Below are 112,422 nucleotides of genomic sequence, written 5' to 3'. Positions count from 1 at the left end.
GGTCAAATGTGGGAGCTGGCTTGCCTGCGATGGCGATATCAGCCGTAACGCTTCTGCCCCCAGGCCAACAACCCTTCCAGCAACTGCTTCAACACCACCTGCGTCGGCTCCGCCAGGTCCGGCCGATACCGGAACGGCTCAACCTCTTCCATATACGTGCTCTGGCACAACTCCAACTGCACCGCATGAATATCCTGCGCCGGGTCGCCGTAGTGGCGAGTGATATGCCCACCCTTGAAACGCCCATTGAGCACATGGGTGTACTGCGCGTGCTGGGCGCAGATGCCTTCCAACTGGCTGGCCAGTTCCGGGTCGCACGCGGCGCCGTTGAAGGTGCCGAGGTTGAAGTCCGGCAACTTGCCATCGAACAGGTGCGGGATCACCGAGCGGATCGAGTGCGCATCAAACAGCAAGGCGTAGCCGAACTCGGCCTTGAGCCGGGCAAGTTCTTCCTGCAGCGTGCGGTGGTACGGGCCCCAGATCTTTTGCAGGTAGGTCACGCGCTCTTCTTCGGACGGTACCTGCCCCTCAAGGAACAATGGCACACCATCGAACAGGGTCGCCGGGTAAAGCCCGGTGGTGGCACCGGCATAGAGCGGTTTGTCGTCCGACGGCCGGTTCAGGTCGATCACGAAGCGCGAATACTCCGCCGCCAGGGTGCTGGCGCCCAGTGCTTCGGCGAAGTCGTACAGCACAGGGATGTGCCAGTCGGTGTCAGGCAGGCTTTGGGCCTCGGGGATCAACCCGGCTTCGACCGCAGGCGTGAGGCGCAGACCGGCGTGGGGCATGCTGATCAGCAGCGGCACGCGGCCTTTTTTGAACGTCAGAACCTTATCCACAGCAGCACTCCTTCATACAGTGACGTCGACGCCATGGCGCACGACGCGTTTATCCAGCTCGCCACCCAGCCAGTAGGCCAGGTCAGCGGGGCGATCAATCTGCCAGGCGACAAAATCGGCCACCTTGCCCACTTCCAGGGAACCATGGGTATCGCCCATACCCAGCGCGGTCGCCGCATGAGTGGTGGCGCCGGCCAAGGCTTCTTCCGGGGTCATGCGGAACAGGGTGCAGGCCATGTTCAGCATCAAGCGCACTGACAACGCCGGCGAGGTGCCGGGGTTGAGGTCGCTGGCGATGGCGATTTTCACAGCGTGCTTGCGCAGGGCGTCCATCGGCGGCAATTGGGTTTCGCGCAGGAAGTAGAAAGCGCCCGGCAACAGGACCGCGACGGTGCCGGATGCGGCCATGGCGATGGCATCTTCTTCAGTCATGAACTCCAGATGATCCGCCGACAGCGCGTGGTAACGCGCCGCCAGGCTGGAGCCGTGCAGCGACGACAGTTGCTCGGCGTGCAGCTTCACCGGCAGGCCCAACTGCTGGGCCACCTTGAATACACGCTCCACCTGCTCGGTGGAAAACGCCAGGTATTCGCAGAACGCATCCACCGCATCCACCAGCCCTTCCGCCGCCAGGGCGGGCAGCATCTCGGTGCAGATGTGGTCGATGTAGTCGTCAGCGCGGTCCTTGTACTCCGGTGGCAACGCATGGGCCGCCAGGCACGTGGCACGCACGCTGACCGGCAGCGCTTCACCCAGGCGACGGGCTACGCGCAGCATCTTGCGTTCGTTGACCAGGTCCAGGCCGTAGCCGGACTTGATCTCCACCGTGGTCACGCCGTCACGCAGCAGGCTGCGCAGGCGTTTCTCCGCGCTGGCAAACAGTTCATCCTCGGTCGCGGCGCGGGTTGCGCGTACAGTGCTGGCAATGCCGCCACCCTTGGCTGCGATCTCGGCGTAGCTGACGCCTTCGAGGCGTTGCTCGAACTCGCCACTGCGATTGCCACCGAACACCGTGTGGGTGTGGCAGTCGATCAGCCCGGGGGTGACCCACGCGCCTTGCAGGTCATGCACCTGGACGTAATCCGCCGTGGGCACTTGGCTGCGGGGGCCGATCCACTCGATGAGCGAACCGGCGGTGACCATGGCGGCATCCTCGATAATCGAGTACTTGCCCTGGGCCATGGTTGCGACGTGGCAGTGTTGCCAAAGCGTTTTCATCAACGCCTCCCTAGATTAACGATGAGACAAAGCCGGGTCGTGATGGACCTTGGCCGCTTGCCCGGCCGCAGGCTTGACCCACAGCAGGTAGGCCACGACCAGCAGCACGATCCATACGGCGCCGACCAGCAAGGCAGCCTGGGTGTCCGGGAAGTAACCCAGCACACCAAACACGAACAGCATGAACACGATGGCGGCGGCCGGCGCATAGGGCCAGAACGGCACCGGGAATTTCAGCTCGGCGACCTGCTCCTCTGTCATGGAGCGGCGCATGGCGACCTGGGTGAACAGGATCATCAACCACACCCACACGGTGGCGAAGGTGGCAATCGAGGCGATCAGCAGGAACACGTTTTCCGGGATCAGGTAGTTGAGCACCACGCCGCCCAGCAGCGCTGCGCCCATGACCACTACGGTCATCCACGGCACGCCCTGTTTGGACAGCTGCGCAAACCCCTTGGGTGCCTGCCCTTGTTGGGCCAGGCCATACATCATGCGGCCGGCGCCGAAGATGTCGCTGTTGATGGCCGACACGGCCGCCGAGATCACCACGATATTGAGGATGGTCGCCGCCGAGCCAATCCCCAGGTTGCTGAAGATCTGCACGAACGGGCTGCCCTGGCTGCCGATCTGCGGCCATGGGTAGATGGCCATCAGCACGAACAAGGTCAGCACGTAGAACAACAGGATGCGCAGCGGCACGGCGTTGATCGCCTTGGGGATCACACGTTGCGGGTCTTTGGCCTCGCCGGCGGTGATACCGATGATCTCGATGCCACCAAAGGCAAACATCACCACCGCGAACGAGGCGATCAGGCCGCCGACGCCGTTAGGCATGAAGCCACCGTGGGCCCACAGGTTGCTGAGGCCACTGGCCTGGGTTTCACCCGCCGAGTGGATGCCGAACAGCATGATGCCGAAACCGCCAAGGATCATCGCGACGATGGCGCCGACCTTGAGCAGCGACAGCCAGAACTCCATTTCGCCAAACACTTTGACGTTGCACAGGTTCAGGCCGCCGATCAAAAACACGATGCCGAGCACCCAGACCCAACGCGCGACTTCGGGAAACCAGAAGCCCATGTAGATGCCGAACGCGGTGACGTCAGCCAGGCAGACGATGATCATCTCGAACGCGTAGGTCCAGCCGAGGATGAAGCCGGCCATGGGGCCCAGGTAGGTGCTGGCGTACTGGCCGAAGGAGCCAGCCACCGGGTTGTGCACGGCCATCTCGCCGAGGGCGCGCATCACCATGAACACCGCGGCGCCACCGATCAGGTAGGCGAGCAGCACGGCCGGGCCAGCCATCTGGATGGCGGAGGCGGAGCCGTAGAACAGCCCGGTGCCGATCGCGGAACCGAGTGCCATGAAGCGAATATGTCGGGCACTTAGCCCGCGTTTCAAACCCTTTTCTTGCTGGAGCATTTCTCTTCCCTAGTTATTTTTATCCCGAGAAAATCCAAATCTTGCGCCTAATCCCTGTAGGAGCTGGCTTGCCAGCGATAGCGGCGTATCAGATAGACCGCTATCGCCGGCAAGCCGGCTCCTACAGAGGGAGGTGTCGCTCTTACAAACTTGGCAGCAGCTTGGCCGGCACCAGTTCATTCAGGCAGCGGCTGGCGAGCAGTTCGCTGGCGGCGTTGATGTCCGGGGCGAAGAAACGGTCCTTCTCATAGAACGCCACTTTGTCGCGCAGGATGCCGCGCGCTTTCTCAAGCTTGGCCGAGGTCTTGAGGCCGTCACGCAGGTCCAGGCCCTGGCACGCGGCCAGCCACTCGACAGCCAACACGCCACGGGTGTTTTCAGCCATTTCCCACAGGCGCTTGCCTGCGGCCGGGGCCATCGACACGTGGTCTTCCTGGTTGGCCGACGTCGGCAGGCTGTCCACGCTGTGCGGGTGGGCCAGAGCCTTGTTCTCGCTGGCGAGCGCGGCGGCGGTCACCTGGGCGATCATGAAGCCGGAGTTCACCCCGCCATTGCCCACCAAAAACGGCGGCAGTTGCGACATGTGCTTGTCCATCATCAGCGAGATACGGCGCTCGCTCAGGGAACCGATTTCGGCGATGGCCAGGGCCATGTTGTCCGCGGCCATGGCCACGGGTTCGGCGTGGAAGTTACCACCGGAGATCACGTCGCCTTCGGCGGCAAACACCAGCGGGTTATCCGACACGGCGTTGGCTTCGACCACCAGCACTTCAGCGGCCTGGCGGAACTGGGTCAGGCACGCGCCCATGACTTGTGGCTGGCAACGCAGGGAGTACGGGTCTTGCACCTTGTCGCAGTTCTGGTGCGACTGCGACACCTGGCTGCTGTCGCCGAGCAGGTCGCGATAGGCGGCCGCTGCATCGATCTGCCCACGCTGACCACGCGCAGCATGAATGCGTGCGTCGAACGGCGAGCGCGAACCCAGCACCGCTTCCACGGTGAGCGCGCCGCACGCCAGGGCGCCAGCGAACAGGTCTTCGCCTTCGAACAACCCGCGCAGTGCGTAAGCGGTGGACACCTGGGTGCCATTGAGCAGCGCCAGGCCTTCTTTGGCGGCGAGGGTCAGCGGCGTGAGGCCGGCGACTTTCAGCGCTTCGGTGGCTTCCAGCCATTCGCCTTTGTGGCGCGCCTTGCCTTCGCCCAGCAGCACCAGGGACATGTGCGCCAAGGGCGCCAGGTCGCCGGAGGCACCGACCGAACCTTTCAGAGGTATATGCGGGTACACCTCGGCATTGATCAGCGCGATCAGCGCGTCGATTACCTGGCGGCGAATCCCGGAGAACCCACGGCTGAGGCTGTTGACCTTGAGCACCATGACCAGCCGCACCAGCGCATCGCTGATCGGCTCACCGACGCCGGCGGCGTGGGACAGCACCAGGGAACGCTGGAGGTTTTCCAGGTCTTCGCTGGCGATGCGGGTCGAGGCCAGCAGGCCGAAACCGGTGTTGATGCCGTAGGCGGTGCGGTTCTCGGCGAGAATCTGCTCCACGCAGGCCACACTGGCGTCGATCTGCGCCGTGGCGCTGTCATCCAGACTGAGGGTTACCGGCTGCTGGTAGATGGCCCGCAGTTGGGCGAGGCTCAGTTGGCCTGGAATCAGGTTTAGCGCAGTCACATTCATGCTCCTTTTGAGAGTGTTGTTAACTACCAGTCGCTCCGGATGCTTCCGTTATCCGCCGCGGCCCTCTTTTAGAGCGACTCGCGGCTTGGCACGCTGGTTATTGTTGGAAAAACGTCAGTGCAAATTCGGCAAGGTGCGCTGCAGCAACGCGGCGTCCCTGAGCAAGGCGGCGGCGGTGGCGATGTCCGGCGCAAGCCAACGGTCCTGCTCATACGCTGGCACCCCTTCACGCAGCAAGCGCCAGGCGCTGTCAGTGCCGGCGCCGAAACGCTGGTCCTTCAGGAACTCGAACGCCTGGGCCGCCAGCAGGTACTCGATGGCGAGGATCTGCGTCACGTTGGCCAACACCTGGTGCAGCTTGAGCGCGGCATTGGTGCCCATGCTCAGGTGATCTTCCTGCAGGCCCGAGGTGACAAAGTTATCGAGCACGGCCGGTTGCGCCAGCTGGCGGTTTTGCCCGCACAGGGAGGCGGCGACGTACTGCACGATCATCATCCCGGAGTTGACCCCGGGGTTGCTCACCAGGAACGCCGGCAAGCCGCTGACGTGCGGGTTGATCAGGCGGTCCAGGCGGCGCTCGGCCACGGAGCCGATCTCGGCCATGGCGATGGCGAGCATGTCGGCGGCCAGCGCTACGGACTGCCCGTGAGGGTTGGCCTGGGACACCACGCGGTAGTTGTCCGGCGTGCCGAGCACCAGCGGGTTGTCGGTGGCGCTGTTGAGTTCGGTCTCGACCTGGCGGGTGGCGTGCTCCACTTGATCACGCGCGGCGCCGTGAATCTGCGGGATCGAACGGATGCTCAAGGCGTCCTGGGTGCGGATGCCTTTGCTGCTGGCGATCACTTCGCTGCCGTCGAGCAAGGCGCGCAGGTTGATGCCCACTTGCTGCATGCCAGGGTGTGGCTTGAGCGCAATGATTTCTTCATCGAAGGCGTCGATCTGCCCGCGCTGGGCCTCGAAACTCATGGCGCCGATCACGTCGGCCCATTGCAGCAAATGGTGAGCATCGGCCAGGGCCAGGCAGCTCAGGCCGGTCATGCACGGGGTACCGTTGACCAGGCACAAGCCGTCTTTGGCGCCGAGCACCACCGGTTGCAACCCTTCTGCGCTTAATGCCTCTTGCGCCGGAACAATCTTGCCTCGGTAGCTCACATTGCCGACGCCCAGCAAGGCCACGCCGACATGGGCCATGTGGGTCAGGTAACCCACCGAACCCTGGGATGGCACTTGCGGCGTGATGCCGTGGTTGAGCAGCGCCAGCAGCGAATGCACCACCTGCGGGTGCAGGCCGGATTTACCGTGGCTGTAGTTGATGATGGCGGCGCAGATGATCGCGCGGGTCTGCTCGTCGCTGAGCACCGGGCCGACGCCGCAGGCGTGGCTCAGCAGCGTATTGCGCGACAGTTGGCTGAGCTGCTCGCCCTTGAGCGACACATTGCACAGCGCGCCCAGGCCGGTGTTCACGCCGTAGGCGCGTTCGCCACTGGTGACGATGCGTTGCACGATGGCTTGTGCATTATCGATGCGTGCCCAGGCCTGGCCCGAGAGTTCGAGGACGGCGCCGTGACGGGCGACGGCGACCACGTCCTGCCAGCGCAATGGCGTATCCGCGATGGTGATTTTTGTTGGCTGGGACATCTTTATACCTTCTTGAATTCTTGTGCAGCTTTGCCGGCCCTATCGCCGGCAAGCCGGGCTCCTACAGGGGGATTGCGCGCTCCATGTAGGAGCTGGCTTGCCAGCGATGGCGTCCTTCAGACCACCGCCGCCCGCCGCTGTACGAACCGGTCCACATACTCATCCGCCGGCGAGTGCAGGATCTCCCGAGGTGTGCCGACCTGGATCAGCTTGCCATCCTTGAGGATCGCAATGCGGTTGCCGATGCGTACGGCCTCGTCGAGGTCGTGGGTGATGAACACGATGGTCTTGTGCAGGGTCTTCTGCAGCTCGAGCAACTGGTCCTGCATCTCGGCGCGGATCAGCGGGTCGAGGGCGCTGAAGGCTTCGTCCATCAGGATGATGTCGGTGTCGGCCGCCAAGGCGCGGGCCAGGCCAACGCGCTGGCGCATGCCGCCAGAGAGCTGGTGCGGGTATTTGTTTTCGTAGCCCTTCAGGCCCACGGTTTCGATCCAGTGCAGCGCGCGCTCGGCGCAGACCTGCTTGGTTTCGCCACGCACTTTCAAGCCGTAGGCGACGTTGTCGAGCACGCTCTTGTGGGGCAACAGGCCGAAGCTCTGGAACACCATGCTGATCTTGTGCCGACGGAATTGGCGCAGGGCTTCCATGTCCAGTTGCAGGATGTCTTCGCCGTCCACCAGGATCGCACCGCTGGTGGGGTCGATCAGGCGGTTGAAGTGGCGCACCAAGGTAGATTTGCCGGAACCCGACAGGCCCATGATCACGAAGATCTCACCGGTGCCGATGCTCAGGGACAAATCGTTCACGCCGACCACGCAGCCGGTCTCGGCCAGCACCTGGTCCTTGGTCTTGCCTTGGCCGATCAGCGACAGCGCGTCCTTGGAACGGGCGCCGAAGATCTTGAAGACGTTTTTAACTTCAATTTTGCTGACAGTAGTCATTTGCTCGCCTCATGCCGTGGACGACCATAGGCCTGGGTAATGCGGTCGATGACCACTGCGAGAATCACGATCGCCAGCCCGGCTTCGAGGCCGCGACCGACGTTGAGGGTCTGGATGCCGACCAGCACGTCTTCACCCAAGCCACGGGCGCCGATCATCGAGGCGATCACCACCATCGACAGCGCCATCATGGTGGTCTGGTTGATACCGGCCATGATGCTCGGCAACGCCAGCGGCAGTTGCACGCCGAACAGTTGCTGCCAGCGGTTGGCACCGAAGGCGTTGATGGCTTCCATGACTTCGCCGTCGACCTGGCGAATGCCCAGGTCGGTCAGGCGAATCAGCGGCGGTGCGGCGTAGATCACCGTGGCGAAGATCGCCGGGACTTTGCCCAGGCCGAACAGCATCAACACCGGGATCAGGTACACGAAGCTCGGCATGGTCTGCATGATGTCGAGCAACGGCATCAGCACTGAACGCAGGCGATTGCTGCGCGCCGACAGAATGCCCAGCGGGATACCGATCAGCACCGAGATCACCGTGGCGACCATCATCAAGGCCAGGGTCTGCATCAGCTTGTCCCACAGGCCAACCGCGCCCACCAGGAACAACAAACCGACGATCACCGCCGTGGTCACCACCTTGCGGGTGGCATGCCAGGCAACGCCGGCAACGATGGCCAGCATCAGCCACCACGGCGCTGCGCGCAGCAAGCCTTCCAGGTTGACGATGGCCCACAGCAGGGTGTCGGAGATGTGCCGGAACACATCGCCGTAGTTGGTGACCAGTGAATCCACCCAACCGTTGACCCAGTCGGCAATGGAAAACGTAAAACTCTCAGGAAACATATCGTGCTCTCGATCCAGTGGGTTGTGGCCAAGTGCCCGGCCAGCCCCTCAGGGTAGCCGGGCACACTTGACCTACAAGGCCGCGTCGATTTTCTTGGCTGCGTCGTCGCTCACCCATGCGTGCCAGACTTCAGGATGTTCCTTGAGGAAAATTTTCGCCAGTTTTGGCGATTCAATTCGCTCTTTGGCCATGCGACCGAGGTTCTGGTTCAGCAGGTCGATGGGCAGGTTGACCTTTTCCAGCACGGCCACCAGCTCTGGCGCCTGCTCGTGGAAGGTTTTGGACAGGCCGACCTTGATGCTCACGCTTTTATCCACGCCGGGCTTTTCTTCCAGCTTGACCAGGTCGACCTGGCCCATCAGCGGCGTCGGCGACCAGTAGTAGAACAGGATCGGCTCGCCACGCTTGTAGCTCGACAGCACCGCCGCATCCAGCGCCGGGCCGGTGCCAGGACGGAAGTTGGTGTAGGAATTTTCCAAGCCATAGCTTTTCAGCATTTCGCTGTTGTCCAGCTCGCAGGTCCAGCCGGCCGGGCAGTTGTAGAAACGGCCCTTGGACGGCTCTTCCTGGTCCTTGAACACCGAGGCGTACTTGGCCAGGTCGGCGATGTTTTTCAGGTCCGGCGCCTTGGGTTCCAGCTTGCGCTTGGCATCGCCTTCGATCACATAGCGCGGCACGTACCAGCCTTCGATCGCACCGACCACCGGAGCACCGACGCCCACGACTTTGCCGGCCTTCTCGGCCTTGTTCCAGACTTCACTGCGGCCCACCCATTCTTCGGCGAAGACCTGGATGTCGTTGCTGCTCAGGGCGTTTTCCATGGTGATGGAGTTGCCCGGCAGGCTGTCGGTTTTGCAGTCGTAGCCTTTTTCCAGCACGGTTTGCAGAATGTCGGTGAGCAACATGCCGCTTTCCCAGTTAAGGCCGGCGAACTTCACCGGCTTGCCGGATTCGCACCAGCCGGCCGCCTGGGCGCCAGCACTGGCCAACACGCCCGCAGAGAACACAGTGGCCAACAGGGTTTTATTCATCTTCATTGTTGTGACGCTCCCAATCTTGAAATGGATTACGGCAGTCAGTAGGCATCCTGCCCTGTCCACGTCCCATCAGGCTTGTACCGCCAGCCCGTTTGTCGTCGTTGGTGCAGCGCCCTGCTCTGCTGGCAGGATCAGGTGTTCAGGAATTGCGCTGTGCCACTTTTTGGCGGCCCAGTAATACAGTGCAGCGGGCACCACCAAGCCGATGATCCAGGAGATATCGGTGTCGCCGAGGCTGGCGACGAGGGGGCCGGTGTAGAAGTGCGTCGAGATGAACGGCATCTGGATCAGCACGCCGAACACATAGATGCTGATGCCCATCAGGTTCCAGCGGCCGTAGCGACCGTTGGGGTCTGACAGCGCCGGGATGTCATAGCGCTCTTTGGTGATGCAGTAGAAGTCCACCAGGTTGATCGCACTCCAGGGCGTGAAAAACGCCAGCAGGAACAGGATGAACGCGGAGAAATCCTTGAGGAATGAGTCTTTTCCCAAAAGTGCCAGCGCGGCGGCAATCGAGACCATCAGGAAGATGTACAGCAGGCGTACCGCACTGGAGATGTGCCGGCTGCCACGAAAGCCGCTGATGATCGTCGCGATGGACATGAAGCTGCCGTAGGCGTTGAGGGTGGTCACGGTGACCTTGCCGAAGGCGATGCTGAAATACAGCAGCGCCGCGACAATGCCGGTGCCGCCCAGGCCGACGATAAACGAGACTTCGTGGTGGGCGAATTGCGCGCCGGCCAGGGCTGCCGCGAACACACCAAACACCATCGACGCCTGCGCTCCGATCACCGAACCCAGACCAACGGCCCAGAAGGTTTTCGACGCGCTGGTGCTGCGCGGCAAATAGCGCGAGTAGTCCGCCACATACGGGCCGAACGCGATCTGCCAGGACGCCGACAACGAAATCGCCAACAGGAAACTGCTCAGGGAAAAGTGCTTGTTGCCCAGCAACGCCGCCACGTCGTTACCCGCCAACAGCTTGTAGAACAGGTACACGAACGCGATCACGCCGAGCACGCTGGCCACGCGGCCAATGCCGTGGATGACGCGGTAGCCGAAAATGGTGAATACCATGATCAGCCCGGCAAACAGCACGATGCCGACCCAGTCTTCCACGTGCAGCAACTGCGCCACCGCTTGCCCCGCCAGCAACGAGCCGCTGGCCGAGAAGCCGATGTACATCAGGCACACCAACACCAGCGGGATCACCGCCCCATACACACCAAACTGCACACGGCTGGAAATCATCTGCGGCAAGCCCAGTTGCGGGCCTTGTGCCGCATGCAACGCCATCACGCCACCGCCCAGCAGTTGGCCGATCAACAGACCGATCAACGACCAGAACACATCACCGCCGAGCACCACGGCCAGGGCCCCGGTGACAATCGCGGTGATCTGCAGGTTGGCACCCAGCCACAGGGTGAACTGGCTCAATAGACGACCATGTCTTTCCGCTTCCGGGATGTAGTCGATCGAGCGCCTTTCGATCAACGGGGTGGTGTCATTTGCAGCCATGTTGTTCAACCTCTGATGGATTGTTTTTGTGTGCATTGCTGTTCTGTGGGAGCTGGCTTTTGTAGGCGCTGGCTTGCCTGCGATGCAGGCGACTCGGTCTGTCAGTCAAACCGAGGTGATGCCATCGCAGGCAAGCCAGCTCCCACACAAGCCGGCTCCTACAAGGGTCAGCCTTTGATCATTGGGAGGTTGAGGCCCTGTTCTTTGGCGCAGTCGATCGCGATCTGGTAGCCGGCGTCTGCGTGACGCATCACGCCGGTAGCCGGGTCGTTGTGCAGCACGCGGGCGATACGCTCGGCGGCTTCGTCGGTACCGTCGCAGACGATGACCATGCCGGAGTGCTGGGAGAAGCCCATGCCGACGCCGCCACCGTGGTGCAGCGACACCCAGGTCGCGCCGCTCGCGGTGTTGAGCAAGGCGTTGAGCAGTGGCCAGTCGGACACGGCGTCGGAACCGTCCTGCATGGCTTCGGTTTCACGGTTCGGGCTGGAGACCGAGCCGGAGTCGAGGTGGTCACGGCCGATCACCACCGGTGCCGACAACTCGCCGCTGCGTACCATTTCGTTGAATGCCAGGCCCAGTTTGGCGCGCTGGCCCAGGCCGACCCAGCAGATACGCGCCGGCAGGCCCTGGAAGCTGATGCGCTCGCGCGCCATGTCCAGCCAGTTGTGCAGGTGGGCGTCGTCCGGGATCAGCTCTTTGACTTTGGCGTCGGTCTTGTAGATGTCTTGCGGGTCGCCCGACAGCGCCGCCCAACGGAACGGGCCAATGCCACGGCAGAACAGTGGGCGGATGTAGGCCGGTACGAAACCCGGGAAGTCGAAGGCATTTTCCACGCCTTCTTCCTGGGCCATCTGGCGGATGTTGTTGCCGTAGTCGAAGGTCGGGATGCCTTGCTTCTGGAATTCCAGCATGGCTTTGACGTGCACGGCCATCGACTGCTTGGCGGCCTTGATCACGGCAGCCGGCTCGGTCTTGGCGCGGGCGCGGTATTCGTCCCAGGTCCAGCCGGCTGGCAGGTAGCCGTTGAGTGGGTCGTGGGCGCTGGTCTGGTCGGTGACCATGTCTGGGCGTACGCCGCGCTTGACCAGTTCCGGCAGGATTTCCGCCGCGTTACCCAACAGGGCGATGGAGATGGCCTTGCCTTCCTTGGTGTATTTGGCGATGCGAGCCAGGGCGTCGTCGAGGTCGGTGGCTTGTTCGTCGACATAACGGCTGTTCAGGCGGAAGTCGATGCTGACCTGCTGGCATTCAATGTTCAGCGAGCAGGCGCCAGCCAAAGTAGCGGCCAGAGGCTGGGCGCCGCCCATGCCGCCGAGGCCGGCGGTGAGGACCCAGCGGCCGGTCAGGTCGCTGTTGTAGTGTTGACGGCCGGCTTCGACGAAGGTTTCGTAGGTGCCCTGGACGATGCCTTGGCTGCCGATGTAGATCCAGCTGCCGGCCGTCATCTGGCCGTACATGGCCAGGCCCTTGGCATCCAGTTCGTTGAAGTGTTCCCAGCTGGCCCAGTGCGGTACCAGGTTGGAGTTGGCGATCAGTACACGCGGAGCGTTGCTGTGGGTCTTGAACACGCCAACCGGCTTGCCGGATTGCACCAGCAGGGTTTCGTCGTCGTTCAGGTTAGTGAGGCTCTCGACGATCTGGTCGTAGCACTCCCAGTTGCGCGCCGCACGGCCGATACCGCCGTACACCACCAATTCTTTCGGGTTCTCGGCCACTTGCGGGTCGAGGTTGTTCATCAGCATGCGCAGCGGCGCTTCAGTCAGCCAGCTTTTGGCGGTGAGCTTGTTACCGTGGGCGGCACGGATTTCGACGTCACGGTATTTTGTAGGCTTGGTCACAACAAGAACTCCTCGGCGATCGATGCGCGAACATGGATGGTGCGAAGGAGAGTCTTACGCACACATCTTTACTTGTACATACAAGCATATGCAATCAAGCGGCCAACTTGGCGAGCGGGTTGTCGAGATTTTTTTGGAAAGCGCGCGCGAGCCTTGGAAATTAAGGCTTCGGGGCTTGATGAAATTTCTTACGGAGGGTTTTTACAGCGAGAGAGGTTTGGCGTGTCGGCGTGGTTTTGCGCCACGCTGGGGCATTCGGTAACAAATTGGTGCGGGGTCTGGGAACAGTTTCTATCAACGCCACAAAACAACTGTAGGAGCCGGCTTGCCGGCGATGGCGGTGTGTCAGATAGACCGCTATAGCCGACAAGCCGGCTCCTACAGGGTTAATCGCGTGGGGTCAGTTCGATGATGCAGCTGCGGCCGGCTACGGAGATATCCAGTAGGCCGGTGTTACCGTCCACTTGCAGGCAGTCGTGGTGACCGAGCTTGTGGTCCAGCACCTTCACTTCATCCGCCACACTGAATACCAGCACAGTCTGCGCGGTCGTGAAGAATTGCTGCACGCCGTCCACCCACTGCAACCGCGCGTGGTAACGCTGGGGCGAGTAGATCAGGTTGAAGTCGCGAATCGGCCCGGTAATCAGGCGGCAAGACACTTGGCTGTCACCTTTGAACGCGAAGGGTTGCAGCGGTAACAAACCGCGCTGCTCCTCACCGTCGACCGTCAACACCATGCCTGCACCCTGGATCACGGTGATCACGCGCTGGTAACCAGCGAAGGTCGAGAACCCGCCCGACTCGCCAATGTCGGCAATCGACAGGCGCCAGCCAAAGCCATCGAGACCTGCGCCTGCATCACGGGTGATTTCTTCGGTGCTGCCACCGCCGTTTTTCCACGGCATGCGCACGTAATCGGTGGCGCGCCAGACTTTCACTGCACTCATTTACTGAAACGTCCTTCCAGGCTATGACGGGAACCGGGGTGGATCAAACGCGCGGCGGTCACCGGCTGGCGGCCCGACCAGGTGCGTCGGCGGATCAACAGGCAGGGCTCACTCGGCTCGATCTGCAGCAGCTTGCACTCGGCGGCGTCGGCGAGGATCGCTTCAACCACGTGCTCGCCTTCGGTGAGCGGCGCCACCTGGTTCAAATAGGCGTAAGGGGTTTGCTGGGTGAAATCCTGCTGCAGGTATTCCGGTGCCACCAGGGCGTTGACGAAACGGTCTTCGATTTGCACGGGAATGTCGTTTTCGAAGTGCACGATCAACGAGTGGAATACGCGCCCGCCTTCACGCATCTCCAGGGCGACCGCACGCTCGGAACCGGCAGCCTCTTCGCCCAGGTGGATGACCTGGCAAGTGTGCCGATGCCCGCGGGAGGCGATCTCATCGGCAATGTTGTGCACTTCAAACAGCGCCGACTGGCTCTTGGGCTCGGCGACGAATGTGCCGACGCCTTGCATGCGCACCAGCAACCCTTCGGCGGTGAGTTCGCGCAGGGCGCGGTTGATGGTCATGCGGCTGAAGCCCAGTTCGCTGACCAGCTCGCTCTCGGACGGCACGCGGTAATGGGGCGGCCAGTTGCCGGTGAGAATCTGCTGGCTGATCATCTGTTTGACGCGGGCATACAAGGGCGCCGGACTTTCGTCCATGTGGGCAGCCAGCGAAGAGTTGGCGGGCGGAGTCGGCACAGGGAATCCTTGCAGGGGGAAAAGATGCATAGATTGCCGGAGTTTACCGAGCAGGCAAACGTCTGTATATGTATATACAAATAAACACACGACCGGGGTGCCTTGATCATGTCCGCTTTCTTTGCCGAACGCGCGCTGCTGCCTAATGGATGGGCCAATGATGTACGTCTTGAAATCAGCGCCGATGGCCTGCTGACTAAGGTTGAGGCCAATGCCAGTGCAGAGGGCGCCGAACGGCTGAGAGGCCCGTTGCTGGCGGGCATGCCGAACTTGCACTCCCATGCATTCCAGCGCGCCATGGCCGGTTTGGCCGAAGTGGCCGGCAACCCGAATGACAGTTTCTGGACCTGGCGCGACCTGATGTACCGGATGGTCGGCAAGATCAGCCCGGAGCAATTGCAGGTCATCGCACGCCAGCTATACATCGAGATGCTCAAGGCCGGCTACACCTCGGTCGCCGAATTCCACTACGTGCACCATGACGTCAGCGGCCAGCCGTACGCCGATCGCACCGAGCTGTCGCGCCAGATCAGCCTGGCGGCGGCCAGCAGCGGGATTGGCCTGACGTTGTTGCCAGTGCTTTACACCCATTCCGGGTTTGGGGGCCAGGTGCCGAATGAGGGCCAGCGGCGCTTTATCAACAGCACTGAACACTACCTGGACCTGCAGGCTCGCTTGAAGCCTATCCTCGCCGCACAACCGGCCCAGCAGTTGGGCCTGTGCTTTCACTCCCTGCGCGCCGTCACGCCCCAGCAGATCAGCGAAGTACTGGCGGCCAGCGACAAAGCCTGCCCGGTGCATATCCACATCGCCGAGCAGCAGAAGGAAGTCGACGACTGCCTGGCCTGGAGCGGCAAGCGACCTCTGCAGTGGCTGTATGACAACGTCGAGGTCGATGAGCGCTGGTGCCTGGTGCACGCCACCCACGTCGATGCCGAAGAAGTAACGCGTATGGCCAAGAGCCGTGCGATTGCCGGTTTGTGCCTGACGACCGAAGCCAACCTGGGGGACGGCATTTTCCCGGCCGTGGATTTCCTCGCGCAGGGCGGGCGCATGGGCATCGGTTCCGACAGCCATGTCTCGCTGAGCGTGGTGGAAGAATTGCGTTGGCTGGAATACGGCCAGCGCCTGCGCGATCAGCGGCGTAACCGGTTGTATCGCAATGATCAGCCGATGGTCGGCCGCACGCTGTTTGATGCTGCGCTGGACGGTGGCGCTCAAGCATTGGGGCAGCCGATTGGTCGCCTGGAGGTGGGTAAACGTGCGGATTGGATTGTGCTGGACGGCAGTGATCCGTATCTGGCGACAGCGACAGAAGACGGGATTCTCAATCGCTGGCTGTTCGCCGGGGGCGACCGGCAGGTGCGGGATGTTCTGGTGAACGGGAAATGGGTGGTGCGTGATGGACGCCATGCTGGCGAAGAAGACAGCAGCCGGGCGTTTACCCAGGTTTTGAAGGATTTGCTCGGTTAACTGGCGACACATAACAAATGTGGGAGCTGGCTTGCCTGCGATACAGGCACCGCGGTGTATCAGTTACACCGCGGTGATGCTATCGCAGGCAAGCCAGCTCCCACATTTTTTGATCGGCGTTGATTCAGGTTTATTGCGAGGTCTTGGCCATCTGCTTATCCGACGTGCGCCAGATCAAACGTGTGGTGTCGTACCCCTGCTGTCGAGCCCTGCTCAGCAGGTCCTCGCGGGTGTCGGCATTCACAGTTGGCGTGCGCGACAGGATCCACATATAGCGCCGGCTCGGGCTGCCCACAATCGCGGTCTTGTAGTCATCACTGACGTACAGCACCCAATAATCGCCCTTGGCGACGCCCGGCAGCAACGACGTGAACCAGTTGTTGAATTCCACCCAGAGCTTGTCGGTCTTGCCCGGTACTTGCGGCGTGGCCGTGCCTTTGGCTTCTTCCCACTTCCATTCGGTCGTCAGGCAGCGGTTGAACACCGACATGTCGCCATCGGGCAACAGCGTGTAACGGGCTTCGGACTGGGCGCAGTTGCGCTGGAAGTACATCGGCAATCGAGCCAACTCATACCAGGTGCCCTGGTAACGCTTGAGGTTGACGTTGCTCGCTGTCTTGGGTTGCAGATCGTCGCCAGAATGGCTGGCGCAGCCCGCCAAAAACAGGCTGGCACAAAGGTATAAAACAAAACGCATCATTCTTTTTCTCCCGCAGGCTCGCGCCCCGGTTTACTTCAGGCCTTGCCCGGAAAACATCAGAACTTTGTCACCGGCGTATTGCACGCTGATAAAGCTGTTTTTATCGCCCCACGTGCAGCTGGACATGCCCAGTGCGCCGGAACAATCGGCAGGCTTGCCCAGCAACGACTCCACCTCAGCCTTGGCCATGCCAGCCGACAGCTTCGCGTAATTTTCCTGGTTGACCTTGCTGCAAGCGGCCAATAGCACGCAAAAAGTCAGCAGGGCGAGACGGCGTAACGACATGGGATAACTCCTGGAGAGACGAAGCAGCGTGGGTATCTGCCAGAAGCTTAGAAGGGAAAAGGGGTGTCTGGTTCCCGATGAGCAAAAACAAAAAAAGCCCCGAAACGCTGAAACGTTTCGGGGCTTCTTCAAGGGTGATCCGGCTCACAACAACGCGGATGACCGGTCGCCGCCACTTACTGCTTGTGGTAAGCGGTCACGCGCTCAACTTCTTCCTTCGAACCCAGGAACACCGCCACACGCTGGTGCAGGCCTTCAGGCTGGATGTCGAGGATACGCTGGTGGCCGTCGGTGGACGCGCCGCCCGCTTGCTCAACCAGGAAGGACATCGGGTTGGCTTCATACATCAAGCGCAGCTTGCCCGGCTTGGACGGCTCGCGGCTGTCACGTGGGTACATGAACAGGCCACCCCGGGTCAGGATACGGTGCACGTCGGCCACCATCGCAGCGACCCAGCGCATGTTGAAGTTCTTCTTCAACGGGCCTTCCTCGCCTTCCATCAACTCGTTCACGTAGCGCTGTACCGGGGCTTCCCAGTGGCGCTGGTTGGACATGTTGATGGCAAATTCCTGGGTGGAAGCAGGAATGGAGATGTCTTCGTGGGTCAGCACGAAGCTGCCCATTTCACGGTCCAGGGTGAAGCCTTTGACGCCGTCGCCCAGGGTTAGCACCAGCATGGTCTGCGGGCCGTAGATCGCGTAGCCGGCAGCGACCTGCTCGGTGCCTGGCTGCAGGAAGGCCTTTTCGTTCAGGGCTTCGTTCTGGCTCAGGTATTCATTCGGGCAGCGCAGTACCGAGAAGATGGTGCCGACCGGTGCGTTGATGTCGATGTTGGACGAGCCGTCCAGTGGGTCGAATACCAACAGGTAGGCGCCTTTCGGGTATTTACCCGGGATCTGGTAGGCGTTGTCCATTTCTTCGGACGCCATGCCGGCCAGGTGACCGCCCCATTCGTTGGCTTCGAGCAGGATCTCGTTGGACAGCACGTCCAACTTCTTCTGCACTTCGCCCTGCACGTTTTCAGTGCCCATGCTGCCCAGGACACCACCCAGTGCGCCTTTGGACACGGCGTGGCTGATTTCCTTGCAAGCACGCGCCACCACTTCGATAAGGAAGCGCAGATCGGCAGGCGTGTTGTTGCTGCGGGTCTGCTCAATCAAATAGCGACTCAAGGTAACGCGGGACATGTAAGGCTCCGGAGAATGGGGGGCTAAAAACCCGCGCAGTTTAACGCGAGTCGGGGCTTATTTCCTCTCATCAGAGGATTTAACACCAATAGAGTTCACGGTTTGGCCACGGGCTTGCGCAACAGACTGTAGGCCATGCCTCCCAGCGCCGCCACGCCGAGCAGAAGTACAGCCCACAGGCCAAGCTTCTTCCAGTCGGCACCGACTGGGGGCGACACCGCCGCGACCGGCGCACTGACCACCCCATCGCCCACGGTCGTGGCCTGCCCCAGGGTCTTCAGGCGCTCGGCGCTGTAGTCGGGAATCAGGGTGGACAGCGGCAGGTTCGCCGCCTTCACGGCGCCATTGCCCAGCGCCAGGGTGAACGGCGGCTCACCCCGCGCCAGGAACACCAACTGCGTGGAGCGCACGGCAAATCGCACGGCCGGTGCGTCGACGCCCAGGCCGCCGCCGCGCTCGTCCACCTGCAACTTGAGCTCGGTCACAGCCTGGCCCGGCAACGGCAACTCATCCTGCACCACCTCCTGGCCATTCTGGGCCAGGCGATACAGCAGGCCATTACTCAGGGGCTGCCAGGCTTGATTGGCGTCGCGCCGCCCCGCCAGTGTCACCGGCGCCAGCGTGTTGGGCTGTTTCAACTCGATGCGCAGGCGCTCGACATTCAGCCCCGTCGGCAGCTGCCAACTGTACTCCCCGGCCTTGAGCCGCGTGCCCGACAACGGCTGCGACCACACCAATGGCATTGGCAGGCTGCTGCGGGTGGCGCTGGTCAGCTTGGCCGACGTCAGCACCGGCGCAGTCTGCCCCTGCCAGACCAATCGCAGATAACGCGCCGACTGTCCCGGCAAACTGACGTCATGCTGCTCGACCCGTTCGTCGGCAAACGACAGGCGCGCCACCTGGCCGTCGCCCCACGACGCCCAGTGCTGCAAGTCGTCGCTGGCTTCGATGCTGAAACGCTGAAACCCGTCCTGCTCCCGGCTCCAATCCAGGCTCATTTGCTGCAACGGCGCCTTGATCGCACTGGCGTCCAACACCCAGCCGCGCAGCACCTGCTTGCCGGGCTTGGGCTCGGTGGCCGGCTTGATCTCCACCAGGGTGCCTTCGGTGGTGGCCTTCATCACCACGCCCGGCAACGCCTGTTGGGTATCGGCGGCGTACAGCGGGAACCACTTCACGTCGGTCACCGTGCGGCTTTCGGTGTGCTGTGACGATTGACGGGACAACGCATACGCCTGGGCCTCGCCCGCCGCGTTGAACACCCGCACATCGCTGAGATCGGCCTGGCGTGCGCTCAACTGCACCGCCAGCGGCAGCTCCAGGCGATACCAGGGGCTATTGCCGCTCACCGCCAGCGGCACGTGCGTGGTGAAATCGGCCGGCCCTTCCTGGGCAACCGCCGCCGCGCACACCATCCATACCGCCAACCCGCCCAGACTCAACTTGCCCATCAAGAAGACGCTCCTTCGGTTTCAATCACAGGTTCGACACGTTTAGGAGGCAGCGGCGCAAAGTAGCCCACCACCAGCAGCAACCCGCCCACGCCGATAAACGACACAATCCGCGCCAGGCCGCCCCGGTTGCTCAGCTCGACAAAGAACAGCTTGGCCACCACCAGCGCAATCAAGGCCGCGCCGATCAGCCACACTTCGCGACGATGACGCAGGTGGCCGCCGATCATCAGGCCGAGGGCGATCAGGGTCCACACGATCGACAGGCCGGCCTGCACCAGCATGGATTCGAGCAACGCATCCAGCTGGAACGGCACATCACCCCAATGATGAGCGGTGCGCATCACCAGGGCCGTAAAGAACGCAAACAACGAAATACCGGCAACGCCTTGGGCGATCAGCTCCACCCTCGGCCCGCGTTGCGGCGCCACGCTGCGTGACCACAGGTACACACCCAACAGCGCAAACAGCAGGCCCAGGTCCAGCGGGTTGAGCAACGGCACATAGGGCAGCGGCTTGGCCACGCCATCGCTGAAGGTGTTTGCCAGCCAGAACCAGCCGAGCATCAGCACCGCCAGCGGCAATGCCGCCAGCACACGGTATTCATGCGGGTAGGCCGACACCGGCCACGGCCAACTGCGTGGTGCGGCCGCCAGTACCAGGTACAGGCTTGGCAAAATTGCCCAACCCAACCAGCGCCAGGCGTTGTATTCGGCCGACAGAGACAGCAGACCGTAACGCAGCTCCAGCGCCAGCACGCCGATGAGCATCCAGCAGCCCACCACATGGGCCACGCTCAGCACCTTGCCTGGCACGATGGCCGCCAGGCGCCGCAGCGAAATGAAATGCACCACAAATACGGCGAACCAAGCCAGCCAGCCGAACTGCGCAGCCGGGTGATAGTAGGCATGGGCAGACACCAGCAACACCACGCCGGCAGCCGGCATCAGCAACGTGCACAGCATGCCCAGCGACGCCCAGCGCAGACGCTCGGCCAGCACTGCCCAGATCGCCACGCTGATCGCGGCGATGCCCAGCAAGAACGCGCCTTGCAGTTCCAGCGGGACAAACCGCAGCACTTCGCCGGTCAGCGCCAGTGTCCACCAGCCCGCGCCCCACACCAGCAGCAAGTCAGACAGCCGTTGCAGTTTCAGTACGTCAAACACCGGCGCATGGGGTTCGCGTTGCAGGCGCCAGGCCCCCACGAGCGCCGCCAGGCCCAGCACCATCGGCGTCCAGAAACCGCTGTGGGCCAGCGGGCGCAATCCTTCGCTCGTCAGCGGCCCCAGCAGTTGCGGCACCGAAAGCAGGAACGAAGCACCGCCGACCACTTGCAGCAGCAAGCCGAACACAAAGCTTACGCGCTGTTGCAGGTACAGGCTCAGCCAGATGATCAACAACCCACTGGCCGCCCACACACCGCTGGCGCTTTCCCACGGCAGCACGAACAGCACCGCGAGGTTGATCAGCACCAGCCCCGCCAGCAGCACCACCGACAGCCCGCGCAGCAAGCGCACATCGCCGCGTACCATGTCGTTACGCGCCGCCAGCAGCATGCCGCCGACCAAGGCCAGGCCGATCAGCGATGCCGTCAGCAAACCGCCCCAACCCGCGCTGAACACAGCAGCGCCATCGCCACCCTGCAAGCGCAACAGGAACAACGCGCCGCCCAGCAACTGCACGGCAAACGCGGTGAACAGGAAGGTGCGCGAGCCGATGCGCAGGCCGACAAACAATGTCACCAGGCCGGCGAGCGCCCAACTGATGGCCGTGCCTTGGGTTTGCAACAGCAACGGCGCCAGCAGGTAAAGGAAACCCAAGCCCAGGCTCGCCAGCACCGGCAAGCCTTTGCGCTCCCACCCCGACGCCTGCTCGGTAGAGGCTTTGCGCAGTTGATCAAAACTGAACAGCAGCGCCGCGCCCAGCAGCAACGTGCCCAACGGCGCGCCGTCGAGCAGGCTGTGCTCACCCATGCGCAACTCGCTGAGGAAGGCGACAGCAGAGCCCAGTTGCAGCAGCAAGCCGAAGGCCCGTGCCAACGGCCGTTGCTGGCGCACACCGAGCCAGAGAATCCCGGCGCCTTCCACGGCCCACGCTGCAGCGGTCCAGCGCGCATCCAGGCCCAGGGGAATCGCCAGGCTGGCGAAGATCACGCCCAGAGCCAGGCAGGTCTCCGCCAGCAGCAAGGCGCGCCCGCCACTGAGCATGCGAGCCAGGGCCATGTAGATAATGCCCAGGCCGAGGGCACTGAACGCCGCCGCGAATTCCAGGTGCTGCACCAGCGCAAACTGCAAGCCAAAGCCCACCAGCGGCGGGCCAAACAACAGGCTGCCGTCCACATAGTCACCCTTGGCCGCCGACCAGCGCAGCACGGCGCCACGGCTGTCGTCCTCGGGGGCGTCGCTCATCTCCAGCAACTTACGCCGGGCGAACAGCAGGCCGATGGCCAGGTACATCAGGAAAAACAGGATCAGGAACGGTTCGGTGCTCCACAACAGTTCCGGCGTGTAGGAACGCATACCCCACGCGAAGCCGATGCCGAAGGTGCCGACAAAGCCGATCAGGTTGAGCAGGCGCCAGGCCTTGAACCAGGCGATGGCCAGGATGCCGGCATTGAGCAACGCGAAATAGCTGAACAGCGCCACATGGTTGCCGGCGCCGGTAGAGGTGAGGATTGGCGCCGCAAACCCGCCCAGCGCCGCCGCGCAGGCCAGGCCCAGCGCGTCCTGGGTAATCGCCAGGATCGCCGAGAACACCGTCACCGCCACCAGTAGGCCCAGCGCGGCGCCCGGGTCGATGAGCGGGTGCAAGCGCATCGCGGCAAACACCGTCAGGTACAGCACCGCGATCCCGGTGCCTTGCAGCATCAACCCGTAATTGCTGTTGCGCAGGCGCAGCCACCAGCCCAGGCCCAGCAGGCCAACGGCAGCTGCGGCAACACCGGCATAGCGCAACTCGATCGGCACCACCATGCCTTCGGTGGCGTAGCGCAGCAGGAAGGCCAGGCCGAGGAACAACAGCACCACGCCAACCCGCAGCACGGTGTTGCCACCGAACAGCCAATTGCGCGCACCGCTGATGGCGCGTTCGATCAGGTTGGGGCCACGGGGGGTCACGGGCTCTGCAGGGCGTGGAGCGGGAGCGGGTGCCCAGACGTCATCCGGCAGCGGTTGGCTGGGCTCGGCCGCCATGGCCACGGGCGCCAGTTCGGCCGGCAATTCCCAGACAAGCTCGGGCGCCTCGGCGACAGGGGTGGGTTGGGGTTCGGGTTCAGGGGCGACGGGCTCGGCAGCACTGCTGCTCGCCGTGGCAGGCACTTCCAGTTGCCGCAGGCGTTCGCCCAATGCGATCAGCGCCTTCTGCGTGGTTTCCAACTGACGTGCCTGCTGGTCTGCCTGGGACGACAGCATCGACAGGCGAATCGCCTGGCCGATCCCCAACCCCAGCAGCGCACCAAAACCGGCATCGGTGAACGACTCATCGAGTGTCCAGCCGAGTGCCAGGCCAATCAGCATGAAAATCCATTGCATGGTCGATATCCCTAAGCAAACCGAGGCCTAGTATATCGACGCAAGACCAATGTGGGAGCGGGCTTGCCCGCGATTGCGGTGTGCCAGTCGACAAATCTGCAAACTGACACTGCGCTATCGCGGGCAAGCCCGCTCCCACAGGGGACTCGGTGGTTAGTCGAGGGCTTTCCAGATCTCGGTTGCGTATTCGCGGATCGTGCGGTCCGAGCTGAACCAGCCCATCCGCGCCGTATTCAACACCGCCGAACGCCACCAGGCTTTGGAGTCGTGCCAATGCGCCTCGACCCGTGCCTGGGCGTCCCAATAAGAATCGAAGTCGGCACACACCAGGAAGCGGTCGTAGTCGATCAGCCCGTCGATCAAGCCCACGTAGCGGCCCGGATCATCCGGCGAGAACACTCCACCCCGAATCGCCTGCAGCACATCATTGAGGCGATGGGAGGCGGCGATGTCCGGCCCGGCGTTAAACTCGCCGGCATGTTTGCGCGCCTCCACCTGCTGGGCGCTCAGGCCGAAGATGAACATGTGCTCGGCACCGACGCGCTCGTGCATCTCCACGTTGGCGCCGTCCATGGTGCCGATGGTCAGCGCGCCGTTGAGGCCGAACTTCATGTTGCTGGTGCCCGAGGCCTCAAAGCCTGCGGTGGAGATCTGCTCCGACAAGTCGGCGGCAGGGATGATGCTTTCCGCCAGGCTGACGTTGTAGTTGGGCAGGAACACCACCTTGAGCAACCCGCGCACGGTCGGGTCGTTGTTGACGGTGCGGGCGATGTCGTTGGTCAGCTTGATGATCAACTTGGCCTGGTGATAACTGGCCGCAGCCTTGCCGGCAAAAATCTTCACCCGTGGCACCCAGTCGGTGCCGGGCTCGGCGCGGATCGCCTGGTACAGCGCCACGGTGTGCAGCAGGTTGAGCAGTTGGCGTTTGTACTCGTGGATACGCTTGACCTGCACGTCGAACATCGCCGCCGGATTGACGGAAATGCCCAAACGCTCGTGGATGATGTCCGCCAGGGCACGCTTGCTGTGCAGGCGTTGCTCGGCGAAAGCTTTGCGGAACGCCTGCTTTTCGGCGAACGGTTCCAGCTCCACCAGGCGCTGCTCGGGTTTGTCGAGGATATCCGGGCCCAACGCTTCCACCAGCATGTCGGTGAGCTTGGGGTTGGCCTGGTACAGCCAACGGCGGAAGGTGATGCCGTTGGTTTTGTTGTTGATGCGCTCCGGGTACAGCTTGTGCAGTTCGGAGAACACCGTGCTGCGCATCAACTGGGTGTGCAACCCAGATACGCCGTTGACGCTATGGGAGCCAAGAAACGCCAGATTGCCCATGCGCACGCGACGGCCGTTGTCTTCTTCGATCAGCGACACGGCGCGCAGCACGTCAAAGTCGTGGATGCCCTTGGCGCGCAGCGAGTCGATGTGCTGGGCGTTGATCAGGTAAATGATCTGCATGTGCCGGGGCAACATGCGCTCCATCAAGCCGACCGGCCAGGTTTCCAGGGCTTCGGGCAGCAGCGTGTGGTTGGTGTAGGACAGGGTTTCAACGGTGACATCCCACGCGGCTTCCCACGGGATGTCGTGCAAGTCGACCAGCTGGCGCATCAACTCGGCCACGGCAATGGACGGGTGGGTGTCGTTGAGCTGGATCGCGGCGTGCTCGCCCAGGCTCAGCACCGAACCGTGCATATTTTTGTGGCGGCGCAGCAGGTCTTGCAGGGAGGCGGCGACGAAGAAGTACTCCTGGCGCAGGCGCAGTTCCTGCCCTGCTTCGGTGCTGTCGGCCGGGTAAAGCACCCGGGAGATGCTTTCGGCGCGGGCCACTTCGGCGACGGCGCCCAGGTGGTCACCGGCGTTGAAGCGCTCCAGGTGCAGGTCTTCCACGGCACGGGCACGCCACAGGCGCAAGGTGTTGACGCTGGCGCCGCGCCAACCGACCACCGGGGTGTCGTAGGCAACGGCGCGCACGGTCTCGTTGGGCGTCCACACCTGGATCATCTTGCCCGAGGCGTCGGCCTTGGTCTCGACACTGCCGCCAAAGCCGATCGGGTAGATCACCTCGGCCCGCTCGAACTCCCACGGGTTGCCGAAATCCAGCCAGCGCTCGGTCTGCTCCTGTTGCCAGCCATCGACAATCGCCTGGCGGAACAAACCATGCTCATAGCGAATGCCATAGCCGTGGCCGGCAATGCCCAGGGTCGACATGCTTTCCATGAAGCACGCCGCCAGGCGGCCAAGGCCACCGTTGCCAAGCGCCGCGTCGGGCTCCAGCAAGCGGATGCGCTCCAGGTCCACGCCCAGCTCGGACAGGGCGTCGCGCGCGATTTCCAGCACACCCAGGTTGCTCAGGCTGTCATAGAGCAGGCGGCCGATAAGAAATTCCAGGGAAAGGTAATAAACCCGCTTCTGCCCTTTACGGTAGATATGCCGCGTGTGGTTCATCCAGTGGTCGACCATCTGGTCGCGCGCGGCCAGGGCAATGGCTTCGAACCAGTCGTGGTCGAAGGCGTGATCCGGGTCCTTGCCCACCGCGTAGGTGAGTTTGGTCAAGACGGCATCGCGAAATGCGGCTACCTCTGCTTCTCGTGCAAGCGGTTCCTGAGACATCGGTGCGACCTCGGGCGAGATAGAAGGAGTGGCTAGAGCCTAGTCGGTCTGACAGACGGTAGACGCTCTGGTTCGGCACTTTTTTAACGCATTTACCTTTGGGGTTTTAGATGCAGGGCTCGTGCCCGATCACCGTTCGCGCCGCCTTGCAGCGGAAATCCGCAAAATATTGTTCAAAAAACCACCAATCCCGGTATGATCGCGCGCCCGGATAACGCCCCACCTTGGAACCCTGATGAAGCCTCAACTGATCGCCGCCGCGGAACTCGACCGTCTCGAGACTTGGCAGAAATACTCCGCCCACATGTGTGGGGGCTGCGTGTCCAGCTGCTGCACGCTGCCGGTGGAAGTGAAGATCAAAGACCTGATCCGCATTGGCATCGTCGATGAGTTCGAGCGTGGCGACCCGCCGAAGAACATCGCCAAGCGTTTGCAGAAGGAAGGCATCGTCGAGCGTTTCAATTCCAAGTCCGAGATCTTTACCCTGCAGCGCATGAGCAACAACGATTGCCTGTACCTGGATCGTAAGACGCGCTTCTGCACTATTTATGACAAGCGCCCGGACACGTGCCGCAACCACCCGAAAATCGGGCCACGCCCGGGGTATTGCGCGTACAAGCCGAAAGAAGTGGTGCGCGAGACCAATTTGCGCACACTCGATAAATTCTGATCCAACGTCTTTGGCGACTGTGCGGCCCCCATCGCAGGCAAGCCAGCTCCCACACTTGGAATGCATTCCCCTGTGGGAGCGGGCTTGCCCGCGATGAGGCCGGTACAAACAACACACTCATCACAGGCATAAAAAAACGCCCCCGGCCTTTCGACCGGGGGCGTTTTTCATTCAGCCTGAGTTAACTCAGTTCTTGGCTTTCTTGGCAGCGCGGGTACGCTCGCCTTCGTCCAGGATCTTCTTACGCAGGCGGATCGACTTAGGTGTCACTTCGCACAGCTCGTCGTCCTGGATGAATTCCAGAGCCTGTTCCAGGGTGAAGCGAACAGGTGGAACCAGGGCGATGGTTTCGTCTTTACCCGAAGCACGCATGTTGTCGAGCTTCTTGCCTTTGGTTGGGTTGACGCCCATGTCGTTGTCACGGCTGTTCAGACCAACGATCTGACCGTTGTAGATCTCTTGACCGTGTTCAACGAACAGCTTGCCACGCGCCTGGAGGGTTTCCAGGGAGTAGGTCAGTGCCTTGCCGGTTTCTACCGATACCAGAACACCGTTCTGACGGCCGGACATGTCGCCGGACTTCATGGTGTCGTAGCGATCGAAGATCGAGGTCAGGATGCCAGCACCGTTGGTCAGGGTCAGGAACTGGTTACGGAAACCGATCAGACCACGAGCAGGGATGTTGTATTCCAGACGTACACGGCCTTTGCCATCCGGCACCATGTTGGTCAGGTCGCCTTTACGCAGACCCATTTCTTCCATCACCTTGCCCTGGGATTCTTCCGGGGTGTCGATGGTGACGTTTTCGAACGGTTCCTGCTTCACGCCGTCAACCTGACGGATGATCACTTCCGGACGACCAACGCCCATTTCGAAGCCTTCGCGACGCATGGTTTCGATCAGTACCGAGAGGTGCAGCTCACCACGGCCGGAAACCTTGAACTTGTCAGCCGAGTCGCCTTCTTCAACGCGCAGAGCAACGTTGTACAGCAGCTCTTTGTCCAGACGCTCCTTGATGTTACGGGAGGTCACGAACTTGCCTTCTTTACCGCAGAAAGGCGAGTCGTTTACCTGGAAGGTCATGGAAACGGTTGGCTCGTCAACGGTCAGAGGCTTCATCGCCTCGACGGTGTCCGGGTGGCACAGGGTGTCGGAGATGAACAGCGAGTCCATACCGCTGATGCACACGATGTCGCCGGCAGCGGCTTCTTCAACGTCTACACGGTGCAGACCGTGGTGACCCATCAGCTTCAGGATACGACCGTTGCGCTTCTTGCCGTCGGCGCCGATAGCGACAACCGGGGTGTTCGGCTTGACGCGACCACGAGCGATACGGCCAACGCCGATAACACCCAGGAAGCTGTTGTAGTCCAGAGCGGAGATCTGCATCTGGAACGCGCCGTCACGGTCAACAGCCGGTGCTGGTACGTTGTCGACGATCGACTGGTACAGCGGGGTCATGTCTTCAGCCATGTCGGTGTGGTCCAGACCGGCAATACCGTTCAGGGCCGAGGCGTAGACGACTTTGAAGTCCAGCTGTTCTTCGGTGGCACCCAGGTTGTCGAACAGGTCGAAGATCTGGTCCAGAACCCAGTCCGGACGCGCGCCTGGACGGTCAACCTTGTTGATGCACACGATCGGACGCAGGCCGGCTTCGAACGCCTTCTTGGTCACAAAACGGGTTTGCGGCATAGGGCCGTCCTGGGCATCAACCAGCAGCAGAACGGAGTCAACCATCGACATTACGCGTTCTACTTCGCCGCCGAAGTCGGCGTGGCCCGGGGTGTCCACGATGTTGATGTGGTAGCCGTTCCAGTTGATGGCGGTGTTTTTTGCCAGGATGGTAATACCGCGCTCTTTTTCCTGGTCGTTGGAGTCCATCACGCGCTCGTCGTTGAGCTCGTTGCGCTCCAGGGTGCCGGATTGACGCAGGAGTTTGTCTACCAGGGTGGTTTTACCATGGTCAACGTGAGCAATGATGGCGATGTTACGTAGATTTTCGATCACTTGTGTATCTCGATCAGAGGATTCGGTGTGCTGACAGGTCGTGGCAGCGATTAACAGTAGAGTCAGGCCTTGCCGTTACAGCTTGACGGCAGAGTCGGGGGGCCGGTGACGCAGGCCACAGGCAAACAGCCCCGGGCTCTTAGCTCGGTCGATAAACGCGCACATTGGCATGCCCCTCACTGAGCAAATGGTGGGCATGCAGGCGACTCATCACGCCTTTGTCGCAATACAGCAGGTACTGACGGCTGTTATCCAGTTCCTTGAAACGCGCGTTCAGTGCGTAGAACGGCAGCGTTTGCACGTCGATGCCAGCGATTTCCAGTGGCTCATCTTCAGCGGCATCCGGGTGACGGATGTCGATGACGATCTGGCCGGCCAGGGCTTCGCTGACTTCTTCGATCTTCACATCCTGGCCCAACTCGTCGATCACGCGATCGATCGGGACCAGCTTGGCGTTCTCGAGCGCACGCTCCAGGATCGCCATGTCGAATTCTTTCTCTTCATGCTCCACACGGTAACGCTTGGCATGGGTCTTGGGGTTCACCGAAATGACCCCGCAGTACTCAGGCATGTGCTTGGCAAAGTCGGCGGTGCCGATTTCTTCTGCCAGGTCGATGATGTCCTGCTTGTGGCTGGCGATCAGCGGGCGCAATACCAGCTTCTCGGTGACGCAATCGATGATCGACAGGTTGGGCAGCGTCTGGCTGGACACCTGGGAGATCGCTTCACCGGTCACCAGCGCATCAATGTGCAGGCGGTCGGCAATGCTCGACGCCGCGCGCAACATCATACGCTTCAATACTACGCCCATATGACCGTTATCGACTTTACCGAGAATTTCTCCCAGCACTTCCTCGAACGGTACGCTCACAAATAGCACGCGTTGGGAGCTGCCGTATTTCTTCCAGATAAAGTGCGCAACTTCCATCACGCCCAATTCGTGTGCACGCCCGCCCAGATTAAAGAAGCAGAAGTGGCTCATCAGGCCACGGCGCATGATCTGGTAGGCCGCCACCGTGGAATCGAAACCGCCGGACATGAGGACCAGGGTCTGTTCCAGGGCGCCCAGCGGGTAGCCGCCGATGCTGTTGTGCTGGCTGTGGATCACAAACAACCGTTGGTCGCGAATTTCGATACGGACTTCGATTTCCGGTGTTTTCAGCGAGATTCCTGCCGCGCCGCACTCGCGACGCAGCTTGCTGCCGACGTATTTCTCGACGTCCATGGAGCTGAACGGGTGCTTGCCGGCACGCTTGCAGCGCACCGAAAAGATCTTGCCGGTCAGCGAATCGCCGTAGTGCTGCTTGCACTTCTCGGTGATGTCGTCGAAGTCGCCCAGCGGGTACTCATCCACCTGCAGGAAATGCGCGATGCCCGGCATGCAGCTCAGGCGCTCGGTCATGTCCTTCAAGGCTTTGGCGTCGGTGATGCGGGTTTCCAGCTCGAGGTTGTCCCACACGCCGTTCACCACCACAGCCGGGTCCAGGTCTCGGAGCACGGCACGGATGTTCTTGGCCAATTGACGGATGAAACGCGTCCGTACCGGTCGGCTCTTGATGGTGATCTCGGGGAAGACTTTAACGATTAATTTCATGGAAACAGCGCGCGCCGGGCCTGCTGAAAAAGGGGGGCGCGGATTATAGCGGAAATCGCTCAAGGTTTAACCAGTTAATATGCACAACACGCTTCGCGCACCAAAACGGGTCATTTACGAGAATTAACGCTACATTGCAGTGCGTTATTTTTTCCGTTTCAGCGGATTGCACCGTTATAGGGGCCATTTTGAGGCAAAAAGGCCATGTTGGCGCACTGGCATGCAATTTGCTCTCTTGTGAGGCAGGTTGCCTTGGCGGAGTATCCGCGCCGGCATCACCCACATTCTAAGGGCTAACTCCACTACCCCAGCCCGAAGCCACCCGGAGGACACCATGTCGAAGTCGGTTCAACTCATCAAAGATCATGACGTTAAATGGATTGATCTGCGCTTCACGGACACCAAAGGTACTCAGCACCACGTGACCATGCCGGCTCGCGACGCGCTGGATGATGCTTTCTTCGAAGAAGGCAAAATGTTCGACGGTTCCTCCATCGCTGGCTGGAAAGGCATTGAAGCTTCCGACATGATCCTGATGCCGGACGACAGCACTGCCGTTCTCGACCCGTTCACCGAAGACCCAACCCTGATCATCGTCTGCGACGTGATCGAGCCTTCGACCATGCAAGGCTACGACCGCGACCCACGTGCGATCGCCAAGCGTGCCGAGGAATACCTGAAGTCGACCGGTATTGGCGACACCGTATTCGTAGGCCCAGAGCCAGAATTCTTCATCTTTGATTCGGTCAAGTTCAAGTCCGACATCTCCGGTTCCATGTTCAAGATCTTCTCCGAGCAAGGTTCGTGGATGTCCGACCAGGACGTGGAAGGCGGCAACAAAGGCCACCGTCCAGGTATCAAAGGTGGCTACTTCCCAGTTCCGCCGTTCGACCACGACCACGAAATCCGTACCTCCATGTGCAACGCCATGGAAGAAATGGGCCTGGTCATCGAAGTTCACCACCACGAAGTGGCGACTGCCGGCCAGAACGAAATCGGCGTGAAGTTCAACACCCTGGTTGCCAAGGCTGACGAAGTTCAGACCCTGAAGTACTGCGTACACAACGTGGCTGATGCCTACGGCCGTACCGCTACCTTCATGCCTAAGCCTCTGTACGGCGATAACGGTTCGGGTATGCACGTTCACCTGTCCATCGCCAAAGAAGGCAAGAACACCTTCGCTGGCGAAGGTTATGCCGGCCTGTCCGACACCGCCCTGTACTTCATCGGCGGTATCATCAAGCACGGTAAGGCCCTGAACGGCTTCACCAACCCGTCGACCAACTCCTACAAGCGTCTGGTCCCAGGTTTCGAAGCGCCGGTAATGTTGGCCTACTCGGCTCGCAACCGTTCCGCCTCGATCCGTATTCCTTACGTGTCCAGCCCTCGCGCTCGCCGTATCGAAGCCCGCTTCCCGGATCCAGCAGCCAACCCATACCTGGCCTTCGCTGCCCTGGTAATGGCGGGCCTGGACGGTATCCAGAACAAGATCCACCCTGGCGATGCCGCCGACAAAAACTTGTACGACCTGCCGCCTGAAGAGGCCAAAGAGATCCCACAAGTGTGCGGCAGCCTGAAAGAAGCCCTGGAAGAGCTGGACAAGGGCCGTGCGTTCCTGACCAAAGGCGGCGTATTCAGCGACGACTTCATCGATGCCTACATCGAGCTGAAAAGCGAAGAAGAAATCAAAGTACGCACCTTCGTACACCCACTGGAATACGAGCTGTACTACAGCTGCTAATCCAGTAGCGCTACTTGACGTAGCGTGACAAGAAAGGCCTCCTTCGGGAGGTCTTTTTTTTGCCCAGGCTTTTTGAACACTATAAAAGAGGGCTGACGCCCTCCCATCAGGAGATCACCGTTGAAACGTCGACTCTTAGTTGCCCTGTTATTCGCGAGCGCCAGTGCCCAGGCTGCGCCGCCTACGCTGGAACCCCTGCTCAACAGCATCGCCGAACGCCTGCAGATCGCCGAACAGGTCGCCCTGAGCAAATGGGACAGCCACAAGCCTGTGGAGGACAAGACGCGCGAACAAGAGGTGATCGCCAGCGTTGCCGCCCAAGCGCCCGGCTACAAACTGAGCCCTGCTGCTGCCGAGCAATTCTTTTCGGCGCAGATCGAGGCCAACAAACTGGTGCAATACACCCTGCTGTCCGACTGGCAGTTCCAGGGCAAGGCGCCCGACGACCCACGCCCGGACCTGGTGAAGCAGATTCGCCCCCGCCTCGACGAATTGCAGAAACGCCTGCTCCAGCAACTGGCGGACTTCACCCCGCAACGCACCGACCCTCAGTGCCCGCAGTGGTTGGCACAGGCCGTCCACGAGCCGCTGAACGAGCCGATGCAACAACTGGCGATGATCCGCGCCACTGCCGAGCTGTGCATCCACAAAGGCTAGAACCTGCAAACCCCATCAAAATGTGGGAGCTGGCTTGCCTGCGATAGCGTCGGTACATTCAAGACCGCTATCGCAGGCAAGCCAGCTCCCACACTTACCCAGTCTCGCGGTCAACTCATCGCCAACCTTCACTTCCTGAACAACCTTCACAAAACCGCACTATATTGGTGCAATAGGCTGCACCCTTCCCATGGACTCAGCCCATTTTGGTTCGAAACTTCCCGAGCAAGCTGGCAGAACGCCACAGTTTCGCGCCTAAAACCCCCATTTCAGGGGTTTCGCGCTTCTTTTCGGAGCCTTGGTTTGGTTTTTGCATTTTCCTTGTATCAGCGTGTGCCCGAAGCCCGCGCCTTGCTCCAAAAGAGGTCCTGATGACCATCAGCGATGCACTGCACCGTTTGCTACTCGACAACCTGACCACCGCGACCATCCTGCTCAATGACGACCTGCGTCTTGAGTACATGAACCCGGCGGCGGAGATGCTCCTGGCCATCAGCGGCCAGCGCAGCCATGGGCAGTTCATCAGCGAATTGTTCACCGAGTCGGCCGAAGCCCTGAGCTCGTTGCGCCAGGCAGTGGAGCAGGCACACCCCTTTACCAAGCGTGAGGCGATGCTCACGGCGCTCACCGGCCAGACCCTGACCGTCGACTACGCCGTGACCCCGATCCTGAGCAACGGCGCGACCCTGCTGCTGCTTGAGGTACACCCCCGCGACCGCCTGCTGCGTATCACCAAGGAAGAAGCCCAGCTGTCCAAGCAGGAAACCAGCAAGATGCTGGTGCGCGGCCTGGCCCATGAGATCAAGAACCCCCTGGGCGGGATTCGCGGCGCGGCGCAATTGCTGGCCCGCGAGCTGCCCGACGAGAATCTCAAGGACTACACCAACGTCATCATCGAAGAAGCCGACCGCCTGCGTAACCTGGTGGACCGCATGCTCGGTTCCAACAAGTTGCCGTCGCTGGCGATGACCAACGTGCACGAGGTGCTGGAGCGCGTCTGCCAATTGGTCGAGGCCGAAAGCCAGGGCTGCATCACCTTGGTGCGCGACTATGACCCGAGCATTCCCGACGTCTTGATCGACCGCGAACAGATGATCCAGGCGGTGCTCAACATCGTGCGCAACGCCATGCAGGCCATCAGCAGCCAGAACGAGCTGCGCCTGGGCCGCATCAGCCTGCGCACCCGCGCCCTGCGCCAGTTCACCATCGGCCATGTGCGCCATCGCCTGGTGACCAAGGTCGAGATCATCGACAACGGCCCGGGCATTCCTGCGGAACTTCAGGAAACCATCTTCTTTCCCATGGTCAGCGGCCGCCCGGATGGCACCGGGCTGGGCCTGGCCATTACCCAGAACATCATCAGCCAGCACCAGGGTCTGATCGAATGTGAGAGCCATCCTGGCCACACCACTTTCTCGATCTTTCTGCCTCTGGAACAAGGAGCCCCATCGACATGAGCCGTAGTGAAACTGTCTGGATCGTCGATGACGACCGTTCTATCCGCTGGGTCCTCGAGAAGGCCTTGCAACAGGAAGGCATGACCACCCAGAGCTTCGACAGCGCCGATGGGGTGATGAGCCGCCTGGCCCGTCAGCAGCCGGATGTGATCATCTCGGATATCCGCATGCCCGGCGCCAGTGGCCTGGACTTGCTGGCCCGCATTCGCGAGCAGCACCCGCGCCTGCCGGTGATCATCATGACCGCGCACTCGGACCTGGACAGCGCTGTCGCGTCCTACCAGGGCGGCGCCTTTGAATACCTGCCCAAGCCGTTCGACGTGGACGAGGCGGTGGCGCTGGTCAAGCGCGCCAACCAGCACGCCCAGGAACAGCAGAGCCAGGAAGCCCCACCCACCCTGACCCGCACCCCGGAAATCATCGGTGAAGCGCCGGCGATGCAGGAAGTGTTTCGCGCCATTGGGCGTTTGAGCCACTCCAACATCACCGTGCTGATCAACGGCGAGTCGGGCACCGGTAAAGAACTGGTGGCCCACGCCCTGCACCGCCACAGCCCACGGGCGGCCTCGCCGTTCATCGCGCTGAACATGGCGGCCATTCCCAAGGACTTGATGGAGTCCGAGCTGTTCGGCCATGAAAAAGGCGCCTTCACCGGCGCGGCCAACCTGCGTCGCGGCCGTTTTGAACAGGCCGATGGCGGCACCTTGTTCCTCGACGAAATCGGCGACATGCCTGCCGACACCCAGACGCGCCTGCTGCGTGTACTGGCCGACGGCGAGTTCTATCGCGTGGGCGGGCACACGCCAGTCAAGGTGGACGTGCGCATCATCGCCGCGACCCACCAGAACCTGGAAACCCTGGTGCACGCCGGCAAGTTCCGTGAGGACTTGTTCCACCGCCTCAACGTGATCCGCATCCATATTCCGCGCATGTCGGACCGTCGCGAAGACATCCCGACCCTCGCCCGCCACTTCCTCAGCCGCGCCGCCCAGGAGCTGGCCGTGGAGCCGAAGCTGCTGAAAAGCGAGACCGAGGAGTACCTGAAGAACCTGCCATGGCCGGGCAACGTGCGCCAGCTGGAGAACACTTGCCGCTGGATCACGGTGATGGCGTCCGGACGCGAAGTGCACATCAGTGACCTGCCGCCCGAGCTGTTGAGCCTGCCGCAGGATTCGGCACCGGTGACCAACTGGGAGCAGGCCCTGCGCCAATGGGCCGACCAGGCCCTGGCACGCGGCCAGTCGAACCTGCTGGACAGCGCCGTACCGGCGTTCGAGCGGATCATGATCGAAACTGCGCTCAAGCACACCGCAGGTCGCCGCCGCGACGCCGCCGTGCTGCTGGGCTGGGGCCGCAACACCTTGACGCGCAAGATCAAGGAATTGGGGATGAAGGTGGATGGTGGGGATGATGACGAGGGCGATGAAGCCTGAACCCCATTTCTGAATCGCTGAAAATCTAATGTGGGAGCCGGGCTTGCCCGCGATGGCGGTGTGTCAGTCACCGAATATGTCGACTGAAACACCGCCATCGCAGGCAAGCCAGCTCCCACAGTTGTTTTGTGTTGGACCGAATATCGTGCACCGCTTCAATGCACCATGAACTAGCATCGGGCACGGATCCAATGCCTGAAACTTCAGCCTTGCTGAAAAGAATCCAAAGACCAAAAACACCAAAGCCCCGTATTCCGGGGCTTTGCGCTTTCTGGAGAAATTTTTTGGTACAACCTGGCCACTCTGGCACGCGCCCTGCAATAACCCTTGTACAACCCAGTTTCGGGGACCTTGGTACAGGCAGGCCGAGAATCCCCTCTTTACACCCGGGGTGCTTGATGCGAACCGCGTCGCGCTCCACACCGCTTTGGGGAACCTCGGTACAGGCAGGCCGGGGATTCCCTCTTTAACACCGAAGCCTTGAAGACTTCACCCCGTTTTGGGAGCCCTGGTACAGGCAGGCCGGGAACTCCCTTCTTTACACCCGGGGCTTATGTGGCACAGCGCCCATAGCCCCAGCCCGTTTCGGGGACCTTGGTACAGGCAGGCCGGGGATTCCCTCTTTTATTGCTCCTGGAGATGGATCTCCAGCCGCCAGCGGCCATCGACCTTCTCCCCCCTCCACTCTCCACGCAACGGCCGGGCCGCCACCAGGTTCAGCAGCAGGCCGCCATCGGTCTTGCGCACGCGCCAGTTCACATCCTTGTCATTGACCTTGAGTTGCCCGCTGGCCGCCTTGCCCTGGGCGTCGAACAGCAAGGCCACGGTGCCGTCGATATGCTCGCCGTGCAGCTTGGGTTCGCTGTTGAACCACACCACCACGCCATCCGCCGCCGTCTCCACCTGCTGCAGTTCGACGGGGTCGGGCGTGGTCAGGCGGCCGATCATCAAGCCGATCATCAGCCCCACAATCGCCAAAGAGCCCATCACCCGCGGCAATAGCTTCGGTCTTGGATCGTCTTCAGGGGTAGAATGCAGCGCATCTTTACCTTCGGAGCCGTGCATGTTTCACGTCATCCTTTTTCAACCAGAAATTCCACCGAACACCGGCAACGTTATCAGGCTGTGCGCCAACAGTGGCTGCCACCTGCATTTGATCGAGCCCCTGGGCTTCGACATGGACGACAAGCGCCTGCGCCGCGCCGGACTGGACTACCACGAGTACGCCACCCTCCAGCGCCATGCCGACCTGGCCAGTTGCCTGGAAAGCCTGGGGCAGCCACGGCTGTTCGCGTTCACCACCAAGGGCTCGCAGCCGTTCCATGATGTCAGCTTTGCCGAAGGCGACGCCTTCCTCTTCGGGCCTGAAAGCCGTGGCCTGCCGGCCGAGGTACTGGACGCCCTGCCCGACGGCCATCGCCTGCGCTTGCCGATGCGCGAGGGCTGCCGCAGCCTGAACCTGTCCAACACCGTGGCGGTTGCCGTCTACGAAGGCTGGCGCCAGCTGGGCTTCAAATAACACACATCACCCTTTGTAGGAGCCGGCTTGCCGGCGATGGCGGCCTTGAATAGTGCATCGATTTCAAGGGCCTCATCGCCGGCAAGCCGGCTCCTGCAAGGGCATAAAAAAAGCGCCGTTACGGCGCTTTTTTACATCGTCGGCTTACTGAACCGTCGAGGAACCTTCCTGTTGCATGCGCTGCAGCTCTTGAGCGTACAGGGCATCGAAGTTCACCGGAGCCAGCATCAGCGCAGGGAACGAGCCGCGGGTGACCAGGCTGTCCAGGGTCTCACGGGCATACGGGAACAGGATGTTCGGGCAGAACGCGCCCAGGGTGTGGCTCATGGACGCTTCGTCCAGGCCCTGGATCAGGAAGATACCAGCCTGTTGCACTTCAGCGATGAAGGCCACTTCTTCGCCGTTCTTGACGGTCACCGACAGGGTCAGCACGACTTCATGGAAGTCACCTTCCAGGGCTTTCTGACGGGTGTTCAGGTCCAGCGCAACGCTTGGGGTCCATTCCTGACGGAAGATCGCCGGGCTTTTCGGCGCTTCGAACGACAGGTCACGCACGTAGATCCGCTGCAGCGAAAACTGTGGGCCTTGAGCTTCTGCTGCTTCGGTGTTCTGTTGGTCAGTCATCGCAGATCCTTCTTGATCTTGGGGTCTTTTAGGGTTTAGGAGTCAGACGAGCAGCAGCGCATCGAGTTTACCGGCGCGCTCCAGGGCGAACAGGTCGTCGCAACCACCGATGTGCCTGGCGCCAATCCAGATCTGCGGCACGGACGTGCGCCCCGCCTTCTGGGCCATTTCGGCACGCACCTGGGGTTTGCCATCGACCTTGATCTCTTCGAAGGCAACGCCCTTTTTCTCAAGCAGGGCCTTGGCCCGCATGCAGTAAGGGCACCAATCGCTGGAATACACGACAACCTGGCTCATATCACTTCACCAGCGGCAGGTTATCGGCGCGCCAGCTGCTGATACCACCAGACAGTTTGGCGGCGGTGAAACCGGTCTTGAGCATTTCGCGGGCGTGGGTGCCGGCGTGCTGGCCTTGGGCATCGACCAGGATGATGGTCTTGGCCTTGTGCTTTTCAAGCTCGGCCAGGCGCGCGATCAGCTTGTCCTGTGGAATGTTCAGGGCACCGACGATATGGCCGGTGGCGAATTCCTTGGCCGGACGGATATCCACGACAACGGCCTCATCCTTGTTGACCAGCGCGGTCAGCTCCGCCGTGCTCAGGCTGCGGCCACCGCGGCTCAATTCATGAGCGATCAGCAGCGCCAGCAGGATGACGAAGGCACCCACGAGCAGGTAGTGGGCAGTGGCAAATGCAATCAGGTGATCAACCATCAAGGAGGTTCCAGGGCGTTAAAATGGCGGTAAGTATACACAGCCGTCAGGGGGGGCCAACCCCCGTAAAGCGGTGACGTCGTCGGAACTTCGCTTTAAACTGCCACTCCCTTTTCAATTGTCTTCCTTTATTACCGCCGCGAGAGGATCTATGACTACTACGCCTAAACCTTTGGTCCTGATAATTCTCGATGGCTTCGGACACAGTGAAAGCCACCACGACAACGCGGTATACGCAGCCAAGAAGCCGGTACTCGACCGCCTGACCGCCACTGTGCCCAACGGCCTTATCTCCGGCTCGGGCATGGACGTAGGCCTGCCGGACGGCCAGATGGGCAACTCGGAAGTCGGCCACATGAACCTCGGCGCCGGACGAGTGGTATACCAAGACTTCACACGCGTGACCAAAGCGATCCGCGATGGCGAGTTCTTCGAGAACCCGACCATCTGCGCGGCGGTGGATAAAGCAGTTGCAGCGGGCAAGGCCGTGCACTTCATGGGCCTGCTGTCCGACGGCGGCGTTCACAGCCACCAGGACCACCTGGTCGCCATGGCCGAACTGGCCTTCAAGCGCGGCGCCGACAAGATCTACCTGCACGCCTTCCTCGACGGTCGCGACACGCCGCCAAAAAGCGCGCAATCGTCCATCGAACTGCTGGACGCCACGTTCGCCGCGCTGGGCAAAGGCCGCATCGCCAGCCTGGTCGGCCGCTACTTCGCCATGGACCGCGACAACCGCTGGGACCGCGTGTCCCAGGCCTACAACCTGATCGTCGATGGCCAGGCCGAATTCAACGCCGCCACCGCCCAGCAAGGCCTGGAAGCTGCCTACGCCCGTGGCGAGAGCGATGAGTTCGTCAAAGCCACCACCATCGGCGAGCCGGTAAAGGTCGAAGATGGCGACGCCGTGGTGTTCATGAACTTCCGCGCCGACCGCGCCCGCGAGCTGAGCCATGTGTTTGTCGATGACGGTTTCAAGGACTTCGAGCGCTCGCGCCAGCCGAAAGTCGAGTTCGTGATGCTCACCCAATACGCCGCCAACATCCCGGCCCCGTCGGCGTTTGCCCCGGGCAGTCTGGAAAACGTACTGGGCGACTACCTGGCGAAAAACGGCAAGACCCAGCTGCGCATCGCCGAAACCGAGAAATACGCCCACGTGACCTTTTTCTTCTCCGGCGGGCGCGAAGAACCGTTCCCGGGCGAAGAGCGCATCCTGATCCCGTCGCCAAAAGTCGCCACCTACGACCTGCAGCCGGAAATGAGCGCGCCGGAAGTGACTGACAAGATCGTCGACGCCATCGACAACCAGCGTTATGACGTGATTGTGGTCAACTACGCCAACGGCGACATGGTGGGCCATAGCGGCAACCTTGAAGCTGCGGTCAAGGCCGTAGAATGCCTGGACACGTGCGTCGGCCGCATCGTCGATGCCCTGGAAAAGGTCGGCGGCGAAGCGCTGATCACCGCCGACCACGGCAACTGCGAACAGATGTCCGACGAATCCACCGGCCAGGCCCACACGGCTCACACCACCGAGCCAGTACCGTTCATCTATGTCGGCAAGCGTGATTTGAAAGTGCGTGAAGGCGGCGTACTGGCGGATGTGGCGCCAACCATGCTGAAGCTGATGGGCCTGGAGAAGCCGGCCGAGATGACCGGCACTTCGATCCTGGTTTAACCCTCACAAGCGCCGCGAGCCCCTGTGGGAGCTGGTTTGCCTGCGATAGCATCAACTCGGTATCGCTGAAACACCGAGGTGTCCGCATCGCTGGCAAGCCAGCGCCTACAGAGGGTAAGCGCCGTTCGGCACCTATCTTGCGGCCCAGCCCGAATTGGGCATTTTTTTTGCCGCGCTTGGCGGGCATACTAGGCCGTCCCTTTCCCTGGTGTCGCCCGCCTCTATGCTTCGCGCCTTGATTACCCTCGCTCTTGTCTGCCTGCTCCAACCGGCGTTTGCCGACGAGCGCGCACAAACCCAACAACAGTTGGACGCTACGCGTCAGGACATTACCGAGCTGAAAAAGCTGCTCGGCAAACTCCAGGAAGAGAAATCCGGGGTACAGAAAGACCTGCGCGGCACGGAAACCGAGATGGGCAAGCTGGAGAAGCAGGTCCAGGAGCTACAAAAAGAATTAAAGAAGAGCGAGTCGGAACTGGAGCGACTCGACGCTGAGAAAAAAAAACTCCAGAGCGCACGCGTTGAACAGCAACGCCTGATCGCAATCCAGGCCCGCGCCGCCTACCAGAGCGGCCGCCAGGAATACCTCAAGCTGCTGCTCAACCAGCAGAACCCGGAAAAATTCGCCCGTACCCTCACCTATTACGACTACCTGAGCCAGGCACGCCTGGCGCAATTGAAGGGTTTTAACGAAACCCTGCGCCAACTGGCCAACGTCGAGCAGGAAATCGCTGACCAGCAGTCGCAACTGCTGGATCAGAAAACCGCCCTCGACACCCAGCGCGATCAGCTCGACAAAGTGCGCAAGGAACGCCAGCTGGCCTTGGCCAAGCTCAACGACGACGTAAAAGCCCGCGACGCGAAGCTGCAGGCTCGCGAGCAAGACCAGGCCGACCTGGCCAAAGTGCTCAAGACCATCGAAGAAACCCTGGCTCGCCAGGCACGCGAGGCCGAAGAAGCGCGGCAAAAAGCGCTGATCGCCCAGCAGGAAGCCGAAAAAAAGCGCCAGCGTGAGGCCGAGCTGGCAGCCAACTCGGACGCCCCGGCGCCCCGCAAACCGGCACATGCAGCGCCCGGCCCGCTGGTTTCCAGCAGCGGCGAGTCCTTCGGCGGCCCTTTTGCTTCAGCTCGCGGCAAACTTCCATGGCCAGTTGATGGTCGATTACTGGCACGCTTTGGTGAAACCCGTGGCGATGACACCCGAGCCAAGTGGGACGGCGTGATGATCAGCGCCGCTGCCGGCAGCCAGGTTCATGCGGTGCACGGTGGGCGCGTGGTGTTTGCCGATTGGCTGCGCGGGGCCGGTTTGTTGGTGATTCTTGACCACGGTAATGGCTATTTGAGCCTTTACGGCCACAATCAGACTTTACTCAAGTCGGCAGGTGATGTTGTAAAAGCCGGTGAATCCATCTCCACTGTGGGTAACAGTGGTGGCCAGGACACCCCGGCGCTGTACTTCGCTATTCGTCAGCAGGGTCGCCCGAGCGATCCTGCACAATGGTGCCGTTCCCAAGGATAGGGCCGCATCTACATTAGGAGTTCGTTCGACATGCTGCATTTGTCCCGCCTCACTTCGCTGGCCCTGACGATCGCCCTCGTGATCGGCGCGCCTCTGGCTTTCGCCGACCAGGCCGCACCGGCTGCGCCTGCCGCCACGGCTGCGACCACCAAGGCGCCGCTGCCGCTGGACGAGCTGCGCACCTTCGCCGAGGTCATGGACCGGATCAAGGCAGCCTATGTCGACCCTGTAGATGACAAGACCCTGCTGGAAAACGCCATCAAGGGCATGCTCAGCAACCTTGACCCGCACTCCGCCTACTTGGGGCCTGAAGACTTCGCCGAGCTGCAGGAAAGCACCAGCGGCGAATTCGGCGGCCTGGGCATTGAAGTGGGCTCCGAAGACGGCAACATCAAAGTCGTCTCGCCGATCGATGACACCCCGGCGTCCAAGGCGGGCATCCAGGCCGGCGACTTCATCGTCAAGATCAACGGCCAGCCGACCCGTGGCCAGACCATGACCGAAGCCGTCGACAAGATGCGCGGCAAGATCGGCCAGAAAATCACCCTGACCCTGGTTCGCGACGGCGGCAACCCGTTTGACGTGACCCTTGCCCGCGCAACCATCACGGTCAAGAGCGTGAAGAGCCAGCTGCTGGAGTCGGGCTACGGCTACATCCGCATCACCCAGTTCCAGGTCAAGACCGGCGACGAAGTGGCCAAGGCCCTGGCCAAGCTGCGCAAGGACAACGGCAAGAAGCTCAACGGCATCGTGCTCGACCTGCGTAACAACCCAGGCGGCGTGCTGCAGGCCGCGGTGGAAGTGGTCGACCACTTCATCACCAAAGGCCTGATCGTGTACACCAAGGGCCGTATCGCCAATTCCGAGCTGCGCTTCTCGGCCACCGGCAATGACCTCAGTGAAGGCGTGCCACTGGCCGTGCTGATCAACGGCGGCAGCGCCTCGGCTTCGGAAATCGTTGCCGGCGCTCTGCAAGACCAGAAACGCGGCGTATTGATGGGCACCACCAGCTTCGGTAAAGGCTCGGTACAAACCGTGTTGCCGCTGAACAACGATCGCGCGCTGAAGATCACCACAGCGCTGTACTACACGCCGAACGGTCGCTCGATCCAGGCCCAGGGCATCGTCCCGGACATCGAAGTGCGCAAGGCCAAGATCACCAACGAGGCCGACAGCGAGTTCTACAAAGAAGCCGACCTGCAAGGCCACTTGGGCAATGGCAACGGCGGCGCCGACCAGCCGACCGGCAGCGGTACCAAAGCCAAGCCGATGCCGCAGGACGATGACTACCAACTGGCCCAGGCGCTGAGCCTGCTCAAGGGCTTGAGCATCACCCGCAGCCGTTGATATGCGTTTTGCCCTGATCATCGCTGTGCTGTGCAGCCTGGCCGGAGTCGCCCATGCGACCCCGGCCGGCGAGCCTCACAAAGCCTACCTCACCCTGATCATCGACGACCTGGGGCAGAACCTGCCCCGGGATCGGCGCGTGCTGGCCCTGCCTGGGCCGGTGACCACGGCGATCATGCCCGACACACCCCACGCCGCCGAATTTGCCCGCGAAGCGCACAAAGCCGGCAAGATCGTGATCCTGCACATGCCCATGGACCCGGCTACCGGCCCGTTCGCCTGGCACCCCGACCTGCCCATCGAAGAGCTTGGCAAACGCCTGGACGCCGCGTTCAAGGCAGTGCCCTACACCGCTGGCATCAACAACCACATGGGCAGCCGCATGACTGCGCAACCCGAGGCGATGGCGTGGTTGATGGCCGAGCTGCAACGGCGCAACAAGTTCTTTGTCGACAGCCGTACCAGCGCGCAGACCGTCGCGGCCGCCGAGGCCCAGAAAATTGGCCTGGCGCACGTCTCACGGGACGTGTTCCTGGATGACGAACGCACGGAAGCAGCGATCACCACGCAACTGCAGACGGCGATCAAGCTGGCCCACAAACAGGGTTCAGCCGTCATGATCGGCCATCCCTACCCCCAGACCCTCGCAGTGCTGGAGCGTGAGCTGCCCAAACTCAAGGACCAGGGCGTTGACTGGATCGACATCAAGTTAATGATCAGCGTGCGCAGCAACCAGGCGATGGCGGCACATGGAAAAAACGGCACCTACCTTCCGGCGCGTAGATAGATACCACTCGGCGACACCCGCCCTGCTCGATAGTTGAGGCTTCAATCAACTGGAGAGCCCTCCATGAAGCCTCTGCAATTCAACGACCTGCTCATCAGCTTCACCAGCGAGTTTCTGCCCCTGTGGAATGACAAAGGGTCGAATGCGCACAATGCCGTCAGCCTTTGGCGGCCCAGCGCAACATCCGACGCGCTGAGCTCGTTCTTCTCCCTGGGGGATGTTGCGGTCGGTCATTACCGCAATATCAATCAGAACAAAGTCGTCGCGCTGGTCAGCGATGCCAACAAAACCGACGGCACCGCCCTGCGTCCGCCAGTCGATTACCAACTGGTATGGCATGACGAGGGAACCGGTGCGCGAAACAATGCGTCCATCTGGCGCCCACTGCCGCCCGAAGGCTACGTGGCGATGGGGCTGGTGTTCGGGGTCGATTACGACAAGCCTTCACGTCACGCCGTGCGTTGTATCAGGGAAGACCTGGTGATAGCGGCTCAAGCAGGCGATCTGATCTGGAACGACAAAGGCAGCGGTTCCACCAACGACTTGAGCCTCTGGTCGACCGCCCTTCCTGACGCCCCCACCGGCGAACTCTACCTGGCGCCGGGTACATTCATCGGCACAGACAGTTATGCCAAGACGGGCCTTGCCGCCTATTCGCTGCGCCTGGCGCTCACTGCGCAGCTCAGCGACTTACCACCGCCGCCCGCGCTCCTCGGGCATGAAAGCCCTGCGCAGGAAGAAAGCACCTACGCGCCTCAAGTGTGCGAACTGCCGTGGTTCTGCGTAAAAGACCCGGAGCTGACCGCGATTGAACAGCTCGAGTCGTCGCCGAGTTATCGGCTGGAGCGTATCGATCGGCACTTGCTCGCAGGGTTTGGGCATAACACCGATGCAACCAGCCAGCCGTTCATGTGGACAGCCACCAAAGGTGAGCTGGGTGGGAATGTAAAAGCATTGGCAGCCAACACCAGCGTGGAACTTGGCAAGGAATGGCCTGCTGGCGAGCATGTCTTTGAATTGAGTTTTTCGGCGCATCTGGGTCGAGAGTTCACCCATACACTGCGCTCGGCAAAAGGCTGGAGCCATGCAGCGCCACTGGAAATCATCACGTACGTGCCGCCGAAAAAAGCCGTTGCGGCTTACCTTCTGCACAGTGAGTATCGCTTGCTGCGTCAGGATGGCAGCCAGGTATCAGGCACCGTCAGCTACACCAATGGCGACCATGTGTACATGAGCGAATCCTCCAACGTTGAGCCAATGCCCGAAGAGGTAACGCCACCGATTGAGATGCCTCAGGCAGTGCCGGAGCTAGAGGTAACGGGCCATGATCTGATCGACAACCCCCTCGCCCCGTAACTGATCGAGCGCCGCCTGCAGCTTCGCGACCAGGTCATCCGGCACGTCTTTGTTCAGCGCGAGGTACAACTGGGCACTGTTGAAACGCAACACGGTTTTCAGTTCGGTCACCCCAACCTGACGGGCCAGGTAACGGCCTGCCGGATCACCGGTAGCCCACAGGTCGATCTGACCGTCCACCAGCTTTTGCGCGTTGTCCTGGTCGCGCAGTGCGACGATCGGGTTGAGGCCCTGCTTTTCCAGGGTCTCGGCGATAGCGTCACCTTTATAGGCGCCAATCTTGTAGCGGCGGGCGTGCTCCAGGTCCGCCAGCTGGATCTTGCTGTCGGCCTTGGCCAACATCACCCAATCGTCCGGGCCAATGGGGCCGACCCATTTGAACAGGGCTTCACGGTCCGGCAGGCGGGCCATCACGAACACGCCGTAACCCGGTTTTTCCAAGGCGAGCTTATAGATTCGCTCCCAAGGGAAGCGCAGGGTGAGGTTGTAGGAAACGCCGGCGCGCTTGAAGGTCTCGCGCACGATGTCCACGGCGATGCCTTCGATGTTCTCTTCCTTGGCGAAGTTCTTGCCGTTTTTCGCCATGTTGTAAGGCGGGAAGTTTTCCGTCAGCAACACCAGGGCGGCGTCAGACGGTTCTTCGGCATGGGCTGAACCCGCCAAAAGCAGGGAGGTACTGGCGAGGGCAAGCAGCAGGTGTTTGAACATGAAGGTTACCGAAATCCATGGCAAGCGCAGAGAGTGCCCCGCGCCTGCCATGGTGTCCAGCAGCGTTTAGCGAACGACGATACCGCGTGCCGCCATGTAGGCCTTGGCCTCGGGCACGGTGTATTCGCCAAAGTGGAAAATGCTCGCAGCCAGTACGGCGCTGGCATGGCCTTCGGTCACGCCGTCGGCCAGGTGCTGCAGGTTGCCGACGCCACCGGAGGCGATCACCGGGATGCCCAGCGCGTCGCTGATGGCGCGGGTCACGCCCAGGTCGAAGCCGTTTTTCATGCCGTCCTGGTCCATGCTGGTCAGCAGGATTTCACCGGCGCCCAAACCTTCCATCTTCATCGCCCACTCCACCGCGTCCAGGCCGGTCGGCTTGCGACCGCCGTGGGTGAAGATCTCCCAGCGCGGGGTTTCGCCCGGGCCGGACACCTTCTTGGCGTCGATGGCAACGACGATGCATTGGGAGCCGAAGTGCTGCGCGGCTTCGCCGACAAACTCCGGGTTGAATACCGCCGCCGTGTTGATCGAGACCTTGTCCGCGCCGGCATTGAGCAGGTTGCGGATGTCTTGCACGGTGCGCACGCCACCGCCCACGGTCAGCGGAATGAAGACCTGGCTGGCCATGCGCTCCACGGTATGCAGCGTGGTGTCGCGACCGTCGACGCTGGCGGTGATGTCGAGAAAGGTAATCTCATCGGCACCTTGCTCATCGTAGCGACGGGCGATTTCCACCGGGTCACCGGCATCGCGGATATTCTCGAACTTGACGCCCTTGACCACGCGACCGTTGTCGACGTCCAGGCAAGGGATGATGCGTTTGGCCAGCGCCATGGTCAGTCCTCAGCCGTTGTAGGCGTCGCAGTAAGCCTGGGCTTCGGCGACGTCCAGGGTGCCTTCGTAGATCGCGCGGCCGGTGATGGCGCCGATGATGCCGGGCGCCTTGGCGTCCAGCAGCGACTTGATGTCACCCATGTTGTGAATACCACCGGAAGCGATCACCGGAATCCTGGTCGCGGCCGCCAGGGCAGCGGTGAACGGTACGTTGCAGCCCTGCATCATGCCGTCTTTGGCGATGTCGGTATAAACGATGGCGGACACGCCGTCGGCTTCGAACTGCTTGGCCAGGTCGATCACCTGCACGGTGCTGATCTCAGCCCAGCCGTCGGTGGCGACGAAACCGTCCTTGGCGTCCAGGCCGACGATGACCTTGCCCGGAAACGCGCGGCAGGCTTCGGCGACGAAGGCCGGGTCTTTCACGGCCTTGGTGCCGATGATCACGTAGCTCACGCCCGCCTTGACGTAGTGTTCGATGGTTTCCAGGGAGCGGATACCGCCGCCGATCTGGATCGGCAGGTTCGGGTAGCGCTTGGCGATAGCGGTGACCACTTCGCCATTGACTGGCTGGCCTTCGAAGGCGCCGTTCAAGTCCACCAGATGCAGGCGACGGCAGCCCCCTTCTACCCATTTGGCAGCCATGCTCACCGGGTCATCGGAGAACACGGTGGAATCTTCCATGCGGCCTTGGCGCAGGCGTACACAAGCGCCGTCCTTGAGATCGATAGCGGGGATAATCAGCATCTGGCAAACCTTATTCGATATTCAGCAATGCTTGGGAAATCAGGGTTTCTCAAGCGACCACAGGTCGCTTTCGATGCTTTCGAACCTTTCTTTAAGGAGCGTCTGCGTGTCGAAAATCGCCCTGTTGTAATAGTGCGGCGCAACTTCGGTGGTAAACAGCTCAAGAATCTCGGCGACCTCGAACGAGCCCAGGCTGAGCTCGAAGCGGTCTTCCATGAAGCGCTTGATCTTCTGCGTAGCCTCACGCTCCTGTTCGGGCGTGAGGTTCAGGATCGGCAGCTTCGGCTTCCTGGCCATCTACCAGCGACCGTCCCAAGCCGCGAAGTTCTGCAGCAATTGCAGGCCATGGGTATGGCTCTTCTCCGGGTGGAACTGCACGGCAAAGCGCGAACCTTCGGCCAGTGCGGCGGCAAAATCGACGCCGTAATGCCCGCCACCCACTACCTGGCGCGGGTTACCGGCGGCGATGTAGTAGCTGTGCACGAAGTAGAAACGCGCCAGGTCTGGAATGTCGTGCCACAGCGGGTGATCCACTGTCTGGCTGACTTCGTTCCAGCCCATGTGTGGGACTTTCAGGTGGGCGCCGTCTTCGTGCAGGTCCTTGCCGAAGAACTTCACCTGGCCCGGGAACAGGCCGATGCAGTCGACGCCGTCGTTCTCTTCACTGCGATCGAGCAAGGCTTGCATGCCCACGCAGATGCCGAGGAACGGACGGTCCTGGCTGACTTCGCGCACCAGGCTGTCAAAGCCCAGGCGGCGGATCTCGGCCATGCAATCGCGAATCGCGCCAACGCCGGGGAATACCACCCGGTCGGCTTCGCGAATCACGTTGGCATCGCTGGTGATCAGCACCTTGCCGGCACCTACGTGCTCGAGGGCCTTGGCCACCGAGTGCAGGTTACCCATGCCGTAATCGATAACCGCGACCGTCTGCATTACAGGACGCCCTTGGTCGAAGGCATTTGCCCGGCCATGCGCTCATCCAGCTCCACAGCCATGCGCAGCGCGCGGCCGAAAGCCTTGAACACGGTTTCGATCTGGTGGTGGGTGTTGGTGCCGCGCAGGTTGTCGATGTGCAGGCTGACGAGTGCGTGGTTGACGAAACCCTGGAAGAATTCCTGGAACAGGTCGACGTCGAAGCCGCCCACGGTGGCGCGGGTGTAGGGCACGTGCATCTGCAGGCCTGGGCGGCCGGAGAAGTCGATGACCACACGCGACAGCGCTTCGTCCAGCGGGACATAGGCGTGGCCGTAACGGCGGATGCCTTTCTTGTCGCCGATAGCCTTGGCAAACGCCTGGCCGAGGGTGATGCCCACGTCTTCCACCGTGTGGTGGTCGTCGATGTGCAGGTCGCCCTTGCTGACGATATCCAGGTCGATCAGCCCGTGACGGGCGATCTGGTCCAGCATGTGCTCAAGAAAAGGTACACCGATATCAAATCGGGCCTTTCCGGTGCCATCCAGGTTGATCGAGGCTTTGATCTGGGTTTCCAGAGTGTCGCGCTCGACGGACGCCTTACGTTCGGCCATCACCAGCTCCGCAAAATCATTGGGCGAAAAAGGCAGCCATTATAGGGGCGCGGGCGCCAAACAGAAACATCGAAGGGGATAAGACTGACGAGTTGAAGCGAGGAATGTCGGGGATAGACATGTGTGTACATGTGAAAGCCAGCTCATGTGGGAGCTGGCTTGCCTGCGATGCAGACACCCCGGTCTTCCTGTATCACCGAGGCGCCCCCATCGCGGGCAAGCCCGGCTCCCACAGGAACCGTGCCCACAAAGTTCTTGCAGTGTTAGTGGAACAGTACGGCGGTTTTCTGCAGGGTGACCCACACGCCCCACGCCAACGGGATACCTACCACCAGCCAGGCCGCAATGGCCAATGGCACGCTGCCGGATGCGGCTTTCCACTCCAGGGAGGTAGTGGCATCCGCGCCTTTGTCGTGGCCCAGCGCCTGTTCGGCGGCCAGTTCGGCGTCGGTCATGAAGTACTTGTCGGCCACTGGGCGAACCAGCAGGTTGCAGAGGAAGCCCAGCACCAGCAGGCCTGCCAGGATGTACAGGGTGATGTCGTAGGCGGCGGCGCGTTCAACGCCGATGCTCAGTTGATATTCACGCAGGTAGTTCACCAGCACCGGGCCCAGTACGCCCGCAGCAGCCCAGGCCGTCAGCAGGCGGCCGTGGATCGCGCCCACCATCTGGGTGCCGAACAGGTCGGCCAGGTAAGCCGGAACGGTCGCAAAACCACCGCCGTACATCGACAGGATGATGCAGAACGCCGCCACGAACAGCGCCACGTTGCCCAGGTGCCCCAGGCTCGGGATCAGCGCGTACAGGGCAAAGCCCAGGGCGAAGAACACGAAATAGGTGTTTTTACGGCCCAGGTAGTCGGAGAACGACGCCCAGAAGAACCGGCCACCGATGTTGAACAGGCTCAACAGACCGGTGAAGCCCGCCGCGATCGCCGCGATGGACGCCAGTTGACCGGCGTCCAGCTGGCCGAACGGCACATCCACGCCCAGCAGCTTGCCGCCGAACACTTCCTGCAGCAGGGGCGAGGCCATGCCGAGGATACCGATACCGGCGGAAACGTTCAGGCACAGCACCAGCCATACCAGGCGGAACTGCGGGGTTTTCCAGGCCACGTTCACGTGGACGTGGCGGTGGGTGATCATCGCGTTGCTGGCTTTTTTCGCCGGAGCGGTCCAGCCCTCAGGCTTCCAGCCAGTCGGCGGAACACGGTAGGACAACGCGCCACCGATCATGAACACGAAGTAGATCGCAGCCATCACCAGAAAGCTCTGCCAAACGCCGACGCTGGTTGGCGTTGCGAAGTGGCCCATCAGCGCTGCCGCCAGGGGAGCACCGACCATCGCACCGCCGCCGAAGCCCATGATCGCCATGCCAGTGGCCATGCCGCGCTTGTCCGGGAACCACTTGATCAGGGTCGACACCGGCGAAATGTAGCCCAGGCCCAGACCGATACCGCCAATGACGCCGGAGCCGATCCACATCAGCCAGATCTGGTGGGTGTAGATACCCAGCGCCGAGATCAACAGGCCGCCACACCAGCACAGCGCCGATACAACGCCCGCCTTGCGTGGCCCGGCATGTTCCAGCCAGCCGCCCCAGATCGCTGCCGAGCAGCCCAGGAAGATGAAGAACAGGGTGTAGATCCAGCCCAGCATGGAGATGGGCCAGTCGCATTGGGACGAGAAGACTTGCGCGATGAAGCTCATGTCCGGTGCACAGGCGACCGGCGCAGTAATGCCCAGTGCCTTGGACAGCGGCAGCCAGAACACCGAGAAGCCATAGGCCATGCCGATGCACAGGTGAATGGCCAGGGCGGCCGGTGGAACCAGCCAGCGGTTGAAGCCCGGCTTGGCGATGATGCGCTCCTTGGACAGGAACGCAGGCTGTGCGGCAGTATGGCCTGCCGCAGTGCTAGTGCTCATTGGTGTTTCCCCCAGTTATTAGTATGTGTCCGTCAGGCGCTCTCTCCCTCGACCTTGCACGCAAAGCGTTGGCCGTTGTTGTTGAGTAAAGCTCCTTTTAAACGCGACGCTATGTCGCAGACGACAGACGAACCTGCGCAGATTAGCACCAGTGGATGACAGAAAAACCAAACTGATATCACCTTTTTCGGGAAATCTGTTTTGTTTGACGCCAGAATCCCGTTCCCCGGGCGCTGGATACAATGTAACGATCCGGGCACTGACGTGAGCCGTCGGGCGTTATACTCTGCGGCTAAATTTTGAATTCGACATACAAGGACTCGCCCATGAAAGCGTTCGGCAAAATCCTGGGTCTGGTACTTCTCGGGCTGTTGCTGATCATTGTGGCCCTGGGCTTTGCCCTGACCCACCTCTTCGATCCCAACGACTACAAAGACGAGATTCGCCAGATTGCCCGCGACAAGGCCCACATCGAGCTGACGCTCAATGGCGATATCGGCTGGAGCCTGTTCCCCTGGCTGGGCCTGGAGTTGCATGAAGCCAGCGTGGCGACCATGACCAACCCGACCCAACCGTTCGCCGACCTGCAGATGCTCGGCCTGTCCGTGCGCGTGCTGCCGCTGTTGCGCCGCGAAGTGCAGATGAGCGACGTCCGCGTAGAGGGCCTGAACCTGCGCCTGAGCCGCGACAAGCAAGGCCACGGCAACTGGGAAGACATCGGCAAGAACGTGACCGAGACCACCGCCGGCGCGCCGACGCCTGCTGAGAAACCTGCCGAAGCCGAGCCGGAGAAACCGCCTAAGCCGATCCGCCTGGACATCGACAGCCTGACCATCAACAACGCCCGCGTTGAATACAACGATGAGCAGACCGGCAAGCAATACAGTGCCGAAAGCATCCAGCTGAGCGCCGGTGCCGTGCACGAAGGCGCCAGTATCCCGCTGAAGCTCACCGCCTTCCTGGGCACCAACCAGCCACTGATGCGCGTCAAGACCGAGCTGAACGGCAACTTGCGCATCCAGCGAGCCCTCAAGCGCTACCAGTTCGAAGACATGAAGCTCAGCGGCGAAGCCACCGGCGAGCCTCTGCAAGGCAAGACTGTGACCTTCTCCACCCAGGGCCAGTTGCTGGTAGACCTGGCGGCCAACATTGCCGAATGGACCAACCTCAAGCTGTCGGCCAACCAGCTGCGCGCCTTGGGCGAAGTGAAGGTCAATGACCTGAACAAAACCCCGCAAGTGAGTGGCGCCCTGTCCATTGCCCAGTTCGACCTGGCCAAGTTCCTCGACAGCATCGGCCACCCGCTACCGGCCATGGCCGAAGGCAGCCTGAGCAAAGTCGAACTGGTCAGCCGCCTCAAGGGCACGCCCACCAGCGTGGCCCTGGAAGACTTGAACCTTAAGCTCGATGGCAGCACCTTCACCGGCCGCGTCGCTGTGGATGATTTCGCCAAGCAGTCCCTGCGCGTGCAACTCAAGGGCGACACCTTCAACGCCGACAACTACCTGCCGGCCAAGTCCGAGTCCGCCAAGGGCGCCAGCGCCGCACGCCAGGCCGAAGTGCAGAACAGTGAAGCCGGCGCCATGGCGGCCGGTGGCACCACACCGTTGCCAGACGCACCGACCAAAGGCGCCTGGAGCACTGACAAGCTGCTGCCCCTGACACGCTTGCGCACCCTGGATGTGAACGCCGATTTGTCCTTCGGCCAGCTGACCCTGAGCAAACTGCCGATCCAGAACGCCGCGCTGAAAGCCTCCGGCATCGATGGTCAGCTCAAGCTCGACACCCTCAGTGGCGGGCTCTATAACGGCACCTTCCAGGCCAACGGTTCGCTCGATGTACGCCAGGACATTCCGGTACTCGCGCTGCAAAGCCATATCAAGCAAGTGCCGGTTGAACGCATCCTGCAGGCCCAAGGGCAGAACCCGCCGGTGAAGGGCCAGATCACCCTCGACAGCAACCTGACCGGCCGTGGCAACAGCCAGAAGGCACTGATCGACAGCCTCAACGGTACGGCAAGCTTTGTGATCAACAACGGCGTGCTGCTCAACGCCAACCTTGAACAGCAACTGTGCACGGGCATCGCCCTGCTCAACCGCAAGACATTGAGCACCACGCCGCAAGGCAAGGACACCCCGTTCCAAGAACTGCGCGGCAACCTGACGTTCCGCAATGGCGTGGCCAACAACCCGGACCTGAAAGTCCGCATCCCTGGCCTGACTGTCAACGGCAACGGCGACGTCGACCTGCGCGTGCTGGGCATGGACTACCGCGTTGGCATCATCGTCGAAGGCGACCAGCGCGACGTGCCAGACCCGGCTTGCCAGGTAGGCTCCAACTTCCAGAACATCGAAGTGCCGCTGCGCTGCCGCGGCCCGCTGGAACTGGGCGCCAAGGCTTGCCGACTGGACAAGGACGGCTTGACGCAGGTCGCCATCAAGGCCGCGGGCAACAAGCTCAGCGACAAGCTGGAAGAGAAGCTCGACAAGGTCAACCCGCAACTTAAAGACGCTTTGAAGGGCCTGTTCAAGCGATGAGAAACGAGCAGTTTTCAGAGGCCGTACTCAATTGGTACGACCGCCACGGTCGCCATGATCTGCCCTGGCAACAGGGCATCACGCCCTACCGGGTGTGGGTCTCGGAGATCATGCTGCAACAGACCCAGGTGAGCACCGTGCTCAATTACTTCGATCGTTTCATGGCCTCGCTGCCGACGGTCGAAGCCCTGGCTGCCGCGCCGGAAGATGAAGTGCTGCACCTGTGGACCGGCCTGGGTTACTACACCCGGGCGCGCAACCTGCAGAAGACCGCCAAGATCGTGGTGGCCGAGTACGGCGGCGAGTTTCCCAAGAACGTCGAGAAGCTTACCGAGCTGCCTGGCATCGGCCTGTCCACGGCAGGCGCAATCGCCAGCCTGAGCATGGGCCTGCGGGCGCCGATCCTCGACGGCAACGTCAAGCGCGTGCTGGCGCGCTTTACGGCGCAGGAGGGTTACCCAGGCGAGCCGAAGGTGGCCAAGCAGCTGTGGGCCACCGCAGAGCGCTTCACGCCCCATGATCGCGTCAACGCCTACACCCAGGCGATGATGGACATGGGCGCCACTCTCTGCACCCGCAGCAAGCCCAGCTGCCTGCTGTGCCCGCTGGAAAAAGGCTGCGAAGCCCACATGCTCGGCCTGGAGACGCGCTACCCGATCCCCAAGCCGCGCAAGACCATCCCGCAAAAACGCACACTGATGCCGATGCTGGCCAATGCCGAGGGCGCGATCCTGCTTTACCGTCGCCCGTCCACCGGCCTGTGGGGCGGCCTGTGGAGTTTACCGGAGCTGGATGACCTACAAGACCTGGAACACCTCGCCCACCAGCACGCGCTGGAACTGGGCACGCAACAGGAACTGCCGGGGCTCATCCACACCTTCAGCCACTTCCAGCTGGCCATCGAGCCCTGGCTGGTGCGGGTGGAGGAAAGCGCCCATCACGTGGCCGAGGCCGACTGGCTCTGGTATAACCTCGCCACCCCGCCGCGCCTGGGCCTTGCCGCCCCGGTGAAAAAACTGCTGAAGCGCGCGGCCGATGTATTGAATGCAGGAGAGTCGTCATGACCCGCACCGTAATGTGCCGCAAGTACAAAGAAGAATTGCCAGGCCTGGAACGCCCTCCGTATCCGGGCGCCAAGGGCCAGGATGTGTTCGATCACGTCTCCGCCCAGGCGTGGGCCGACTGGCTGAAACACCAGACCCTGCTGATCAACGAAAAACGCCTGAACATGATGAATGCCGAAGATCGTAAATATCTGGCAGGCGAGATGGACAAGTTCTTTTCCGGCGAAGATTACGCCAAGGCCGATGGCTACGTTCCACCTGCTCAATAATTGATCAAAAACCGGGGTCAGCACGTAAGCGACGGTAATAATTAAATATTTTTCGAAAACTTGCTTGACGACCCCCTGAAAAACCCGTTTAATGCGCCCCGTTGCCCAGATAGCTCAGTCGGTAGAGCAGGGGATTGAAAATCCCCGTGTCGGCGGTTCGATTCCGTCTCTGGGCACCACCTTCAGCTTTCAGGTGGTGTAAACATCACGTGAAAGCACACAGAAAACCCGCCTAGTGCGGGTTTTTTGTTGCCTGCGATTTGCTGCCATTCAATGGCACAACCTATGCCGCCGAATAGTGGCGTCGTGATATGATTCAAAATATGCCAAGGCCGGCGAGTCACACTATGCGGATGCATCCCCTCCTGTAACCGTCAGCCACTGCATATTATTCGCGAAGGCAAAACGACGGGTTTAGACATTTTCATGCCTCCCCCCTCCCTTCAAAAAGCTGCAGCCCTTCGCGAACCCACTTCGAAGCCTCTCGACGCCATAAACACGGAAGAGTTATGTCCACCATCAACGAATTGAAAGACAAAATCGACACCAAGACCCTCAACATGGTCTTGCTGTCAGTAGCCACGGCGGGCCTCTACCTACTTCTCTGGTTGTACAAAAGCAATCTGATTCTTAGCGAAACCACAAAAACCCGGGTAGTCGACAACACCTACATCATCTGGCTCGCGGTGTGTCTTGGCATGGGTGGTGCGCTCTCCGGAACGGATAACGTGTTGCTGAGTGCTATTGCGTTGATTCTGCTCATCGCCTCCAACGTGATGTACATCGTGTGGGCATTCAAGGCTAAAAACGCACTGTCTGAATACGCCCTCAGCGAACATAAAATCGACCTGCGGATGAACGCGCTCTACACCTTCTTCCTGAATATTTTCTACATCAACTACTGCATCAACGACCTGCCGGAAGAACAGAGAAAGCAAAATATTCTGCGCGGCCACACCCAACAGGCTTAAGACTTCACAGGGCGCGGGTCTGCGCCCGGCACGCCGTCTCAAGGAGCCCGAGATGAAGCGCACACCCCCACACCTCACAATGGCATTGACACTGCTCGCATCGCTGTTTTGCCTTGGCACTGCTCACGCAGCCAATGAAGAGCTGGCCCAAGAGGTGAAGGAGAGCATGCAGGAGACGTGGGACAAGGACACGTCACCCGGTGAAAACAAGATCAAAGACCTGACCTTGATCAGCAGGGGCAAAAACAAATATCGCGGTTTGGTTGAGGTCGATGGCCCGGACGGTCACGAGACCTTGAGCGTGGATGTCATGGTCGACGAAGACAATTTAATTTGGGAAATCGCCGACTGACACCTGCGCAACCCCACACCACTTGTTTCACAACACCCAGGGATACGCGGCCCGACGTATCACTTACCCGTTTGGGCACATGGAGAGAAAAAATGGCATACACATCAATTATTTTCAAAAACCCGAACACAGGCGCTATGAAAGAAGCTCCTGTAGGTTTTTCGTGGACAACCTTCTTTTTCGGTTGTTTCCCGGCACTGTTTCGCGGCGACCTGAAATACGGCCTGATTCAGTTCGTGATTGCAATGTTCACGATGGGGCTGAGCAATATCGTGTTTGCCTTCCTCTACAACACGTTCTACATCAAGGATCTGATTGGCCAAGGCTTCCAGGCACAATCCATTGGCAGTGGCGATTTCAACTTCGCCTCGGCGAAAATCGGCATGCAGATCCCCGTGCTCCCAGCGGCCTGATCCATAGCCGAGCGGCGCACGCGCCAACAAAAAAGCCTGTTTATCACAGGCTTTTTTGTTGGCCGAAATTTCAAACCGCGATGATCAATACCGCTCAATGCCACGTGCCTACTTGAGTAAGAACACCATCAGCGGATTGTCATTGAGCCGGCCCTCGAAGTTCGGCGCCTGCTGCTCCATTGGCGTCCCGCTCAACAGTGCGGCCTCCTTGCGCGACACAATGACCCACGATGGCCGAGGCAGCGTCGCCAGCTTCTCAAGCTCAGTACGCCCGACAAACAGCGGCTGCTCATCGTGATCCAGGTTCATCATGTAGCGCACCGCCCAGGTGTCTCGACCCAAGTCGACAAACACCAACGGCCCGGGTGTCGATACGCGAAGCGCTTCGACCTGGCCGACAAACTGTCGCGTATCGAATTGCAGGTCCTTGGACGGCTCTACCACTGTCACCAACAACAACCATTGCGCCGCCAGTGCGATCAGGCTGAGCCACACCAACCGGCCTACCTGCCGCCACACAATCAACGCCGCGACTTGCAGGACCACCAACACCCCAATCAGCAGCGGCAACGAAACGTCAGGCCAGTAACCATGCTTCTGCCACCCATGACGGCAGATAAACACCACAACCACGCACAATGCCGGTAGCGCGGCGACAAGCCATTCGTAGCACCGGCGCACGCCAATCAACCAGCCTTGCGCCTGGAGCAGCCCATAGGCGGCGACAGCGGCAAACATCGGGACCATCGGCAGGATGTAGTAGGCGCGCTTGAAGTGCGGCACCGACAGCCCGAGCAGAATCATCAGGCCGCAGGCGCCGAGGCGCAGCATCAGTTGCAGATCATTATTTGCCCACCGCTCAGGCCAACGATGACGCAGCGCAATCAACGTGGCCAACGCCAGCGGCACTACCGGGAAATAGCGATACAGGCTCAGTTGGAAGTAGAAGTAGAACGGCTCGCCAATTTCATCCAGGCGCCCTCCTACCTGCATCTTGTACACGGCATCGGCAAAGGCATCGCCGCCACTGACGCGCGCCAGCTTCATCAAGGCCCACCAACACGCCGCGAGCAAAGCCAAACCGACGACCCCGTGGATCAACACCTGCTTGACCCGCTCCCCGGGCTTGCCCAACGCCCAGTACACACACACCACGCCGCAAACCTCGATCAACCCCAACGGCCCGCGAATCGCAAACGCCAGGACAAACAGCGGGAACACCGCCAACTGCCTCAAGCGCGAACCCAGGCGCTCACCACTGTGCAGCAGGTAGAAACTGCCCACACACAGCAGCGCGACCATCTGATCCAGACACACCGAGCGCGATTTTTCGAGCAGTTGAGTCGTGAGCAACGTCAACAAGACGGTGAGCAGCGCCCAAGGGCGACCGGACGGCGCCAGCAAGCGATAGATCAGAGCAACCACGCCCGCCGAAGCGAGTGCCGTGGGCAGCACGTTCGCCAAGTGGTTAGGTGCGCCAAACAGGCGGGCAAATACAAAGCTGAAGAAGGTCGCGGCGCCGGGATAGTCCGCGTAGGGCTGGCCGTAGGTGGTGGGGAAAAGGCTCGCGCCATGGCGAAACATTTCCTGCAGGAACAGCGCCCAGCGCCCGTCAAACCCCTGGGGCTGCTGGTCCCAGATGCCCAGGGTAAACAACAACAAAGCAATCAGGAAAATGCCCAGGGACTCCAGGCGAAAGCGGTTGCGGTGGTCCATCGGCTGTCCTTTCAGGTTGGGTGCGCTGACGCATGTTGCCGATGGCAACCCTGAATAACGCCTGAACAAACCCGAACAATTGCGGGCTTACCGACCTGCGGGCCACACGAGCATCGGAATCAACCGGATGTAGAGTAGCTCTCCCACCAGCTCAACGAGGGTTTGCAGGATCACCACCGTTGCGGCCACCCCACGCACGTCCTCGGGCAAGGCCAACGCCAGCGGCAACACCACCAGCGAGTTGCGAGTGGACGCGCTGAACGTCACCGCCCGCGCCGTCGTCGCAGGCAGTGCAAACAGTCGCGAAGCCAGCACCCCCATCAACGGCGCCAGCAGCAAGAAACCGATGTACACCGGGACCACTGGCAACAACAGGGCGATATCCCGCACCACCGAGGTGATCTGCGAGCCAATCACCACAAACAACACCAACGCCATGGCCGGTACCGGCAGCCAGGCCCAGGCGTCGTTCCACGCATTGATAACCCTGGATCGCCGCGCCAGGGACGTGGTCAGCACCGCCAACACCATGGGCACCACAATGAGCAGCAGAAACGCCTCGACAAACGGCCCGACCGCCACCACCACCTCCGATTCCGCCCCCAGCATGAAACCCAGGTACACCGGCAACAGCAGCAGTTGCAGCAGCAACAGCACCGGCGTCGCCGCCAACATCAATCGCGAATCGCCCTTGCCGATATGGGTGAACACCACCACGTAGTCGATACACGGCGTGAGCAACACCAGCAAAGCCCCGACCAGCAGCGCCGGGCGCTCCACGAGCCCACGGGTCAGTACCCAGACCAGCAACGGCACAAGAATGAAGTTGGCCAGCAACAGGGCGGATATGAAGCGCTTGTTACTCAACCCTTCGCGCAAATCGAGAAAGGGGATCTGCAGGAACATGGCGTACATCAACAGGGCGATAGCCGGCGTGGCCAGCATGCCGAGACCATGGGCCACAGAAGGGACAAGCAGGCCGAACAGGACGGCCAGGAAGACGGTGGCGAAGTAGACGGGGATCTGATTGCGCTCGAGGGTGTCGCGGGTCATTGGCTGACTCTGCTGGATCGAAAGAACATCAGCCTAAGCATCCAACAGGTCGAGGTCGAGCAACGTCCATTTTTTTGCGCAAAGACTCCGCCAAATTTGCTAATTTCGGGAACTGATAAAAAGCGCGCGGGCCTTCAAACCCACATCGAAAGCGTACATACCGAGCCGCCCTATGAATCTGCCAGCCCAACCTGCCCCCGAAACATTTCGCGAGCCCGCTGCCGATGGTCACCTCCTTGGTGGTTTCACATGGCGCCATGTCCGCACAGACATGACGCGCCCCGTCGTGATCATCAACGCCGCCACCTCCGTGCGTTGCCGCCACTACTCACGCTTCGCGGACTACCTATTTGCCAACGGCTTTGACGTCATCACGTTCGACTACCGTGGCATCGGCGAATCACGGGCCGGCTCGCTGCGGGGGTTCAAGGCGTCATGGTCGGATTGGGGCGTGCTGGATTTCGAGGCGATGCTTCAGCGCGCGAAGCGGGAGTTTCCCGGGCAGCCGATTGATGTGGTCGCTCACAGCTTTGGCGGGTGCGCCGCGGGGCTGGGCGCCTCGGGGGCGGTGATTCGGCGGATCGTGACAGTGGGCGCGCAGTTCGCCTACTGGCGCGACTACCAGGCGAGCGGGCGCTGGAAAATGTTCGGCAAGTGGCATGTGGTGATGCCACTGGTGACAGCCGTGTGCGGCTACTTTCCCGGCAAGCGCATGGGCTGGCTGGAAGACACACCAGCCGGCGTGGTACGGGACTGGAGCACGCCAACGCCCACCTATGAAACGCGGCCCAGCGGGCGTGCCTTGGGCGACCTGCCCTTCGCCCGGGTGAAGGCACAGGTACTGGCGATCAGCATCACCGACGACCCATTCGGAACGGTGGCGGCTGTCGACCGCTTGCTGGGGTATTTCAAGAACAGCGAACGAACTCACCTGCGCATCGCCCCGCAGGACATTGGCGAAAAAGAGGTCGGGCATTTCGCGTTTTTCCGCAGCCAGTATCAGGACCGTTTGTGGCCGATCGCACTGGCGTGGTTGCAACAGGGTGAGCTGGCGCACGGCACGCCCGGGCGCCGGGTGACGGAACGCATCTAGAAGCCCTTGGGATTTAGGCCAACCTGCGCTTCAATACACCACCCAGATCCAGACTCAGGACGTTGAGCCCATGGCCTCGCCGAACAAGCAGCAAAAACGCGCCCACCGGGCAAAGGCCAAGGCCAAGCAGAACCGCACCCAACGCGCCGTCGCGACCAAGCCGGATGCCTTTGCCGGCGATGACAGCCGCATTGACCTTGAGTCGGTGGATTTGACCGAGTTGTTCGTAGAGATGCGCACCGCCAGCGAGATCAGCCAGCAGGCACTGTGCGCCGCATTCTTGTCCCACCCGTTGCTGGCCGTGGTGTTGGAGCAGGAGGGCGAAGAGGAGGCCACCGATTTCATTCTGGCGGCGTTGATCGAGTACCGGCAGTGGGCCACCGACACCGAGGATGAAGCCGCGGCGCTGGCATGGATTGAGTCGCCGCAGTTCCAGGCGGACTACGTCGCAGCCTCCCAGGCCCTGACACAACCCTAACCCTGTAGGAGCCGGACTTGCCGGCGATAGGGCCCTTGAGGACGCCATCGCCGGCAAGCCGGCTCCTACAGTGAGGTGTCAATTAAGTACCGCAGCACCCACGCGCTGGGCCTTGCGACGGCTCGCCACAATCAGCCCCGCCGCCACCACCAACACGCTCAAAATCCCGGTCGCGATGATCTCGACCCGGTGCGCTTCCTGGAACAGCATGATGGTCAGCGTGCCCACGATGAACACCATCACCGCGTAGGTCAGGCCTGGGAACAGCCACATTTTGAAGACAATCTTCTCACCGGCCGCCGTGCGCTTCTGGCGCATGCGCAGTTGCGAGACCGCGATCACCAGGTACACCAGCAGCGCGATGGCGCCGGAGCTGGCCAGCAGGAATTCAAACACTGCAGCAGGCGCCACGTAGTTGGCGAATACCGCCAGGAACGCTGCACCGGTCGACAGCAGAACCGCCCAGTAAGGCGTGCCGCTCTTGTTGGTGCGCTTGGCGACGGCCGGGGCGTCACCGCGACGACCCAGAGAGAACAGCATGCGCGAGGCGGTGTACAACGCCGAGTTAAGGCAGCTGGTCACGGCCACCAGGACCACCAGGTCGACAATCAACTTGGCATTCGGGATGCCCATGCGTTCCAGCACAGTCTGGTAGGAACCCACGGCTGCCAGGGTCGGATCGTTCCATGGCACCAGGGACACCACGATGAAGATCGACAGAAGGTAGAACAAACCAATCCGCCAGATCACCGAGTTGGTGGCCTTGGTGATTTGCTGGCCCGGGTTCTTCGACTCGGCGGCCGCGATGGTCACAATCTCGGTGCCCATGAAGGAGAACATGGTGGTCAGGATGGCGGCCAATACCGCGCCCATGCCGTTTGGCATGAAGCCCTGGGTGTCGAACAGGTGCGAAACGCCGCTGACCTGGCTGGTGGGCAGGAAGCCGAAGATCGCGGCCAGACCCAGGATCACAAAGCCGACAATCGCTACCACCTTGATCAACGCGAACCAGAACTCGAACTCGCCGTAGTTCTTCACGCTGAACAGGTTGGTGGCCGTCAACAACAAGGTAATGACCAGGGTAAACACCCAGATGGCCACATCAGGAAACCAGGCATGCAGGATGGTTGCAGCGGCGTTGGCTTCCAATGGAATCACCAACACCCAGAACCACCAGTACAGCCAGCCGATGGTGAAACCGGCCCAGTGACCGATCGCGCGGTCGGCATAAGTAGAGAACGAACCGGTGTCGGGAGACGCCACGGCCATTTCGGCCAGCATGCGCATCACCAGCACCACCAGGGTGCCTGCTGCGGCATACGCCAGCAGTACGGCGGGCCCGGCGGCAGCAATCGCGTGGCCGGAGCCGACAAACAAACCGGCACCAATAACGCCGGCAATCGACAGCATGGTGACGTGACGCGGTTTGAGCCCCTGTTCGAGGTCATTGGAGCTTTGCGTACTACTCATTGACACACCTTTGCGAGGAATTGCGAAAACGGTCCGCCCGGCCTGCAGTCTTTCTCGTGAAAAGAATCCAACAGGGCGTTCTTTATTTTTTACGCAAGATTTGCGCCAAAATGTTACAGAGCCGCGATTGACGCGGGCTGCAGCGCACTTCAACAGCAATCGCAAGTCATTGAGAACAATGGCATTCCGCTATAGCGTTACCGTGCGACCCACTTTAAAGACGAACGAGCGCACCAAAAACACACACAAAAAGTACGTGACGCCCCATAAAAGGGCTGATACGTACCGTTTGCCCGGTTAACCCTTCCAACACCCGTCCAAAGCTGGCACCATCGCGCCCTTTTTTACGCGAAACCTGCGGGTTTTCGGGTTCAAACGGCTGTTTGGTTGTTGATGGCGCGACACGCTGCTGTGCCGATGCGACACCCTGCCGCAGACCACCCGTTTACCGTCCGCAGCGCTGTTGGCTGTCATCCAAACGCTATGCTAGCTTGGCGCCTCGCCAGGAAGGCGGCCCAACAGCGAAGAACGCAACGAACACATTGAGGACCCCACATGGCTGAGGCCACGCCCGCGCTTGAAATCCGCAACTTGCATAAACGCTATGGTGAGCTGGAGGTACTTAAAGGTATCTCGCTGACCGCTCGCGACGGCGACGTGATCTCGATCCTGGGTTCCTCCGGTTCCGGCAAGTCCACCTTCCTGCGCTGCATCAACCTGCTGGAAAACCCGCACCAGGGCCAGATCCTGGTGGCCGGCGAAGAACTCAAGCTCAAGGCCGCCAAGAACGGCGAGTTGATGGCCGCCGACGGCAAACAGATCAACCGCCTGCGCAGCGAAATCGGTTTTGTGTTTCAAAACTTTAACCTGTGGCCGCACATGAGCATCCTCGACAACATCATCGAGGCCCCTCGCCGTGTGCTCGGCCAGAGCAAGGCCGAAGCCATTGAAGTCGCCGAAGCCCTGCTGGCCAAGGTCGGCATCGCCGACAAGCGCCACGCCTACCCCGCGCAATTGTCCGGCGGCCAGCAACAACGGGCGGCCATCGCACGCACCCTGGCGATGCAGCCCAAGGTCATCCTGTTTGACGAGCCCACTTCCGCCCTTGACCCGGAAATGGTCCAGGAAGTACTTAATGTGATCCGCGCGCTGGCCGAAGAAGGCCGCACCATGCTGCTGGTCACCCATGAGATGGGCTTTGCCCGCCAGGTTTCCAGCGAGGTGGTGTTCCTGCACCAGGGCCTGGTCGAAGAGCAAGGATCGCCACAGCAGGTGTTTGAAAACCCGCTTTCGGCGCGCTGCAAACAATTCATGTCCAGCAACCGCTAACGGAGCAACATGCATGCAGAACTATAAAAAATTCCTTCTGGCCGCGGCCGTCTCGATGGCGTTCAGCGCCACGGCCATGGCAGAAACCTTGAAAATGGGGATCGAAGCGGCCTACCCGCCGTTCAACAATAAAGACGCCAGCGGCAACGTCGTCGGCTTCGACAAAGACATCGGCGACGCCCTGTGCGCCAAGATGAAAGTCGAGAAGTGCGAAGTGTATGTGTCCGACTGGGACGGCATCATCCCGGCCCTGAACGCCAAGAAGTTCGACTTCCTGGTGTCCTCGCTGTCCATCACCGATGAGCGCAAGCAGGCCGTCGACTTCACCGACCCGTACTACTCCAACAAGCTGCAATTCATCGCGCCCAAAGCCACCGCAGACTTCAAGACCGACGCCGCTTACCTGAAGGGCAAGACCATCGGCGCCCAGCGCGCGACGCTGGCCGGCACCTACCTGGAAGACAAGCTGCCGGACACCACCGCCAAGCTGTATGACACCCAGGAAAACGCCTACCTCGACCTGACGTCCGGCCGCCTCGATGGCATCCTCGCCGACAAGTACGTGCAGTACGAATGGCTCAAGAGCAAAGACGGTTCGGCCTATGAGTTCAAAGGCGACCCGGTTGTAGAAAGCGACAAGATCGGTATCGCCGTACGCAAGGGCGACCCGCTGCGCGAGCGCCTGAACAAAGCCCTGGCAGAGATCAAGGCAGACGGCACCTACAAAAAGATCAACGACAAGTACTTCCCGTTCAGCATCGAATGATCTGAGCGACTTGCCCGACGCGCTCACCTGAGCGCGTCGGCTTTTAGCAATGCCTTGCGATATGAAAACACCATGAATTTCGACCTCTACGGATTCGGCCCGGCGCTTGCCGCTGGCGCGCTGATGACCGTCAAACTGGCGCTCACGGCCCTGTGCCTGGGGCTGGTGCTGGGCCTTGCCGGCGCCTTGGCCAAGACTTCCCCGTACAAGCCACTGCAATGGCTGGGCGGTGCCTACTCTACGATCGTTCGCGGCATTCCTGAATTGCTGTGGGTGCTGCTGATCTACTTCGGCACCGTCAACCTGATGCGCGCCCTCGGTGAGTTCTTCGGCAACCCCGACCTTTCCCTCAGTGCCTTTGCCGCCGGGGTCATCGCCCTGGGCCTGTGCTTTGGTGCCTACGCCACGGAAGTGTTCCGTGGCGCAATCCTCGCCATTCCCAAGGGCCACCGCGAAGCGGGCGTGGCATTGGGGTTGTCGAAGTTTCGCATTTTCACCCGGTTGATCATGCCGCAAATGTGGCGCATCGCCCTGCCGGGCCTGGGCAACCTGTTCATGATCCTGATGAAAGACACCGCGCTGGTCTCGGTGATCGGCCTTGAAGAAATCATGCGCCATGCGCAGATCGGCGTGACCGTCACCAAGCAACCGTTCACCTTCTTCATGGTGGCGGCCTTCATGTACCTGGGCCTCACCGTGCTGGCCATGACCGGCATGCACTTCCTCGAAAAACGCGCCGCCCGCGGCTTTGCAAGGAGCGCCCAATGAGCGGTGACTACAGCTGGCTGTCGCATTTTGACCTGGGCCTGAACTGGGCCGTGATCATCAAGTGGCTGCCCAAACTGGCCCAAGGCGCAACCCTGACCCTGGAATTGGTGGCCATTGCCGTGATCGCCGGCCTGTTGCTGGCGATTCCGTTGGGCATCGCCCGCTCTTCGCGCCGTTGGTACGTGAGCGCCCTGCCCTACGCCTACATCTTCTTCTTCCGTGGCACGCCGCTGCTGGTGCAACTGTTCCTGGTCTACTACGGCCTGGCGCAGTTCGACACCGTGCGCGAGAGCTTCATGTGGCCCTACCTGCGCGATCCGTTCTGGTGCGCCACCGCCACCATGACCCTGCACACCGCCGCCTATATCGCCGAGATCCTGCGCGGCGCCATCCAGGCCATCCCGCCGGGAGAGATCGAAGCGGCGCGCGCCCTAGGCATGTCCAAGCCCAAGACGCTGTTCTACATCATCCTGCCCCGCGCCTCGCGCATCGGCCTGCCGGCCTACAGCAACGAAGTGATCCTGATGCTCAAGGCCAGCGCCCTGGCCAGTACCGTGACGTTGCTGGAATTGACCGGCATGGCGCGGACCATCATTGCCCGCACCTACTTGCCGGTTGAGATCTTCTTCGCAGCCGGCCTGTTCTACCTGTTGATGGCCTACATCCTGGTACGTGGCTTCAAACTGCTGGAACGCTGGCTGCGCGTCGATGCCTGCCAAGGACGTTGAGGCACGCTTCCAGGCGCTGGATGCGTTTCTGATCGAGCACCAAGGGCTGTGGCGACCACGGCCCTTTACGCATCTGCACTTACCCTGGGAAACCGAGCATCCCGAGCTTGCGAGTTGGCTGCGTCAACGCTCGTTGGAGGACGCCGAAACCAGCCACAACCATCCCCATGACCTGCCCGCGCCGGTACCTTTTCCACAGCTGGCCGCTAGAGCACGCCAGCTCAGTGCTGTGGATAAGTTACCGACCCGACCCCTGGCACCCGCTCACCCTCGCTTGAACGTCGACGTTCCCGGACGCAAGTGGCAGCAGATCGAAGCGTTCGGCGGCGCCCTGACCTTTACTGACACGCCCCAACACTGGCTGGACTGGTGTGCCGGCAAAGGCCACCTCGGCCGTCGCCTGCTGCAGCCCGGCCAGCAACTGACCTGCCTGGAATACGACCCGGCGTTGATTGCTGCAGGCCAGGCCTTGAGTGATCACCATCACTTGCCCGCGACCCACACCCTGCAAGACGTCATGGCGAACGTGGCGATAAGCCCCGAGCACACCCCCGTCGCCCTGCACGCCTGCGGCGATTTGCACGTGCGGCTGTTGCAATTGGCCAGCGCCGCCGGCTGCAAACAACTGGCAGTGGCGCCTTGCTGCTACAACCGCATCGGCGCGGAGCGCTATCAAGCGCTGTCCGCTGCGGGGCGTGCTTCGGCCTTGCAGTTGTCGGTGGATGACCTGGGCCTGCCGCTGAGCGAAACCGTCACCGCAGGTGCACGGGTGCGCCAACAGCGCGATATCTCGATGGCCCGACGCCTGGGGTTCGACCACCTGCAACGCCAGCTGCGCGGGTGTGACGACTACCTGCCCACGCCCTCGCTGCCCGCCAGCTGGCTGGGCAAGCCGTTCGCCGAGTACTGCCAGGCCCTGGCAACCCTCAAAGGGTTATCCACAGGCGAACAGGATTGGGACGCGCTGGAAGCCCACGGCTGGTGGCGCCTGGCGCAGGTTCGTAACCTGGAACTGGTACGCGGGCTGTTTCGGCGCCCGCTGGAGATGTGGCTGGTGCTGGATCGGGCACTTTTTCTGAAGGAAGCGGGCTATAAGGTTGAGATAGGCACCTTCTGCGAACCGGCCCTGACCCCACGCAACCTGATGGTGCTGGCCGAGCGCGATTAAGGGGCAAATTCTTCGCGCCGCGCCCTGTGGATAACTCTGTTGATGAATTCTTTACGGAGGCTGTAGTTATAAGCGCTACAGCCCAAAAGCCCTACTGGTCATTTTTTGTTCATAAAATAAAATGCACGCAAAACAGGCAGTTGCAGCGTGTTGAGAACGGCTCCACAAAATGGCTGTTTCGTGACAGCCCCAACCAACCGATTGTGCATAAGCGTCTGGTGTTAAGCGCATAAACCGCACTTCATGCGGTTTTTTTTGGCGCCTTCAACACACGGCACAGGTCGTTGATATCGTCACACGCCAGGCTGATCGCCGGGCTGTCCAACGGGTCGGTGCCAAACGCCAGGGCTTCGCTGATCGCCGCGTCGTGATGCACTTCCATCGGGGCATTGCCCAAGCGCTGCTTAAAGGCTTCGAGCATGTCCAGGCTGAAGGCATTGTCCTCATCCAGCTGGTTGATCACGTAATGAACACGCGGCGCCTTGGCGTGTGCCAGGTACGGCGCGAGCAATACCTCCATCTGGTCGAGGGTACCCAGTGAAGCGGCATCCGCCTGGGCCACGACCAGCACCACATCGGCGATGCTCAGCGCTTGATGGAAATACACGTTATTGCCGGCCTGCGTATCGATGATCAGCGTTTGCCGCTCGCTCAAGCCAAGGTCCGCGACGTGCCGCGCCAGCCAACCGGTTTCCTGCTTGAGCCAGCGGTGCAGGTTTTCCTGTTGTTGCTCGGTGGTATCACCAAAGGCAATCACTTGGCAGCCGGCAAACCCGGCTTGTTGAAGTGGGCGCCACTGGCCGTGTTGCAGACTTGTGCGACCGATCCCCGGCAACGCGGCGCTCACGCCGAAGTGATGACGCAAGGCGTTTTGCGGGTCCAGGTCCAGCGCGACCACCGATTCGCCCTGGCGCTGCAAGCCGCTGCTCAAGGCCGCCGCCAAGGTGCTGCGGCCGACGCCGCCATTGATCGACACCAACGCCACGACTTTCGGGCGCTGCGCCATCACCTGCACCGGCAGGGCGTGTTCATTGGCACTGGGAGGGGGAAACGGAGTGCCGTCGTCGACGGGAATGCTGCCAAAGAAATGCAGGCGCGCATTCAATCCTTGGGGATCTCGGGCGACATCCTTGCCTAGCAGACAGAAAATTCGATCAGTAAGGCTCATGGCCTGAACTCCACACGGCGCATCTTAAAGACGTGAGGGGTCGGCAAGAAAAACGAGGGCTTACCGCAGGTCTTTTTGTGTGCGTCTCTGTGCAAGCATTCTGTTACAGAGCCGTCAAAGTGTCATTATTTTGGTATATGGGCGCCTATTTTTTAGACAGGCGGCAAATCGTCAAATTACTGACTTACGTTGATCGGATCGTAAGGCGTTTGCAGATCCCGCTCAGGAATCTCCCAAATCAACAACTTAGGCGGTGTTTGCTTGAAAGCCGGGCTGTCGAAGTACGCCTTGGCCGCGCCAGAAAATTCACCACCGTCCTTGCTGAAATTACCCACCGGCGCATTCAGGGCCTTTTGCAGGAAGCCGACAAAGTTGGAGTTGCGCGAGAACGACGTGCCGATCAGTGCCACATTCGGCAGGCCGGCATCGCCAAACAGATCGTCGGCATTGCTGGTGGCACCGCCGGTTTCATGGGCGCTGCTCGCTGCGACTGACTCCCCTGGCGGTTGCAACTTCGGCGGCAGCCAATCCAGGCCGGCCAGGCGCACCAAGTCACCGGGACGCACCGCGAGCGGTGCCTGGGTGATGTCGAACGCCTGCTCCGGCGTGGCCTGGATGCCGCGCTGCTGGATGCGCTGCGCCAGGGCCTTCGCACCGGCGTTGGAGCCGATCTCGCTCCAGTGGGTGTCGGTGCGCAGATACGCCTCGGCGCCCAAGGGTTTCAAGGTGTCGGTCAGGTCCAGCGCCGACACGCCAGCGGCCTGCAATACACCGGTGAAATCCTCAATCCGGCTGTCGAGCACGGCCGGGCGATACAGGCCACAACGCTCGGCGGCGGCGATGCGGCTCTTGTCCGGCACCACCAGCACTTGCAGGTCGATGCCCCTGTTGGCCAGTTGCTTCTGCAAGTCGATCACGGCCTGGGCCTTGGTCTGCTCGTTGGCGCCAGCGTGGCGGTTGATGCGCAGTTCATCGCTGATAAACAGCCAGCCCGGGCACCCCTGGCGTACACGCGGCCCGGTGTCGCCAAACGCCAGCCAACTGCCGCCACGCTCAAGGTTGGCGGCCTGGATCGCCATCGGCGCCTTGGCCAGTTCCTTGGCAAAGCGATGGGTTACATCACCGTGCAGCAGCATGTCGCTGTCGACCTTGACCGGCAAAAAACTGATCGGCCCTTTGACCATCAGCCAGGCGCAGGACAACAGCCCGGCCGCCAGGAAAGGCACCAGCACCCAGGCCGCCAGCGGGCTGGTACGAACGGCCACTTCACTCGGTGGCGTCGGCGCGGTAGGAGCAGGCATGGTCGGGCGTCCTTAGAACTGAAAGTACAGAAACGGTACGGCGTCGCGGCTGGCAATCAGCGCGAACGACAACACAAACCCGGCCACCGGCCACAGCGAGGCCGCCACCACAAACCACGGCTGTGTGCCAAAGCGCTGCTCGCAGCGCACCTGCCAGATCGGCGCAATGATGCACACCAGGCCGAGCACCGCGGCCATACCATGGGCCGGGCGCATGGCCACGGCCATCGCATCACCCAGGCCCATGCCGTGCAGGCCGAACTGGCCGGCGTACATGGTCAGCGCCGAGTGGAAGTCCGGTGCGCGGAATAGGGTCCAGGCCAGGCACACAAACAGCAGCGTGAGGATGTGCGACAACACCGGCGGAATGCTCGGCAGGCTCGACCGTGACCACGCACGGTCAACACACAGCGCCACGCCGTGGGCCGAACCCCACAGCAGGTAGTTCCAGCTGTCGCCGCCGTGCCACAACCCGGCAATCGCCATGGTCAGGAACAGGTTGCGATAGGTGCGCCACACGCCATCGCGATTACCGCCCAGGGCGATGTACAGGTAGTCGCGCAACCAGCTGGACAACGACAGGTGCCAGCGCCGCCAGAAGTCCTGGATGCTGCTGGCCAGGTAAGGCCGGTTGAAGTTTTCCGGGAAGTGGAAGCCCAGCATCAGGCCCAGGCCGATGGCCATGGCGCTGTAGCCGGCGAAGTCGAAGAACAGTTGCAGCGAATACGCCAGGCAACCGATCCAGGCGTCCACCAGGCTAGGGTTTTCCAGGTGAAAGGCGATGTCGACCAAGGGCGACAAGGTGTCGGCCACCAGCACTTTCATGCCCATGCCGATCATGAAGCGCCGTGCGCCGAGGGCAAAATTCGGCCAGTTGAAATAACGCTGGTTCAGCTCGCGGCGAACCCAGTCGTAACGGATGATCGGGCCCGCAATCGAGTGCCCGAACATCGAAATGTAGGTGGCGTAATTGATGAAGCTACGCTCCACCGGCACCGTATGACGGTGCACGTCCACCAGGTAGGAAATGGCCTGTAGCACGATGAACGACAAGCCGGCCGGCAAGGCCACGCGTTGCCAATCAAGCGGCATGTAGCCGTACCAGGTGATCACCTCGCTCACGGTGCCCGCGACGATGTTGGCGTACTTGTACCAACACAGCACCGCCGTGTTGAACACGATCAACGCGATCAACAGGCGCACCCGGCCTTTGCCGTCCTCACGGGAGCGGTCCACCAGCAAGCCGCCGACCCACGCCACCACGGTCAACACCATGTGCAGGAACAGGAACAACGGGCTCAACCAGCCGTAGAACAACCAGCTGCCGATCAACAGGATGACGTTGCGCCAGCTCGGACGAGCCAGGGCATAAATCAACAGGAAGGCCGGCAGGAACAGCGTGAGGAATTCGAGTGAGGCAAAGACCATGGTGGGTTCGGGCCCGATCAGTTAGCGAGCGTGTCAGGCGCGAACAACAACCTGGTACCGGCAGCGGATGGCAATGCCAGCACGCTGTAGCGCTCGCCGGCCTTGAGGGTGAACGTCAATGGCTGGCCGGTTGGCGTACCCGCGCACTTGAGCTGCACCGACAGTTCCACCGGGTTGATCATGCGACGTTGCACCGAACCTTCGGCGGCTTTCTTGAACAGTTCGGCCTTTTGCGCCACGGCTTCCAGGCTGGCATCGGCGCACGCGGCATCGGCGTTGACGAAGGCCAGCGAGGCCTTCAACGCGTTGAAGTCGTCCGGTTGCTCGTGGATCACCAACTGGCGAATACCGCCTTTGGCATCGGCCACCGCGATCACCGTGGCGAACTCGCCCGGGGCCACAGTGACCGCCAGATCAGCGGTTTTGCTGCCCTGGCTCAACACACCCTTGATCGGCGCGTTGCCGCCCGACACGGGCAGGTAGTCGGAGACGAGCTTGTCGCCGCCCAGCACCAGGCTGGCCTTGGACCCGTCGGCCACCAGCTTCAACTCGCTGCTGGTGCCGTTGGCAAAACGCAGGAACGCCGAGTCTTTTTCCGGCCCGGTGGGGTACAGCGGGATGTCGGCGCTGTAGGCGCTGACGCTGGCGAGCAAGGTCGCCAGGCCCAGAGAAAGACGCTTCATCACTTGGCTCCCTTCACAGCGTCAGCCGGCAATGCCGACAGCGCGCCGCCGATGGCCTTGGCCCACTTCTGGTAGCCGTCGATGGTGAAGTGCTGGCCGTCAGTGGTGATCCACTCGCCCGGCTTGGAGAAGGTCAGCGAGTCGATGTAGGTGCACGGCGCAACGTTGGTGGCCAGGAACGACGACATCAGCTTGGTGCGCGCGTCATCCTTCTTGTACATGGTGCCGACCTTGCCCCAGGCCGGGCCGACCCACACGCACTTGGTGCCGGTTTCGCTGATGGCCTTGGTCAGGGATGTCACGCTTTTCCACGCCCAGACTTTCGGGAATTGCGGGTCCGGGTAGGACGCCATGGTGTCGCCAATGATGATCACGACGAGATCGGGCTTGTCCTTGGCGATCAGGTCCTTGACCGGCGTGGTGCTCATGGCGTTCTTGCCGAACACTTGCGGCTTGGCGCCCGGCAGGTTCTCGGCGCCGCAGTCGACTTTCTTCGGCACGATCCAGTCGGCCGCACCGGCGCCACAGGCGCCGATGGTGTGGACCTTGGCGCCTTGCGCCGTCAGGTTGGCTTGCAGCGGGTCAAGCAGGTGATCGGGAAAGCTCAAGTGGCTTTCGCCCAGTACCAGCAGGGTCAGGCCGGCAATCGCGGAAACAGGCATGGATGACTCCTATCAATCAATTCGAATACGGGGAACGGTAAGGGCTGACCGGCAGCGGCATAGGCCCACTCAGGTCTTCAAACAGGTAGCGCAGGTACGCGTTGCCGACGTACTGGCGATAATCCTGGGCGTTGTCGACACCGACTTCGCCACCCAGGTAAAAGCGCGAGCTGAGGCGGTATTCGGCGGCCGCGTTGAGGCTGTAGCCGATACCGGTCTTGCTGCTGCTGTCGTATGTTTTTGTACCTATAGCATCTCGCTGAAGATCACTGTCCCTCGGGAAGTAATCACCGCCATCTTGCGCGATATGCTGCACGCCTACCGAGCTTTTAATCTCATAGCTGAAGCGGTCGAAACTCTGCGCCCAACGAACCGGCACGGCTAGCGAGTAGAATTGTTGCGGGCTGAAATAGCCGCCGTTGCCATAGGTGTAGAAACCCTGGTTGTCCTTAAACCCCATGGCCATGCCGCTGACGCCCAGTGTGAGGGTGTCGGTCGGTGTGTTGCGCAGGTACCAGTAGACGCCGCTGCCCAATTCCATGCGAGTATTTTCATCGACATGGTTACCGATCAACTGGTGCAACGACGCGTAGCCGTAGGCACCCACTTCCTGGTCGTCGTAGCTCAGCTCGGCACGCCCGCCGTTGGCGGTGACGCCGCCCCACTTCTTATCGCGGACCTGGCCATCAGCGTCCGTGATCCTGGCAGTCGAACCGGCAAACGAGGTCACGCTGTCTGTCACCGGGCGCCGCGAAACGTTGACGCCATAGCGCAGGTTACCGCCTTCGGTGAACGGTCGATTCACACTCACGCCACCCACCACGGTGTTGTAGGTAAAGCCCAGCGGGCTCACACCGATATCAGCCTTGACGCCTTGCGCCGGGTCTTCAACGGCAACGGCCAGGCCGACGCCGTTTTCTCGCTTGGCTTTGTCATTCCCTTCACCACCACCAAAACGCGCGGCCGAAATGGCTTTGACCGCACCCGAACTCAAGCTCACCGGCGTCGCACGCAACGCCACATTCAAGTCACCCACTGGCATGCGCGCTTCGAATGGCGTGTCCACTTCGGTGATTTTGCTCAGGCCACTTTCACCGTTGTTACTGCGCACGCTCAAGCCCTGCACCAGGTAGCCACTGCGATCACGCAACAGGCCATCGAGGGCACGGCGTGCCGGGCTCAAGGTCGGGTTGTCCAGCGCGGCAATTCGAGTCGGCGGAACAAACGGGTCGCTCAATTTGTTCGACGCTACAAAACCGTTGGCAGGGACGGCAGCGCCCGGCACAGCCACCGGTGCCGGTACCGTACTGGCCGGCGCATCGATGGGCGGCGGCACGGCGCCGCGATCCACGGCCAGGTCAGTGATCTGCCGACGCTGGCCCGGCAAGCCGACGAAGGGGTTGTAGGCCACGCCTTGGGCATCAGCCAGCGCCGAACGCGCCTGGACGCGCTGGGCGCTCTCGATGGCCAGGGCGCGGCGCAGCAACTCGGCCGCCTCGGCATTACGGCCCAGCCCCTGATAGATCTGCCCGGCAGCGGTCAGCGTTTCGGCACTGGTCGGGTCCAGGCGCAGGGCCTTGTCGGTGGCCGATTCGGCCAGGCTGCGATTACCGCCCTTCAAGGCAATGCCGGCAAGGCCCAGTTGCAGGCGAGCGTTGTTGGGGTTCTGCTGCACCAGCGGTTCGTACAGCGCCATGGCTTTCTTGCCATCGCCACCATCGGCGTACATGCGCGCCAGCACACTGATCGCCGAAGTGTCGTGAGGACGCTGCACCAGCGCCGGCGAGAGCATGTCGTAGGCAGCCACCAAGTCATTTTTCTCGCGCAGCGCATCGGCCTGCTTGACTCGGTACTGGAAGATCAGGTCTTCGTAGCGCTGGCGCCCGGCGTCGGTCAACGGCTGGCCCTGCAGGTCGCGCAGGATGTCGCCCGCTTCGGTGTAGTGGTTGGCCTTGAGCAGCACGCCCGCGTAGAGCAGCTTCTGGTCGGGTGTCGGGTTCGAGGTCTTTTCCAGCACGCCTTGCATGATCTGCAAGCCTTCTTCCGGTGCACCCACTTCGACGTAAGCCGAGGCCAGCACCGCCAGGCGCTCGGGCTTCTTGCCGGCCAGGGAAGCGCTGCGACCGAGCAGCGCCAAGGCTTCGGGGCGCTGGCCACGGCGGGCGCTCTCGATGGCGATCTCAGTCTGTTTGTGCAGGGCGATGTCACTCGCCAGCTCATTCATGTCCGGCGTGCGCTGGGCCGCAGGAATGCGCGACAGGGTCGCGTCCGCCGCTTTCCACTCATCCAGCTCAACCGAGAGCAAGGTGCTGGTGTACAGCGCATCCGGCTGGCTGGGCTGGCTTTTGAGCAGGCCATCGATCAGGGCACGGGCGTTGCGGATTTGCCCGTCGCGCAGGTACACGCGCGCCAGGGCGAAACGTGTCCAGGGGTTTTCCGGGTCGGCGTCGAGGGCTTGCTGGTAAGCCGCCTGGGCGGCCTTCAAGTCGCCGCGCTGGTCGGCCACCTTGCCCATCTGAGTGGCGCGCAGGGCCTTGATCTTCGCACTCGAAGAGAACTTGCCACGGTCGGCCGCGGACAGCGAGTCGATCAGCTTCAAGGCTTCATCGGGCCGGCCGGATTGCGACAACACGCCGATCAGGCCACTCAGGGCATCCGGGTCGTTGGGGTTGCGCGCCAGTACTTTGCGGTAGCTGGCTTCGGAGGCGTCGAGCTGGTTGTCTTGCGCCTGGAAACCGGCCAGGGCCATGGTGGCGTCGGTCTTGCCGGGGTTCAGGCGTTCGGCCTGGGCGGCCAGGTCACGGGCCTGGCTGCTGCGGCCGGCGTTCTGTGCGTCACGGGCCTGGTTCAGCAGGCTCCAGTAGCGCACGTCATTCAAGGCTTTTTGCCAGGCGCCACCACCGGGCAGGCGCGTGGCTTGGCCGAGGTAGTTCTCTGCCTCGCTGAAACGCTGCTGCTGTTGGCGCACCACACCCATGCCGCCGAGGGCATCGACGTCATTGGATTTTTCAGCCAGGCGCGCTGCCAGCAACGGTTCGGCGGTTTTCAGGTCGCCTTCGTCGAGGGCCTTGAACGCCTTGACCAGCTTGGGATCACGCTGCCAGCCGCCATCGCCCTTGCCTTGGGCAATGCCTTTGTTCATCAGGGCACGGATCTCAGTGTCGTCCGGATGCTTGGCCAGGAACTGCTGGAACAATGGCACCTGCTCACGGTTCGGCGCACCGAGCCAGACCAGCGCAAAACGCCAGCCTTCATCGGCGGCGCCGCCCACGTCGTTGTCGGTCGACAGGCGCTCCATCGCACGAATGCCTTCGACGCGCGAAGACGGGTTACGCGCCAAGTGCCGGGCCAGGAACAGCGCGGCGATCGAGTCATTCGGACGCTCACGCGTGACGCGTTGCAAGCCGGCAATACCTTCGGCGGTGCCTTTGGGCGTGAACGCCAAGGCGTTGTAATACTCACGCGCAATCAAGCCTTGAGGCTGGCGCCCCTGGAAAATCTGGCGGTACAGCGCCACCGCCTGCTCGCGCTCTTCCACCGGTTCACCCAGTTCACGGGCTTGTTCCAGCAGCTTGGCGTTGGCGGGAATGTTGACGGCAATGTCTTGTTCAAGCTGTAAGGCTTGGCGCGGCAGTGGCGAAATCGCACGCAGGCGGGCCAGGTATTTCTGTGCCTCTTCCGGATGTTGCTGTTGCACCTGGACCAGGCCGATACCGTACAGCGCGTCCGGCTGCTCGGGGCTCAGGCTGAGCAGTTTCTGCCAGCTTTCCAGGGCACGCTCGGGGTTCTTCTTCGACTGCCAGTAGTTGCCCTGCTCGATCAGCAAGGCTTGTGGGTCGCTGGTTGCAGCCAGGCTGGCGCTGGACGCCAGGGTGGCCAAAATCGCAAGGGCTAGCGTGTGGCGGCGCATGCGCCCTCCCAGAATAATTTGACCGTACCGTCTTGTTCGAAACGGTACTTTTGATCGGCAAAACCTTTGCCGAACAGGCTCAGCATGTAGTCGTAATAAACCGGCTGCGCGGTATCGGGCGCGGACGGCGCCATGGCCTTGCCCAGCACGTCGTCGAGCTTCTGCTTTTGCAGCTGCGCCAAGGCGGTCTCGCCGCGTGCCTGGAAGAACACCATGGCCGACGCCGAGAACCCCAGCGGCGAGTAGCCATTGTTTTTCTCGACTTCACCGGTGAGCACATGGACCTTCTCCGGCGGCAGGCCATTGGCCGACGCCGCCGTCGCTCGCGACAGGCCACCCAGGGCCTTGAGCATCGGCGCCTCGAGCGGGTCGCTCTTGGCGGTCATGCCGGCCCACAGGTAGGCGCGGATCGCGTCGTAACTGCCCAGGTCGTCAGAGTACGGATCGACCACAAACACGCCGGCATTGGTGCTGGTAGCGCGGTAGCCCACCCAGTTGGCGGCAAAGCCATGGGGGTTGCTGTGCGGGTCGGCCAGCATCTTCGCGTTGCTGTCGGCGACTTCATTCCAGCCGCCGTTCGGGCGCTCTTTATTGAAGCGACGCAGTTGCGCCAACACTTGATAGCTGGGGTTGAAGCGCCACAAACCGCCCGGATAGGCATAGCCCACCGGCCCCGGCAACAGCATCTTGCCCAGGCCCGGTACGCGTACGATCAGGGTCTTTTCCACATTGGCCAACACCAACTGCGCATCGGCGCGGTATTGCGGCACGTTCCAGATGCGCGCCGCTTCGAGCAACGAATAGGCGATCCACAGGTCGGCATCGCTGGCGGAGTTGGCGTCGATCACGCCCCACTCGCCGTCCTTGTTCTTGCCCCACAGCCAAGCGAACAAATTGCGATTGATGTCGTTGCCGGCCATGTTGGACTTGGTCCAGGTCCACAGCTTGTCGAAACGCGCACGGTCGTTGCCCACCAGGGCAAAGAACATGGCGTAGGACTGGCCTTCGGAATTGCTCTCGCTGGGGTTCAGGGACGAGTTCAGCACCCGCCCGTCTTCCTGCACAAAGCGCGTGGCGTAGTTCTGCCACAGCGGCCATTGCGCGTCACACGTCTGGGCCTGGGCCGCCCCCGCACACATCGCGGCGCCCACCACAACCCAAGCGGCTGGACGCATCATGCCAACCGCCGTTTTGCACGGGCACGCAGGGACAGGTAGATCAGGCAGGAGACAATCGCCATGCCAAGGAAGGTGAACAACAGCATCCAGCCAAGGTTTTGCGACAGTTGCCATTGCACCGACTTGAACAGGCCCAGTTTGCCGACGTAGTACTGCTGGTCGGCCACCAGTGAGTCGACCTGTGTGCCTTGCACCACCGCCAGGCTGCCCTGGATGGTGTCTTTGTATTGGTCACCGCCAATCAGTACGGCGGTTGCGGCTTGCAGGCCTTCGGGCTTGGTGCTGGAGATCAGCACCACGCTGCGACCGGCCTTGAGCGGCGATTCGAAACCGGCAAACCAGGTGCTGGTGCTCAAGCTGTTGAAGCTGATGGCCGCGTTGGCCGCATGCTTGTTGGCTGCGGCGTCCGGGCTGATCCACGTGCTGACGTAGCGCGGCAGGTCAGACAGTTTGAAGTGCTGCTGCGGGCCATTGGCGGTCGCCGGCAGGTATTGCTGCCATTGCTTGAACAACGGCTGGTCGGCACCGGTGGCGATCACCAGCAGGTCTTTATCGGCAACGCTTTGCACGTCCTTGGCTTGCACCACTTTGACGGCCGTCGCCGGGTAACCGGTGGACTCGCCGAAGCGACCCAGGATGGTCAGGTACGCGCTCAGCTCCTCGGTGCCAAAGGTGTCAGGCAACACCACGGCCGACTCGGACAGGTCTGCCAGGCGGGTGAACGGGAAGCCTGCGTCATTGAACACACCCAGGTTGGGCATGGCGATGAAGTGCTGGTAGCCGCTGATGTCGAGGCTCGAATCCGGATCGATCGTGCCGCGCATGTTGTCGACGATGATGTCCCGGCATTCGCCTTCCTTGATGTAGTCGTACATAAAGCGCAGTTGCAGCTTGGACATCGGCGACGCGGAGCTGATCGGCAGCAGCACAGTGGCTTCACGCGGCAGCGTGTTGTCCTTCTGCATCATGCTCAACAGGGTCTTGCCGTCCGCCAGGTTGGTGATCGACGGCAGTGGCATGGACTTCATGAACTGGTCATCCAGGCCCACCAGCAGCGAGGAATTGGTCGACACCTGCTGCGGCGTGTAGCGGTATTTGAGGTGCAGCGGCACACCCTCTTCACGCCAGTTGAACAGGTCGGGCGGCAGGCGGAAATCCACGTTGATGGCGCCCGGGTTGTAGCCCGAGACGCTGAGTTTTTTCAGCTCGACCAGTTCACCCAGACGCACCGGGCGATCACTGGGCACCCAGTTCGGCGCGTCATAAGGACGGCGCGGTGCCAGGCTTTCGAGTTTGTCGATCACCACGCTGCTGCCGGCCAGCACCGGGTTGCCCAGCGCCACAGCGGTCGCTGCGCGCTTGAGTTCGGCGCCGTCGCGGCCCGACACGATCAGCAATTTGCCCTGAGGGTCGTTTGGGTTGGCGATCAGGTTCAGGGTCGGCCCGGTGGCTTGCGCCACTTTCACGCCATTGACGTCGACTGCGTTGGGGCTGAGCACCAGCACAATGGCATTGCCCTTGGCCGGGATCGTGCCGTAGGTCGTGGGGAACGTAGCGCCACGGTAGCTGGCCATTGCGCCGAACCACGAAGACAACGTAGCCGCCGCTTCCAGGGTGGCGTTATCCGGTGCGGTGGCGAACACGAACGGCAGGTTGACCTGGCGGGCATCGCGCTTGTCGAAGAACGGCAGCGGCAACACCGACAGGTCATCTTTCAACAGGATCGGCGAGACCTGCACTTTCAGTTCGCTGGTGTTGCTGATTTTCGCCCACAGGCTGCTGTGCAGCGGGTCCTCGCAGGACATGCTGTAGTGACCGATGAACTGCAACCGCAGGCGGTTGAACTCGGTGATCAGGTGCGGCGGAATCTGTACCACGGCCTGTTGCGCCGTGCCGGCACCTTCTTTGGGCAACGGCAGGCTGGCGGCGACTTCGTCGTTGACCAGCACATTGATCTGCGACAGGTCAGCCAGCAACGCCGGCGAGTAGCTGTAGTTGAGCAGCAGTTGAGCGCCTGTCACGACCTGGTCGGCACGGATGTCGAAGTTGACGCTGTCGGACGACTCCACACCCTGCAGGTTCATGGTGTCGCGACGGCCCAATTGCTTGAGCGTGAGGCTGTAACCGTTCTCGGCACCTTGCGCGGCAACGGGGGCAATCGCGGCTTTGTCGGCCGCCTGCAGCAGTGGGCTCAGGCCCAACAGCGAGGCGATCATCAACGCGAGTGCGGCACGCGAATGAGCGCGCGCAAAAAGAGGTGTGAAGGTCATGGCTTGTCCATCAACGTATCAAGCGGTTGTGAGGGAGTGCGGCGCAGGGCCATACGTAATTCATGCAGGGTGGCACGGCACAACGTGAACAGACCGCCGATGCCGATACCGCCGACTTCGCGCAAGGCGGCCAGCGGCGTATCGGGTTGGCCGGCACCCCAGCTGGCGGCCCAGGTGTCGGCACGTGAGAACGTCAGGCGCACCAGTTCGCTTTGCTCGCGCAGGGTCAATGACTCGAACTGCGCACCAATCTGGGCGCCCTTGCTGAACGCCACTCGCGCCTGGAACAGGTTGTCCTGGCCGTTGCGCGACAACACCAACTGCACCCGTTCACCTTGGACAATAGAGTGGCCATCATCGAGGATCAGGCCGAAGCCGTTCTGCGAGAAGTCCTGGGTGATCCCGTGAAGCACGCGACCGTCGGAACAGATCACACTCACCGGCAGCTTCGCACTCACACGCGGCTCGGAACGCACTTGGCGCGTCTCGGAGGCCACGGCCACGGCGGCGCTGGTGATGATCAGGTTGTAGAGGGTCCAGGTCATGTTGATGGCGACGGTGACGGCGGTGTTTTCCGCGCCGTACACCAGTTGATGCACACCGAAGCCCAGGCCCACCAGGTTCACCACCAGCAACACAAGGTACGGGCGCGCAAGCTTCCAGTCGAAGAACTGCTTGTCGATGATGCCGCCCTTGTCGGTGACGTTGAAGCCACCGGCCTTGGGATTGACCAGCGCCACCAGCACCGGCGGCAGGATGTACCAGGCCAGTACCGTCTCGTACACCTCGTTCCAGAAGGAGTGACGGAAACGCCCCTGGATCCGTGAGTTGGTCAGGCTGGAGTGCACCAAGTGCGGCAGCACGTAGGCCACGATCATCAGCGCCGACGCGTGGAAGATCTCGGCGCCGAACACCAGGTAAGCCAGCGGCGCCGTGAGAAACACCAGGCGCGGCAAGCCATAGAAGAAGTGCAGCATGGCGTTGGCGTAGCAGATGCGCTGGCCCCACTTGAGGCCTTTGCCCAGCAGCGGGTTGTCGGTGCGGAAAATCTGCGCCATGCCCCGTGCCCAGCGGATTCGCTGGTTGATGTGGCGTGACAGGCTTTCGGTGGCCAGGCCCGCGGCTTGCGGGATGGCCAGGTAGGCGGTGTTGTAGCCCAGGCGGTTGAGCTTGAGCGCCGTGTGGGCGTCTTCGGTCACGGTCTCGACGGCAACGCCGCCGATTTCCAGCAGGGGCTTACGGCGGATCACCGCGCAGGAACCGCAGAAGAAGGTGGCGTTCCACAGGTCGTTGCCGTCCTGCACCAAGCCGTAGAACAGCTCACCCTCGTTGGGCACGGCGCGGAAGGTGTCGAGGTTCTTCTCGAACGGGTCCGGCGAGAAGAAGAAGTGCGGCGTTTGCAGCATCGCCAGCTTCGGGTCTTTCAGGAACCAGCCCAGGCTCACCTGCAGGAAGGAGCGCGTCGGCACGTGGTCGGCGTCGAACAGGGCAACGTATTCGCCGTCGGTGACCTTCAACGCTTCGTTGAGGTTACCGGCCTTGGCGTGGAAGTTGTTGTCGCGGCGGATGTAGTTCACGCCGATCTTGCGGCAGAAGTCGCGGAAGTCGTCGCGGCGACCGTCGTCCAGCACGTGGACGCGCAGCTTGTCTTTTGGCCAGTCCATCGCCTGGGCGGCGAAGATGGTCAGTTTGACGATGCTCAGGGCTTCGTTATAGGTGGGGATGAACACGTCGACCGTCGGCCATTCTTCCGGTTCGGTCTTGAGCCACACGGGCTGGCGGCGCAGGGGCCAGGCGGTTTGCACGTAGCCGAAGATCAGCACGACCATGGCGTAGAACTCGGCCGCCACCAGGCCATAGCCGAAGAACATGTCGACCCAGGTTTCAAACCCGAGCGTGGAGGTCAGCCGCCAGAAGATGTAGCGCAGCGACGCCACCAGCGACAGCACTACCAGCGCAAGAATCGCCAGGCGCCCCGGGATCTTGCGCAACACCAGCACCGCCAGGAAGCACACGCCGGCAAACAGGAACTGGCTGTAGAGGTCCAGCGGTGCGGCGATGATGCTCATCAACAGCAGGGCGCCGAGCACGCCACTGGTGACAACCAGTACCGTACGCAGCGCCGCCGGCCAGCGATTGAAGCGCGCAATGGCGCCATTTAGGCGCTGTTCAGCGCGCCCTTCAACGAAGGGCGTGGAGGACGTAGTGTCGGTCATGGAAGGTCCGAGTCGATGCGTTCGAGCAAGGCGCGGCACAGGGCGTGGACGTCCTGGCAGCCGATACTGTTGACGGTAGGGTCGAGGGGGTCACGCCCGTAGGCCTGGGCTTCGCTGAACGAGGGGTCACGGTGCACGGTGCCCAGCAGGGCATCGCCCAGGCGCGTCTTGAACACCTCGACCATGTCCAGGCTGAAGCGGTGCGCGGCGTCCAACTGGTTGATCACATAGAAGCGTTGTGGCGGGGTTACGCGCTCGAAAGCGGGCGCGAGCAAAGTGTCAATCTGGGCCAGGGTGCTGAACGACGCCACGTCGGGCTGTACGGCGACCAACACGACGTCAGCCACCGACAGGGCTTGGCTCAGGTACAGCGAGTTGCCGGCCGGGACATCGATGATCACCGTGTCCTGGCCGTTCAATTTGAGGCTGTCCAAACGTTTGCTCAGCCACTCGGCGTCCTGGCCGAGCCAGCGGTTCAGGCTCTGCTGTTGGGTGTGGTCGGTGCTACCGAATGCCACCAGGCGGCAGCCGGCAAAACCACGTTCAGGCAGCGCTTCCCAACCTTCATTGAGCAGGCTGGTGGCGCCGACGCCGGGCATGTTAAGGCCCAGGCACAAGTGATGGCGCAGGGCGTCTTGAGGGTCGAGGTCCAGGGCCAGCGCTGGGCGGCCCTGGCGCTGCAAGCCGCTGGCAATGGCTGCCGTCAGGGTGCTGCGGCCAACGCCGCCTTTTACCGAGACCACCACCACAACGGCCGGGCTGGAAAGCTCCGAGTACACTTCGCCGTCCAGGCCCTCCACCACTTCAGGCGGGTGCAGGTGTTCGGCTTCGCCGTGGTTCAGCTCTTCGAGCAACCGCAGCAAGGGGGCGGACGGCGCTTCCATGACCGGGGGCATTTGCACAACCGCAGGCGCTTCAACGACTTCCGGGCTCTCCAGGACCTCTACATCGTCCTCGAGGTACTCGTGGACAACGTTGATCTCGCGGTAACCATTCGGGTTGGCACCCAGCTTGTTGAATAGTTTTGAAATGTCATCTGCCCGACTCACTCACTGCCCCTCCCCACCTTGTTTGCGCTTTAAAGGCGATAAAAAGGTCAGCAATGTGCTGACCTTGAATTCTTCTAGTTATGTGGTGTGGCGCGCATTCTGTGATATCACATTGATGGTGTCAGTATTTTGATGCTTTTAGTTCAATTTAATCCGACGAACGGCATGACGCCATTTTTATGACATTTTTGCGAAGAAAAAGGCATTCACTGTTAGAACATGAACTTGCGTTATTTTTTCGCGGAGATTGCTGCCCGAACGGACAACAACGGCGCAAAACTGACATATCCATCAACAAATATTCGGCAGCCCCACACTGTCTCGAAAACTTGCCTACACGAAACCGCGATTAAACCTACGGTTTATATCGCGCAACAGAATACGGAAACCTCACCCGGATTCAAGGGAAAACCGGCTGAGCGGTCGACTCAAAATCACCGGCAAAGCCACGGCCCGTGTATCTCTGTGTATGAAGGCCTGGCCCCTATACACAACGAAGCAAAACCCGCGCCGCCGGACACAGGCCAGATACCTCCCAGGCGTTCAATAAGCCCACACCCTTATTGAACCCGGAGGATACCCACCATGAACTGGAACACCTTGATCGCCGTCAGCCTGCTGGCTTTTGCCGTAAACGCACACGCCGACATGAAGCCAAAGCCCGATATACAGCGCGTACTGTCCACCACCGAAACCGTGGGCACAGGTTGCGGTGTGGTGGATGCACGCATGACCTACCTGGACTCGAAAGGCCAGACCCAGGTACTGGCCTACAAGAAATTTGCGGATAACTGCGGGGATGGAAACTGAGAAGCGCGCCAACCGGGCACAGCGGTGCCCGGTTTTAGCGCGAAGGTGAGTCAGCCGCGAATGCGGTGCTCGGTAAACGCATAGTCTTCCTGGCAGTCCCCACTCGGGCTCGCCGACACACTCACGTAATGCACCGTGTCCGGGTCCACCAGCTTATAGGTGTACAGATCCGGCGTGCGCACACCGTCGGTGCGCAACTCATTCTTGCCATTGGCCGCCGACCAACTGCCCTGCTCGGTCTGGATCACCTGGGTCTGCTGCGCATCGCGGAAGAAGGTGATGGTGAAACGTCCGTCGGAACGCAGGTTGTTGGTCCACGAGAGGAACTGGCATTTGTCCGTTTGCGTGCGCAGGCCTTTCCATGTGCCCACCAGGGCGGGGTCGTTGGCAGGCTTATTAGAGGAGCACGCGCTGAGGGCGGCGGTTAGCAGGAGGAGAGACAGGCATAGCGTCCGTTTCACGTGAGGCTTCCTTTTGATTTGGATGGGTTGCGCGCTGGCGCTGAAGGCTCTGAGGCGCGGTAGGCATCCTAACCTTGCCTGTAGGAAAAAGGAGCGCGAGGGAGAAAAGCGTGGGTTTTGTAAAAATAGTCAGAATTCAGGGGTTTACAGAAGCTTGCCAATCGCTATAATCGTCGCCCTAACACGCCGGTATAGCTCAGTTGGTAGAGCAACTGACTTGTAATCAGTAGGTCCCGGGTTCGACTCCTGGTGCCGGCACCATTCAAAACAGGGCCTCGCAGCGATGCGGGGCCTTTGTTTGTCTGCTAGACGTAACAAGCGACGTAACAACGGAATGACGCGATGAATTGGAAGTCGATCGACTGGAAATATATCGTGATGTTTGTGGTCACGCTTGTATGCGCGCTTGTCCCTGTTTTATGGCAGTCAAAACAGGATGCGCGGGCGATCACCGTCAAGCACCTGTCTTCAACAACCCTGCAGCTCGACCAACAAGCCGGCATCAAAGACCTCCAGGTAACCATAAACGGTCGTAATATTGATCGTCCTTACCTCTCGCTTTTGCAGGTGGTTAATGATGGGGCTAAGCCAATCCTGAGCAGTGATTTTGAAACGCCCATCGAACTATTTGCGAAGAATGAGGCTTTGGTTGTAAGCGCCCAAGTCACTGATACCTCCCCTGCTGGCATCACGGCAAAGGTATCGACAGATGACAAACGGGTCATGATCGCGCCATTTTTGGTGAATCCAGAGGATTCAGTCTTCCTAACGATTCTCACGTCAGGAGGAGCACCTAGCTTTGAAGCGAAAGCGCGAATTGCAGGCGTGAAGGGAGTCAATTATGTCGATTCGTCCCTCCCAGCCCCCCATCGGGTCGGCTTTGTTATGAAGCTTTTTGCAGCTCTAAGCATGCTTACCCTTTACTTTGTATATATGGCATCTGCCAGCCGCAAACTCATCGTATCCAGACCACTTGCCTATATGACAGGTATCACTTGCATAGCAGGTGCTGTTCTCATCCTTGAGACTGTGGGGGCCGAAATAGAAGTATTTCTCCCGATAGGGAAAGGCGGTTTATTCATACTGATCCTCATTATCGCGGGTTTGGGCGCAAGACAGATTGGCAAGCGGATTGACCGGGCGACGTATCGGTAAATGCGATTCGGAGAACACCATGCCAAGGCCCACCTCCGTCGCTCCCATTCAAAAATGGAAATGATCAATTAAGGCGCCAGTTGGGAGGTCCATTGGACTACCAGGAGGGGCCGGCCAGACAGATTTTGTTCAACCGCGCTGACTACCTACGGGGCTATATAGATGGCGCGCTGGACTTCCTTGGGACTGCCCCGCCCTATTTAGTGTGCTGCGCAAGCGGCGTGACTGGCACGGCATAACGACTGACTCAACATCAGTTGAGTCCTAGGTTCGACTCTTGGTACGGCACGAATTAAATCAGAGGCTTGCAGCGATGCAGGCCTTTGCTTTATCCGCGATGCGTAACAACGCGTATAGCAAGACTTGATAATGCGCACACGCCTGCGCGCCTCATGTAGCTGGCATCCGCCCCAAGGTACTGGGGGGTGCGCAGAAAGAGTAATTTCTGTAACCGCTGCCGATAAACAGGCGCAATGCCTTGATTTACAAAGGTTTTTCGGCAATGGGAAAAGGTAACTTTAGAGTAACTAAAAGGTAATCTGGTTACTCTTTATTAAGGTGATATTTAAGCTCCAAAAAATCTTTATAAATCAATACCTTATAAAAAATTACCTTTTTGATTACTCATAAGTTACCTCTATTTGTAATGTCAGAACCCACGGACGGCGCGGCCTCCAGGGTAGGTTTGCCTGCAGATTGCTGAAATTACTCTTTCCGAAAATCATCCCCGACCAGCCCCTCGAATTTGGGTGCACCTCATAGCCCATAAAAGCCCTTCCAGTGCAGGGAACCGCAGGTTTTTGCCTCACCCCATACCTACCGCCAGCCCGCCGCCTGGGTCACGTTGGGCGGTCTGCGGGGGTGCAGAAAAAATGACACGTTTAGCCCGCGGGCGTGGCGGGGGGACGAGCGCGCGCGCCAGGTGAGGATGCAGCCGCTGGCAGCAGCGACTACGATCAGTTGACCGTTGTTATGGGCATAACGGAACCAACGAGCTCCCCGAGCAACGCTCCTTTATATAGAACGAATCAGCGAGCCATGTGATGAACCTCAGTCTGCCAACCAGTACTTCATTAACAGACCTGAATCTGCCTGAGGCGATGCTAGAGCAAGCCGTAAAATTGCTGAGAGGCATACAGCAGGCTGACACGGCGGACGAAATGGGGCGAGCTGCAGACCGTGCAGAAGGATTTGTACTAGGGATCGAGACGGTAAGGGCATTGAACGCTGCAAGCGTCGAAGGTCTATATTTGGCCTTCGCCAATGCCGCCAATGCGTGGCACAGGGAGCGTGAGCAGCAATAAGCGGGCAACGCATGACAGATAGATCACCCACCTCCACTCGACTGGAATCTGCTAGCAGGCAGGTGAAAAAATCCATATACTGGATGCATGCACAGTATTGAATTTTCTTGTATCAGCAAAAATATTGTGATAACGGGTACAAATGTTATTGGTAATGCGGATATACTCGCGCGCCGCTCAATAGGTCAACAGGGCGAGTAAAAGGAGGGCTGAATGATCATATCCATGCCGAAAGCGATTGAGGTCGCTAAACAAGCGCTCCAGATTGCGTGGAATGGCGCCCTGCCAGTCAATCCTGAAATTATCGCAACCAGTTTGGTTGTCTTCAAAAGAGACGAAACCACAGGGCTTGATACAAGCATCCCTATTCGCGTCCGCGCGCTAAGCCCATTTGAGCTTGATGCCAGCGGCAGGGCCTCCCTCATCAATACTACTGAGGGACCAGTTTTTTATTGCGATTATAATGACAGCGAGATTATTTATCGCAGTCGCTTTACTTTGGCACACGAACTCGGCCATGTGCTACTTGGCCACGTGAATGAAGTTACTCCGCAGCAGCGGGACACCACTTTCGGGAACTACAACCCGATTGAACGTGCAGCAAACGCTTTCGCTGCTGAACTAGTCATGCCTGAACAAAAGGTGCGTGAGCTATTTGGCGGTGCTTCTTCGGTCCCACAAATGTCAGAAGCATTTGGAGTGTCTAACGCTGCCATGTCCTACAGGTTGAAAAATTTAGGACTTGCCGGATGACAGAGGATGCACCGAATTTCGGACCCAGTGATATTGCAGGCTCAAAGTTTGAAACTCCGAATCAGACCAATGATGCAGAGACGCGTCTCATTCAGGAGTCACTCCGACGTAAAGAGTTCAGTCGGTATTTTGCAACGTCAGCACTGGTGCTGCTGACGCTCGCAGCATCGTGCTGCCTGGCCTTCTCCATGTGGGTCGGGTGGCACTTTTTAGTTGGTTTGGACAATCAAAAAATTAGGGAGGACGCAATTGCTGCCTCCCAAGTGGTAATTACCCCTGTTGTAACGCCGCTTACCGAAAAGCCTGCCTCCAAAATCAAGGCTCCAACTGTCGAAAAAAGCCATCCTGCTCCCACCGCCGAAACAAACAAAGAAACATTCTATGTTAAAATTCTGGCACCCTTAATCCCAGCTTCCTTTTCTTCTGCCATTGCAATTATATTATTTATAACAATCGCTCGGCTTGTAACAAATTTTGAAAAGATGGGGCGGGAAAATCCGGAAAAGGATCAAACTGAGGACTACGGAACGATTGCCGCATTTTTTCAAGAGCTTGTAAAATTAATTAAAAGCTTTAAGAAAGAATAAAAGAGGCCGCAATAATAGCGGCCTCTTTTCACGTTGGTTAGCTCCTAGGGATGGGAATCTCGTATGGTCGGAACCGCACAACCTCATCCCCCAGCCATTCATCATCTGCGCCAGTCGAGCCTGTGGCAGTACCAGCTCGTTGAGCCCACACCTGGGCAGCGTCCCGTTTCGATCCAAACCCTCCAAAGTTCTGCGGCACGATACCCACGACGTGGATAGGGATGCGCGGCGCCGCCAGCAGTTCATCGCGGCTGATGTTGTTGATCGAAGTGAAGTCGTCCTTTGCCGGGACCTCGCTGGTCGGGATCAACTGCATACCATGCTTCTTGCCGCCTGGGGCGTACATGAACAGGTTGAGGAGGTTGTCGGGCCCGTTGCCGCTCTTCATCGCATTGCACCGGTCAATGACGAGATCCTCGTTCTGTGACGTCTCGGTCAACCTTCGGGAGATGGCCGATCAACTGATTGAGAATGGCCGGCCTTTACGTTTAGATAGCGCACTGCGCCAGGCACTCTGGCAGAGTCTTACCCCGCGTTGTCTACACAAAAACCGCGCGGTTCGCAGTCGATTGACTGGCAAGAGCATCAGATGTTGGTTTTTTGAAAAATAAAGGAACGCCGGGTATGCAAGCGGCGCAAGGAAGATGCACTTAACCTGGAAAAAAAGGATGGTCATTATGGGTACAGTTCGCAGGTGCAATCTTTGCTTAAAAAGAAAAGAAATGACGCGCGACCATATATTCCCCCAGTCAATTGCCTTGCCGGTTCAGCGCCAAATAAATCTTATCTTGAAACAACTGAAGCCAGCGGAAAGAGGTAAGAGAACCACCTCTATTGCCCAAAACGGTTTGCAAAAGCGGACTCTCTGCGGGAATTGTAACAACACGATCCTAGGTACGACCTTAGATCCAGCATTAGAACACCTCTGCAAAGAAACTTCTATTCAACTGCGAAACTCCATGTTCTTAATGAACTCAGTTATGCACTTGAAAAAAATTCAACTAAACAAAGTAGCGCGAGCTGTCGCCGGCCACTTCATCGCGCATGACGATCAGGCTACGCCCAAGCATTTGGTAGTGAAAGCGCTACGCCGTTTCGTGCTTAACCCCAATAAATGTTTTCCTGAAGAATACAGATTTCACATCTGGCTGTACCCTTTCAAAGAACAGGCCGTGTTGAAAGATTTATTCCATGCTCAGCTTGGAAGTGGTTACGAACCATTTGGTATTTCCGCTTACAAAACTTACCCACTGGCCTTTTCATTCAGCAACAAAGTACATAATCCAGCATATGAAATAGAAGGAACGATAGACGTAACAGATCATTTAACTGGAAATCTGGAAGATCTGTTCACGATAAAGTTAGATACCAGAACTATAGTTGATAGAAACTGGCCGTATGCCCCTGTAAAAGATGGCGCGATTTTGACTGCAGAAAACGGGAGTATAACTACAAAGCCGCATATGAACACAAAACCATACCCGTACTAATCAGCACCCAATATTGTTTGCTAGCGACGTGCCGATAGCCTGAGAATATCGCGGCCGGGAAGATGGACAGCAACCGGGATGAAGAAAGCCGCCTCAAGGGCGGCTTTTTCGTATGCGATCAACCGTCAGTTGACGGCGGCAGGCAGTTCATACGGGTTGAACCGCACTACCTCTTCTCCAAACCAATCGTTGATCTGCGCCAGTCGAGCCTGAACCGGCTCCAGTTCGTTGAGCGCCCACACCTGGGCGGCGTCGCGGATCGACCCGAACCCGCCCGCGTTCTGCGGCACGATCCCCATGAGCTGGGGCGGGATGCGCAGCGCCGCTAGCAGATCATCGCGGCTGATGTTCTTGATCGAGGCGAAGTCGTCCTTGGCCGCCACTTCGCTGATCGGGATCAACTGCATACCATCCTTCTTGCCGCCCGGGGCGTACATGAACAGGTTGCGGAAGTTACCCGGCCCCTTGCTGCTCTTCATCGCGTCGCGCAAGTCAGTGACGAAATCCTCGTTCTGTGCCGCGTCGGTCATGTACAGGATGAACCCGGCATGCGAGCCGTTCTGGTAATACTTGCGGCGGAACAGCGTGGCCGACTCGTTGAGCAGGGCGCTCTGCAGAGCCGCCAGCCACTCCGGCAAACCGTAGACCTCCTGGTTGATATCCGCCTCACGTAGGTGGCAGACGCTCCCGCCCTTGAACTCGTGCTCGTCCTTCCATCCGCGCACCTGGTAGTAGGTCACCAGGTCGGTACCGCGCCGCATATACTTCGCCAGGCACGGTTGCAGGCCAAGCGTCTGGCGCAGCATGTTGTCGCGCTTCTCCAGATACAGGTTGCCGCACCACCCCCAGTCCATGACTATCTGCTCGAACGCCGCCCGGCTCAGCAACGGATGAGGGATAAAGGTGCGCGCCAGTGCGTTGCGTTTGAAGTTGAGCCCAGACTGCAGATACACGCTCGCCTTCGTCGAGCGGGCAAGGCCGTCCAGGGATATAGGCGGCTCATACCACCGGCCATTGGCCCAGCACTCCAGATAGTCGAGGATCTCCCGACCATCGAGCACCGGCACCGGATCGCCGAAGGTGAAGGCCATCGACTGGCCTCCCTGATCCTTGACCAGCAGCTCGCCTTCTCGCGCCTGGGTAGTTGCCGCCAGGTCCTGGCTGCGGCGGTTGCGATTCTTGCTCATCAGTAGATCTCCATGATGCCGGTGTTGGCCGCTGTCCGGCCCTCCAGCGGCTCGTTGTGCAATGCGTGAAAGAGCGCCCACGCCAGATCGGCGTGGCCGGTGCTGTCGTTGCGGCCCGCAACATAGGTGAACTGGCGTCCGCCTGGGGTGATGGTCTTGCGGATGGCCATGAGCGACTGCGCGATGTCGATCCAGCCGGCATCGAATTCAAGACGACCCTTGCTGATCACGTCCCACGCCTTCATCACCAGGCGGGTCTTGACTTCGGGGTTGTAGGAAAACGTTTTAAGAGCCGGGAAGAACTGGCGCACCAACTGAGCAACGGCGCTACCGATGCCCGTTGTGTCGATCCCGATATAGGCCACGTTGTAGCGGCGGGTAACCTGCCGGATCGTTTCGGCCTGCGCGGAGAAGTCCATGCCCCGGAACTGGTGGCGTTCCAGTACACGGAACTTGCCACCAGCCACCAGCGGCGGTCCCACAACCACCAGGCCGGCAGAGTCGCCGCTCTCGGCGGGATCGTACCCAACCCAAACGGGCCGCTCGCCGAAGGGCCGCATCGCAAAGGGGCTGTAGTCTGGCCAATCCCAGCTTTCCACCATGCACGGCTGCAGCATCGACAGCGGGAAGATGCTCTGCCCGTCATCAACAAATTGGCACATCAGCAAGTTCTGGAAGGCCGCCGCGTCGTATTCCTCACGCAGTTCGTCCAGGTCAAACAGATCGCAGCCGCGTGCCTCCGCATCGAGGATGGTGACAATCTGGCGCCAGATGCGGTCCTCGCAGTACCGGCCCTGCTGCAGCGCCTCGTGACTCACGTCCAGCTGGATATGCTGGGCCGTTGGCTTGCCCTTATTGAAGCGCTCGCCCGTCCAGTAGTTATAGGCTGGGTGCGCCATGCTGCTGGGCGTCGAGAAGTAGGTCTTACGCCACTTCTTGTGCAGAGCCATACCCGAGGCCACTTTGTTGATCTCGGCGAAGCCATGAACCCAGAAAAACTCGTCGAAATAGAAGTTTCCGCTACGCCCCTGCGCCGTGCGGTAGTTGGTTCCCAGGAAGTGCAGCTCGGCGTTGTTCCACAGCACGATGGGGTCGCCAGTCAGCTTTACCCCCAGCACTTCGTTGAGGAAGGACTGCATGTAGGTCTTGAACTGGTGCGCCTGCGCCTTGCTTGCCGACAGAAAAATCTGGTTGCGGCCTGTGGTGATGGCGTCGATCAGCGCCTCGCGGGCGAAGTAGAACGTCGCGCCAATCTGCCGGCTCTTCAAGATCATGCGGGTGCGCATGTTCCCCGCGCGGTGCCAGTCGAGCTGGTAGTCGAAACAACTGTCGCGGAACGCCTCGACCAGCGTCTCGATCTGTCCTTCGTCCAGCTCGTTGCGCTTGGGTGCCTTCTTCGGCCCCTCGTTGCGCTTGGCGATGTTCGGGTTGAGTTCCGTCTCGCTCCCCCCGTCCTGGTAGCGCTGAATCCTGGCTTGCCGCTCCAGCTGCCGATGCAACAGGTCGATTTCCTTGAAGTCACCGCCGGTCTTGCCGTCCTTGAGGATCAGCTGCACCAGACGTGCCTCCAGCGCCCCGCCGATCCGCTCTACGTTGTCCGCCCGGTCCCACTCGTCCCGTGTTTTCCAACTGTGCAGGGTCTTCTCTTTCTCGCTGAGGTAATCGGCGATATCGGTGATGCGCCAGCCCGTCCAATACAGGAACTTGGCGTGGCGGCGCGGATCGGTGGTCGGCTGGGCGATTGCATTCATGACGCAGATGCTGCCGCTCACGCGCGCGAGCCCCTAACTCCGCGTCCTGTAGCGCGCCCCGCTACAAGCTCAGAGCGTTGCCGCGCGTTCCTCCACTGTCGACCATGCCCTCAACGCAACGGCAACCGCCGCCAACGCATCGAGGACAGCCCCCATGGCCGCAAGCAACGCCCCCGCCCAGAAATTCCGCTCTAACTGGTTCCGTGTCGCCGTTGAAGGCGCCACCAGCGATAAGCGCAAGATCGAGCGCACTTGGCTGGAGCAAGCCGCCAAAAATTTCAGCCAGAACACCTATGGCGCCCGCGTATGGCTGGAACACTTCCGCAGCCTGCTACCGGACAGCCCTTTCAAAGCCTACGGCGACATCACGGCGGTCAAGACTGAAGAGGTTGAGATCGCCGGTCAGAAGAAGCTCGCCCTGTTCGCCCAGATCGAACCAACCCCTGACCTGGTGGCCATGAACAAGGCCAAGCAGAAGATTTACACCTCCATCGAAATCGACGAGAGCTTTGCCGACAGCGGCGAGGCCTACATCGTCGGCCTGGCCGTGACCGATTCGCCAGCAAGTCTGGGTACCGACGTGCTCGCATTCTCTGCACAGAAGCCAGACGCCAGCCCATTCAAGGATCGCCACTACTCCGCGACCTCGATGTTCACCGAGGCCCTGGAGACTGAAATCAAATTCGAGGAAGTCGCTGACCCTGAGAACAAGGCCATTGGCCTGTTCAACCGGGTCATGGAAGCCCTCGGCAAGAGCAAGGAAAAAACGGTCAAGGATGACGCCCAATTCTCCGAACTGACGGAAGCTGTTGAGGCGCTCGCCAACCACGCCAAGGACCAGGGCACAGCCTTCACCACCGAGCAGACCAAACTCAACACTCTGCAAACCGCCCACGAAAAACTGGCCAGCGAATTCGCTGACCTGCTCAAGCGCCTGGGTGACACCGAAGACCACAGCCAGCAGCACCGCCCACCAGCTACGGGCGGCGACGGCAAAGTGCTGACCAAGTTCTGACACCACCCAGCCCGCACCCGGAGAACACCTAATGCGTAACGTAACCCGCCTCGCTTTCACCGCCCTGGCCGCGCAGATCGCTCTGCTCAACGGCGTTGCCAGTGCAACCGAGAAATTCAACGTCGCCCCCAGCGTTCAGCAGACGCTGGAAACTGCCATGCAGGAATCCAGCGCCTTCCTCAAGGCCATCAACCTGATCGGCGTCAACGAGCAAACAGGCGAAGCCCTGCTCGCCGGGGTCAATGGTCCCATCGCCAGCCGCACCAATACCGCAGCGGGCAACCGCCGCAACCCGGCCGACGTCTCCAAACTGACCAAGGACGTGTACGCCTGCAAGCAAACCAACTTCGACACCGCGTTCCCCTACGCGCTACTCGACGCCTGGGCCAAGTTCCCTGACTTCCAGGTACGCCTGAGCAACGCCATCATCGAGCGCCAGTCCCTCGACCGCATCATGATCGGCTTCAACGGCACAAGTGCGGCATTGGCTACCGACCGCGCTAACAACCCCCTGCTGCAGGACGTCAACAAAGGCTGGCTGCAGAAGATCCGGGAAGGCGCCGCGGATCACGTTATGGAAGAGGGCGCCGTCGCTGGCAAAGTTACCGTAGGCGGCACCAAAGTGATCAAGGTGGCCGGCGTCGACACCGGAATCAGTGGCGACTACCAGACCCTCGACGGCCTGGTGTTCGACGCCATCCAGATGCTCGCCCCTTGGCACCGCAGCCGTCCCGACCTGGTGGTACTGGTCAGCCGCGACCTGATGCACGAGAAGCTGCTCAAGGCCGTGGAAAAAGGCGCAGCCTCCAGCCAGGAAGAGAACGCCGCACAGGAAATCGTCAGCCGCGCCCGTCTCGGCGGCCTGCCAGTGGTCGATGCTCCATTTTTCCCGGAAGGAACCGTGCTGGTCACCTTCCTCAAGAACCTCTCCATCTACTGGCAGGAAGACGCCCGCCGACGCCACCTGAAAGACGAACCGGAGTACGACCGCATTGCTGACTACCAGTCCAGCAATGACGCCTACGTCATCGAGGACTTCGAGGCGGTTGCCCTGGTGGAGAACGTCGAGGCCATGACCTACCCAGCCCCGACTGAGGCATAAGCCATGGCCCTGACCCTTGCTCAAAGCACCCAACTGCGCAAGCGTGCCGCCCAGGAGGCGGCGCGCACCGCACCCGCCGCGCTTATGGATGGCCTCACCAGCTACGAGCTCATGCTCGCCAAGCTTCAGCAGGATCAATTGCGCCTCAAGCAGGTCCAGTCGCAACAGAACAAGGCGAAGGTCAAGGGCGAGCTGCTCCCGGAATACGTGCCCTACGTCGACGGCGTCCTCGCCGCCGGCCAGGGTGCCCAGGACGACGTGCTGGTCACCATCATGGTCTGGCGCTTCGACGCGGGCGACTACGCCGGAGGCCTGGACATCGCCGAGTACGTCATCCGCCACAACCTGCAGACGCCGAACCGCTTCAACCGCACCACCGGCTGCCTGGTGGCCGAGGAGGTGGCAGAAGCCGCACTGACGGCCCAGAAGGCCGGCAGCGTATTCGCGCACGACATCCTGACCCGCACTGCTGTACTCACCGCGGAACAGGACATGCCGGACGAAGCTCGCGCCAAGCTCACCCTCGCCCTGGGCCGTTCCACCTTGGTCGGCCTGGACGAGAGCAACCCAGGCCAACCTGGCCAAATTCAGGCCGGCATTGACCTACTGAAAAGCGCCATCCAGCAGCACAACAGCTGCGGCGGCAAGAAAGACCTGGAGCGCGCTGAGCGCCTCCTCAAGAAACACGCTGGCCCCGCCAGCTAACCGAGCGGTCCCCCGCACCCGGGCGGCTCGGGGCGGATCAGCAGGGTTACTCCTTCCCGAGCTGTGAAGCCCCGACCACCGCCCACTAATTCAAGGCCCAACCATGAGCGGATTCATTGCGGGCGGTGACACCAGCGCCGCCTACCCGATCAGCAACGCGGACTTCTGGCCGGAGATCGATGGCCAGCAACTGCGCGCCGCCATGCGTATCGACTCCAGCGTCACCGACGACCGTCTCGAAGTGGCCACCGTCAATGCCATGATCGAGGCCAACCGCGAGCTCGCCACCTACCGCGCCGCGCGCCAGGCCGAAGGCCACGCCACCCTGGCCGAAGTGCCGGCCGAGCAGATCAAGGGCAAAAGCCAGCTGCTGCACCTCTACTGCCGCGTCATCTACTGCGGCGCCCTGGCCGAGCTGATCGAGCGCTACAACAGCTTCGACGCAACCAACAGCGGCGAGCAGAAGGTCACTGAGGAAGAGAGCAGCCCCGACCAACTGCGCCGCGACGCCCGCAAGGCTCTGCGCACCATCCTCGGGATCAGCCACGCCACCGTGGAGCTGCTGTAGTGGCAACCGTCATCGCCGCGCAGGGCGACACCGTCGACAGCCTCTGCTGGCACTACTACGGCCGCACTGCGGGCGTCACCGAGGCCGTCCTCGACGCCAATCCAGGCCTCGCCGACCTGGGCCCAATCATCCCCCATGGCACCACCGTCATCCTGCCGGACGCCGCCCCTCAACCCGAACAGCGCCAAGTGGTGAACCTATGGGACTGATCTACCTCACCGCCTACAAAGGCGAAGGCAATCTCTTTAGCCGCCTGCCATTCGTGCAGCTCGCCCGCTCTCTTCCACAGGACGCAAGGAATGTCACAGATGCCTGATCGCCCCGAAACCTGGGCCATGCTGCTCGCCTGGATGGAGCAGCACCACCCACTCATATACGCCGCCGTGCTCTCGGCGTTGCTCGCCTCGGCCCGCTTCATCTATTCCGGCGGCAGCCTACGTCGTGCCCTTGGCGAAGGCTTCATCTGCGGCCTCATCACCCTGGCAGTGACCAACGGCCTGGCACTGTTCGGCATCCCTGAGCAGTTCGCCCCCTTTTTCGGTGGTGTAGTCGGCCTGCTCGGAGCCGACTACGTCCGCTCCAGCCTCAAACGCATCGCTACCCGCAAGGCAGACCAGCTATGACCGAAGCCCTCAAACACGGTGACAAAGGCATCGCAGTCCGCCGCCTGCAGCAACAACTCAACGCGCACGGCTCCAAGCTGGTCACCGACGGCGACTACGGCGACGAAACCGAAAAGGCCGTCCGCGCGTATCAAGCCAAGATTGGCCTGGTGGTCGATGGCAAAGCCGGCGAGAAGACCCTCGCCGCCCTAAGCGGCACCGACTGCAGCAAGCTACTGCGCAATGCCACACTCGCAGCAGCGGCTAAGCGCCTGGGCGTCGAGCTGGCAGCCATCTACGCAGTCAACGAGGTGGAGAGTGCTGGCTCCGGCTTCCTGGAAACGGGCAAGCCGAAGATCCTCTTCGAGCGCCACGTTATGCACCGACGCCTGGCCTTGCCGCGCGCCGAAGGTGACGACCAGGCCGCTCTGCGCCGCCACGCCGACGAGCTCGCCGCCCTGTATCCCGCCCTGGTGAACACCAAGCCCGGCGGCTACATCGGCGGCCCCGGGGAGCACCAACGCCTGGCCCAGGCCCGCATGATCGACGCGCTCTGTGCCAATGAGTCGGCCAGTTGGGGCGCTTTCCAGATCATGGGCTACCATGCCGAGCGCCTGGGCTACGCCAGCGTCGACGAGTTCGTCCGTCTCATGAGCCAGGATGAAAACCAGCAGTTCGAGGCGTTCGTCCGTTTCATCGAGGCCGACCCGGCCCTGCTCAAGGCCCTCAAGGGCAAGAAGTGGGCAGCCTTCGCCAAGGCCTACAACGGCCCGGCCTACGCCCGGAATCTCTATGACGTGAAACTCGAACGCGCCTACAAGCTGCACGCTGGCTGCGGCAAGGAGGCGGCATGAACCTGATAGAGCAGGCCCGCCGCCTGGAACTGCGCGACGGGGACGTCGTTTGCTTGCCTGCTGACACCACACACGAGCAGGCCAGCGAGCTTGTGGAGGCCCTCGGACCGAACGCCCTCAACATTCGCTGCCTGATAGTGCTGGGCGACGTCCATGCGCTAGATGAGGCCGCCATGAACGCCGCGGGCTGGTACCGCAAATGATCACCCTGCGCCAGGGCCTGTATAGCGCAGCCCTGCTCGGCGCCCTGGCCCTGCTGCTGTGGGGCACCTACCAGCGCAGTGAGGCAGAGCAGGGGCGCACCGCCCTGGCCCAGGAGAAGCTGGCCACCGTCAACGCCCGTGTCGAGCGCGACGCCACCACCATCACCACCCTGCGCACCAACCTGGCAGACGAACGCCAGGCCCAGACCACGCTGCAACAGACTGGCCAGGACCTGCGCCGCGAGCTGGACGTCCGCAAGCAACAGATCAAGGAGTTGAAACGTGAAAACGCTGAACTACGCGAATGGGCTGCTGCTCAGTTGCCTGTTGCTGCTCGCCGCCTGCGGCAGCGTCCCGCCATCACCGGAGCAGACGCATATCGTGACTGGCTGTCCGGCCGTAACGCGCTGCACCCTAAGCGCGACTGACCCGGCCACCAACGGCGAGCTCCTCGACGACCAGGACATCACCGAGGCCGACTGGGCAGCCTGCGCCGCTAAGGTCGACATCGTCTACGAGTGCCAGCAGAAGGCAGCCAATCCATGAACAAGCCCAATAGCCTCCGCGAGCACCTGCTCACCGCCGTCGCAGGCCTCAAGAAGAACCCCGACCGGCTGCTCATCTTCATCGACGCCGGCAGCGTCCGCTGCACCGCGGCTAAGGGCCTGTCCTTCGAGTACACCTACTCTCTGCAGGTCCTGCTCACCGACTTCGCCGGTCACCCGGACAGCGTATTCATTCCGGTGCTGGAGTGGCTGCGACTCCAGCAGCCGGATCTGCTCACCAACCTGGAGCGCGGCAAGGATGCCATCGCCTTCGAGGCCGACATCCTGGACGGCGGCAAGGTCGATATGTCCCTCAAGCTGCCGCTCACCGAGCGCGTCATCGTCAAGCGTCTGGATGATGGCAGCCTCGACATTAGCCACCCCGAAGAGCCGGACTTCGAGCTGTGACAGACAACCTCCACGCCCTGGAAGAGTGGGCCGGCCTGCTGCTCGCCAAGCTCTCCCCCGGCGAGCGCCGCAAACTTGGCAACAACATCGGCCGCGAGCTGCGCCGCAATCAGCAAAAGCGCATCGCCGCCCAGCGCAACCCGGACGGCACCCCCTACGCCACCCGCAAACCCCGCCAACTGCGCGGCAAGGTCGGCCGCATCAAACGCCAGATGTTCACCCGTTTGCGCCAGGCCAAGTACCTGCGCCTGCAGAGCACCCCCAATACCATCGCCATTGCCTTCGCCGGCCGCGTCTCACGCATCGCCCGCGTCCACCAGTACGGCCTGCGCGACCGCCCCGGACGCGGCCAGGCAGACGTGCAGTACGACCGCCGCGAGCTGCTCGGCTTCACCGATGCCGACCTCGAAATGATCCGCGACCTCCTCCTGACCCACCTCACCGCCTGACCTCGCGCTGTAGCGCGCCCCGCTACAGACCGCGCCAAGTGCACCCCGCGCGCGCGAGCTGCAGCATCAGCGGCATGAACCAACTCGCCGAACTTGCCCGCCTCATTGAAAACCTCGTCCGCCTCGGCACCATCGCCGAGGTCGACGTCGCCAAGGTCCGCGTCCGCGTGAAATCCGGCAGCATCACCACCAACTGGCTGCCCTGGCTTGCACTGCGCGCAGGCACCTCTAAGGAATGGGACCCGCCCACCGTCGGCGAGCAAGTCGTTCTGCTGAGCCCATCCGGCGTTCTTGCCCAGGGAGTCGCCTTGGTCGGCCTGTTCAGTGATGCCAACCCGGCGAACGGCGACCGCGAGGGCCTGCATCGCCGTACCTATCCAGACGGCGCTGTTGTCGAGTACGACTTCGTTGCGCATGTGCTTCGCGCAACCCTGCCCGCCGGCGGTGTAACCGACCTGGTCAGCACCGGTGGCATCAATATCGACGGCCCTATCAACCACACCGGTGACTACACGCAGACCGGCAACCAGCACGTTACCGGCACCGTAAACGTCAGCGAGGACGTCATCGCAGCCGACATCAGCCTGCGCAAACACCGAACCAGGGGCGTCGTCAGAGGCACCGCCGTTTCGGATGAGCCAACACCATGATCGGCATGAGCGCCAAGACCGGGCGCACCCTCCGCGACCGCCAGCACCTGGCTCAATGCATAGCCGATATCGTCACCACGCCGCTCGGGAGCCGCATCATGCGCCGGGAGTACGGCAGTCCGATGGCCGACCTCATGGACTGGCCGCTCAACAGCGCAACCCGCCTGCAGGCCTATGCCGCCATTGCGATGGCCCTCATGCGCTGGGAGCCGCGCATCCGCCTCAGCCGCGTGCAACTCACACCCACCGACGTACCGGGCGGCGCCGTGCTGGACATCGAGGGGACCGTAACCGACACCAATGAAGCGCTCAGCCTGCGCGTACCGCTGAGCCTGGGGGCCTCCACATGACCACCACCTTTACCCCTATCGACCTCAGTCGACTGCCAGCGCCCGTCGTCGTTGAGCAGATCGACTACGAGTCGATCCTCGCCGAGCGCAAGGCATACGCCGTCAGCCTTTGGCCGGCCGATCAGCAGGCAGAGGTGGCCGCCACCCTCGCCCTGGAATCCGAGCCGCTCACCAAGCTGCTCCAGGAGAGCGCCTATCGCGAAACGCTGCTCCGCCAGCGCGTTAACGAGGCCGCCCTTGCCGTGCTGCTGCCCTTCGCCCAGGGCGCGGACCTAGAGCAGATCGGCGCCCGCTTCAACGTCGTGCGCCTGGTCATCACTCCGGCCAACCCGTCCGCAGTGCCTCCGGTGGCGGCTGTTCTGGAGGACTATGAGAGCCTGCGCGAGCGCATCCAGATGGCCATGGAAGGTCTCAGCACCGCCGGCCCACGCAACGCCTACATCTTCCACGCTCGCAGTGCAGACGGTCGCGTCGCCGATGCTTCTGCGATAAGCCCGGCCCCGGCCGAGGTCGTCGTCACCGTACAGAGCGCCTTGGGCAACGGCACCGCAGCGCCCGACCTGCTCGCCGTGGTCGCCGCCTACCTCAGCGACGAGGACCGCCGACCTGTGGCCGACCGCCTCACCGTACAGAGTGCCCAGGAGCTGCCCTACACCGTGGAGGCCGTGCTTTACCTGAACAGCTCCGGCCCCGAATCCGAACCTGTCCGCGCCGCCGCCGAGACCCGCCTTGCTGCCCTGGTCAATGCTCGCCGCCGCCTCGGCCAGGAGGTCAATCGCTCCGCCCTGGACGCCGCCCTGCACATCGAGGGCGTCAAGCGCGTTGAGTTGCCTGGCTGGGCTGACGTCGTCGCTAGCCTCACCCAGGCACCTTACTGCACCGCCTACAGCGTCACGGTGGCCGAGTAATGGTCGCGCGTCTGCTGCCGGGCAACGCCACCGAGCTGGAGCGCCTAGCCGCGCAGGCTCTGGCGCAGATCGAGCGTGTGCCAGTGCCGCTGCGCGACCTCTGGAACCCAGACGCATGCCCAGTGGCGCTGCTGCCCTACCTGGCTTGGGCTTTCTCGGTCGACCGTTGGTCCCAATCCTGGCCCGAGAGCGCGAAGCGCAACGCCATCAAGGCCTCCTACTTCATCCACTCCCGCAAGGGCACCATCGGCGCGCTACGCCGCGTGGTCGAACCGCTGGGCTATCTGATCGAGGTGGTGGAGTGGTGGCAGACCGTACCGGCAGGCGTGCCCGGCACGTTTGCCTTGAAGGTCGGCGTGCTGGACACCGGCATCACCGAAGAAATGTACCTGGAGCTGACCTGGCTGATTGACGACGCCAAGCCGCTCAGCCGCCACCTCATCGGGCTGGCTATCAGCCTCGAAAGCACCGGCACCGTATACATCGGAGCATGCGTTTCCGAAGGCGACGAACTCAGCGTTTACCCACCGACCCAGCGCGATATCAACGTCAGCGGCGTGTACCGCATCGGTGGCCGCGAACACCACATTGACACGATGGACATCAACTCATGACCGACCAAAATAGTCAGTTCTTTGCGATTCTCACCGCCGTCGGTGAAGCCAAGCAGGCGAACGCCGCAGCCCTCGGCACATCCTGGACGTTCGCCCAAATGGCAGTGGGTGACGCCAACGGCACCGACCCTATCCCCAGTCGCACACAAACCAAACTGATCAACGAGCGCCGACGTGCACCGTTGAACCAGGTGAAGGTGGATCCGGCCAACGCCAGCGTGATCATCGCCGAGCAGATCATCCCTGAGAGCGTCGGCGGGTGGTGGGTGCGGGAACTTGCGTTGTATGACGCGGACGGCGACATGGTCGCGGTCGCCAACTGCGCGCCCACGTTCAAGCCGCTGCTCACTCAGGGCTCTGGCCGGACGCAGGTGATTCGCATCAACCTGATCGTCAGCAGCACGGCGAACATTGAGCTGAAGATCGACCCCAGCGTTGTCTTGGCGACTCGCGAATACGTCGACACCGTCATTGTTGAGGCGCTATCAAAGCTGGACTACAAGCACTCAGTGCTGGCGGCAACAACGGCAAATATCACGCTGAGCGGTATCCAGACCATCGACGGCGAGCTGTTGCCAGCCGGTGCCCGCGTCCTGGTGAAGGATCAGGCTCAAGCCAAGGAAAACGGTATCTACGTTGTCCCTGCAGCGGGCGCCTGGAAACGTGCGCAGGATGCTGACACCAGCGTCGAGGTGACGCCTGGGCTGTTTGTCAGTGTTGAAAAGGGCACGATCAACGGCGATAGCGTGTGGCAGCTGGTGACTGACGCTCCGATTGTCCTGGGCACCACTGCGCTGGCCTTCGAAATGGTCGCTGGACGCACGGGTGTGAGCGCGGGCGCTTACACCAAGGTAACGGTCGATAAGTACGGCCGGGTGATTGCCGGTACCACCCCAACCACCCTGGCGGGCCACGGGATTACCGACACATACACCAAGGATGAAATCGCGGCGATGATCGCTCAGGCCTCGGCGCTGCCTGTCGGCTCGATGATTGGCTTTCCCATGGACAAGCTGGCGCCGGGCTTTCTGGAGTTGGACGGAAGTGTCAAAAGCGCAGCGGCTTATCCAGACCTGGCAACTTTCTTGGGAGGTGCATTCAACAAGGGTGACGAGGGCGCCGGTAACTTCCGTTTGCCCGAGTCGCGTGGTGAGTTCCTCCGGGGCTGGGACCATGGGCGCGGGGTGGATGCCGGGCGCGCAATTGGCTCTATGCAGCTCGATAGTCTGCAAGGTTTCCGCATGGAGTCGATGCGGAGTAAGGCCAGTACATCCTGGGGTAACGATGATGGCGGCGCTGGTGATCCAGCGTACGGCCCGCCGATGGGCTCAGTCACGCCGGGCACAAGACCCCGTAACTTAACGGGCGCTTTCGTAAGTGATGGTGTGAACGGCGTGCCCCGTGTTGGCTCGGAGACCCGCCCGCGTAGCTTGGCCGTAATGTGGTGCATCAAGGCTTGGAACGCACCGATCAATCAGGGAAATATTGATATTGCGGCGTTGGTGCCTTTGGCCGCTCAGGCGACCGAGATCAATCAAGGCACCGCCAAAGTCGCTACCCAAGCTCAAGTCGACCAAGGACTTGATGACGCAACTATTGTCACGCCCAAGAAGCTGCGCGCGGGCTTCAAGGTCTCGTTGGGCGTTAATGGTTACATCTACTTCCCCAGTTGGATGGGTGGCCTGGTGTGGCAATGGGGGAACAGAAACTTCACCTCCGGCTCCTCCGTTCCGTTCGCAATACCATTTCCGGTTGAGTGCCTTATTGCCTGGGCCGTACCCAACTCAATTGTAGGAGGGAGCCCAAGCACGGTCGCGGCAAACGTGCAGTCGTTGACTACAAACTCGATGATCCTCAGCTGGACTGCCGGCGGGACGTATTCTTTTTTCTGGTTTGCATTGGGGCGCTGATATGTCAGTTATTTACGCTGTGTTCAACGATGACGGACTGTTTCAACAGATGCTCATTTCTGGTGTGCATGCCATCCCAGATGGAGCGGTAAGGCTTAGTGACGACTTGTCCACGCGGATCCTTCAGCAACCTGATTCGATCTGGCGGATTGACGAATCAGGTGCCATTACCTCGACCGAGCCCGAATCAATTCCACCCACTCGTGAACAGATCGAGGCACTGCGCCTTCGGTCATATGCTGACCCCCTGACCGGTTCGGACCGCTACTTTGCTGAAGCGCAGCGCATGCAAGTAATGAACGAACCAGGCTGGGAGTCCGTCCGAGCCGCTGGAGTGGCTCGCTTTGAGGAAATTCAGACTCAGTTCCCGTGGACTGCTGTCGACGAGATCCAGTAACTCATGCAGCTACAAGCTGCACAGCTCGCACACCGGCAACAACGTCAGTTGATCACGCACCACCAGGAACAAGCCCCGCGAGTCGGGGCTTTTTCTTGCGCGTCCTGTACCGCGCCCCGCTACACCGCCCGCCGCTCGCCCCGCTTGCGCGCGCGCGTCACTCTCAAGGCTCACTGAAACGGCATCATGCCCACCAGGAGCTGCCCAAATGGCAACCGACTACCATCACGGCGTTCGCGTCCTCGAAATCAACGAGGGCATCCGCCCTATTCGCACTATCGCCACCGCCGTGGTGGGCATGGTCTGCACCGGCAGCGACGCCGACGCGGCTACCTTCCCGCTCAACACCCCGGTCCTACTTACCGACGTACTCACAGCTTCCGGCAAAGCCGGCGAGCTAGGCACCCTGGCCCGCAGCCTGGACGCCATCGCAGACCAGGCCAGCCCCGTCACCGTCGTAGTGCGCGTGGCCGACGGCGAAGGCGCCGACGACGCCGCCAAGGAAGCGAACCAAACTACCAAGATCATCGGTGGCGTTACCGCCCAGGGTCAGTACACCGGCCTCAAGGCCCTGCTGGCTGCCGAAGTACAGCTCGGCGTGCGCCCGCGCATCCTGGGCGTACCGGGCCTGGACAACCTGGCCGTGACCACCGAACTGGCGGCCATCGCCGAGAAGATGCGTGCCTTCTCCTACGCCAGCGCCTGGGACTGCGAGAACGTCTCAGAGGCCATCGCCTACCGTGAAGGCTTCGGCTCCCGCGAGCTCATGCTCATCTGGCCGGACTTCGTCAACTGGGACACCGCCACCAGCGCCAACGCCCCAGCCTCGGCCGTCGCACGCGCCTTGGGCCTGCGAGCCAAGATCGACGAGCAAGTCGGCTGGCACAAAACCCTGTCCAACGTGCCGGTCAACGGTGTTTCGGGCCTGTCCAAGGACATCTTCTGGGACCTGCAGAACCCCGCCACCGACGCCGGCCTGCTCAACGCCGCCGATGTCACCACCCTGATCCGCCGCGAAGGCTTCCGCTTCTGGGGCAACCGAACCACCAGCGCCGACCCGCTGTTCGCCTTCGAGAACTACACCCGCACCGCCCAGGTGCTGGCCGACACTATGGCCGAGGCCCACTTCTGGGCTGTGGACAAGCCCATGCACGGGAGCCTGGTCAAAGACATCGTCGACGGCGTGAACGCCAAGTTCCGCGAGCTGAAAACCGGCGGCTACATCATCGACGGGCAGTGCTGGTTCGACCCGGCTGCCAACGACGCCACCACCCTCAAGGCCGGCAAGCTGTTCCTGGACTACGACTACACCCCCGTCCCGCCGCTGGAAAACCTGCTGTTCCGCCAGCGCATCACCGACCGCTACCTCATGACCTTCGCCGAGAGCGTCAAGGCCTGATCCCATTCACCCGCGCGGCCCCGGCTGCGCTGTAGGAGCGCCACACCATGGCCCTAGCCAAGAAGCTCAAGCACTTCAACCTGTTCAACGACGGTAACGTCTACGGCGGCATCGCCAAGACCGTCACCCTGCCCAAGTTGGCCCGTAAGATGGAGGCCTACCGCGGCGGTGGTATGGACGGCCCGGTCAAGGTCGACCTCGGCTTCGGCGATGACGGCATCGTCCTCGCCTGGACCCTGGGCGGCTGGGACCTACTCGCCCTGCGCCAGTTCGGCGCGGTTCGTGCCGATGGCATTGCTCTGCGCTTCGCCGGTTCGGTCCAGCGCGAAGACGACGGCCGCACTAGCTCCGTGGAAATCTCCGTGCGCGGCCGGCATGAAGAGATTGACTTCGGCGAGTCCACCCCGGGCGAAGACACCGAGCACCAGATCAGCACCACCTGCACCTACTACAAGCTCACCGTCGACAGCGAGGTCATCACTGAAATCGACCTTCTGAACTTCGTGTTCATCGTCGACGGCGAAGACCTGCTCGCCGCACACCGCAAGAACATCGGTCTCTAATCCGCTAGCCGCCGGCGCCCATGCCGGCTTTCCCCCTGAACCAAGGAGCACCACCCCATGCAGACTCCAGAAGCCAAGCACGACGACAGCACCACCGCTGCAGCGGCTGCACCGGCCCCGACCAAGAACCCCAACGAGGAAGTCATCAACCTCGACACCCCGATCATCCGCGGCGAGCAGAAGATCGATCAGGTAACTCTGCGCAAACCCATGAGCGGCGAGCTGCGCGGCGTGACCCTGTCCGACCTGGCACAAATGGACGTACTCGCCCTGCGCAAGGTGCTGCCGCGCATCAGCACGCCCAGCCTCACCGACATCGAGGTTGGCCGCATGGACCCGGCGGACCTGTTCCAGTGTGGGCTGGCTATTGCAGGTTTTTTGCTGCAGAAGTCGGCGAAGGAAGCTGTCCTCGTCGCGTAGAAGACGCCATGGCCGACCTGGCCATGGTCTTTCACTGGGGGCCGGCGGACTTGGACCCGTTGCCCCTGTCGGAACTGATGGAATGGCGCGAGCGGGCCAGAAGCCGCTGGGAGAAAAGCGATGGCCAATGATCTGAGAATGGAGGTGATCCTCCAGGCTATCGACCGCGCCACCCGCCCCATCCGCGCAGTGATGCAAGGAAGCGTCGGCCTCGGTCGTGCACTCAAGGAGTCCCGCGACCAGCTCAAGCAGCTGCAAGCAACGCAGAACGATGTCAGCAGCTGGCAACGCCTGCGCGCGATCAGCGCCAACACCGGCACCGCGCTCCAGGGCGCGCGTGATCGAGTGAAGGAACTCGGCCGCCAGATGGCTGCCACCGGCGCGCCGACCAAACAGGTGACGGCGGACATGCAGGACGCCATCCGCGCCGCCACCACCCTCAAGAAACAACACCAGGAACAGCAGTCCGAGCTGCAGGGGCTACGAAGCAAGCTCAGCGCCGCCGGTATCAGCACGCGCAATCTCGTGCAGGGCGAGCGCGAACTCCGCGACCGTATCGCAAGTACCAATCAACAGATAAGCGAGCAGACCCAGCGCATGCAGCGCCTGGCTGCCCAGTCAAAGCGGCTGGCAAATGCCCGTGCCAGGTACGATAAAACTCAACAACTTGCCGGCAGCATGGCCGGCGCCGGCGCTGGTGCGGCGGCTGCCGGGGCGGCAATGGGCGTGCCCGTGCTAAGCATGGTCAAGGACTACATGAGCTTCGAGGACGCCATGGCAGGCGTCGCCAAGCAGGTATCAGGTGCGCGCGACGATAATGGCCAGCTCACAGCCACCTACTTCGAAATGGCCGATGCCATCAAGTCCATGGGCGAACGCATCCCCATGGCCACCACAGAAATCGCCGCCCTGGTGGAAGGTGCCGCACGCATGGGCGTCCAGGGCAAAGACAACCTGCTCAGCTTCGCCAAGGTCGCCGCCAACGCCGCCACTGCCTTCGAGTTGCCCGCCGACCAGATCGGCGAGAACCTGGCGCGCATTGCGGACTTGTACAAGGTGCCAATCAAGAACGTGGACCAGCTCGGTGACGCCATCAACTACCTGGACGACAACGCCAAGTCCAAAGGCGCCGACATCATCGACGTCCTGCAGCGCACGGCGGGCGTCGCCAGTTCGGTAGGTATGAGTTACAAGGACGCCGCCGCGCTGGGCTCCACCTTTCTGAGCTTGGGTGCCACCGCCGAAGTCGCTGGCACCGCCACCAATGCGATGATCCGCGAGCTCGCTATCGCCACCCAGCAGCCCAAACGCTTCCAGGAAGGCCTAAAAGCGGTGGGGCTTGAGGCTGAGGCGCTGCAGAACGGCATGGCAACCAATGCCACCGATACTCTGAAAAACGTGCTGGACGCTATCAACAAGCTGCCGAAAAACCAACAGCTCAGCGTCGCCACTCAACTGTTCGGCAAGGAGTTCGGCGACGACGCATCCAAGCTCGCACAGAACATGGGCGAGTATCGCCGCCAGCTTGCTCTGGCAAACGACGAAGCGGGTAAAGGCTCCATGCAGCGCGAGGCGGACATACGCGCCGAGCTGCTCTCGGCCCGTCTAGATATGGCCAAGAACAGAGCGTTCAACCTCAGCTCTACCCTGGGCGAGACGTTGCGTCCGACCCTCATCGAGCTGATCGAGAGCTTCAATAGCGTGGCCAGCCGTGTTACCGCATGGGTCAAGGCCAACCCCGCGCTCGCCGGGCAAATCCTCAAGACAGTGGCTGGCATCGCAGCGCTGGCTGCAGGCTTCGGCGCCGTCACTCTGGCCATGGCCAGCTTCCTAGGCCCATTCGCCATGCTGCGCTACGGCCTCACACTCCTCGGCATCAAGAGCCTTACGGCTGTCACTGCCGTCAAGGGTATGGGCAGCGCTCTGCTGTGGGCCGGCAAGGCCGTACTCTGGCTCGGCCGTGCGTTGCTGATGAACCCCATCGGTCTAGCCGTGATGGCCATCGCCACTGCCGCCTACCTAATCTACAAATATTGGGACCCCATCAAGGCCTATTTCCTGGGCCTATGGGCAGAGGTGAGGGAAGGCTTCAACGGTGGATTCGCCGGCATCGCCGCGCTGATCCTCAACTTCTCCCCGCTGGGCCTGTTCTACCGCGCCTTCGCGGGCGTAATGAACTACTTCGGCGTCGAGATGCCCGGCAAGTTCAGCGAATTCGGCACCATGCTCATGCAGGGCATGGTCCAGGGCATCACCAATGGCCTAGCCGCAGTGAAGGGCGCTATCACCGGCGCCGCAGACAACACCATCACCTGGTTCAAAGAGAAGCTCGGCATCCACTCGCCGTCGCGCGTCTTCGCCAGCCTAGGCGGCTTCACCATGGCAGGCCTGGAGCAAGGGCTCGTCAAGGGCCAGCAGGGGCCGCTGGCTGCAGTCACCAACATGGGCAAGCAAATGGTCGCGGCCGGAGCCATCGGCTTCGGAGCTGCCGGAGGCACCATGGCTATGGACAACCGCCCACCGCTGTCGGCCAATTCAGGCAGTGGCATCGTTGTTCAGGGCGACACCATCGAAATCAACATCAGCGCTACCCCGGGCACCGACACTGACGGGCTGCGCAACATGCTCAACCAGTTGCTGGACGAACGCGAGCGTGCCAAGGCCGCCCGCATTCGCTCGCGCCTGGGTGACCAGGAGTAAAACACCATGATGATGACCCTCGGCATGTTCGTTTTCGGACTGCCAACGCTCGCCTACCAGGAGCTTCAGCGCACCACTGAGTGGCGCCACGCTTCCACCAGCCGCATCGGTACCAACCCGGCCAGCCAGTTCCTGGGACGCGGCGAGGACACCATCACGCTGCCCGGCACCCTGCTGCCCGGCCTGGTCGGCTCGCCCCTCAGCCTTGACGTGCTGCGCAAGATGGCCGACACCGGCAAGGCGTGGCCCCTGATCGGCGGCACCGGCCGCATCTACGGCACCTGGGTTATCACCTCGATCAGCGAGACGCAGCAGGTATTCTTCGAGGACGGCACACCGCGCCGCTACGAGTTCACCATCAGCCTCAAGCGCATCGACGACGGCCGCATCGACATGCTCGGCAGTCTCATCGGCTCGGTCGGCGGCATCCTGCGCGGTGCTCTCGGGGGTCTGCTGTGAGCCAGCTGAATCAAGCCGGCGAGCTACTCGGCCAAGCCGCCCAGAAGTACCGCGAGCTCACCGCCTATCCGCGGCCGATCTGCAAGGTAGTGGTCAACGGAAACGACATCACCGCCATGCTGCTCGGCGGCCAGCAACCGCGCCTGATCAGCATCGAGCTCACCGACAACCGGGGACTGGAGGCCGATCAGCTCGACATCACCCTCAGCGACCACGACGGTCTGCTCGCCATCCCGCCTCGGGGCGCCATCGTGCGACTCTGGCTGGGCTGGGATGACACCGGCCTGATCGACAAGGGCAGCTTCACCGTGGACGAAACCGAGCACAGCGGCGCACCGGACACGCTCAGCATCCGCGCCCGCAGCGCGGACCTACGCGGCGGCCTCAAGGCAAAGAAAGAACGCAGCTTCGACGCCACCACCCTGGGCACGGTCATCGGTGCCATCGCCACCGCCCAGGGCCTCACCCCCGTGGTCAGCGCCGTGCTCGCCGGCATCGAGCTGCTGCACCTGGACCAAGCCAACGAGTCAGACGCCAACCTGCTCAGCCGTCTCGGCCGAGAGCATGATGCCATCGCCACCGTAAAGGCCGACCGCCTGCTATTCCTGCCCACCGGCAAGGCCACTACCGCAAGCGGCCTATCCCTGCCCCACGTCACACTCACCCGGGCAGACGGCGATCAGCACCGCTTCCTGCAGGCCGACCGCGACTCCTATACCGGCGTGAAGGCCTATTACTACGAGGTGAACAGCGCGGAGAAGAAAGAGGCCATCGCCGGCGGCGGCGAGAATATCAAAGAATTGCGCCACAGCTTCACAGACCAGGCCAGCGCATTGCAGGCCGCCCGTGCAGAGTGGAACCGCCTGCAGCGCGGCACCGCCACACTCAGCTACACCCTGGCCAGGGGCCGCCCGGAGCTGATCCCGGATCAGACCTATAGCCTGACCGGCATCAAGGCGGAAATCGCCGCCATCATCTGGCTCGGCGGCAATATGCGCCACAGCTTCACGCCCGACAGCCTCACCACCTCTATGGAACTTGAGTCCCAACTACCAGACGGCGACGAACTGGGCGACTTGGCCGATGACGAAGGCGACTACACCGGCCTTGTAACCTGGTACCGCGACGAGAAGACCGGCCAGCAGCATAAGGTCTCCGAGGGCGACCAAACCAAGCCCCGCCGCCTCACCCATCTCTACCAGAGCAAGGCATCAGCCAAGCGTGCCCTGGATCGAGAGTGGAAGCGGATGCAGGAAAAACAAAAGACCCCGTGAAGGGGCCTTCTTGTATCAATCGGACATTGAGTCCTTCGCGATAAGCCCCTCTACCGCCCGGCGGATGAACCACTGCTCCTGCTCTTCTAACTGACGATAGAGTCTTATCAGCAGCCACTCTTGAGGGGTTATGCATTGCTCCCTCGGCAACGCTGAATTCAGTTCATCCGGACGGTCAAGCGCTATCGATTCCAACAACATCTGCTTACTCCTTCATTGGCAGTACTCCGACGGTAATGCCAATTCCAAAAATGCAAGCAGGGCTACTTTAGCCGTTGTTCACCAGGTCTCCACCAGCCGCTTTGATGGCTTCAAGCAGCCTGATCTGCCCCTTGTCCGTCATGTAAGCATCTTCGAACTTAGGAGCCCAGTTATCCAACTGGATGGTGCCGGCCTGCTCGGGGCGCACCAGGTCCGCTGCCGACTGCACCTTTAGGAATTGGCCGGCAGCCTTCAGCGCCTGGGCGCGCGTGACAGTGATTGAAAGCGAGGGTTTGCTCAGCATCTTGGACGTCTGCTCGCGGATGTTGACCTCTCGCGGCACAGCTACCGACGTCACTTTGTCGGCATCGGTATGGACCAATGTGCGATAAACACCGTACAGGGCCGCGCGCCGAATCTCGCGCGCATTGTTTTCAGGCAGGTCGCCCGGAACGATAGATGGTGCCAGCTGGATCTTTAGCGGCTCTGTAGATAGCAGCTTGAAAGTCCCGTTCTCTGCCGCATAGTCGCCTAGATCCTCGATCATCTCGCCGACCGTGGCGAAGTGAAGCGGCTTCAAGTCGGCGGCAGGAGCCTGGCCGACCGGCGCCAGAGTAACCACCAACGCAGCGGTTACGAGGGAGCGGCGCAAACGCGAAAGCCAGGCAGGTGTCTGGTAACCCTTGAAATCCATTTCTAGATCCTTCTTTGCTAGGTGGTTTTGCTGACTGCGGCTAGGCCCGCGGCCATGCGTGTAAGCGTGTCCTGGTCGGATTCGGTGAGCGCGCGGAAGGCCTCCAGGAGACTCGTTTCCATGGGACTCAGCGAGCCGGCAGCAGCCAGCAACCTGACACCTGTCACGACGAAAAGCACATCAACACCTTGAACCGCAATCGCCGAAAGGTAGTTGAGGTCTGGGGTGCGTTCATTCTTCTCGTAGCTCCCCTGAGTGTTTCGATTTACGCCACCAATCTGCGCAAATTCTTCCTGCTTAAAGCCCAGCCGCGAGCGCTCTTCGCGCAGGCGCTCACCTGCACTCAATGGGGGTAAATCCGAGGATGCACAATTTTTCAAGCGAATTGCCTTTACAAGCCCAAACAGTTGGGCATAATGAAGCTCACATGAACACGATTGAACACATAGGAACACTATGCCCGCCCCCCTCACACCTGATCAAGTCCGCGAGCAGATGGACCGCCAAGGCGTGTCCATTGCCGACTTCAGCCGCAAACACCGTCTGAACAAGAATTTGGTCAGCGATCTGTTGAACGGTCGAAAGAAAGGCAAACGCGGTGAAGCCCACCGCGCTGCCGTACTGCTCGGCATCAAGGAGGGCACGGTCGCACAGTAGTGCGGCTGTCCCAGGGAGAAAACGAGAACATGGCCCGCCCAATTCTTGATAGCCGCCGCAAGGCTGTGATGGCCGCCGTCGGCGCCTTCCCGGGAGGCCGCGAGTGCGCCGCCGCCCACCTGGGTCTGGACCTCAAGCAGTTTGATAACAAGCTGTACGAGAACACCGGCCACCGCCCACTGACTGACGAGCAGGTTCGCCAGCTGGAGCGGGTAGGCGGTACCAGCTTCCTCCCCGACTACGTGTCGGGCCTCTACGGCGGCGTTTTCGTCCCCATGCCAGACGATACCCCCCTCGACAACCTGGACCTCTACCAGCGCTCCCTGGTCACCGACGTGGCCGAGGGCAAGGTCGACCAGATCATTGCCAAGGCTTTAGCCGATGGCCGCCTCGACGAGGCCGAGCTCGGCGACATTATCGCCGCCCACCGCGCGCACATTGCCGCACGGCACGCCGAGGTGGGAGCAGTAATCACGTTGC

109 protein-coding genes and 2 tRNA genes (1 of these 111 only partly in view) are annotated in these 112,422 nt (G+C 61.3%); 60 read left to right on the top strand and 51 right to left on the bottom strand.

The window, feature by feature from the left end; genetic code table 11:
- Positions 1-38 precede the first annotated feature (38 nt).
- From hutG to hutC, 12 genes are all read right to left on the bottom strand, one after another.
- Positions 39-839: an N-formylglutamate deformylase gene (gene hutG / locus AC07SU_RS03100; RefSeq protein WP_494996173.1), complete on the bottom strand. Its 801-nt coding sequence runs from the start codon at positions 837-839 to the stop codon at positions 39-41.
- A gap of 12 nt (positions 840-851) precedes the next feature.
- Complete coding sequence (hutI, locus tag AC07SU_RS03095) at positions 852-2,057, bottom strand: imidazolonepropionase (RefSeq protein ID WP_494996172.1); 1,206 nt, start codon at positions 2,055-2,057, stop codon at positions 852-854.
- 15 nt (positions 2,058-2,072) lie between these two features.
- Positions 2,073-3,482 carry an amino acid permease gene (locus tag AC07SU_RS03090; protein WP_176997261.1) on the bottom strand — a complete coding sequence of 470 codons (1,410 nt, stop codon included), beginning with the start codon at positions 3,480-3,482 and terminating at the stop codon, positions 2,073-2,075.
- A 142-nt stretch (positions 3,483-3,624) separates the two neighbouring features.
- Complete coding sequence (hutH, locus tag AC07SU_RS03085) at positions 3,625-5,163, bottom strand: histidine ammonia-lyase (protein WP_494996171.1); 1,539 nt, start codon at positions 5,161-5,163, stop codon at positions 3,625-3,627.
- A gap of 114 nt (positions 5,164-5,277) precedes the next feature.
- Entirely contained in the window at positions 5,278-6,801 is a 1,524-nt protein-coding gene (gene hutH / locus AC07SU_RS03080; protein WP_494996170.1) for a histidine ammonia-lyase, read from the bottom strand.
- Between the two features lie 116 nt (positions 6,802-6,917).
- Positions 6,918-7,742, bottom strand: a complete 825-nt coding sequence (locus AC07SU_RS03075) for a quaternary amine ABC transporter ATP-binding protein (RefSeq protein WP_050572407.1) — start codon at positions 7,740-7,742, stop codon at positions 6,918-6,920.
- Positions 7,739-8,590, bottom strand: coding sequence for an ABC transporter permease (locus tag AC07SU_RS03070; protein WP_178918560.1), 852 nt, complete (start codon positions 8,588-8,590; stop codon positions 7,739-7,741). Before AC07SU_RS03070 ends, AC07SU_RS03075 begins: the two co-directional genes overlap by 4 nt.
- 72 nt (positions 8,591-8,662) lie before the next feature.
- The gene (locus tag AC07SU_RS03065; protein WP_176997265.1) at positions 8,663-9,628 is read right to left on the bottom strand and encodes an ABC transporter substrate-binding protein; all 966 of its coding nucleotides are present in this window, start codon (positions 9,626-9,628) and stop codon (positions 8,663-8,665) included.
- A gap of 69 nt (positions 9,629-9,697) precedes the next feature.
- Positions 9,698-11,146, bottom strand: a complete 1,449-nt coding sequence (locus tag AC07SU_RS03060) for a purine-cytosine permease family protein (RefSeq protein WP_494996169.1) — start codon at positions 11,144-11,146, stop codon at positions 9,698-9,700.
- Positions 11,147-11,313: 167 nt separating this feature from the next.
- Positions 11,314-12,987, bottom strand: a complete 1,674-nt coding sequence (gene hutU, locus AC07SU_RS03055) for a urocanate hydratase (RefSeq protein WP_338573667.1) — start codon at positions 12,985-12,987, stop codon at positions 11,314-11,316.
- A 386-nt stretch (positions 12,988-13,373) separates the two neighbouring features.
- Entirely contained in the window at positions 13,374-13,934 is a 561-nt protein-coding gene (locus AC07SU_RS03050; RefSeq protein WP_176997268.1) for a HutD/Ves family protein, read from the bottom strand.
- Positions 13,931-14,641, bottom strand: a complete 711-nt coding sequence (gene hutC / locus AC07SU_RS03045) for a histidine utilization transcriptional repressor HutC (RefSeq protein ID WP_256349867.1) — start codon at positions 14,639-14,641, stop codon at positions 13,931-13,933. Before hutC ends, AC07SU_RS03050 begins: the two co-directional genes overlap by 4 nt.
- A gap of 147 nt (positions 14,642-14,788) precedes the next feature.
- Between hutC and AC07SU_RS03040 the strand changes: the two genes are divergently transcribed.
- A complete protein-coding gene (locus tag AC07SU_RS03040) occupies positions 14,789-16,153 on the top strand; it encodes a formimidoylglutamate deiminase (protein WP_494996168.1) in 1,365 nt (454 codons plus the stop codon).
- Between the two features lie 130 nt (positions 16,154-16,283).
- Here AC07SU_RS03040 and AC07SU_RS03035 read toward each other — a convergent pair whose 3' ends face one another.
- From AC07SU_RS03035 to AC07SU_RS03010, 6 genes are all read right to left on the bottom strand, one after another.
- Positions 16,284-16,853, bottom strand: a complete 570-nt coding sequence (locus tag AC07SU_RS03035; protein WP_017734862.1) for a lipocalin family protein — start codon at positions 16,851-16,853, stop codon at positions 16,284-16,286.
- A gap of 30 nt (positions 16,854-16,883) precedes the next feature.
- Positions 16,884-17,138 (bottom strand): hypothetical protein, encoded by a 255-nt coding sequence (locus AC07SU_RS03030; RefSeq protein WP_176997271.1) that lies wholly within the window; start codon positions 17,136-17,138, stop codon positions 16,884-16,886.
- A 176-nt stretch (positions 17,139-17,314) separates the two neighbouring features.
- The gene (locus tag AC07SU_RS03025) at positions 17,315-18,325 is read right to left on the bottom strand and encodes a class 1 fructose-bisphosphatase (protein ID WP_060754592.1); all 1,011 of its coding nucleotides are present in this window, start codon (positions 18,323-18,325) and stop codon (positions 17,315-17,317) included.
- A 95-nt stretch (positions 18,326-18,420) separates the two neighbouring features.
- Positions 18,421-19,776: a DUF3999 domain-containing protein gene (locus AC07SU_RS03020; protein WP_494996167.1), complete on the bottom strand. Its 1,356-nt coding sequence runs from the start codon at positions 19,774-19,776 to the stop codon at positions 18,421-18,423.
- Entirely contained in the window at positions 19,776-23,306 is a 3,531-nt protein-coding gene (locus AC07SU_RS03015; protein WP_494996166.1) for a DUF2339 domain-containing protein, read from the bottom strand. Before AC07SU_RS03015 ends, AC07SU_RS03020 begins: the two co-directional genes overlap by 1 nt.
- A 153-nt stretch (positions 23,307-23,459) precedes the next feature.
- Complete coding sequence (locus AC07SU_RS03010; protein ID WP_176997274.1) at positions 23,460-25,910, bottom strand: glycogen/starch/alpha-glucan phosphorylase; 2,451 nt, start codon at positions 25,908-25,910, stop codon at positions 23,460-23,462.
- Positions 25,911-26,145: 235 nt separating this feature from the next.
- Between AC07SU_RS03010 and AC07SU_RS03005 the strand changes: the two genes are divergently transcribed.
- Positions 26,146-26,580, top strand: coding sequence for a YkgJ family cysteine cluster protein (locus tag AC07SU_RS03005; RefSeq protein ID WP_176997275.1), 435 nt, complete (start codon positions 26,146-26,148; stop codon positions 26,578-26,580).
- Positions 26,581-26,766: 186 nt separating this feature from the next.
- On the opposite strand, the gene typA is transcribed toward AC07SU_RS03005, so the two are convergent.
- Positions 26,767-28,587 (bottom strand): translational GTPase TypA, encoded by a 1,821-nt coding sequence (gene typA, locus AC07SU_RS03000; RefSeq protein WP_176997276.1) that lies wholly within the window; start codon positions 28,585-28,587, stop codon positions 26,767-26,769.
- 139 nt (positions 28,588-28,726) lie between these two features.
- Complete coding sequence (gene thiI, locus AC07SU_RS02995) at positions 28,727-30,181, bottom strand: tRNA uracil 4-sulfurtransferase ThiI (RefSeq protein ID WP_176997277.1); 1,455 nt, start codon at positions 30,179-30,181, stop codon at positions 28,727-28,729.
- A gap of 334 nt (positions 30,182-30,515) precedes the next feature.
- On the opposite strand from thiI, the gene glnA reads away from it, so the two are divergent.
- From glnA to ntrC, 4 genes are all read left to right on the top strand, one after another.
- Entirely contained in the window at positions 30,516-31,922 is a 1,407-nt protein-coding gene (gene glnA / locus AC07SU_RS02990; RefSeq protein WP_024072899.1) for a glutamate--ammonia ligase, read from the top strand.
- A gap of 120 nt (positions 31,923-32,042) precedes the next feature.
- Complete coding sequence (locus AC07SU_RS02985) at positions 32,043-32,579, top strand: chorismate mutase (RefSeq protein WP_494996165.1); 537 nt, start codon at positions 32,043-32,045, stop codon at positions 32,577-32,579.
- 371 nt (positions 32,580-32,950) lie between these two features.
- Positions 32,951-34,036, top strand: a complete 1,086-nt coding sequence (gene glnL / locus AC07SU_RS02980) for a nitrogen regulation protein NR(II) (RefSeq protein ID WP_016979130.1) — start codon at positions 32,951-32,953, stop codon at positions 34,034-34,036.
- The gene (gene ntrC / locus AC07SU_RS02975) at positions 34,033-35,469 is read left to right on the top strand and encodes a nitrogen regulation protein NR(I) (protein ID WP_176997279.1); all 1,437 of its coding nucleotides are present in this window, start codon (positions 34,033-34,035) and stop codon (positions 35,467-35,469) included. Before glnL ends, ntrC begins: the two co-directional genes overlap by 4 nt.
- Positions 35,470-36,093: 624 nt before the next feature.
- Here ntrC and AC07SU_RS02970 read toward each other — a convergent pair.
- Complete coding sequence (locus AC07SU_RS02970; RefSeq protein ID WP_176997280.1) at positions 36,094-36,534, bottom strand: hypothetical protein; 441 nt, start codon at positions 36,532-36,534, stop codon at positions 36,094-36,096.
- Here AC07SU_RS02970 and AC07SU_RS02965 point away from each other — a divergent pair.
- Positions 36,533-36,988 (top strand): tRNA (cytidine(34)-2'-O)-methyltransferase, encoded by a 456-nt coding sequence (locus AC07SU_RS02965; RefSeq protein WP_176997281.1) that lies wholly within the window; start codon positions 36,533-36,535, stop codon positions 36,986-36,988. The genes AC07SU_RS02970 and AC07SU_RS02965 overlap by 2 nt on opposite strands.
- 144 nt (positions 36,989-37,132) lie before the next feature.
- Here AC07SU_RS02965 and secB read toward each other — a convergent pair whose 3' ends face one another.
- The 3 genes from secB to AC07SU_RS02950 are packed head-to-tail and all read right to left on the bottom strand — an operon-like array spanning position 37,133 to position 38,324.
- The gene (secB, locus tag AC07SU_RS02960) at positions 37,133-37,612 is read right to left on the bottom strand and encodes a protein-export chaperone SecB (RefSeq protein ID WP_012721755.1); all 480 of its coding nucleotides are present in this window, start codon (positions 37,610-37,612) and stop codon (positions 37,133-37,135) included.
- A 42-nt stretch (positions 37,613-37,654) separates the two neighbouring features.
- Entirely contained in the window at positions 37,655-37,909 is a 255-nt protein-coding gene (gene grxC / locus AC07SU_RS02955; protein WP_033896917.1) for a glutaredoxin 3, read from the bottom strand.
- 1 nt (position 37,910) lies between these two features.
- Positions 37,911-38,324, bottom strand: a complete 414-nt coding sequence (locus tag AC07SU_RS02950) for a rhodanese-like domain-containing protein (RefSeq protein ID WP_176997282.1) — start codon at positions 38,322-38,324, stop codon at positions 37,911-37,913.
- A 151-nt stretch (positions 38,325-38,475) separates the two neighbouring features.
- On the opposite strand from AC07SU_RS02950, the gene gpmI reads away from it, so the two are divergent.
- The 5 genes from gpmI to AC07SU_RS02925 all read left to right on the top strand — a co-directional run bounded on the left by gpmI (position 38,476) and on the right by AC07SU_RS02925 (position 45,011).
- Positions 38,476-40,002, top strand: coding sequence for a 2,3-bisphosphoglycerate-independent phosphoglycerate mutase (gpmI, locus tag AC07SU_RS02945; RefSeq protein ID WP_494996164.1), 1,527 nt, complete (start codon positions 38,476-38,478; stop codon positions 40,000-40,002).
- Positions 40,003-40,225: 223 nt separating this feature from the next.
- Entirely contained in the window at positions 40,226-41,521 is a 1,296-nt protein-coding gene (locus AC07SU_RS02940; RefSeq protein ID WP_176997284.1) for a murein hydrolase activator EnvC family protein, read from the top strand.
- 30 nt (positions 41,522-41,551) lie between these two features.
- On the top strand, positions 41,552-42,868 hold the full coding sequence (locus AC07SU_RS02935; protein WP_178918546.1) for a S41 family peptidase: 1,317 nt from the start codon (positions 41,552-41,554) through the stop codon (positions 42,866-42,868).
- A gap of 1 nt (position 42,869) precedes the next feature.
- Positions 42,870-43,655 carry a divergent polysaccharide deacetylase family protein gene (locus AC07SU_RS02930; RefSeq protein ID WP_176997286.1) on the top strand — a complete coding sequence of 262 codons (786 nt, stop codon included), beginning with the start codon at positions 42,870-42,872 and terminating at the stop codon, positions 43,653-43,655.
- A gap of 63 nt (positions 43,656-43,718) precedes the next feature.
- The gene (locus tag AC07SU_RS02925) at positions 43,719-45,011 is read left to right on the top strand and encodes a Vps62-related protein (protein WP_494996163.1); all 1,293 of its coding nucleotides are present in this window, start codon (positions 43,719-43,721) and stop codon (positions 45,009-45,011) included.
- Here the strand turns inward: AC07SU_RS02925 and AC07SU_RS02920 are convergent.
- From AC07SU_RS02920 to AC07SU_RS02890, 7 genes are all read right to left on the bottom strand, one after another.
- Positions 44,964-45,719, bottom strand: a complete 756-nt coding sequence (locus AC07SU_RS02920) for a substrate-binding periplasmic protein (protein WP_494996162.1) — start codon at positions 45,717-45,719, stop codon at positions 44,964-44,966. The two genes, AC07SU_RS02925 and AC07SU_RS02920, sit on opposite strands and share 48 nt — an antisense overlap.
- Before the next feature lie 66 nt (positions 45,720-45,785).
- On the bottom strand, positions 45,786-46,556 hold the full coding sequence (gene hisF / locus AC07SU_RS02915; RefSeq protein WP_016972251.1) for an imidazole glycerol phosphate synthase subunit HisF: 771 nt from the start codon (positions 46,554-46,556) through the stop codon (positions 45,786-45,788).
- Positions 46,557-46,565: 9 nt separating this feature from the next.
- Positions 46,566-47,303, bottom strand: a complete 738-nt coding sequence (gene hisA, locus AC07SU_RS02910; RefSeq protein ID WP_494996161.1) for a 1-(5-phosphoribosyl)-5-[(5-phosphoribosylamino)methylideneamino]imidazole-4-carboxamide isomerase — start codon at positions 47,301-47,303, stop codon at positions 46,566-46,568.
- A 39-nt stretch (positions 47,304-47,342) separates the two neighbouring features.
- The gene (locus AC07SU_RS02905; RefSeq protein WP_176997289.1) at positions 47,343-47,600 is read right to left on the bottom strand and encodes a DUF2164 domain-containing protein; all 258 of its coding nucleotides are present in this window, start codon (positions 47,598-47,600) and stop codon (positions 47,343-47,345) included.
- Complete coding sequence (gene hisH / locus AC07SU_RS02900) at positions 47,601-48,239, bottom strand: imidazole glycerol phosphate synthase subunit HisH (protein WP_494996160.1); 639 nt, start codon at positions 48,237-48,239, stop codon at positions 47,601-47,603.
- Positions 48,239-48,832 (bottom strand): imidazoleglycerol-phosphate dehydratase HisB, encoded by a 594-nt coding sequence (gene hisB / locus AC07SU_RS02895; protein ID WP_017849940.1) that lies wholly within the window; start codon positions 48,830-48,832, stop codon positions 48,239-48,241. The genes hisH and hisB overlap by 1 nt, the downstream gene beginning before the upstream one ends.
- 263 nt (positions 48,833-49,095) lie before the next feature.
- Positions 49,096-50,757: an OFA family MFS transporter gene (locus tag AC07SU_RS02890; protein WP_494996159.1), complete on the bottom strand. Its 1,662-nt coding sequence runs from the start codon at positions 50,755-50,757 to the stop codon at positions 49,096-49,098.
- Positions 50,758-51,083: 326 nt separating this feature from the next.
- Here AC07SU_RS02890 and AC07SU_RS02885 point away from each other — a divergent pair, with 326 nt between their 5' ends.
- The 7 genes from AC07SU_RS02885 (at position 51,084) to AC07SU_RS02855 (ending at position 56,363) form a co-directional block, all read left to right on the top strand.
- Positions 51,084-53,294 (top strand): AsmA family protein, encoded by a 2,211-nt coding sequence (locus tag AC07SU_RS02885; RefSeq protein ID WP_494996158.1) that lies wholly within the window; start codon positions 51,084-51,086, stop codon positions 53,292-53,294.
- Entirely contained in the window at positions 53,291-54,358 is a 1,068-nt protein-coding gene (mutY, locus tag AC07SU_RS02880) for an A/G-specific adenine glycosylase (RefSeq protein WP_494996157.1), read from the top strand. The genes AC07SU_RS02885 and mutY overlap by 4 nt, the downstream gene beginning before the upstream one ends.
- The gene (locus tag AC07SU_RS02875; RefSeq protein ID WP_176997294.1) at positions 54,355-54,627 is read left to right on the top strand and encodes an oxidative damage protection protein; all 273 of its coding nucleotides are present in this window, start codon (positions 54,355-54,357) and stop codon (positions 54,625-54,627) included. Before mutY ends, AC07SU_RS02875 begins: the two co-directional genes overlap by 4 nt.
- A gap of 103 nt (positions 54,628-54,730) precedes the next feature.
- A tRNA-Phe gene (locus AC07SU_RS02870) sits at positions 54,731-54,806 on the top strand.
- A 330-nt stretch (positions 54,807-55,136) separates the two neighbouring features.
- Positions 55,137-55,598 (top strand): DUF4234 domain-containing protein, encoded by a 462-nt coding sequence (locus tag AC07SU_RS02865; RefSeq protein ID WP_494996156.1) that lies wholly within the window; start codon positions 55,137-55,139, stop codon positions 55,596-55,598.
- A gap of 52 nt (positions 55,599-55,650) precedes the next feature.
- Complete coding sequence (locus tag AC07SU_RS02860; protein ID WP_494996155.1) at positions 55,651-55,950, top strand: hypothetical protein; 300 nt, start codon at positions 55,651-55,653, stop codon at positions 55,948-55,950.
- A 92-nt stretch (positions 55,951-56,042) separates the two neighbouring features.
- Positions 56,043-56,363: a hypothetical protein gene (locus tag AC07SU_RS02855; protein ID WP_494996154.1), complete on the top strand. Its 321-nt coding sequence runs from the start codon at positions 56,043-56,045 to the stop codon at positions 56,361-56,363.
- Positions 56,364-56,471: 108 nt separating this feature from the next.
- On the opposite strand, the gene AC07SU_RS02850 is transcribed toward AC07SU_RS02855, so the two are convergent.
- Together AC07SU_RS02850 and AC07SU_RS02845 are read right to left on the bottom strand one after the other, a co-directional pair.
- Positions 56,472-58,079 carry an ArnT family glycosyltransferase gene (locus AC07SU_RS02850; protein WP_494996153.1) on the bottom strand — a complete coding sequence of 536 codons (1,608 nt, stop codon included), beginning with the start codon at positions 58,077-58,079 and terminating at the stop codon, positions 56,472-56,474.
- Between the two features lie 87 nt (positions 58,080-58,166).
- Positions 58,167-59,132, bottom strand: coding sequence for an arsenic resistance protein (locus tag AC07SU_RS02845; protein ID WP_494996152.1), 966 nt, complete (start codon positions 59,130-59,132; stop codon positions 58,167-58,169).
- A 172-nt stretch (positions 59,133-59,304) separates the two neighbouring features.
- Here AC07SU_RS02845 and AC07SU_RS02840 point away from each other — a divergent pair, with 172 nt between their 5' ends.
- Both AC07SU_RS02840 and AC07SU_RS02835 read left to right on the top strand, forming a co-directional pair.
- Positions 59,305-60,225 (top strand): alpha/beta hydrolase family protein, encoded by a 921-nt coding sequence (locus tag AC07SU_RS02840; RefSeq protein WP_494996151.1) that lies wholly within the window; start codon positions 59,305-59,307, stop codon positions 60,223-60,225.
- Between the two features lie 70 nt (positions 60,226-60,295).
- Positions 60,296-60,703 (top strand): hypothetical protein, encoded by a 408-nt coding sequence (locus tag AC07SU_RS02835; RefSeq protein WP_494996150.1) that lies wholly within the window; start codon positions 60,296-60,298, stop codon positions 60,701-60,703.
- A 78-nt stretch (positions 60,704-60,781) separates the two neighbouring features.
- On the opposite strand, the gene gabP is transcribed toward AC07SU_RS02835, so the two are convergent.
- The gene (gene gabP, locus AC07SU_RS02830; protein ID WP_176997305.1) at positions 60,782-62,173 is read right to left on the bottom strand and encodes a GABA permease; all 1,392 of its coding nucleotides are present in this window, start codon (positions 62,171-62,173) and stop codon (positions 60,782-60,784) included.
- Between the two features lie 555 nt (positions 62,174-62,728).
- Here gabP and AC07SU_RS02825 point away from each other — a divergent pair.
- The 5 genes from AC07SU_RS02825 (at position 62,729) to AC07SU_RS02805 (ending at position 66,932) form a co-directional block, all read left to right on the top strand.
- Complete coding sequence (locus tag AC07SU_RS02825; protein WP_010213906.1) at positions 62,729-63,502, top strand: ABC transporter ATP-binding protein; 774 nt, start codon at positions 62,729-62,731, stop codon at positions 63,500-63,502.
- A 13-nt stretch (positions 63,503-63,515) separates the two neighbouring features.
- The gene (locus AC07SU_RS02820) at positions 63,516-64,268 is read left to right on the top strand and encodes an ABC transporter substrate-binding protein (RefSeq protein WP_060754625.1); all 753 of its coding nucleotides are present in this window, start codon (positions 63,516-63,518) and stop codon (positions 64,266-64,268) included.
- Positions 64,269-64,340: 72 nt separating this feature from the next.
- Positions 64,341-65,036: an ABC transporter permease gene (locus AC07SU_RS02815; RefSeq protein WP_017254012.1), complete on the top strand. Its 696-nt coding sequence runs from the start codon at positions 64,341-64,343 to the stop codon at positions 65,034-65,036.
- 38 nt (positions 65,037-65,074) lie between these two features.
- A complete protein-coding gene (locus AC07SU_RS02810; RefSeq protein ID WP_101273709.1) occupies positions 65,075-65,764 on the top strand; it encodes an ABC transporter permease in 690 nt (229 codons plus the stop codon).
- Positions 65,745-66,932, top strand: a complete 1,188-nt coding sequence (locus AC07SU_RS02805; protein WP_494996149.1) for a methyltransferase — start codon at positions 65,745-65,747, stop codon at positions 66,930-66,932. Before AC07SU_RS02810 ends, AC07SU_RS02805 begins: the two co-directional genes overlap by 20 nt.
- A 241-nt stretch (positions 66,933-67,173) precedes the next feature.
- On the opposite strand, the gene bcsQ (AC07SU_RS02800) is transcribed toward AC07SU_RS02805, so the two are convergent.
- The 10 genes from bcsQ (AC07SU_RS02800) to bcsQ (AC07SU_RS02755) form a co-directional block, all read right to left on the bottom strand.
- Positions 67,174-68,100 (bottom strand): cellulose biosynthesis protein BcsQ, encoded by a 927-nt coding sequence (gene bcsQ, locus AC07SU_RS02800; RefSeq protein ID WP_494996148.1) that lies wholly within the window; start codon positions 68,098-68,100, stop codon positions 67,174-67,176.
- Positions 68,101-68,276: 176 nt separating this feature from the next.
- Positions 68,277-69,401 carry an alginate O-acetyltransferase AlgX-related protein gene (locus AC07SU_RS02795; protein ID WP_494996147.1) on the bottom strand — a complete coding sequence of 375 codons (1,125 nt, stop codon included), beginning with the start codon at positions 69,399-69,401 and terminating at the stop codon, positions 68,277-68,279.
- A gap of 12 nt (positions 69,402-69,413) precedes the next feature.
- Positions 69,414-70,829, bottom strand: a complete 1,416-nt coding sequence (locus AC07SU_RS02790; RefSeq protein ID WP_494996146.1) for an MBOAT family O-acyltransferase — start codon at positions 70,827-70,829, stop codon at positions 69,414-69,416.
- 17 nt (positions 70,830-70,846) lie between these two features.
- Positions 70,847-71,512, bottom strand: a complete 666-nt coding sequence (locus AC07SU_RS02785; protein WP_494996145.1) for an alginate O-acetyltransferase AlgF — start codon at positions 71,510-71,512, stop codon at positions 70,847-70,849.
- Complete coding sequence (locus AC07SU_RS02780; RefSeq protein WP_176997313.1) at positions 71,512-72,174, bottom strand: SGNH/GDSL hydrolase family protein; 663 nt, start codon at positions 72,172-72,174, stop codon at positions 71,512-71,514. Before AC07SU_RS02780 ends, AC07SU_RS02785 begins: the two co-directional genes overlap by 1 nt.
- A gap of 16 nt (positions 72,175-72,190) precedes the next feature.
- Complete coding sequence (locus AC07SU_RS02775; protein ID WP_494996144.1) at positions 72,191-76,084, bottom strand: cellulose biosynthesis protein BcsC; 3,894 nt, start codon at positions 76,082-76,084, stop codon at positions 72,191-72,193.
- Positions 76,066-77,262 carry a cellulose synthase complex periplasmic endoglucanase BcsZ gene (gene bcsZ / locus AC07SU_RS02770; RefSeq protein ID WP_494996143.1) on the bottom strand — a complete coding sequence of 399 codons (1,197 nt, stop codon included), beginning with the start codon at positions 77,260-77,262 and terminating at the stop codon, positions 76,066-76,068. Before bcsZ ends, AC07SU_RS02775 begins: the two co-directional genes overlap by 19 nt.
- Complete coding sequence (gene bcsB / locus AC07SU_RS02765; RefSeq protein ID WP_494996142.1) at positions 77,259-79,532, bottom strand: cellulose biosynthesis cyclic di-GMP-binding regulatory protein BcsB; 2,274 nt, start codon at positions 79,530-79,532, stop codon at positions 77,259-77,261. Before bcsB ends, bcsZ begins: the two co-directional genes overlap by 4 nt.
- Entirely contained in the window at positions 79,529-81,748 is a 2,220-nt protein-coding gene (gene bcsA / locus AC07SU_RS02760; RefSeq protein WP_494996141.1) for a UDP-forming cellulose synthase catalytic subunit, read from the bottom strand. Before bcsA ends, bcsB begins: the two co-directional genes overlap by 4 nt.
- Positions 81,745-82,728: a cellulose biosynthesis protein BcsQ gene (bcsQ, locus tag AC07SU_RS02755; RefSeq protein WP_494996192.1), complete on the bottom strand. Its 984-nt coding sequence runs from the start codon at positions 82,726-82,728 to the stop codon at positions 81,745-81,747. The genes bcsA and bcsQ (AC07SU_RS02755) overlap by 4 nt, the downstream gene beginning before the upstream one ends.
- A 654-nt stretch (positions 82,729-83,382) precedes the next feature.
- Here bcsQ (AC07SU_RS02755) and AC07SU_RS02750 point away from each other — a divergent pair.
- Entirely contained in the window at positions 83,383-83,607 is a 225-nt protein-coding gene (locus tag AC07SU_RS02750) for a DUF2790 domain-containing protein (RefSeq protein WP_176997318.1), read from the top strand.
- Between the two features lie 50 nt (positions 83,608-83,657).
- Here the strand turns inward: AC07SU_RS02750 and AC07SU_RS02745 are convergent, their stop codons facing one another.
- Positions 83,658-84,068: a hypothetical protein gene (locus AC07SU_RS02745; protein WP_494996140.1), complete on the bottom strand. Its 411-nt coding sequence runs from the start codon at positions 84,066-84,068 to the stop codon at positions 83,658-83,660.
- A gap of 185 nt (positions 84,069-84,253) precedes the next feature.
- Between AC07SU_RS02745 and AC07SU_RS02740 the strand changes: the two genes are divergently transcribed.
- The 5 genes from AC07SU_RS02740 (at position 84,254) to AC07SU_RS02720 (ending at position 87,867) form a co-directional block, all read left to right on the top strand.
- A tRNA-Thr gene (locus AC07SU_RS02740) sits at positions 84,254-84,329 on the top strand.
- An 81-nt stretch (positions 84,330-84,410) separates the two neighbouring features.
- Positions 84,411-85,223: a hypothetical protein gene (locus AC07SU_RS02735; RefSeq protein ID WP_494996139.1), complete on the top strand. Its 813-nt coding sequence runs from the start codon at positions 84,411-84,413 to the stop codon at positions 85,221-85,223.
- A gap of 1,043 nt (positions 85,224-86,266) precedes the next feature.
- Complete coding sequence (locus AC07SU_RS02730; protein WP_494996138.1) at positions 86,267-86,527, top strand: hypothetical protein; 261 nt, start codon at positions 86,267-86,269, stop codon at positions 86,525-86,527.
- Positions 86,528-86,740: 213 nt separating this feature from the next.
- Complete coding sequence (locus tag AC07SU_RS02725) at positions 86,741-87,280, top strand: ImmA/IrrE family metallo-endopeptidase (RefSeq protein WP_494996137.1); 540 nt, start codon at positions 86,741-86,743, stop codon at positions 87,278-87,280.
- Complete coding sequence (locus tag AC07SU_RS02720; RefSeq protein WP_494996136.1) at positions 87,277-87,867, top strand: hypothetical protein; 591 nt, start codon at positions 87,277-87,279, stop codon at positions 87,865-87,867. Before AC07SU_RS02725 ends, AC07SU_RS02720 begins: the two co-directional genes overlap by 4 nt.
- 37 nt (positions 87,868-87,904) lie before the next feature.
- On the opposite strand, the gene AC07SU_RS02715 is transcribed toward AC07SU_RS02720, so the two are convergent.
- Entirely contained in the window at positions 87,905-88,255 is a 351-nt protein-coding gene (locus tag AC07SU_RS02715; RefSeq protein ID WP_494996135.1) for a capsid portal protein, read from the bottom strand.
- A gap of 289 nt (positions 88,256-88,544) precedes the next feature.
- On the opposite strand from AC07SU_RS02715, the gene AC07SU_RS02710 reads away from it, so the two are divergent.
- Complete coding sequence (locus AC07SU_RS02710) at positions 88,545-89,357, top strand: hypothetical protein (RefSeq protein ID WP_494996134.1); 813 nt, start codon at positions 88,545-88,547, stop codon at positions 89,355-89,357.
- 125 nt (positions 89,358-89,482) lie between these two features.
- Here AC07SU_RS02710 and AC07SU_RS02705 read toward each other — a convergent pair whose 3' ends face one another.
- Together AC07SU_RS02705 and AC07SU_RS02700 are read right to left on the bottom strand one after the other, a co-directional pair.
- Positions 89,483-90,544, bottom strand: a complete 1,062-nt coding sequence (locus AC07SU_RS02705; protein ID WP_494996133.1) for a phage portal protein — start codon at positions 90,542-90,544, stop codon at positions 89,483-89,485.
- Positions 90,544-92,295, bottom strand: a complete 1,752-nt coding sequence (locus AC07SU_RS02700) for a terminase ATPase subunit family protein (protein ID WP_494996191.1) — start codon at positions 92,293-92,295, stop codon at positions 90,544-90,546. Before AC07SU_RS02700 ends, AC07SU_RS02705 begins: the two co-directional genes overlap by 1 nt.
- 154 nt (positions 92,296-92,449) lie before the next feature.
- Here AC07SU_RS02700 and AC07SU_RS02695 point away from each other — a divergent pair, with 154 nt between their 5' ends.
- From AC07SU_RS02695 to AC07SU_RS02575, 25 genes are all read left to right on the top strand, one after another.
- The gene (locus tag AC07SU_RS02695; protein WP_494996132.1) at positions 92,450-93,310 is read left to right on the top strand and encodes a GPO family capsid scaffolding protein; all 861 of its coding nucleotides are present in this window, start codon (positions 92,450-92,452) and stop codon (positions 93,308-93,310) included.
- 31 nt (positions 93,311-93,341) lie between these two features.
- Positions 93,342-94,412: a phage major capsid protein, P2 family gene (locus AC07SU_RS02690; protein WP_494996131.1), complete on the top strand. Its 1,071-nt coding sequence runs from the start codon at positions 93,342-93,344 to the stop codon at positions 94,410-94,412.
- A 3-nt stretch (positions 94,413-94,415) separates the two neighbouring features.
- The gene (gpM, locus tag AC07SU_RS02685; protein WP_494996130.1) at positions 94,416-95,117 is read left to right on the top strand and encodes a phage terminase small subunit; all 702 of its coding nucleotides are present in this window, start codon (positions 94,416-94,418) and stop codon (positions 95,115-95,117) included.
- A gap of 103 nt (positions 95,118-95,220) precedes the next feature.
- Positions 95,221-95,685: a head completion/stabilization protein gene (locus tag AC07SU_RS02680; RefSeq protein ID WP_010213925.1), complete on the top strand. Its 465-nt coding sequence runs from the start codon at positions 95,221-95,223 to the stop codon at positions 95,683-95,685.
- Positions 95,685-95,894, top strand: a complete 210-nt coding sequence (locus AC07SU_RS02675) for a tail protein X (RefSeq protein ID WP_010213927.1) — start codon at positions 95,685-95,687, stop codon at positions 95,892-95,894. The genes AC07SU_RS02680 and AC07SU_RS02675 overlap by 1 nt, the downstream gene beginning before the upstream one ends.
- A 99-nt stretch (positions 95,895-95,993) precedes the next feature.
- Positions 95,994-96,308, top strand: a complete 315-nt coding sequence (locus AC07SU_RS02670; RefSeq protein ID WP_010213928.1) for a phage holin, lambda family — start codon at positions 95,994-95,996, stop codon at positions 96,306-96,308.
- Positions 96,305-97,141 (top strand): N-acetylmuramidase domain-containing protein, encoded by an 837-nt coding sequence (locus AC07SU_RS02665; RefSeq protein ID WP_494996129.1) that lies wholly within the window; start codon positions 96,305-96,307, stop codon positions 97,139-97,141. The genes AC07SU_RS02670 and AC07SU_RS02665 overlap by 4 nt, the downstream gene beginning before the upstream one ends.
- Positions 97,138-97,344 (top strand): hypothetical protein, encoded by a 207-nt coding sequence (locus AC07SU_RS02660; protein ID WP_010213933.1) that lies wholly within the window; start codon positions 97,138-97,140, stop codon positions 97,342-97,344. The genes AC07SU_RS02665 and AC07SU_RS02660 overlap by 4 nt, the downstream gene beginning before the upstream one ends.
- Positions 97,341-97,772 (top strand): Rz-like lysis system protein LysB, encoded by a 432-nt coding sequence (gene lysB / locus AC07SU_RS02655; protein ID WP_010213936.1) that lies wholly within the window; start codon positions 97,341-97,343, stop codon positions 97,770-97,772. Before AC07SU_RS02660 ends, lysB begins: the two co-directional genes overlap by 4 nt.
- On the top strand, positions 97,672-97,890 hold the full coding sequence (gene lysC / locus AC07SU_RS02650) for an Rz1-like lysis system protein LysC (RefSeq protein WP_494996128.1): 219 nt from the start codon (positions 97,672-97,674) through the stop codon (positions 97,888-97,890). Before lysB ends, lysC begins: the two co-directional genes overlap by 101 nt.
- Positions 97,887-98,297, top strand: coding sequence for a phage tail protein (locus AC07SU_RS02645; protein WP_494996127.1), 411 nt, complete (start codon positions 97,887-97,889; stop codon positions 98,295-98,297). The genes lysC and AC07SU_RS02645 overlap by 4 nt, the downstream gene beginning before the upstream one ends.
- Entirely contained in the window at positions 98,294-98,746 is a 453-nt protein-coding gene (locus AC07SU_RS02640; RefSeq protein WP_494996126.1) for a phage virion morphogenesis protein, read from the top strand. Before AC07SU_RS02645 ends, AC07SU_RS02640 begins: the two co-directional genes overlap by 4 nt.
- A gap of 74 nt (positions 98,747-98,820) precedes the next feature.
- Positions 98,821-99,396, top strand: coding sequence for a phage baseplate assembly protein V (locus AC07SU_RS02635; RefSeq protein ID WP_494996125.1), 576 nt, complete (start codon positions 98,821-98,823; stop codon positions 99,394-99,396).
- Positions 99,393-99,746 (top strand): GPW/gp25 family protein, encoded by a 354-nt coding sequence (locus AC07SU_RS02630; protein ID WP_010213941.1) that lies wholly within the window; start codon positions 99,393-99,395, stop codon positions 99,744-99,746. Before AC07SU_RS02635 ends, AC07SU_RS02630 begins: the two co-directional genes overlap by 4 nt.
- Positions 99,743-100,654, top strand: coding sequence for a baseplate J/gp47 family protein (locus AC07SU_RS02625; RefSeq protein ID WP_494996124.1), 912 nt, complete (start codon positions 99,743-99,745; stop codon positions 100,652-100,654). The genes AC07SU_RS02630 and AC07SU_RS02625 overlap by 4 nt, the downstream gene beginning before the upstream one ends.
- The gene (locus tag AC07SU_RS02620) at positions 100,654-101,268 is read left to right on the top strand and encodes a phage tail protein I (protein WP_262051753.1); all 615 of its coding nucleotides are present in this window, start codon (positions 100,654-100,656) and stop codon (positions 101,266-101,268) included. The genes AC07SU_RS02625 and AC07SU_RS02620 overlap by 1 nt, the downstream gene beginning before the upstream one ends.
- Positions 101,265-103,178, top strand: a complete 1,914-nt coding sequence (locus AC07SU_RS02615) for a phage tail-collar fiber domain-containing protein (RefSeq protein ID WP_494996123.1) — start codon at positions 101,265-101,267, stop codon at positions 103,176-103,178. The genes AC07SU_RS02620 and AC07SU_RS02615 overlap by 4 nt, the downstream gene beginning before the upstream one ends.
- A gap of 1 nt (position 103,179) precedes the next feature.
- Positions 103,180-103,575, top strand: coding sequence for a hypothetical protein (locus AC07SU_RS02610; protein WP_494996122.1), 396 nt, complete (start codon positions 103,180-103,182; stop codon positions 103,573-103,575).
- A 208-nt stretch (positions 103,576-103,783) separates the two neighbouring features.
- On the top strand, positions 103,784-104,974 hold the full coding sequence (locus AC07SU_RS02605; RefSeq protein WP_494996121.1) for a phage tail sheath protein: 1,191 nt from the start codon (positions 103,784-103,786) through the stop codon (positions 104,972-104,974).
- Between the two features lie 47 nt (positions 104,975-105,021).
- Positions 105,022-105,537 carry a phage major tail tube protein gene (locus tag AC07SU_RS02600; protein ID WP_262051757.1) on the top strand — a complete coding sequence of 172 codons (516 nt, stop codon included), beginning with the start codon at positions 105,022-105,024 and terminating at the stop codon, positions 105,535-105,537.
- Between the two features lie 57 nt (positions 105,538-105,594).
- Complete coding sequence (locus AC07SU_RS02595; protein WP_262051758.1) at positions 105,595-105,957, top strand: phage tail assembly protein; 363 nt, start codon at positions 105,595-105,597, stop codon at positions 105,955-105,957.
- 8 nt (positions 105,958-105,965) lie between these two features.
- Complete coding sequence (locus AC07SU_RS02590; RefSeq protein ID WP_010213954.1) at positions 105,966-106,088, top strand: GpE family phage tail protein; 123 nt, start codon at positions 105,966-105,968, stop codon at positions 106,086-106,088.
- On the top strand, positions 106,078-108,657 hold the full coding sequence (locus AC07SU_RS02585) for a phage tail tape measure protein (RefSeq protein WP_494996120.1): 2,580 nt from the start codon (positions 106,078-106,080) through the stop codon (positions 108,655-108,657). The genes AC07SU_RS02590 and AC07SU_RS02585 overlap by 11 nt, the downstream gene beginning before the upstream one ends.
- Before the next feature lie 6 nt (positions 108,658-108,663).
- Complete coding sequence (locus AC07SU_RS02580; protein ID WP_098480568.1) at positions 108,664-109,116, top strand: phage tail protein; 453 nt, start codon at positions 108,664-108,666, stop codon at positions 109,114-109,116.
- Positions 109,113-110,390, top strand: a complete 1,278-nt coding sequence (locus tag AC07SU_RS02575) for a phage late control D family protein (RefSeq protein ID WP_494996119.1) — start codon at positions 109,113-109,115, stop codon at positions 110,388-110,390. Before AC07SU_RS02580 ends, AC07SU_RS02575 begins: the two co-directional genes overlap by 4 nt.
- A 15-nt stretch (positions 110,391-110,405) precedes the next feature.
- Here AC07SU_RS02575 and AC07SU_RS02570 read toward each other — a convergent pair whose 3' ends face one another.
- The 3 genes from AC07SU_RS02570 to AC07SU_RS02560 form a co-directional block, all read right to left on the bottom strand.
- Positions 110,406-110,591 carry a hypothetical protein gene (locus tag AC07SU_RS02570; RefSeq protein ID WP_494996118.1) on the bottom strand — a complete coding sequence of 62 codons (186 nt, stop codon included), beginning with the start codon at positions 110,589-110,591 and terminating at the stop codon, positions 110,406-110,408.
- 67 nt (positions 110,592-110,658) lie between these two features.
- Complete coding sequence (locus AC07SU_RS02565) at positions 110,659-111,285, bottom strand: hypothetical protein (RefSeq protein ID WP_494996117.1); 627 nt, start codon at positions 111,283-111,285, stop codon at positions 110,659-110,661.
- A gap of 17 nt (positions 111,286-111,302) precedes the next feature.
- Positions 111,303-111,632 (bottom strand): helix-turn-helix domain-containing protein, encoded by a 330-nt coding sequence (locus tag AC07SU_RS02560; RefSeq protein WP_431482129.1) that lies wholly within the window; start codon positions 111,630-111,632, stop codon positions 111,303-111,305.
- A gap of 109 nt (positions 111,633-111,741) precedes the next feature.
- Between AC07SU_RS02560 and AC07SU_RS02555 the strand changes: the two genes are divergently transcribed.
- Together AC07SU_RS02555 and AC07SU_RS02550 are read left to right on the top strand one after the other, a co-directional pair.
- Positions 111,742-111,942 (top strand): DNA-binding protein, encoded by a 201-nt coding sequence (locus AC07SU_RS02555; RefSeq protein WP_019817902.1) that lies wholly within the window; start codon positions 111,742-111,744, stop codon positions 111,940-111,942.
- A gap of 29 nt (positions 111,943-111,971) precedes the next feature.
- A protein-coding gene (locus AC07SU_RS02550; protein WP_494996116.1) for a YmfL family putative regulatory protein crosses the window boundary here: on the top strand, positions 111,972-112,422 show its 5' portion. The gene runs 35 nt beyond the window's last position; 451 of the gene's 486 nt are visible here — the first part of the coding sequence; it begins with the start codon at positions 111,972-111,974; the stop codon falls past the right edge of the window.

Source organism: Pseudomonas sp. GW821-FHT05H12 (assembly GCF_059419385.1).
Note: the sequence above shows the minus strand (reverse complement) of the source record. Positions and strands in the feature narration are given on the sequence as shown.

What these genes read in the sequence shown, in the direction of transcription:
- AC07SU_RS02555 (WP_019817902.1), top strand. Translation starts at nt 111,742, where the DNA reads ATGCCCGCCCCCCTCACACCTGATCAAGTCCGCGAGCAGATGGACCGC.
- AC07SU_RS02750 (WP_176997318.1), top strand. Translation starts at nt 83,383, where the DNA reads ATGAACTGGAACACCTTGATCGCCGTCAGCCTGCTGGCTTTTGCCGTA.
- AC07SU_RS02620 (WP_262051753.1), top strand. Translation starts at nt 100,654, where the DNA reads ATGGTCGCGCGTCTGCTGCCGGGCAACGCCACCGAGCTGGAGCGCCTA.
- AC07SU_RS02865 (WP_494996156.1), top strand. Translation starts at nt 55,137, where the DNA reads ATGTCCACCATCAACGAATTGAAAGACAAAATCGACACCAAGACCCTC.
- mutY (WP_494996157.1), top strand. Translation starts at nt 53,291, where the DNA reads ATGAGAAACGAGCAGTTTTCAGAGGCCGTACTCAATTGGTACGACCGC.
- AC07SU_RS02860 (WP_494996155.1), top strand. Translation starts at nt 55,651, where the DNA reads ATGAAGCGCACACCCCCACACCTCACAATGGCATTGACACTGCTCGCA.
- AC07SU_RS02840 (WP_494996151.1), top strand. Translation starts at nt 59,305, where the DNA reads ATGAATCTGCCAGCCCAACCTGCCCCCGAAACATTTCGCGAGCCCGCT.
- AC07SU_RS02805 (WP_494996149.1), top strand. Translation starts at nt 65,745, where the DNA reads ATGCCTGCCAAGGACGTTGAGGCACGCTTCCAGGCGCTGGATGCGTTT.
- bcsA (WP_494996141.1), bottom strand. Translation starts at nt 81,748, where the DNA reads ATGACCGACACTACGTCCTCCACGCCCTTCGTTGAAGGGCGCGCTGAA.
- glnA (WP_024072899.1), top strand. Translation starts at nt 30,516, where the DNA reads ATGTCGAAGTCGGTTCAACTCATCAAAGATCATGACGTTAAATGGATT.
- AC07SU_RS02850 (WP_494996153.1), bottom strand. Translation starts at nt 58,079, where the DNA reads ATGGACCACCGCAACCGCTTTCGCCTGGAGTCCCTGGGCATTTTCCTG.
- AC07SU_RS02940 (WP_176997284.1), top strand. Translation starts at nt 40,226, where the DNA reads ATGCTTCGCGCCTTGATTACCCTCGCTCTTGTCTGCCTGCTCCAACCG.
- AC07SU_RS02725 (WP_494996137.1), top strand. Translation starts at nt 86,741, where the DNA reads ATGATCATATCCATGCCGAAAGCGATTGAGGTCGCTAAACAAGCGCTC.
- lysB (WP_010213936.1), top strand. Translation starts at nt 97,341, where the DNA reads ATGATCACCCTGCGCCAGGGCCTGTATAGCGCAGCCCTGCTCGGCGCC.
- gpM (WP_494996130.1), top strand. Translation starts at nt 94,416, where the DNA reads ATGGCCCTGACCCTTGCTCAAAGCACCCAACTGCGCAAGCGTGCCGCC.
- AC07SU_RS02715 (WP_494996135.1), bottom strand. Translation starts at nt 88,255, where the DNA reads ATGAAGAGCGGCAACGGGCCCGACAACCTCCTCAACCTGTTCATGTAC.
- AC07SU_RS02885 (WP_494996158.1), top strand. Translation starts at nt 51,084, where the DNA reads ATGAAAGCGTTCGGCAAAATCCTGGGTCTGGTACTTCTCGGGCTGTTG.
- AC07SU_RS02570 (WP_494996118.1), bottom strand. Translation starts at nt 110,591, where the DNA reads ATGTTGTTGGAATCGATAGCGCTTGACCGTCCGGATGAACTGAATTCA.
- AC07SU_RS02595 (WP_262051758.1), top strand. Translation starts at nt 105,595, where the DNA reads ATGCAGACTCCAGAAGCCAAGCACGACGACAGCACCACCGCTGCAGCG.
- AC07SU_RS02615 (WP_494996123.1), top strand. Translation starts at nt 101,265, where the DNA reads ATGACCGACCAAAATAGTCAGTTCTTTGCGATTCTCACCGCCGTCGGT.
- AC07SU_RS02825 (WP_010213906.1), top strand. Translation starts at nt 62,729, where the DNA reads ATGGCTGAGGCCACGCCCGCGCTTGAAATCCGCAACTTGCATAAACGC.
- AC07SU_RS02925 (WP_494996163.1), top strand. Translation starts at nt 43,719, where the DNA reads ATGAAGCCTCTGCAATTCAACGACCTGCTCATCAGCTTCACCAGCGAG.
- AC07SU_RS02635 (WP_494996125.1), top strand. Translation starts at nt 98,821, where the DNA reads ATGAACCAACTCGCCGAACTTGCCCGCCTCATTGAAAACCTCGTCCGC.
- AC07SU_RS03025 (WP_060754592.1), bottom strand. Translation starts at nt 18,325, where the DNA reads ATGTCCCGCGTTACCTTGAGTCGCTATTTGATTGAGCAGACCCGCAGC.
- AC07SU_RS02795 (WP_494996147.1), bottom strand. Translation starts at nt 69,401, where the DNA reads ATGCCTGCTCCTACCGCGCCGACGCCACCGAGTGAAGTGGCCGTTCGT.
- AC07SU_RS02965 (WP_176997281.1), top strand. Translation starts at nt 36,533, where the DNA reads ATGTTTCACGTCATCCTTTTTCAACCAGAAATTCCACCGAACACCGGC.
- AC07SU_RS03035 (WP_017734862.1), bottom strand. Translation starts at nt 16,853, where the DNA reads ATGATGCGTTTTGTTTTATACCTTTGTGCCAGCCTGTTTTTGGCGGGC.
- AC07SU_RS03015 (WP_494996166.1), bottom strand. Translation starts at nt 23,306, where the DNA reads ATGCAATGGATTTTCATGCTGATTGGCCTGGCACTCGGCTGGACACTC.
- hisF (WP_016972251.1), bottom strand. Translation starts at nt 46,556, where the DNA reads ATGGCGCTGGCCAAACGCATCATCCCTTGCCTGGACGTCGACAACGGT.
- AC07SU_RS03090 (WP_176997261.1), bottom strand. Translation starts at nt 3,482, where the DNA reads ATGCTCCAGCAAGAAAAGGGTTTGAAACGCGGGCTAAGTGCCCGACAT.
- AC07SU_RS03020 (WP_494996167.1), bottom strand. Translation starts at nt 19,776, where the DNA reads ATGGGCAAGTTGAGTCTGGGCGGGTTGGCGGTATGGATGGTGTGCGCG.
- hutH (WP_494996171.1), bottom strand. Translation starts at nt 5,163, where the DNA reads ATGAATGTGACTGCGCTAAACCTGATTCCAGGCCAACTGAGCCTCGCC.
- AC07SU_RS02690 (WP_494996131.1), top strand. Translation starts at nt 93,342, where the DNA reads ATGCGTAACGTAACCCGCCTCGCTTTCACCGCCCTGGCCGCGCAGATC.
- AC07SU_RS02705 (WP_494996133.1), bottom strand. Translation starts at nt 90,544, where the DNA reads ATGAGCAAGAATCGCAACCGCCGCAGCCAGGACCTGGCGGCAACTACC.
- AC07SU_RS02835 (WP_494996150.1), top strand. Translation starts at nt 60,296, where the DNA reads ATGGCCTCGCCGAACAAGCAGCAAAAACGCGCCCACCGGGCAAAGGCC.
- hisH (WP_494996160.1), bottom strand. Translation starts at nt 48,239, where the DNA reads ATGCAGACGGTCGCGGTTATCGATTACGGCATGGGTAACCTGCACTCG.
- gabP (WP_176997305.1), bottom strand. Translation starts at nt 62,173, where the DNA reads ATGAGTAGTACGCAAAGCTCCAATGACCTCGAACAGGGGCTCAAACCG.
- AC07SU_RS02790 (WP_494996146.1), bottom strand. Translation starts at nt 70,829, where the DNA reads ATGGTCTTTGCCTCACTCGAATTCCTCACGCTGTTCCTGCCGGCCTTC.
- AC07SU_RS02930 (WP_176997286.1), top strand. Translation starts at nt 42,870, where the DNA reads ATGCGTTTTGCCCTGATCATCGCTGTGCTGTGCAGCCTGGCCGGAGTC.
- AC07SU_RS02710 (WP_494996134.1), top strand. Translation starts at nt 88,545, where the DNA reads ATGGGTACAGTTCGCAGGTGCAATCTTTGCTTAAAAAGAAAAGAAATG.
- AC07SU_RS02775 (WP_494996144.1), bottom strand. Translation starts at nt 76,084, where the DNA reads ATGCGCCGCCACACGCTAGCCCTTGCGATTTTGGCCACCCTGGCGTCC.
- AC07SU_RS02875 (WP_176997294.1), top strand. Translation starts at nt 54,355, where the DNA reads ATGACCCGCACCGTAATGTGCCGCAAGTACAAAGAAGAATTGCCAGGC.
- AC07SU_RS02585 (WP_494996120.1), top strand. Translation starts at nt 106,078, where the DNA reads ATGGCCAATGATCTGAGAATGGAGGTGATCCTCCAGGCTATCGACCGC.
- AC07SU_RS02855 (WP_494996154.1), top strand. Translation starts at nt 56,043, where the DNA reads ATGGCATACACATCAATTATTTTCAAAAACCCGAACACAGGCGCTATG.
- AC07SU_RS02720 (WP_494996136.1), top strand. Translation starts at nt 87,277, where the DNA reads ATGACAGAGGATGCACCGAATTTCGGACCCAGTGATATTGCAGGCTCA.
- hisB (WP_017849940.1), bottom strand. Translation starts at nt 48,832, where the DNA reads ATGGCCGAACGTAAGGCGTCCGTCGAGCGCGACACTCTGGAAACCCAG.
- AC07SU_RS02730 (WP_494996138.1), top strand. Translation starts at nt 86,267, where the DNA reads ATGAACCTCAGTCTGCCAACCAGTACTTCATTAACAGACCTGAATCTG.
- AC07SU_RS02920 (WP_494996162.1), bottom strand. Translation starts at nt 45,719, where the DNA reads ATGTTCAAACACCTGCTGCTTGCCCTCGCCAGTACCTCCCTGCTTTTG.
- AC07SU_RS02625 (WP_494996124.1), top strand. Translation starts at nt 99,743, where the DNA reads ATGACCACCACCTTTACCCCTATCGACCTCAGTCGACTGCCAGCGCCC.
- thiI (WP_176997277.1), bottom strand. Translation starts at nt 30,181, where the DNA reads ATGAAATTAATCGTTAAAGTCTTCCCCGAGATCACCATCAAGAGCCGA.
- AC07SU_RS03010 (WP_176997274.1), bottom strand. Translation starts at nt 25,910, where the DNA reads ATGTCTCAGGAACCGCTTGCACGAGAAGCAGAGGTAGCCGCATTTCGC.
- bcsQ (WP_494996148.1), bottom strand. Translation starts at nt 68,100, where the DNA reads ATGAGCCTTACTGATCGAATTTTCTGTCTGCTAGGCAAGGATGTCGCC.
- AC07SU_RS02735 (WP_494996139.1), top strand. Translation starts at nt 84,411, where the DNA reads ATGAATTGGAAGTCGATCGACTGGAAATATATCGTGATGTTTGTGGTC.
- AC07SU_RS02660 (WP_010213933.1), top strand. Translation starts at nt 97,138, where the DNA reads ATGAACCTGATAGAGCAGGCCCGCCGCCTGGAACTGCGCGACGGGGAC.
- AC07SU_RS03005 (WP_176997275.1), top strand. Translation starts at nt 26,146, where the DNA reads ATGAAGCCTCAACTGATCGCCGCCGCGGAACTCGACCGTCTCGAGACT.
- AC07SU_RS02605 (WP_494996121.1), top strand. Translation starts at nt 103,784, where the DNA reads ATGGCAACCGACTACCATCACGGCGTTCGCGTCCTCGAAATCAACGAG.
- AC07SU_RS02845 (WP_494996152.1), bottom strand. Translation starts at nt 59,132, where the DNA reads ATGACCCGCGACACCCTCGAGCGCAATCAGATCCCCGTCTACTTCGCC.
- AC07SU_RS03075 (WP_050572407.1), bottom strand. Translation starts at nt 7,742, where the DNA reads ATGACTACTGTCAGCAAAATTGAAGTTAAAAACGTCTTCAAGATCTTC.
- hisA (WP_494996161.1), bottom strand. Translation starts at nt 47,303, where the DNA reads ATGCTGATTATCCCCGCTATCGATCTCAAGGACGGCGCTTGTGTACGC.
- AC07SU_RS03050 (WP_176997268.1), bottom strand. Translation starts at nt 13,934, where the DNA reads ATGAGTGCAGTGAAAGTCTGGCGCGCCACCGATTACGTGCGCATGCCG.
- AC07SU_RS02600 (WP_262051757.1), top strand. Translation starts at nt 105,022, where the DNA reads ATGGCCCTAGCCAAGAAGCTCAAGCACTTCAACCTGTTCAACGACGGT.
- AC07SU_RS02950 (WP_176997282.1), bottom strand. Translation starts at nt 38,324, where the DNA reads ATGGTTGATCACCTGATTGCATTTGCCACTGCCCACTACCTGCTCGTG.
- AC07SU_RS02630 (WP_010213941.1), top strand. Translation starts at nt 99,393, where the DNA reads ATGATCGGCATGAGCGCCAAGACCGGGCGCACCCTCCGCGACCGCCAG.
- AC07SU_RS02785 (WP_494996145.1), bottom strand. Translation starts at nt 71,512, where the DNA reads ATGAAGCGTCTTTCTCTGGGCCTGGCGACCTTGCTCGCCAGCGTCAGC.
- bcsZ (WP_494996143.1), bottom strand. Translation starts at nt 77,262, where the DNA reads ATGATGCGTCCAGCCGCTTGGGTTGTGGTGGGCGCCGCGATGTGTGCG.
- AC07SU_RS02820 (WP_060754625.1), top strand. Translation starts at nt 63,516, where the DNA reads ATGCAGAACTATAAAAAATTCCTTCTGGCCGCGGCCGTCTCGATGGCG.
- AC07SU_RS02670 (WP_010213928.1), top strand. Translation starts at nt 95,994, where the DNA reads ATGCCTGATCGCCCCGAAACCTGGGCCATGCTGCTCGCCTGGATGGAG.
- hutC (WP_256349867.1), bottom strand. Translation starts at nt 14,641, where the DNA reads ATGGACGAAAGTCCGGCGCCCTTGTATGCCCGCGTCAAACAGATGATC.
- AC07SU_RS03030 (WP_176997271.1), bottom strand. Translation starts at nt 17,138, where the DNA reads ATGTCGTTACGCCGTCTCGCCCTGCTGACTTTTTGCGTGCTATTGGCC.
- AC07SU_RS02610 (WP_494996122.1), top strand. Translation starts at nt 103,180, where the DNA reads ATGTCAGTTATTTACGCTGTGTTCAACGATGACGGACTGTTTCAACAG.
- AC07SU_RS02970 (WP_176997280.1), bottom strand. Translation starts at nt 36,534, where the DNA reads ATGCACGGCTCCGAAGGTAAAGATGCGCTGCATTCTACCCCTGAAGAC.
- AC07SU_RS03060 (WP_494996169.1), bottom strand. Translation starts at nt 11,146, where the DNA reads ATGGCTGCAAATGACACCACCCCGTTGATCGAAAGGCGCTCGATCGAC.
- AC07SU_RS02590 (WP_010213954.1), top strand. Translation starts at nt 105,966, where the DNA reads ATGGCCGACCTGGCCATGGTCTTTCACTGGGGGCCGGCGGACTTGGAC.
- AC07SU_RS02905 (WP_176997289.1), bottom strand. Translation starts at nt 47,600, where the DNA reads ATGGCCAGGAAGCCGAAGCTGCCGATCCTGAACCTCACGCCCGAACAG.
- AC07SU_RS03065 (WP_176997265.1), bottom strand. Translation starts at nt 9,628, where the DNA reads ATGAAGATGAATAAAACCCTGTTGGCCACTGTGTTCTCTGCGGGCGTG.
- gpmI (WP_494996164.1), top strand. Translation starts at nt 38,476, where the DNA reads ATGACTACTACGCCTAAACCTTTGGTCCTGATAATTCTCGATGGCTTC.
- AC07SU_RS02780 (WP_176997313.1), bottom strand. Translation starts at nt 72,174, where the DNA reads ATGCCTGTTTCCGCGATTGCCGGCCTGACCCTGCTGGTACTGGGCGAA.
- ntrC (WP_176997279.1), top strand. Translation starts at nt 34,033, where the DNA reads ATGAGCCGTAGTGAAACTGTCTGGATCGTCGATGACGACCGTTCTATC.
- AC07SU_RS02645 (WP_494996127.1), top strand. Translation starts at nt 97,887, where the DNA reads ATGAACAAGCCCAATAGCCTCCGCGAGCACCTGCTCACCGCCGTCGCA.
- glnL (WP_016979130.1), top strand. Translation starts at nt 32,951, where the DNA reads ATGACCATCAGCGATGCACTGCACCGTTTGCTACTCGACAACCTGACC.
- AC07SU_RS02815 (WP_017254012.1), top strand. Translation starts at nt 64,341, where the DNA reads ATGAATTTCGACCTCTACGGATTCGGCCCGGCGCTTGCCGCTGGCGCG.
- grxC (WP_033896917.1), bottom strand. Translation starts at nt 37,909, where the DNA reads ATGAGCCAGGTTGTCGTGTATTCCAGCGATTGGTGCCCTTACTGCATG.
- AC07SU_RS02890 (WP_494996159.1), bottom strand. Translation starts at nt 50,757, where the DNA reads ATGAGCACTAGCACTGCGGCAGGCCATACTGCCGCACAGCCTGCGTTC.
- hutH (WP_494996170.1), bottom strand. Translation starts at nt 6,801, where the DNA reads ATGTCCCAGCCAACAAAAATCACCATCGCGGATACGCCATTGCGCTGG.
- AC07SU_RS02695 (WP_494996132.1), top strand. Translation starts at nt 92,450, where the DNA reads ATGGCCGCAAGCAACGCCCCCGCCCAGAAATTCCGCTCTAACTGGTTC.
- AC07SU_RS02665 (WP_494996129.1), top strand. Translation starts at nt 96,305, where the DNA reads ATGACCGAAGCCCTCAAACACGGTGACAAAGGCATCGCAGTCCGCCGC.
- AC07SU_RS02680 (WP_010213925.1), top strand. Translation starts at nt 95,221, where the DNA reads ATGAGCGGATTCATTGCGGGCGGTGACACCAGCGCCGCCTACCCGATC.
- secB (WP_012721755.1), bottom strand. Translation starts at nt 37,612, where the DNA reads ATGACTGACCAACAGAACACCGAAGCAGCAGAAGCTCAAGGCCCACAG.
- AC07SU_RS03040 (WP_494996168.1), top strand. Translation starts at nt 14,789, where the DNA reads ATGTCCGCTTTCTTTGCCGAACGCGCGCTGCTGCCTAATGGATGGGCC.
- AC07SU_RS02580 (WP_098480568.1), top strand. Translation starts at nt 108,664, where the DNA reads ATGATGATGACCCTCGGCATGTTCGTTTTCGGACTGCCAACGCTCGCC.
- AC07SU_RS02565 (WP_494996117.1), bottom strand. Translation starts at nt 111,285, where the DNA reads ATGGATTTCAAGGGTTACCAGACACCTGCCTGGCTTTCGCGTTTGCGC.
- AC07SU_RS02700 (WP_494996191.1), bottom strand. Translation starts at nt 92,295, where the DNA reads ATGAATGCAATCGCCCAGCCGACCACCGATCCGCGCCGCCACGCCAAG.
- AC07SU_RS03070 (WP_178918560.1), bottom strand. Translation starts at nt 8,590, where the DNA reads ATGTTTCCTGAGAGTTTTACGTTTTCCATTGCCGACTGGGTCAACGGT.
- hutI (WP_494996172.1), bottom strand. Translation starts at nt 2,057, where the DNA reads ATGAAAACGCTTTGGCAACACTGCCACGTCGCAACCATGGCCCAGGGC.
- bcsB (WP_494996142.1), bottom strand. Translation starts at nt 79,532, where the DNA reads ATGACCTTCACACCTCTTTTTGCGCGCGCTCATTCGCGTGCCGCACTC.
- AC07SU_RS02935 (WP_178918546.1), top strand. Translation starts at nt 41,552, where the DNA reads ATGCTGCATTTGTCCCGCCTCACTTCGCTGGCCCTGACGATCGCCCTC.